This is a genomic window from Paenarthrobacter sp. TAF1 (assembly GCF_052113825.1).
Taxonomy (GTDB): domain Bacteria; phylum Actinomycetota; class Actinomycetes; order Actinomycetales; family Micrococcaceae; genus Arthrobacter; species Arthrobacter nicotinovorans.
In genome coordinates this window covers 1-93,982 of sequence record NZ_JBFRDO010000015.1, presented here as the reverse complement: position 1 = coordinate 93,982, position 93,982 = coordinate 1, and the positions used below count along the sequence as shown (strand labels likewise).

Here is a 93,982-nt window from a genome sequence, read left to right as displayed (position 1 = left end):
ATCTGCCACACGGTGATCATCATGGGCCAGTTCCACGGGCCAATGGCACCCACGACGCCGATGGGACGGTAGTGCAGCTCGGCGCGGGTCTCGCCGTCGTCCACTACTGTCTCGGGATCCAGCGGCGTCGCGGCCGTGGCGCGCAGCCACGCGGCACACGCACCCACTTCGAAGCGGGCGTTCGGGCCGTTCAGCGGCTTGCCCTGCTCGCGGGAGAGCAGCTGGGCGAGTTCTTCAGCGGAACGCTCGACGGCGTCGGCTGCCTTCATGAGCGCAGCTGACCTGGCGTCGTGGCCCAAGGCAGCCCATGCAGGTTGGGCGGCAGCGGCGGCATCAACCGCATGCTGGAGGTCCTCGACGGTGTGAACGGGCGCATCGCCGACAGCCTCGCCCGTCGCAGGGTCGAAAATGGTGCGGCGGTCTTGGCCGGGGGCCGGGGTAATCGAGGCCAGCAGGGCGTCGTAAGTCTCCATTGGTACTCCGCTCGGGTAGTAAGTCTTGGCGGCCAGTGAGGCACGCGGCGATGTTTCCAGTGTGGTTGGCATCACGCGACGCGGCCTTGTCTTTGCACGAACAGCCCTTGACGGGAAGTGAACGCTTTGCCCGTGCTGCCGAGTGGCTGATAATCGTGCTTGTGACTCTTGCTTCCCTCGCAGCCTTCGCCGGTCTCTGCCTGGTCCTGTCCGTAACGCCCGGCCCGGACACCTTCCTTGTCCTGCGCATCGCATTAAACAGGCCCAGCGCAGGCATTGCCGCAGCGGCTGGATCCGCCATGGGCGCGATTGCCTGGGCTGCCTTGGTGGGCGTGGGTTTGGCCGCCATCCTGGAGCAGTCGGCGGAACTGTTCCGCTGGGTCAAGATCGCCGGCGGCTTGTACTTGCTGTATCTGGGGGTGTCGTCGTTCATCAAGTCGCGGAAGGCCGCCAAATCAGCTGCCGCCGGGGAGGGTGCCAACGAGCCACTCCCGTACAGTCGTCTCTCGGCTTTGGGCGCCGGAGCCTTGTCGACGCTCCTCAATCCGAAGGTTGGCCTCTTCTACCTGGCCGTAGTTCCTCAGTTCATCCCGCATGGCGGCGACACCATGGGCACGTCGCTCATTTTGGGCGTGGTGGTGGCCGTCATCGCCTTCGCGTATCTCTCGATGATCGCCGTGGTGGCGTTCAAAGCGATGCGGTGGCTCAAGCGGCCCAAGGTGAACGCCGTCGTCGAGCGTGTCAGTAGCGGCGTGATCGCCGGGCTGGGAGTCGGCGTGGTGGCGTCGGGCGCCACGAGCTAGCGGCGCCGCCTGCTGCCTACGCGGCAAGCAGCGCCAAGTAATTGTCCAACTGCCCCTCAAGGTCCTGCGAGAAGTGTTCGTCCGGCGATAACGCGGCCACGATCTGCGCGCCCAGCATCATGTTCAGCAGGTGATCGGCGACGGCGGCGTCCCCGATGGGGGTGGCGATCTCACCGGCCGCCCGGGCTGCTGCACAATGGGCCGTGATGGTGGTGTGCCACTGGCTCATGGACTCGCTGTGGAGGGCGGCCATGTCGGCGTCGTTGAGTGCCTTCTGCCAAAACGGGATGACGATGCGGGCTTCGTTGACGCGTTCCTCGTCCAGGGGCAGGACTTCGGCGCAGAATGCGCGGAGGGCCGCCACCCCTGAGAGTCCGTCGGTCATGGTGGCGATGCGCTGGTTGGTGCGGTTGAAAACGTGTCCGAAAGCGGATGTCAGCAGCAGGTCCTTGGTGGGGAAGTAGGGCTTGAGGGCGCCGTTGGCGAAGCCTGCTTCCTCTGCTATTTCCCGCATGGTGGCGCCTTCCATGCCGAGCCTTGCGATGATCCGCCATGTTGCATCCACCAGTTCGAGGCGTCGTTGATCGTGGTCCACAATCTTTGGCACTGGCTGGGCTCCCGGAAAAATAATTGGCGGAAAGGTCTTGTGACCCATCTTACGATTTGGTTATTCTCTACACCTATAGAAAATAAATCCCGACCCATCATAGGTCCCGGACAAGAGGCAGCCATGACGCCCACAGCAACTGAGACAGCTACCCAGTACCGCCTGGCCACGGGTGCCGAGATCTCCGAGGTCCAGGCAATCCTGCGAGCCGCCGGACACCTCGGTTCCGAAAAGCGGATCGCCTACCTGGGACTGGTGGATCCTTCCCGTGGGCAGGCAGAGGCAGGCCGCCGGTTCCGCGTGTTCATCCACGACATCTCCGGCGGAGCACCCACGGACGTCCTGGTTTCGGTGACCCGCGGCGAAATCCTCATTGCCAAGGAGCTGGACACCAAGGTCTCCGGCGAACTTCCCGTACTGGAAGAAGAGTTCGAGGTGGTTGAAACGCTCCTCGYCACAGATGAGCGCTGGCTGGCAGCCCTTGCCGCTCGGGACCTGGACGTGGAAAAGGTTCGCGTCGCGCCGTTGTCCGCCGGCGTCTTTGAATACGACGACGAACGCGGCCGCCGCATCCTCCGCGGCCTGGCCTTCGTGCAGGACTTCCCCGAGGACAGCGCCTGGGCCCACCCCGTCGATGGGCTGGTTGCGTACGTCGATGTCGTGAACAAGGAAGTCACCCAGGTCATCGACCTCGGCGCCATGCCCATCCCGGCAGAACACGGAAACTACACGGATCCTGAACTGACAGGCCCGCTGAGGGAAACGCAGAAACCCATCAGCATCACCCAGCCCGAAGGCCCGAGCTTCACGGTCACCGGCGGCAACCATGTCGAGTGGGAAAAGTGGAGCGTGGACGTCGGCTTCGATGTCCGCGAAGGAGTGGTCCTCCACAACCTTGCCTTCCAGGACGGCGAGAAGAAGCGCCCCATCATCAATCGCGCTTCCATCGCCGAGATGGTGGTTCCCTACGGTGACCCTTCGCCTATCCGGTCGTGGCAGAACTACTTCGACACCGGCGAATACCTGGTGGGCCAGTACGCCAACTCGCTGGAACTTGGCTGTGACTGCCTGGGTGACATTACCTATCTCAGCCCGGTCATCAGTGACGCATTCGGCAACCCCCGCGAGATCCGCAACGGCATCTGCATGCACGAGGAAGACTGGGGCATCCTGTCCAAGCACTCCGACCTCTGGACCGGCATCAACTACACCCGCCGCAACCGGCGCCTGGTGATCTCCTTCTTCACCACCATCGGCAACTACGACTACGGTTTCTACTGGTACCTCTACCTGGACGGCACCATCGAGTTCGAGGCGAAGGCGACCGGCGTCGTGTTCACCAGTGCCTTCCCGGAAGGCGGCTCTGACAACATCTCGCAGCTGGCCCCCGGCCTCGGCGCACCGTTCCACCAGCACCTCTTCAGCGCCCGCCTGGACATGGCCATCGACGGCTTCACCAACCGTGTGGAAGAAGAAGACGTGGTCCGCCAGACCATGGGCGAAGGCAACGAGCGCGGCAACGCGTTCTCCCGCAAGCGCACGGTCCTCACCAAAGAATCGGAGGCCGTCCGGGAAGCCGATGCCCGCAGCGGCCGCACCTGGATCATCTCCAACCCGGAGTCCAAGAACCGTCTCGGTGAACCGGTCGGCTACAAGCTCCACTCCGAGAACCAGCCCACGCTGCTGGCCGATCCCGGCTCCTCCATCGCCAAGCGCGCGGCCTTCGCCACCAAGGACCTATGGGTCACCCGCTACGCCGATGAGGAGCGCTACCCCACGGGCGATTTCGTGAACCAGCACGCCGGTGGCGCCGGCCTCCCGGCCTACGTCGCCCAGGACCGTAACATCGACGGCCAGGACATCGTCCTCTGGCACACCTTCGGCCTCACGCACTTCCCGCGGGTGGAGGACTGGCCCATCATGCCTGTGGACACCGTTGGCTTCAAGCTCCGCCCGGAAGGCTTCTTCGACCGCAGCCCTGTCCTGGATGTGCCGGCCAACGCCTCAGGCTCAAGCTGCCACAGCGCAGCCTCTTCTGACGGCGACCACCACGGCGAACCTGCCGGGCACTGCCACTAACCGGCACGCCACCAACCGGGACCATGACAACCACTGCAGGACGGGTCCGGTCAGCCGGGCCCGTCCTCCATCCCCGCCTCTGCGCGGCACTGACAGCTGTTTCCTGCGCCGTGCATCTCTGGCTCGCGGCTTCGGGACACCACGACGCCTGGCTGGGCATCCTCATGATCGCCCTGGCCGCTGTCTGCATTCCGTGCACAGTCCACATCTGGCGGCACAGCAGGGTGGGTGCGCTCCATCAAGTGACCATCTCCGCCCTCGCCATGGTGGGACTGCACGCCGTCCTGCTGCTGGGAGCGGGCGGTGCCGGACACGCCCACGGCGGCAGGCCGTCGTCGAACGTTGTTGATACGTCCGGCGCAGCGCAACTGCTGCTGGTCATCGGACTGGAAATCACGACGGCGTTGCTCGCCGCCACGCTGGTGGCGCGCCTGAGGCGTCGAGCGGCTGTAGCGTCCTGACCCTCTTTGCCGCCAGAAGCACGGAACCCCAACCCTAAAAGGCTGATTTTCCGTCGCTCCAGGGGAAAAGAAGGTCAGGAAGCAACAGGCTCACGAAAATTCGGCAGGATATTGCCCACGACAGGCAGTTTCCCTGCTTCCTGCACCCGCCCCGAACACGGTTCAGTGAACAGGTGAGCAGAGCTGTGAGTAATTCGGGCCTTGGGCTGTTCAGGGCGACCGGGATTTATGTAGGTGCCATCTTGGGATCGGGAGTCCTGGTTCTGCCGGCCATCGCCGCCCAGGTGGCGGGCCCGGCGTCGATCCTGGCGTGGGCCTTGCTCCTGGTGTTCTGCACGCCGGTGGCGTTGAGCTTCGCCGAAATGTCCAGGCAGCAGCCCGACGCCGGGGGCATCGCAACGTTCGTCACGAGGGCTTTCGGACAGCGGGCCTCAGTAGTAGCCGGCTACCTGTTCTACTTCGCAATTCCGTTCGGGGCGCCGGCTACCGCGGTGATAGGCGGGGAGTACATTGCCCATGCCGTGGGAGGCGGCAGGGAGACTGCGCTGATCGCGGCTGGGGTGATCCTGGCTGCGGGCTTCCTGAGCAACGCAGTGGGAATTCGGGTCTCGAGCAAGCTGCAACTCCTCCTGATGGTTCTGCTCGTTGCGTTGCTCGCCTTTGCAGTTGCCGTGGCCGCGCCCTTTGCCCGCGCGGAGAACTTCACTCCCTTTGCTCCGCACGGCTTCTGGGCTGTGGGCGGGGCGGCCAGTCTGCTGTTCTTCTGCTTCGCGGGATGGGAGGCAGTGACTCACTTGGCTGGGGAGTTCCGCAACCCCGAGCGGGACCTCAAACGCGCCACCTGGCTGACCTTGGTGGTGGTTGGAGTGGTGTACATCGGACTGGTGGCTGCATGCGTCGCCGTTCTGGGGCCCGCGCTCGCGGACAGCAGCGTCCCGGTGGCCGAACTGCTGGCGAAAGGACTCGGTCCCGCGGCGGCACCCTTGACCGCTGTCGCGGCTGCGGTCCTCACGTTTGGTCCGCTCAGTACTTTCGTGGCAGGCGCCAGTAAGCTCGGTGCCAGATTGGCGTCCGACGGCGTGCTGCCGCGGGCTCTTGCGCGCGGCGTCGACCCGGGCCAAGTGCCGGCAGTGAGCCTGTGCTCGCTGGCGGTGATGTCGTCGATCTCCTTCGCCCTGGCTGCTCTTGGATGGCTCAGCATTGAGTTCCAGATCGGAGCAGCATCCGCATGCTTCACCGCCGTCACCGCATTCGGGCTGGCGGCGGGCGTACGGCTGTTGCCGCGACGGACCGCAGCCTGGTACGGCGTGGTGGTGGCCGCCGTCGTGATGCTTGTGGTTCTGCTCTTCAGCGGATGGGCGCTGCTGGTACCGGCAGGGCTGGGGGCCGCGGCGTTCCTGGCCGGGCGAAGGCCGTCGAGGCGCCTCCTGCCGCAGCCGGTGGACGGCCGCAGCATGGTGAAATCGTGAGCCGGGCTACGTAAGCTGCGAAAGCCGGGTCAGCTTGTCCGGGTTGGACAGTTGCCGCAGCCCGCGGATGCTCCCGTCGGGACCCGCGTCCACTTCGACGACGTCGGAACGGCCGTGGTGCCTGAGCACCAAAGCCGCTCCGCCGTTGATCCCAATGACCCATGCCCGGACAGGCTCCACGGGATCGAAAGCAATCGCTTTGCCGAGGATGCCCGCAAAAAAGCGTGCGATCCTCGCCGACCCGAACAAGGGGTTCATGGCGCTCTTGACCTTGCCGCCGCCGTCGGCCCACAGCACCGCGTCCTGGTGGAGCATCGCCACAACCGTGTCGATCTCGCCCTGTTCGATGGCTTGCACGAGCTTCTCCAGGACGGCACGGTCCTTGGCCCGGGGTGCGGGCGCATTGGGGTCGATGTCCAGGCGGCGTTCTGCACGCGAGATCATCTGGCGCACTGCAGCGGGTGTCTTGTCCAAGATGGCCGCGATTTCCGGAGCGGGCATCCCGAAGGCTCGGTGCAGTACCAACGCTGCCCGGGCCTCCGGTGCCAGCTGCTCCGCCAGGTGCAACAGGGTCAAGGACAACAATTCCCTGTTGGCCACCGTCTCCTCGGGCAGTTGAGCGTTGTCCACGGGCTCGGGCAACCAGGGCCCGGTGTAGTCCTCCCGCACGGCGGCGAGCTGGCGCACCCGGTCGATGGAGCGGCGCACGCACACCGTCGTCAGCCACGCCGGCCAGGAGTCCACGCGGCCAGAAGCGGTGTTCCGTTCCTGGCGCACCGCCTCGATCGCCACCTCGGAGACCACGTCTTCGGCGTGGCCGAAGTCGCCCAGCATCCGGTACGCAATCCCCAACAGGCGGTTCCGTTCGCTTTGCCATGCCGCCGTGGCGGAGACTGCAAGGGTCATGCTGCCCACGTTACCTTTCAGACCAGCGGATTCTTCTCATCCACCGGCGGCTCCATCTGTGTGCTGATGGCAATCCGGTTCCACACGTTGATGGTGGAGATTGCCAGGATCAGGCCACCCATCTGGCCGTCGTCGAAATGGGTGGCGGCGGCGTTCCAGATCTCGTCCGTCACCGTGTCCGGCCCCAGTTGAGTCAAGGCGTCGGTCAGGGCGAGCACAGCTTGCTCACGGGCATCGAAGAACACCTTGGAGTGCTGCCAGGCTGCCACCGCGTGCAGTTTCCGGTCCGGGATGCCTCGCTTCCTGCCGTCCGTTGCGTGCATGTCCACGCAGAAACCGCAGCCGTTGAGGATGGAGGCGCGGAGCTTGATCAGCTCGTACAGATCGGGATCGACCGACGTGCGGGCGTAACCTTCCAGGCCAATGACGGCAGCGTAGCCGAGTTTGTTGCTGCGGCCGATGTTGATGCGGGTCATGCTGACTTCCCTTCAGAGTTGATGCCTTACATGAGGGATGTCGGAAGCGGCGCCGGAAGTGTGACAGTTGTTAGAGTCAATCCGTGCGCGCAGTAGTTTTCGACGAAGTCCGGACCCAGCCCGATGTCAGGGAGGTCGCCAAGCCAGTAGCCCCGATTGGGGGTGTGGTGGTGAAAGTCCTGGCCACAGGAATGTGCCGCAGCGACTGGCACGCCTGGGCCGGCCACGATGACATTGAGATGCCCCACGTTCCGGGCCACGAGCTCGCCGGCGTGATCGACTCTGTCGGGGAAGGCGTCCAGCGCTGGAAGGTCGGCGATCGCGTCACCGTCCCCTTCGTTTGCGGTTGCGGCGCCTGTGAATGGTGCCTGGCCGGCGACGCGCAGGTCTGCCCCGAGCAGCAGCAGCCAGGCTTCACCCACTGGGGATCATTCGCTGAATACGTGGCCCTGCACGCCGCCGACAGCAACCTGGTTGCCATCCCGGAAAGCATCGAATTTACGACGGCGGCAAGCCTCGGCTGCCGCTTCGCCACGGCATACCGTGCTCTGGCAGCCCGTGCCAACGTGAAGGCCGGCGAATGGGTGACCGTGGTAGGGGCGGGAGGCGTCGGACTGAGTGCCGTGATGATCGCCAAGGCCATGGGAGCCAAGGTCATTGCCGTGGATCGGAACCCTGAGGCCCTGTCCGTGGCCGCACGCTTGGGCGCCGACCACACCGTCCTTGCCGACGGGGCGGACATCCCCGCTGCGGTCAACGTCCTCTCCGGCGGAGGCAGCCACGTGGCGGTAGACGCCGTCGGAAGTGAACAAACCTGTGCCGACGCAATCCTCAGCCTTCGCAGGCGGGGACGGCACGTCCAGATCGGACTGTTGCCTTCCATCGACGGCAACCCGCAGGTGCCCATGGCCCGCGTGATCGGCTGGGAACTTGATCTCTTGGGCAGCCACGGCATGGCCGCGGTGGACTACCCCGGAATGATGGCGCTCATTGAGCAGGGTGCGCTCCAGCCGCAGTTGCTGATCGAACGCACTATCGGGCTGGAAGATGCTGCGGCACTGTTGCCCGGCTTCGACAAGGCCAACCCGGCAGGCATGACCATGGTGGACCCGGCGCTGTAAGTACGCCCCTAGTTCGGGGCGTCAGTGGGGCGGTTCCGGTACGCGGCCAGGAAATGCGAGATCCTGCGCACGGCTTCCTCGATGTCCTCCACCGCCGGCAGGATCACGAACCGGAAGTGGTCCGGGGTGGGCCAGTTGAAGGCGGTGCCGTGCGAGACCAGGATCTTCTGTTCCTGGAGGAGTTGGAGGACGAACTTCTCGTCCGAGGCAATGGGGTAGACCTCGGGATCCAGCCGCGGGAACAGGTACATCGCACCGGCTGCGGGGACACAGGAAACACCGGGGATGGCCGTCAACAGCTTCCACGCCAGGTCCCGTTGCTCGCGGAGCCGGCCGCCGGGACGAATGAGGGCTTCGATGCTCTGGTAACCGCCAAGGCAGGTTTGGATGGCGTGCTGCGCCGGGACGTTGGCGCACAGGCGGAGCGATGCCAGCAATTCCAGGGACTCCCGGTACGCGGCGGTCGCCGTCAAAGGCCCGGTCACGGCAACCCAGCCGGCCCGGTAACCCGGCATGCGGTACGCCTTTGACAGCCCACTGAAGGTCAGCACGCAGATGTCCTCGGCGACGGCAGCTGTGTGGATGTGAGGGGCGTCAACGTAGCGGATTTTCTCGTAGATCTCGTCGGAGAACAGGACAAGATCGTGCTGCCTGGCCAGTGCCGCGAACTGCTCCAGGATGTGCCGGGGGTAGACGGCCCCGGTGGGGTTGTTCGGGTTGATGATCACGATGCCTTTGGTGCGGGGGGTGATCTTCGCTTCGACGTCGGCCATGTCCGGCCACCAGTTTTCGTCCTCGTCGCATAGATAGTGGACCGGGTTGCCGCCTGTAAGCGTCACGGCAGCGGTCCACAACGGGTAGTCCGGTGCCGGGATGAGGATCTCGTCCCCGTTTTCCATGAATGCCTGGAGTGTCATGGAGATCAGCTCGCTGACGCCGTTGCCGATGAAGACATCCTCGACGCCGATGTTCATGAGCCCGCGCGTTTGGTAATACTGCGAGATCGCTGTGCGGGCAGAGAAGATGCCCTTGGAGTCGCTGTAGCCTTGCGCACCGCGCAGATGGTGGATCATGTCCACCACCACGGACTCGGGAGCTTCCAGTCCGAACGGCGCGGTGTCCCCAAGATTCATCTTGAGGATACGGTGCCCTTCGGCCTCCATGGCCTTGGCTGCCTGAAGTATGGGACCGCGGAGTTCGTAGCGGACGTTCTGGAGTTTGCTGGAGTGCTGCATCGGACGCATGGTTGATCTTTTCATGGCGCAGGCCATGGTGGGCAAACAGGTCCGGTATCAGGACCAGCGGATGGTGACGGGAAGACGCTTGGTGCTTGCCGAAACTTCCCTTTCGGTCCCGTCCACCGCTACGGCAAAGTGCTGAAGTTCATCGGCGGAGGTCAGGACTTCGAAATGCCCGGTTGCGTCACTGACCACTGCTGTGGCCGATGAATGGGCATGGATATAGGCGTCGGGGATGCCCTTGTTATGGGCGTCCACCAGTCGTCCCCGGATTCTGCGGACCGCCTCCGCGTTGCCCGTGACAGGTTGCTTGGGCGGGTCGGAAGGCTCCTCGAAGCGAAGGGACACCGGAACACGCACCAGGAACCCCAGCCCCTCTTCGATGGCATCGGAATACTCTTCCGCCCGGAGCTCGTCGCGGGACACCACGGAGAACTCGCTGTGGATTTCCACTGCCAAAAGCAGCTCTTCCATGATGTCCAGCTGTTCCGGCCCGTGGCATTCAACAGCCACCCTCAGTTCAAGGTCCAGGGCGGGGCTCTCATGATGAGACCTGCCCACCCGGGTGAGTGTTACCGCCCGGACGGTGACCGGAGCCTCCGGCGGCGGGACAACGGCAACGGGGGACCCGTCGTCGAACCTGACATGGTGAGGAGCGACGGCTTCCGAGAGCACCCCTAGAAGCTCAGACAACGACGAACGAACAAGGCCCACGGCAGAATCCCAGCCGGACAGAAATCCAGAATTGCAACTGGAACTAGGCTACTCCCGCAAATCCCCGTAGTCACTGGGAATAAGGGGTAACTCCCATCGATCGGGCGCCCGTCACACCGGGCGGTAGGAGTACCGGTACTCCGACGGCGAATAGCCGAAGGCACTCTTGAAGGCGCGGGAGAAGCTGGATGCGTCGGTGAAACCCCAATGCATTCCGACGGCGGACACCGGCCGCGTCTGCAGGCGCGGGTCCACCAGATCTGTCCGGCACTTCTCCAACCGTTGCCGGCGCAGCCAGGAGCTCACGGTGTCGTTGCGTTCTTCGAACAGCTTTTGGAGGTAACGGACGGAGACGTTGTGTGCGGCGGCGATGTGCCCGACGGTCAGTTCCGGGTCGCCCAGGCGCGCCGCCACGAACGCTTCGATCCGTTCCATGAGCGCGAGTCGCTCTTGGGATAACGGCGACGACGGCGGCACCCGCTCGGCAAAGACAGCGGAGACCAGGTTCATCAAGGCATCCGAAACGGTAGCGGCCTCGGCAACGGATCCTTCGTGCAGTTGCTTGGCCACGGCGCCGAGCAAGGCCGATGTCAGAGAGCCCAGCCCCTGGCGTCCGGACACCCTCGATGCCGTGAGCGTGGCGATGCTTTTGCGGTTCAGGTGGAGGGCTTCCGGCGGGAACATGACCACCATCATCCGGAAGGCGTCGTCGAAATAGAGATCGTAGGGGCGTGTGGTGTCGTAGATGGCGAAGTCCCCGGGTGTGAGCGCGGCTTCCCGTCCGTCCTGGGCCACCACCGAGTAGCCGCGCAGCTGCAGGCCAAGTTTGACCAGTCCGGGGTCGTTGGCCTGGATCTCCTTCCGGCCCCGGCTGACATGGCTCGCCGTACCCGAGACCGCGCTGAGGAACACCGGGCCGACTGTCTGGTTGATAAGTCCGCCGTCGAACTGTTCCGGCTCACGGGCCGCCACGGAGAGCGGCACGAACGCGCTGTTGACCGCTTGGTTCCAGGCATCAAAGCGATCGGTCCTGGCGAGGGCCGTGGTGCTGAATTCTTCTCGTGGTTGCTTGGCGATGGCACCGGTCACGTCGGCTCTCCTTTGAAATGACGCTGCGGGACTTGGTGGCGGCCTCTTTAGTGTCCCACGATTGCGGGTTAGGCCGTGATCCGGATCACAAGCGTGCGGATGGTGCGCAGTGCTGTGCGCGCCGGGTCAAGATTCCCGACGGCGGCCCGCGGCAGACTGCTGGAGAAGCTCACTTTCACGCCCGTTCAAGGAGGAACCCCATGGCTGGAAACCCAACCCACAGCGCTGACTACGTAGTAGTTGGCGCAGGATCGGCAGGCAGCGTCGTTGCGCGGCGCTTGCTCGACGCCGGACACACGGTCCACGTTATCGAGGCCGGATCCGTGGACACCGACCCCAACATCCACAGCCCGCAAGGTTGGCCGCTGCTGCTGACCGGAGCCAACGACTGGGCAGTGATGACTACGCCGCAGAAACATGCCCATAACCGCAGCCTCTACTGGCCACGCGGCAGGGTCCTCGGCGGCAGCAGCTCCCTCAACGGCATGATCTACATCCGCGGCCACAAGAATGACTACGACTCCTGGGCTGCCAACGGAGCGGAGGGGTGGTCCTGGGACGAGGTCCTGCCGTTGTTCAAGAAGTCCGAAGACCACCAGGACGGCGCCAGTGAATTCCACGGCAAGGGCGGGCCGCTCCATGTTGAACGGATCGCTGAGCGGCACCCGGTTGCCCAAGCTTTCGTAGACGCTGCCAAGGCGCTGGGCCACACGGAAACGGAAGACTTCAACGGAATCCAGATGACCGGCGTCGGGTTCAATCACACCACCACCAAGGACGGCAAGCGCGCCAGCGCGTGGCAGAGCTTTGTGGCTCCGGTGCTGGAAAACCCCGGCCTTAAGGTCACCACGGACGCGTTGGTGACGCGGATAGTCGTCGACGGCGGCCGTGCCACCGGGGTCGAATATCGACTCGACGGTGAGGTGCTTCGTGCGGAAGCGGGTGCCGAAGTCATCATCAGCGCAGGCGCCATTGGCTCTCCGAAGATCCTGCTGCTTTCCGGCATCGGTCCGGCAGGGCAGCTGAAGGCGCTGGGGATTGAGTCCCGGGTGGATCTGCCCGGGGTGGGCGAGAATCTCCACGACCACCTGCTGGCGGGAAATATCTATGAGGCGAAGGAACCGTTGGTGGCCGGCCGGCACAACCTGTTGGAAAGCCAGCTCTACGCCCACAGCAACCAGACGGACGAAGAAGCGCCGGACCTGCAACCGCTGTTCCTGCACCTTCCATACCCCACGGACGGCGGCGCCGCGCCCGAACACGGCTACACCATCGCACCCGGGATCGTCCGGCCCCGCTCCCGCGGTACGCTGCGGCTGGCCTCAGCGGACCCGGCTGCGGCGCCTTTGGTGGATCCGAACATCCTGGCCGACGAGTACGATGTTGAGGCCTTGGTGGACGCGATCATTCTGTGCCGGGAAATCGGCCGGCAGGAGGCCTTTGCGCCATTCCGAAAGGACGAGTTCACGCCTGGTCCAGGCGTTCAGACCCGCGACCAGGTGCGCGGGTTCGCCCGTCAAGTGGCCGGGACCTATCACCACCAGGTTGGCACCTGCAAGATGGGCGTGGACGACCTCTCCGTGGTGGATCCGCAGCTCCGCGTCCGGGGAATCGAGGGACTCCGTGTGGCAGATGCGTCCATTATTCCGTTCGTGCCGAGCGGCAACACCAATGCCCCGTCCATCATGATCGGCGAAAAGGCCGCGGAGCTGATTCTCGGCGGTTAACCCAACTGCTTGGGTTTACGCGGGGATTCAGGCCAGGCCCGGTACGCCGTCGTTGATGGTGAAGGACTTCATGGTGCGGACCGGGGCGCCCGGYGTGGTCACGTAGTCGAGCACCCGGAAGTCGGCGGTCATCGAGTCCTTCGTGATCCGTGTGTTCACGTACCCGCGGTTGTCGTTGTAGAACTTCAGATGCGGGTTCCAGGCCATGGTGGGGTCGGTGGTGGAGCCCGTGCCGTTGCCCGTGGACGTGATGGACGAGCACACCAGTTCGGAGCCCACCACCCGGGACTCCGGATCCTTGTAGTCCACCTTGAGGTCTGTCGCCCAGTGGCGGTGGACGTCGCCGGTCAGCACGACGGCGTTGCGCACCTTCGCGTCCACCCAGCCCTGGGTGATGCGGCGGCGGGAGGCGGCGTACCCGTCCCAGCCGTCCATGGAGACGTCGTCGATYGCGGGCGACTTATCGCGGTCCCGTTCGGCGAAGAACACCTGCTGGCCCAGGATGTCCCAGCGCTGAGTGGAGTTCCGGAAGCCATCCAGGAGCCACTTTTCCTGCTCCGCTCCGGTGATGGTGCGGTTCTCCGCCAGGCGTCCGGCCACGTTCTTCTGCCAACCGTCGCCTGCCAGCTGGTCATCACGGTATTGCCGGGTATCCATCATGTGGAAGTTGGCCAGCCGGCCCCACTGGATGGTGCGGTAGATCTTCATGTCGAAACCGGCCGGAACGGAGGATGCACGCAGCGGCATGTTCTCGTAGTAGGCCTGGAATGCTGCAGCGCGGCGCTGCCGGAAGCGCTCGGTCGTGTCGTTGAGCTGGCCCGCGTCCGTGTTCTCCGGAATGTCGTCGGCCCAGTTGTTGTCTACCTCGTGGTCATCCCAAACCACCAGCCACGGCGCGATCGCGTGCGCGGCCTGCAGATCGGCGTCGGCCTTGTACTGGGCGTGGCGCTGCCGGTAGCCGGCGAGACTGACCGTCTCCGGCCCCTCATGATCACGGGGATTGCCGCCACCGATCACGTAACTGTCCTTCTTGTATTCGTAGACGTAGTCGCCGAGGTGCAGCACCAGGTCCGGGTGGTCTTCAGCCAGCCGCTTGTAGGCGGTGAAGTACCCGTGTTCGTACTGGGCACAGCTGGCGAACGCCATGGCCAGTGCGGCGGGAGTCTCACCGGGGGCGGGACATGTCAGGGTGCGGCCCACTTGGCTGAGGTGCCGGCCGGCGCGGAAGCGGTAGAAGTACTCACGGCCGGGCTTGAGGCCCTTCACCTCGACGTGCACCGAGTGCGCGGTTTCAATCCGAGCATGCTCGACGCCGCGGGCTACTGTCCGGCGCATGGCAGGATCTTCGGCGACCTCCCAGGCGACGGCGACGTTGCGGGAGGGCATGCCGCCCAGGCCGTCCTCTGCCACGGGGTTCACTGCCAGCCGCGTCCATAACACGAAACCGTCCGGCCACGGCTCGCCGGAGGCGATACCCAGCGTGAACGGGTCGGTGCGGAGACCGGCGTCGTCCGCCGTCGAAACCGCGACGGCGGCCTGCGGCAACGCTGCCGACACGCCGGCGACGAGCCCGGCTCCAAGGCCGGCTGAGATGAGGGACCTGCGAGAGATGCTTTCCATGCCACCGACCCTAGGACGACCGGGTGGACTGGGTTCAAGGACAGCATGAATGCGTGGTTAATTGTTGTTCCTGCCCCGGTGCTGGCTCGTCTATGCTCAAATCATGATGACGGGGGAGCGCCCTAGACGGCCCGGTGTGGTGACTTTCTCTGTGGTGCTGATGTACATCGGCGGCATCGCGCAGATTGTCCTGGGAGTGCTGACGATCTTCCTGCGGTATACGCCGGAAGCCCAGTCCGGCGGTGTTGCCCTGCCTGTGACCTTGCTCGGGGCAGGAATGGTCCTGTTCGGTTTGCTGGTGATCGGGCTCGCCTCAGGCGTGGCCCGCGGAAGCTCGGCGGCCCGAAGCGGGGCAACGGCGGTGATGTTCCTTGGCTTGGCCTTCGCTGTGGTCGACCTGGTTGTGGCCGCTGACGGGGACTGGTCCGCCGTCATTTCGCAGTCCATCGCAACTGTGCTGGTGGTTGTGCCGCTGTGGGTAGGTCGGGGACGCCGTTACTTCGAGAGCCGCTGACGGGACTCTTCAGCGTCCCGGTAGGCAACGCGGCGGTGCACGAACCTCACGATTTCAATCAGCCCGATGCAGGCAACCGACGTTGCAAGAACCAGCAGTGCCGTGGGGAGCGTGGGGTCGGTGAACTGCAGGAAATCGCGGGCGAACCGGACGGAGTACACCAGGACGAGCCCGACCATCATGGCCCCGATGACAAGCCCTTTGAAACGGGTGACGGGCCTCGAAAGCACCACCAGGATCCAGATACCGATGATCGCCAGGATGAGGGTCGATCCCGTCCTGATTTCAGCTTCCGGTATGGACAGGTTGGCCGCGAGCTTGGCGTACGCTGCGAGCCCCAGTGTCACGGATACTCCCGCCGGCACGGCGAAAGTGAGCGATCGCCGCAGGAAACCCGGGATGTAGCGCTGGGCGTTGGGCAGTAATGCCAGGAAGAACGCAGGAATGCCGATGGTCAGCCCGTCAGTGACCGAGAGTTGGCGTGGCAGGAACGGGAACGGCAACAGGAGGATGCCGAACGCGATCGCCAGGAAGGTGGCATAAGCGGTCTTGGTGAGGAAGAGCATGGAGACCCGCTCGATGTTGGCAATCACCTGACGGCCTTCAGCCACCACGCTGGGCAGGTGCGAGAACTTACCGTCCAGCAGGACCAGCCGCGCCACTGCTTTGGTGGCGGCCGCACCGGAGTTCATGGCCACGCCGATGTCGGCTTCTTTGATGGCCAGGGCATCATTGACCCCGTCGCCGGTCATCGCCACTGTGCGTCCCGCGGCTTTCAACGCCAGGACGATCCGTTTCTTCTGGTCAGGGGAAACGCGCCCGAACACCACATTGTTGTTGATGACTTCCAGGAACTCCTGGTCATCGTCCGGCAGCTCACGGGCATCAAAACCGTGGGGCGCATCCAATCCGACTTCCCGTGCGATAGCCGCCACCGTCCTTGGGTTGTCACCGGAAATGATCCTCACGTCCACGTCCTGCGCCGCGAAGTAGGTGAGGGTCTCGGCAGCATCGGGTCGGATATTTTCCTTGAAAGTCAGCAGGGCCACGGGAACGGCATCGGCCGGCACGGTTTCATCATGCGTGGGCGTCCCGTGCGCCAGGACCAGTGTGCGGCGCCCCGTCGCGGCCAGCTCAGCAGCCTGGGAGGCCAGCTGCTGTTGCCCGGCGTCGTCGGAACCGCGCTCCGGGAAGACCATCTCGGGGCCGCCCAGGATCCACATGCCGTCGTCGAAAATAACCGCACTCCACTTCCGCGCAGAGGAGAACGGCACACGGTCGCTTGGCTGATCGGCGGGCAGTTCGGTGAAGTGGCCGGCGAGACTGCGGGCCGTGGCGTTGGCGTCTTTCTGGACGCCGTACCAGGCCAGGACGCTCTCCCAGCCGGGCACCGCGGCCAGCGGCCTGGCGGCATCGAAAACGATGTCGCCTTGCGTGAGCGTGCCGGTTTTGTCGAGGCAGATGATGTCGACGCGAGCCAGCCCCTCGACGGCGGGCAGCTCCTGCACCAGCACCTGCTGCCTTGCCAGCTTCACAGCCCCTACCGCGAAGGTGATGCTGGTCATCAGCACCAGACCCAGAGGGACCATGGCGACGACGGCGGCAATGGTCGCCGTCGCCGCGTCCCGCCACGCTCCACTCGCCGAGGCTGCGGCCCACCCGCCCTGGGCAAGCATTTGCGCGTTCAGAACCAACAACGCCACCGGCCCGACAAACCAGGTGACCCATTTGAGGACCCGGTCAATGGAGGACCGCAGCTCCGAAGCCACCAGGGAGAACCTCTTGGCCTCGGCAGCCAGAGAGTTGGCGAAGGAATCGGCGCCCACCCGGTCCACCACGGCGGTCCCTTCTCCGGCAACGACGACGGATCCGGACAACACGCGGTCATCCTCCGTCTTTTCCACGGCATCGGATTCGCCGGTCAGCATGGATTCGTCCACCTGAAGCCCGCGGGAAGCTGCGACTACCCCGTCCGCGGGCACTTGGTCACCGGCCCGGAGGACGAGGGTGTCGTCCAGGACCACGTCGTCCAAAGCTATTTCTGCTTCAGATCCGTCCCGCATCACCCGGGCGTGCGGGGCGTTCAACAGGGCCAGCCGGTCCAAAGCGCGTTTTGCCCGGTACTCCTGGACGCTTCCGATCACCGCGTTGGCGATGGCACTGAAACCGAACAGGGCATCCTGCCAGCGGCCGATCGCGAAAAGGACAATGAAACAGGCCAGGATAATGCCGTTGAACAAGGTGAGCACGTTGGCGCGGACGATGCTCCACACGCTGCGGCTGGTGTCCTGAACGAAGGCGTTGGTTTGCCCGGCGGCGACCCTCTCGGCAACCTCCGCAGTGCTTAGTCCCTGAACGGCAGATCCGACGAGCCGGACGGCCGCCCCTGGTTCAGCCTTCTCGTTTTCCGGCACTCATGCCCCCGTTGTTGAGTCGGTCCAAGGATTTGAGACAGTCCGTGGATGGGATTGAGTATGCCAGTCGTCAGGCGGTGAAGGCGAGGTCCCGCGCGTTTGCCGCCGCCCTGATGCACCAACCACTCCTGCCATGGCTTTTCCGGCCGGGACCAAAGCCCCTTTGCGGGTCGCAATATCGCGGCGATGCTGAGCGCATGCAGGCAGAAGGTGTCCCTTCGCGACGTCGTACCAGTGCCGCACGGGGGTTCGCGTTCGCGGGGACCGTGCTCGTAGGAATTCCCTTGTCAAGACACCGAGCCCGTGACAATCCATGATTCGAACATTTTCAGACATTGGGTGGTGCCCGTCCTTGCAGGTGTTCAACTGTCGGAGCACCGTCATGGCAGAGGCGTATCCCTGTGGTGTAAACGGCGGAACTGGATCGGGGAGTGGCCGGTCTTCTTGGTGAAGAGCCGGCTGAAGTAGGCGGGGTCGTCGTAGCCGGTGAGCGTAGCGATCCGTTGAACGGACAGGGCCGTATCGGCGAGGAGCGACTGGGCACGGGATATGCGCAGCTGCAGAACGAGCTCCTTGGGGCCTGTCCCGGTAGCAGCCCGGACTGTACGCCTGAGGTCGGGGACGGAAACCTCCATTGATGCGGCCAGTTGGGACAGGCTGAGTGGCAGATGGGCCAGTTCGTGCAGCGCGGTGAGGAGCTTGTCGTCCCGGCCCGGAAGGCCGGGGTCCGTGGTGCGTCGGCCGGTTTCGACGAGGATTCTTTGGCAGAGCACTGAGGCCTCAAGGTCTCCATGCCGCCCAGCGGTTGAGAGGGCGGCCCGCAGCTGGGGAAAAAGTCCAAGTCCCGCCTTATCTGCGTGGCCGTCAATTCGGACCAAGGGCCGGGTGCGGGCGAAGCACCCCAGCTCCTCCATCGCCCGCGCCGTGGGCCCGGTAAAGAGGAGCCAGTGCTCTTTCCACCCAAGGGGTCCTGGCCCGTAGCCGTGGCTTACCCCCGGAAAGAGCCAGATGACAGCGGGAGCCTGGACTTCGAACCGGGCGCCATCCATCGTGAAATGACCGGACCCCTCAGAGACCAGCACCATGGCGTGGCTGCTCAATGTCCTCTCGGAAAAGGAGGGCAGAACACCGCTTTGCTCACCGGCGCCGAGGCACGCCAAGCCCAGGTCCCGTAGCGAGTGGGCGGGTTGCCGATAGCTCGACCAATTGTCCATGGCCTCCAATGTTGCCCTTGCTTGAACAAGAAAGACAAGGCTCGCAAAAGTCCAAGTGATCGCCAAGGGGAGTCCATTCACTTCCTTGGGCGCCGATGCCAAGGTGGTGACTATGTTGACCTCGAATGGCTACGTCCTGGACGAATCGGAAACCCGCTTGGCCGAGCTTGAACCGGTGCCCTCCTCCGAACGTGGTGATCGCGACGCGTTGTGGGCACAGCTTCGCCGGGACGGATACCTCTACTTGAAGGGTCAGTTGAAACCGGACAAGCTCCTGGATTTCAGGGAGTTCTACTTTGCTTCATTGGCCGAGGCGAATGTCTTCGCACCCGGCACCGATCCCCGTGACGGTATCGCCTCTGAGGGCGACGCGGACAGGGCCGCCTTGCGCCGGGGCCTGTTTGATCGCATTGTCCCGGGCCCGGAGTACCAGGCGCTGTGCACGGCGGAGGGAATTGCCGATTGGTTTGCCTGGTTTCTCGCCGATGACGTCCATCTGCACCGGCGCAAGATCATTCGCCACACCAAGCCCGGTGAGAGCGGCATCGGCACGGCAACCCAGGCACACTACGATCTCGTCTACCTCCGCGAGGGCAGCGATCGCGTGCTCTCCATGTGGATTCCGCTGGGCGATTGCCCCCGTGAGCGCGGCGGTTTGACCTACCTTGAGGGCAGCCACCACTGGGTGATGGCAGACGAGCGCGAGGGGACCCTGAAACTTCCCGCTGCGTCCATTACCGCCGACCTTCCGGGGTTGGCGGACGAACGTAACGCACGATGGCTGGTGGCCGATTACGAGGTTGGGGATGTCGTGGTCCACTCGGCTCACATTGTGCACGCTGCCTTGGACAACATGGACCGCGGAGGCACCATGCGGCTGTCCACGGATATCCGTTATCAGCGGTTGAGCGAACCTATCGACTGGCGCTGGCAGGAGCACTGGAATTACGACGACGGCCTCTGAGCCGCAGCCGTGCGGCACCTCTACTTGGGCTGCTGGACCGCGCCGCGCCACCATGCAACCGTGGCCGCCGCGGCTTCGGCCAGAGGGGTGGGGTCGAGCCCCAGGAGCCGCTGGCTTTCCGAGGAATCCATCACGAACGGCCGCTCGAACTGGTACAGCAATTCGGCCAGTTCGCGCATGTCCGTAGAGAAAAGGCCTGCCACCCGCAGCACCCATCCGGGCACGGCGCTCACTTTGGGTGCAGCAACACCGGCGGCAGCCGCATGCGCTTCGGCTATTTCCCGCTGGGTCACGGCGGCACCGGTGGGGGCATGCAGCACACGGTTCCAGAGTTCCGGCTTATGCGCCGCAGCGATCATGGCGGCTGCGAGGTCCGGTACATAGGTAAAGGAGTGCGGCTGGCGGGTGCTCCCGATGACCTGCACTACCTTGCCTGCCAGGATGGGCTTCACCATGCGCTCGCCGGCGTGGGCCATTTTCACGCGCGGCCCGAAGAAGTCGCCGGCCACGACGCTGACGGTATTGGCCGCATGTGCCTGCCGTGCCTTCAGCAGCGCGGTGCGGATGCCGCGTTTGCCGCCGTCCGCCGCACGAGGCCCGGCTTCGGTCATGATCCGGTCGGGCTCGCTGTAGGAGTACAGGCTTTCAGGGAACACGACGACGGCGCCCACGGCTGCCGCTGCATCCATCACGGTCTGCTCGGCCTGGGGAAGTTCGGCTGCCCAGGCCGCGGCACGGTAGGCGCTTCCGTGGATGCAGTGGAACACCGCATGGGCGCCTTGGAATGCATGGGAGACCTGACCGGGGTCGGAGGCATCTACCCGCATCCTTTCCACCAGCGGGTGCTCCGGGCCACTGCCTGATCGGGTCAGGATGCGGACTTGGTGGCCTTGCTCCGCGAGCTGTTCGGCGACGGTGTATCCAACGGGTCCTGCTCCGGTCACAACGTACATGGGGTTCTTCTTTCGGGATAGCGGCAGATGGCCTGGTCAAAAGCGAGAGCGCTGCTCTCTGAATCCAGAATGACGGCCCTTTCAATCAATGTCAAGAGCAGTGCTCTCATTTGTTGGCGACGCTCTCTCTTATGGCAAGCTGGACTCATGTCGTCCACCGGAACGCCCAAAAGCAAACCAGCTACTCCGCGCGAACGTGCCCGCGCCCAAACCCTGGTCGACATCGTGCGCATCGGACGCGAGCACTTGGCGGTCCATGGGGCCGCTGCCCTTTCCCTGCGTGCCGTGGCCCGGGACCTCGGAGTCGTATCCTCTGCGGTCTACCGCTACGTCCAGAACCGGGACGAACTCCTTACACTCCTGCTCATCGACGGCTACAACGAGCTCGGCGACGAAGTGGACACGGCCGTGGCAGCAGTTCCGGACGGTGACTTTGCCGGGCAATTCAAGGCCCTGGGCCGCGCGGTCCGGCACTGGGCTCTCCGGGAACCCGCCAGCTACGCCCTCCTCTTCGGCAGTCCGGTGCCCGGATACCAAGCCCCGGGGGAGCGCACCACCGTCCCTGGAACCCGCGTCATCTTCCGCTTGGTGGGCATCTTCGATTCCGCCCAGCGGGCGGGCGTCCTGGACGCCCGGGTGGGTCCCGCCGTCGTGATTCCTCCGGCGTTGGCGGCAGATCTGGAAGCCATCCGCTCGGAACTGAAGCTCTCCGTGTCGGATCCGTCCCTGGCGCGCGGTGTGCTGGTGTGGACGTCCGTTTTCGGGGCGATCAGTTTTGAGGTTTTCGGTCAGTACGGCCAGGACACCTTCAAGGCACGCGACGAGTTGTTCGAGCACCAGTTGTCCGTCCTTCAGGGCGTGGCCGGGCTCTAAGGTTGGGGCGCTAGAGTATTCGGATGGCTCGAGGACTGGCGGATATCGGTGCGGAGGGCGTCCTGCTGGCCGGCGCGGGCCGTGCCATTCTCCTGCAAATCGCCAATCCGCGTGTGGGCCACGGCGTAGCCGAGCACAGCAACTTCGCGGAGCGCCCCATGGACAGGCTCCGGGCCACCATGACCTACGTGTACGCGGTGATCTATGGTTCCGAGGAACAGCTCAAAGCCGTCCGACGCGCCGTCAACAGGGCGCACGCGCCGGTCCGGCGGAGCCCCGATGCCACCTCCGCGGGCTACAGCGCGTTCGACGCCGAGTCCCAGCTCTGGGTGGTCGCCACCCTCTACGACACCGCCGTCACCGTGTACGAAAAGGTCCACGGACAGCTCGACGACGAGACCGCCGACAGCATCTACCGCGACTATGCCCGGATCGGAACGGCGCTCCAGCTTCCACCCGGAAGGTGGCCACGCGACCGGTCCGCCTTCGCCGAGTACTGGCAGGCTCAGGTTGAGGCGTTGCGGCCGGACGCAGAGGCGCTCAAAGTCGCCAGGGAATTGCTCTATCCATCCGGCGGTCCGCGCTTGCTGCGCCTGGCCATGCCGCTGGCCCGTTTCCTCACGGCCGGGCTCCTGCCTGCGCCTGTCCGGGAAGCTTTTGGTTTCCCATGGAGCCCCGGCCACGCCCGACGGTTCGACCGGACCATGAAGGGCCTGGGCCGGGTCTACCCCAGGCTGCCGGAGCGGATCCGGCACTGGCCGCGGGACTACTACTTGAAGCAACTCGCCGTCGACGCCAAGGGACCACATGCGTAATCCCACTTCCGTTGAAGAGTCCATTGACCGGGCTGCCCACCGTTACCTGGATCGTGCGGACGGCGGACGGCTGCGTGGCCGGCTCACGGAGTTTGTGGTTTTCGGGCTGAAGCAGGCGTGGGCGTGTGTGTTCGGGGCCGCGCTGCTTGCGGTGATCATCGCGGCCCGCCTCTGGTATCCCGCCGACGCCGGACTGGCCCGCAACGACTTCCTCACCATTGCCGCGATTGTCATCCAAGTGCTCATGATCAGCTTCAAGCTGGAGACGCTGCGGGAGTTGCGGGTGATCCTGCTGTTCCATGTAGTGGGAACGGTGATGGAACTGTTCAAGACGGACGTGGGCTCCTGGGCGTATGAGGCCGAGGGTGTCCTGCGGATCGGCGCGGTGCCGCTCTTCAGCGGGTTCATGTATGCGGCCGTGGGTTCGTACATGGTGCGGGTTTTCCGGCTGTTCGACCTCCGCTTCGACCGCTACCCGCAGCGGTGGATCACGGCCCTTGTTGCGGCGGGGATTTACGTCAACTTCTTCTCGCACCACTACATCCTTGACCTTCGCTGGGTGCTGCTTGCCGCCGTCGTGCTTGTCTACGGGCGGTGCGTGATGCACTTCCGGGTGTTCCGCCGCCGCTTCAAGATGCCGATTCTGGTGTCGTTCCTGCTGGTGGCGCTGTTCATCTGGTTCGCCGAGAACATCGGCACGTGGTCGCGTGCGTGGCTGTATCCGAACCAGCTGAACGGATGGCAGGCGGTTTCCATCGACAAACTCCTAGCGTGGTTCCTGCTGATGATCATTTCCGTGGTGCTGGTGGCGTGGGTCTACAAGCCGGAACCACTCGACGCCGCTGACGCCACCCAAACGGCCGACGCCACCCAAATTCACTAGTGACACCCGGATGTGGGTGTCATCGCTCCGGGTGAGTGGCGCTGTGAATTGTGCGCGTCGTGAGGCTTCCCCGCCAGTTCACCGTAGGCGAAACCACCCCTTTTTGCCGCGTGATTCCGGGGGTCTCCGGGTGGTCTTACAGAAAGTTGAGCGCACTAGACTCAACTTTGGATTGACTTAAATCCAGGGCTGAGTACAGTTGAGTGCAGAACGCTCAACTAGCCGATTGTTGAGCAGGCTCCCGACAGGTCAACCGCCCAGCGGACCACTGCCAGGTGCAATCTCCAACATCGGCCATTGAAAGGAAACAAGATATGTCACGTGCAGTAGGTATCGACCTCGGAACCACCAACTCCGTGGTCTCTGTTCTCGAAGGTGGCGAGCCCACCGTCATCGCCAACGCAGAAGGCGGCCGCACCACGCCGTCCGTAGTTGCGTTCTCCAAGTCCGGCGAAGTCCTGGTCGGCGAAATCGCCAAGCGCCAGGCCGTCAACAACATCGACCGCACCATCGCCTCCGTCAAGCGCCACATGGGCACCGACTGGAGCGTCGCAATCGATGACAAGAAGTACACGCCGCAGGAAATTTCCGCGCGTATCCTCATGAAGCTCAAGAACGACGCCGAGAGCTACTTGGGCGAAAAGGTCACCGACGCTGTGATCACCGTTCCGGCATACTTCAACGATGCCGAGCGCCAGTCCACCAAGGAAGCCGGCGAAATCGCAGGCCTCAACGTCCTCCGTATTGTCAACGAGCCCACCGCGGCTGCACTGGCCTACGGCTTGGACAAGGGCAAGGAAGACGAACTCATCCTGGTCTTCGACCTCGGTGGCGGAACCTTCGACGTCTCCCTCCTCGAGGTTGGCAAGGACGAAGACAACTTCTCCACCATCCAGGTCCGCGCAACCGCCGGTGACAACCGCCTCGGTGGCGACGACTGGGACAACCGCGTCGTCGAGTGGCTCCTGAGCCAGCTCAAGGTCAAGGGCATCGACCTCTCCAAGGACAAGATCGCCCTCCAGCGTCTCCGCGAAGCTGCAGAGCAGGCCAAGAAGGAACTGTCCTCCTCCACCAGCACCAACATCTCCCTCCAGTACCTCTCCGTCACCCCTGACGGCCCGGTCCACCTGGATGAGCAGCTGACCCGTGCCAAGTTCCAGGACCTCACCAAGGACCTGCTGGACCGCACCAAGAAGCCGTTCCACGACGTCATCGCCGAAGCCGGCATCAAGGTTTCCGACATCGACCACATCGTCCTCGTCGGTGGCTCCACCCGTATGCCTGCTGTCTCCGAGCTCGTCAAGGAACTCGCCGGCGGCAAGGAGCCCAACAAGGGTGTCAACCCGGACGAAGTTGTGGCCGTTGGTGCCGCACTGCAGGCCGGTGTCCTCAAGGGCGAGCGCAAGGACGTCCTCCTCATCGACGTCACCCCGCTGTCCCTCGGCATCGAAACCAAGGGTGGTGTCATGACGCACCTCATCGAGCGCAACACGGCCATCCCCACCAAGCGTTCCGAGACCTTCACCACCGCTGACGACAACCAGCCGTCCGTGGCCATCCAGGTCTTCCAGGGCGAGCGTGAATTCACCCGCGACAACAAGCCGCTGGGCACGTTCGAACTGACCGGCATCGCTCCGGCACCGCGTGGCGTCCCGCAGGTCGAGGTCACCTTCGACATCGACGCCAACGGCATCGTCCACGTCTCCGCCAAGGACAAGGGCACGGGCAAGGAACAGTCCATGACCATCACCGGTGGCACCGCGCTCTCCAAGGACGACATCGACCGCATGGTCCGTGAAGCCGAAGAGCACGCTGCAGAGGACAAGGCACGCCGCGAAGCTACGGACACCCGCAACTCCGCAGAGCAGCTCGCCTACTCGGTGGACAAGCTGATCGCCGACAACGACGACAAGCTGCCGGAAGAGGTCAAGACCGAGGTCAAGGCAGACGTCGACGCCCTCAAGTCCGCCCTGGAAGGCACCGACGACGCCGCCGTCAAGACCGCCTTCGAGAAGCTCCAGGCCTCCCAGACCAAGCTCGGCGAAGCCATCTACTCGCAGGCCGCCGCAGCTGATGCTCCGGGTGCCGGCGCTGAAGGCGCACCTGCCGGTGACAAGGCAGCCAACGACGAAGACATCGTTGACGCCGAAATCATCGACGAAGACGAAGCGAAGAAGTAGCCATGCCTCATCACGGCAACGAAGCAGAGCACTCAGAAGGCAACGAGCCGCGCAAGCCGGTTATTCGGGACAACCGCAAGGTTGACCCGGAAACCGGGGCAGCCCGCCACCCTGAAGGCGAAGCCACGGCTCACAGCGAAGGCAATGCCGCTCCCTCGGACGGCGATGCGCTCTCCCAGGCTGAGGAAATCCTCAACGGGGTAGAGGTGCCGGCTGAAGAGTCGGTAGCCTCCGGTGCCGCAGCTGAAGCCCAGGCAGCGGAGCTCCGCAACGATCTCCTCCGCCTCCAGGCTGAGTACGTCAACTACCGTAAGCGCGTCGAACGCGACCGCGCCGTAGCAGGGGAGATGGCCGTCATCGGCGTCCTGAACTCCCTGCTCCCGGTGCTGGACGACGTCGACGCCGCACGCCAGCACGGTGACCTCGAGGACGGCCCCTTCGCCGCGATCGCGACCAAACTGGAGAACGCGCTGAAGACGTACGGACTGGAACGCATCGCGGACACGGGAGTCGAATTCGACCCCACCATCCACGAAGCACTCATCCAGCAGCCCGGCGAGGACATCCAGGTTGACACCGTCAGCCAGGTGCTGCGCTCCGGATACCGCTCAGGAGAGCGTGTCCTGCGTGCAGCCCAGGTGATCGTGGCTGTCCCGGCGTAACCTCCGCCTTCGCGGATGAGGGGGCCCCGCCCCTACGCGTGGCGGCTAAGTCCTACGGACTCGGCCGCCACGCTCCGGCAGGCCCGATGCCACTCCCGGGCCCCCTCATCCGCTACGGCTTAGAGGTAGTCTCGCCGTACGCTTTGTTTGTTTTAGAAAGGAAACGCTCTTGGCCAGCCAGGACTGGGTTGAAAAGGATTTTTACGCGATCCTTGGTATCGCCAAGGACGCGTCCGACGCGGATATCAAGAAGGCTTACCGCAAGCTTGCCCGGCAGTACCACCCGGATACGAATTCCGGGGATGCTGCTGCGGAGAAGAAGTTCAAGGACATTTCCGAGGCTTACTCGGTGTTGTCGAGTCCCGAGGACCGGCAGCAGTATGACGCCATCCGTGCCATGGGTGGCGGGGCCCGGTTTGCTCCGGGAGCCGGGCGTGGCGGTGCGGGTGCCAACGGTGGGTTCGAGGACCTCTTTGGCGGCCTGTTCGGCGGCGGACCAGGCGCCCGTCAGCCTGCGGGCGGAGGCATCCCTCCGGAGTTTGCCGACTTGTTCGGCGGGGGATTCGGCGGTGCCGGCCAGACCGGTTTCCAGCGGGCTCCGCAGAAAGGTTCGGACCGCACGGCGACCACAACCATTTCCTTCGCCGGCTCCATCAAAGGCACCACGGTGAGCCTGCGCGAAAGCAACGGCAACGTGATCGACGTCAAGATTCCAGCCGGGATCAAGGACGGGCAGAAGGTCCGTCAGCGTGGCAAGGGCAACGTCGGCCCTGCAGGCAACGGTGATCTCATCATCACCGTGAGCGTGAAGCCCCACGATTTCTTCCAGCGCGACGGCGACAACATCCGCATCCACGTGCCTGTCACGTTCGCGGAAGCGGCGCTCGGCGCCACCATTGAGGTTCCAACGCTCGACGGCGACACCGTCAAGTTGCGTGTACCGGCGGGCACACCCTCTGGCCGTACCTTGAGGGTCAAGGGCCGTGGCGTGAAGACGTCCAAGGCGACCGGCGATCTCCTGGTGACCATCGACGTCGCGGTTCCCCAAAACCTGAACAAAGAAGCGGAAGAAGCTGTCAAGGCGTTCGCTGCTGCCACCACTGACGCGAACCCGCGTCGCGACCTGGCCGCGAAGGCCCGGTTGTAAGGAGGCAGGTCATGGCAATCGACGTCAACCAGCCGATCTTTGTCATCTCCGTCGCTGCGGAGCTCGCTGACATGCATCCGCAGACGTTGCGCCAGTACGACCGCCTGGGCATCGTCTCGCCCAGCCGCGCCCCCGGCAAGTCCCGCCGCTACTCCCAGAACGACGTCAATAAACTGCGGGAGGTCCAGCGCCTTTCGCAGTCCGGCGTCTCCCTCGAGGGCATCAAGCGCATCCTTGACCTTGAGAACCAGGTGGCCGCGCTGCAGTACCGGGTGGCTGAACTGACCGAGGAACTGTCACGGCGCCGCACGCCGATGGATGCGCGCATCTTCGCGGCGGGAGCTGCCGGCGACGTCGTCAGCCTTGCCCGCGGGCAGCGGCCACGTGGTCGTTCCCAGGCAGTTGTCGTGTGGCGGCCGCGGCCGGCGGAGGACCGCTGATCCCCGCATCAATGCAGCTGGTGCAGGCTTAGCTAGACCAGCCCTCCGCGTTCGCCGATCGCCGCTTCCAAGGACCGGAGGACGGCAAAGGGGACTATCCCGCTGGTCCTCGGGTTTTGCGGACTGGGGTTGTTGCGGATCTCGAAGCGGTATTCGCCGGAGGGGCCCGAGGCTTCAATGACGTGGCTGGTCAGTGAGGCCTTCGGGTCGGCCGTCAGCCGCACCTGCACGCCGTCCCAATCCCTGACGGCCTCAGCCACGGCCGCTGCGACGTTGAGTGAGCGCGGAAACAGCCGTGCCGCTTCCTGGGCTGAGCCGAGGAAGACCTCCAGCGGTTCTGTGGTCGCTCGGATCCCATCGGCTTGCTCCTGTTCCATCCAGGGTTGGACCAGCGTTTCAGGAAGTTTGGTGGTGGAAACCACCACGGAATCGTAGGCGGATTCCCTTGCGCCGGCTTCAAGGAGGTCGAGCCCGCCCACTGCGCCCGACGTCATGAACAATCTCCCTGGACCGCACGCGTTCAAGCGTGCTGCCAGGCCCTGGTCGGCAAGGGCGCCGATGGAGGTGATCAGGAAATCTACGCCCGCGCCCAGGATCTTTTCAGCGTATTCAGCCACGGCGGACTGCCCCGCGCACTCCACGATCAGCTCGCAGCACTCCAGGGCCGCTTCCAAGGTCAGCGAAGGGAAGGGGCGTTCGACGGCGGGACGCCCGGTTCCGTTGTCGGTGCGGCTGATGATGCCGGCTAGTTCTGCGCCCACCACCTTGCCCAGGGAGATGTCCTCGGCGACGCGCGCGCCGATGGCTCCGTAGCCGATGATTCCTATGCGGTGGGACGTCATTCCTGTTTCACTTTCCGGCGTCAGCGGTGGGTACTGACTGTCCGTCCTCGAATTGGTCGATGGAAGCGGACACCTTCCTGAGGAGCCCGCTGAGCTGGGTGATTTCCTTGGCGTTCAGCCCGGCCAGCATCTGGCGCTGTGTGGCGAGGTGCTCCTCGAAAATGGAGTCGATGACGTCTTTGCCGTGCGGGGTCAATTGCGCATAGACGACGCGTCGGTCGGTACGCGTGCGCACCCGCTCGATGAGGTTTTGTTCCTCCATGCGGTCCAGCCTGAACGTGATCCCGCCAGTGGTTAGCATTGACGAACTTGCCAGCTCGCCGGCTGTCTTCCGGTGTGGTTCACCGGAGCGGCGCAGGTTTGCCAGTACGTCAAAGGAGGCCAGGGTGAGTCCGAATTTTTCGAAAACTGAGTTTTCAATGACGCGCTGTTTGATGATGATCTGGGCCAAGCGCCCGAAGACGCCGATGGTACCGGCGTCCAGTCCGGGCTTCTCGCGGGCCCAATCCTCGAGGATGCTGTCCACTGTGTCGCTGGTGTCCGGTTGCTTACCCATGGTGGTCCATTCTCATCGTGGTTGCCCTTTTCATAAATAACTTAGCACTGACTTTCTCAGTACGAGGAAGATTGGTGCGTGAGTCCATCGGGTTTGTCCTGCTTGTCACTCAGATCTGGTTATCTTAGAGTTGAGATAACTAGATCCAAGGAGATAGTTGAATGCGGCGTCATCGAAGACGTCCGCAACAAGGCAGTAGCAACGAGAGAGGTCCATCATGAGTGAAGCTGTTGCAGCAACGGAGACCACGCCCGAACTTGAAGCGATGATTGATTCGTCCATCGCTTCAAGGGACACGCGGCAGGTCGATTTCGACACCCTGAAGTTCCAAACGAAGGCCGGCGCCAAGTTCCGTCGTGGTCAGGTCCGTTACATCGGTTCAGGCGCCACGGGGGACCATTCCGGTGATACCAATGTCCTCCAAGCGGAGCATTTCACCTTCTCCAACATGGTTCTCCCGGCGGGATGCGTAGGTCCGGAACATACTCATCCCGACGTGGAAGAAGTGTTCTTCGTTCTTGAGGGACAGGTTGAATTCAGCGTTCACGATGTCGAAGACGGGACCAAGAAGGCGAGCCGGGTTCTGGGTTACCGCGATTTGATCCGTGTACCTGCCGGTGTACCCAGGAGCCTTCGGACGGTCAGCGACGAAGACGCATTGATCTGCGTCATTATCGGCTCCAGGAAGCCGGAGATTCCTTTCTACCCGCCGTCCTCCGAAATGCACGGGGTAACCCGGTAGTACGAGTCGGCAACCAAGTACGCCCGGAGCCTACTGGCAGGCTCCGGGCGTACTTGTGTGTGACCGCGATACCTCAAGCGACAACCGGGTCCTGAAGCTACAGGGCTTCCAGTTTGGCGGCTTGCTCGCGTGCATCGGCCTGATGGATTCTGCGGATCCTCGCTACGCCGAGATCGTGCTGGTACAGATTTTCTTCCCTGTCTGCGTCAGCTGCCAGGGCCTCAAGAACCTCGCGGTCCTGTTCCAGGACCACCCAGTGTTTTTCCTCCAGGGTTGCCTTGTACATGAACCTCCACACATCCCGTTCCCAGCCGGATACACGCCGGGTACGCCAGTGGAAGACGGCGGACGTCTCCTGGTCGATCGGCGTCGACATTCCCACGATTCCGAAAACGCCGCCTGGTCCCGCCGATCGGGCGTACGGAATTTCCAGGTCAACGTAGTCCATGCCCTCGCGGCAGAACTCAACCCAGTCGAAATTGACGCCGCGCTGATCTGTTTTCTCGAAGAAGAATCCCCGTTCCGTCTCACGGATCCGGAACCGCGCACTGGTATCGCCGCCGGACATTGAATGTGATTCACGGTGCAGGAATGCGCCATGCATGGGGTCCAGGACGTTGTCCATGTAGAAGCGCCAAGGACCCCTCCACTCGGCATAGTTGGAAAACCAGGCGACGGCGGGATCAGCCAGCCGGTCCGGGACCTTGAATTCCGGTACCTCGGAATCCTCCGTGAGCGGCATGAACGCAAAGATCGTGTCTGCTGCTTCAACAACGGAAAGCGACACCGTGGCAGTCTTGCCTTCCAAGGCACAGCCGGGCATCCCTGGAACGGAAACCACTTTTCCGGTCCCATCCACTTGGACGCCGTGGTACTTGCAAGCAATCCTGTCTCCCAGGTGCTGGCCCACAGACAACGGTGCACTACGGTGAGGGCACCGGTCCTCGAGCATGCGGACCTGCCCCCGGGCGTCACGGAACAGCAGCCAGTCGATGTTCAGCCTTTTGACCTTGACCATGGCACCCGCACCGACGAACCGCGAGGGGATGATGGGGTACCAGCGGTCGCGAAGGCCAGTGGCGGCCAATTCGGCGGCATCCATGTGATGGCGTACGCCCACTGCGTACTTCTTCTTTCCGACTGGCCGTGATACCGGGGCGCCTGCTTGTCCGGAGGTCGGAGCTGTTGTGATGGTCATGGGCTATTCTCCTAGTCGTCGCATTTCGGCACGGAAGCTTTCTTCGTTCCAGGGCTCGCCGTTCGGTGCGTGCAAGCCAAGGGTGTTGAGTCCCGCAATGACTCCTTCCAAGTCATGCGTCCCCCCGCCAAAGATCTCTGCCAACGCTCCTGACAGCTTCTTCTCGTAGGGACCAAGGGGTTTCCCCAGGCGCGACTGGGCTGGATCCAGATACAGTTCAGGCATTTCCATCCTTTTCGGGTCGGGCGAAGGCGTGCAGGCCTTCTGCGATCTTGATGAACGATGTGGCCCACTCATTGAAGGAACCGGGACGGTTTCGGTGAGCGGGGATCCCGCAATGGTCGATGATGACGAAGACCCCGTTCCGGATGCCTCCGGCCACGCTCTGGGCTTTTGAGATGTCCGTATCGAGCGTCGGTGCTGCTGCAATCACCAGCGTGGGAGCTTGTACCTCGGACATCACGCCGGCCAGCTGGAGATCCTGGGGGTCCACCTCCGGGTCGCCCAGGATGAGGCTCATCACCAGCCCGGGATGGGTTGATCCCAGAATGACGGCGCCCAGGACATCCGGGCCGGTTGCCACGATGTGTACCGGACCGTTCTCCGCTTTCTTCAAGGCAACAGCAGCAGACTCTGCCCAGCCCTGGGCGCTCTCAGCAGCAGCGGAAGCCTGCTCCTCGGCCCACACCCGGGCGCCTAAGTCATCACGCTGGAAAGAGAACCACGAGTCCGTAGTGCCGGAACCACTCAGGCAGACAACGGGGTACTTGGGCATGGCCAGCCCATCCGGGGAATCTGTGTCCATGACACGACCGAGGCCAGGGTCGCTGAAATTCAAAGTTTCCATTCAGGCCTCCTCGTGCCCGGGCTGCGGGATGTGGACGGGAGGAACAAAAGGTCCCGGCTGGGGGACCAGCGCTGTGACGTCAACTTCGATGACGGCCGGTCCGCGGACGTCCAATGCTTCAACCAAGGCTTGGTCGAAGGTCCCCGGTGACTCTACGCGCCAAAACGGCAGGCTGAGCGAACGCGACAACAGCTCGAAGTCGGGAGTTCTGAGATCCACTCCCGCCCGCGCAAATCCATTGGCCTCCTGGAGGTTTCGGAGCACACCGTAACCGCCGTCGTTGAACACCAGCACCACACACCATGCGCCTGAACCGGCCAAGGAAGCGAGCTCTCCAAGGTGGACGGCCAGGCCGCCGTCGCCCACCATTACTGCAGTGGGGACCTCCGGCCGCGCGCAAGCTGCGCCGATGCCCATGGCCAGGCCTTGGCCGATGCCACCACCAACGGGAAAGACGTTGGTTTCCCTTGCGTAGATCGGAAGCAGCCGATTGCCCCACTGGCTGGAAGGAATCGTCACGTCCCTGGCGATGACCGATTCGCGGTGGAACCTTTGACGGATGCTTTCGCAGACCTCGGCGTATCCACCGATGTAACGGGAGAGCTGTTCCCGGACGGAGTAGCGGACCTGGCGGACCCTCTTCGGCCAGGACCCTGCGGCCGGATCGGTGTCGGACTGATGCGGGCCCCGCCGGGCGTCCAGCTGCCCGTTGATGGCGGCCAGGATGCTCCGCGCGTCACCAAGCAGCCCAACATCGGCGGGATAGACGCGGCCGATGGCGTCGGCGTCGATGTCTATTTGGATATGGGGCGCTGGCAACGCCAGGTGGTAGTGCTTGGTTTCGTTGGACCGGAAGTGCGTGCCGATGCTGAGCAGCAGATCCGCCTCCGCCAGCAACTGTGATGCCTCCGGCGTAGTGGCAAAATTCCCGATGACCAGATTGTGGTCTTCGGGAACAACGCCCCGCCCGGAGTTGCTGCTCAGCAGCCCGGCTCCCAGACGCTCCATGAGGGAGGCCAGCGCTTCGCCTGCTCCGGCAGCCCCGCCACCTGCCCAGATCACCGGGCGCTTGGATGCGGCCAACAATTCGACTGCCTCGTTGAGGGCGTCGGCATCCACCTCGGGGGGAAGCCGCTCAGCGGCCTCGATGGCCCGCTGCTCATCGGGGCGCGCGAGGTATTGCAGGTCAGTGGGCCATTCGATGCTGGAGGGGGAATGCGGCAGCGACTGCAGGTGGGCAATGGCCTCCTCCAGATCGGCTTCAGCGTCCTTGCAGTTGAAGATGGTGCGCGCGTATCCGGAGACGGCGTCCAGCATTTGCAGTTGGCGTGGAACCTCGTGGATAACCCCGCGGTTCCCGCCGAGAAATTCACTGTCGATCTGGCCGGTAATGTGCAGGACGCGGCTTCCCGCCGTCAACGCCTCCACCATGGAGCCGGCCGCATTGCCGGCTCCGGTACCGGTGCTGGTCAGGGCAACACCGAACTTGCCGCTTGCCCTGGCGTAAGCATCGGCTGCATTCACCGCGGCGGCTTCGTGGCGCATGGGGATGAAGGTAAGTTCACGGTCCACGGCTTCCACCAGGGGGAGGTTGTGGATGCTGATGACGCCGAAGGCGGTGTCGATCCCGTGACGGCGCATCACCCTGACCAGTACGTCCCCGCCGTTGGGTCCGTTGGTTGATTGTTTCTGTGACATCGAGTCCCTTTCGTAGCTTGAGTGGTTGTCAGACGTACCGGTTCACGCCGCCGCCGACTTCCACCGTGGTTCCGGTGGTATAGCCGCTCAGTGGCGAAAGCAGCGTGACGATGTGGAAAGCCACTTCCTCCGCTGTGCCGAACCGGCCCAGTCCGATGCCCCTGTCCTTGGCTATTTCGGCGCTCCAGTCGGCGTATCCGAGGTCGGACATCGCGTTTTCGAAGCGCCGGCGCCACTGGCCCGTATCGATGAGCCCGAGCATCACTGAGTTCACGCGGATGCCGTCCGATGCCAGGTCCTCGGCGATCGAGTGCGTCAGGTTGAGCAGCCCGGCCCGGGCTGCAGACGTCGCCGCAAGGCGAAGTTCCGGTTGCCGGGCCAGGATGGCGTTGACGTTGACTATCGCCGCGCCCGGCCGGCGGGTCGTCGACGACGGCGGTTGGCTTACCTCGACGGAGGACGCCGAGCGGGCAAGCGACGCGCGCGCGGACCGGATCATGTTCCAGGCCCCGAAAATCTTGAGGTCGAACTCTTCCCGGAATTGCTCGTCTGTGGTGTCTTCCAGTGTTGCCATCAGCGATCGTCCTGCGTTGCAGACCAGTCCGTCGATGCCACCGAAGCGCTTCAGTGTGGTGGTGATGAAGGCATCGGCAGCGTTCCGGTCCGTGACATCGCAGGATTCCAAAAGGATGGAATCCGGGTCGGCCCAGGAGAATTCGCTGAACGCTTCCTCAAGCCGGTCCACGTCCCGTGCGCATGCTGCTACCCGGGCTCCTTCGCCCAGGAGAAGCCGTGCGGTGGCGAGGCCAACGCCTGAGCTGGCTCCCGTCACCACCACTGTCCGATCTTTCAACTGCAGGTCCACGTACGGTTCTCCTTCTTTTTGATGTTCAAGGGGGTCCTCACTGCGCTGGCTACTGACCCATGACGAATCCGCCATCAACAACGATGTTTTGGCCGGTAATGAAAGCTGCTGAATCCGAGATCAGGAACTGCACCACGCCGGCCACATCGTCAGGAGTCTGCTCCCGGGCCAGGACCCGGCGGTCCTGGTAGAGCTGGAAGCGGTCAGCCGGTACCCGTTCGGTTGCTTCCACCCGGGTCAGCCCGGGAGCCACGGCATTGATCCTGACGCCGGCCGGGCCGGCGTCGCGGGCCATCGTCCGGGTCATGGACAGCACCGCTCCCTTCGACCCCACATAGTGCACAAGCCGGGGTGAGCCATACAGCGCCGCGTCCGAGGCAATATTCACGATGGAACTGCCGGATTTCACCGCTAATTGCGGATAGAAATGCTTGCTCATCAACCACGTGCCAAAGGCGTTGACGGTCATGACCCGTTGGAAGAAGTCGTCATCGAGTTCCCAAAACACGTCCCCTCCCACCCCGTCGGCAAGTGCCGCATTGTTGACCAGGGCATGGGCGCCCCCCAGTCTTTCCACAGCCGTGGCCAGCGCTGAGACGGAGGAGGCATCGGAGATGTCCGTGATGATCGCTGTTGCCGAGAGGTTTCGCGATCGCAGGGTGTCCTGGGCCGATTCTGCCAATTGCGGGCTTTTCTCGGCGAGCACAACGTGGTCCCCTCCCACGGCGAGCCGTTCGGCGATGCTGAATCCCAGCCCCCGGCCGGATCCGCTGACCACAACGAGCCGGCTCATGCCTGGCCCGCCCAGAAACGGAGCACGGCGTCGGCCATCAGCCCTGGCTGCTCCTGCAGTGCGGCGTGCCCCGCATCCTCAAGGATTTCGAACCCGGCTCCAGGGATGAGCTTTGACACCAAACGGGACTCCTCGACGCCCGTGACGAAGTCGTCCCGGCCGACGACCACGAAGGAAGGGACTTTGAGCGCAGTCAGGACAACTGTGTTGTTGGTCCGGGCCATCATCCGCGCCGCTGCCGAGTATCCCGGCAGGCGGACCGCCGCCATCTCGCGGCGCACGGTGTCGGCCACCGTCGTCGGCGTCACGGGGGAGACCAATCTGCGGAAGCGCCTGGCGGCAAAAACCTCGGGTCCGACGTCGCGGAGTTCATTGATCCGTTTGAGCATTCTGTCCGCCGATTCCTTCGTCAGGCAGGACCCTCGGGTGCTGCTGGCAAGGACCAAAGAGCGCACCAGTTCCGGATACCGTGCTGCCATCTGCGTGCCGATGACGCCACCCCATGACGTGCCAAAGACGTGGACGGGACCGCTGCCCAGCTCCGTAATCAACGCAGCCGCCACGTCCACATGGTCGTCGTGGACGGACGCGTCCGTGGATTGACCGTAGCCTGGCGCGTCCCAGGAGATCGTGCGGTAACCGTTGCTGCTCAATCGTTCCGCCAGGAGGGCGCATGAGTTGGCGTTGCCGCCGATCCCGTGCATCATCAGGACCGGGACCCCGGCACCGCGCATTTCAATGGATATGCCTTCGGACGACATCCAACGCATGGCCTTGTCAGTGGGTGGCATGGACAGCCTCCATGCTCAGGAAATAGTCACCGGATTCAGGCTGTACCAAGTCGCGGTACCCAGGATCGGCAATGCCCGCCATTGCACTGCGGACGGTTGCCGTGGGCGGTCCCGCGGTTCCCCATTGGTCGGACAGCTCAGGGGTTCGTCTCCATGTGCGGCAGAGCCAACTGTCTTCATCCACTTGGGCAACCTCCGAGGTGTATTCACAAACCAGGTTGTTGGGATCGGTGAAGTAGGAGAAGGTATTGTCGCCGGGGCCGTGCCGGCCAGGCCCCCACTGCGGGGCGATACCGTGCGATTTCAGGCTTCCGATCCCACGCATGAAGTGGTCGATGCTTTGCATCTCGTAGGCGACGTGGTTGACGGAGGACCACGGCGCTTGGTTGAAGGCGATGACATGATGCTCGGCATTGCACCGGAGGAAGGCCATTTGGTGCTCCGACCAGTCTGAGATCCGCATGCCAAGCACTTGCGTATAGAAATCGGTGGCACGATCAATGTCCACCGTGTTCAGGACAACGTGGGCAATTTTCCGCGGCAGGGCGCGCCTGCCGCCGGGTTCCTGTGAGACCACTGCGTGGACGTTCGCGGACAGTTCCAGCAGCCGCCCTTCGGGGTCCACCAATTGCAGCCCGTACCCGCCGGCTGCGTCATCCAAGGGACCGGGCTCCCGGAACAGCGGAATGCCAAGGGCTGCGAGTTTGACTGCCGCGACGTCCACGTCCCGTGGAGTGGAGAGGGCGAACGAGATGGAGCCGAGCCCGTTCTGCTCGGCCTGTTCCAGGCGAAGTATGTGGTGGTCCGAACCTGTTCCCCGCAGCCAGAACCTGTCGCTGTCTTCCTCCACGGTGGAGAGGCCCCAGACTTCATGGTAAAAATCCTTGGCTGCGACGGCCCGGGGGACCTTGAGGGAAACCGATCGGAGCGATCGGAGCTTGCATACGGGTTCAGCGGCGAAAAAAGTCATGGACAACCTTCCGGATTGAGTTGGGTGGGCGGATTGAGGATCAGAGGTCCAGGACGAGCTCCCGTGAGCGGCAACGGGAAACACAGACGAACATGGATCTGCTTTCGGCTTGTTCGGCTGGGCTCAGGAGGAAATCCCGGTGGTCGACGTCGCCTTCGACGACACCCACCTCGCACGTGCCGCAAATTCCTTCCGTGCAGGAACTCGGGACGTCGACTCCGGCCTGGTTGAGGGCATCCAGGACCGAGATGTCGGGGCCGACAGTGATGCGCTGGCCGGTGCTCTTGCACACGACATCAAAGCCGGTACTCTCCTCGGCGGTCGCGGAAGCAGGGACCGGGGCCTTGAACCGCTCCAGCCTGAGCCGGGAGGGGTCTTCGAGGGCAGCTTCAACGGCTTTCATGAGAGGTTCCGGACCACACACGTAGACGAGCGCATTTGCGTCGAGGGAACCTACCGCACCGGCAATATCCGCGAAGGTGCCATTGGCTTCGTCATCCGCATGGACTGTCACACGGTCCTGCGGCATGCCGGCTATTTCATCCAGGAACGCCATGGTGGCCCTGGACCGGCCAGTGTAAAGGAGAGACCAGTCCGCGCCATCACTCTCCAGCTGGCGGGCCATGGCGATGATTGGCGTTATACCCACCCCACCTGCCACCAGTACGTAGCTTCCGGCCTCCTCCAATGAGAAGTTCGTCCGGGGACCCTCCACGTCAAGCAACGAGCCCACTGGGAGGTTCTCGTGAACAAACTTGCTTCCACCACGGGAGTCGGGGGTGCGGAGCACGGCCACAGTCCATGACGTTGAACTCGACGGATCCGAACACAGTGAATATTCCCGGGTGAGTCCATTGGGAAGGCGGAGGCTCAGGTGTGCCCCGGGAACCCACGAGGGAAGAGGGGCTCCTGACGGGTCGGTCAACGTGAGGCTGGTGACGCCGTCGGCCTCCCACTTTTTCTGGTGTACACGCAAAGTGCGGCGTGCAGGGCTGGTGCTCACTGAAGTGCCTTTCATTATTGTTCGACGGCGGGTTGCTGGGCCGCCCAGTCGATGGGCTTACCGGACAGGTCCAGGTAGATGCTCTTTTGCCGCATATAGGAGCGGATGCCTTCGCGGCCCTTTTCGATGCCCAGCCCGCTTTCCTTGGACCCGCTGAACGGCGTCGAGATGCTGAACTGCTTGTAAGTGTTGATCCACACCGTTCCCGCCTGGATGGCTTTGGCTGTGCGCCATGCGCGGCGATAATCGCTCGTCCAAACACCGCACGCGAGACCAAAGACGGTGTCGTTTGCTTCCCGGACGAGGTCGGTTTCGTCGTCGAAAGGCAGGACCACTGCCACCGGTCCAAAGATCTCCTCCTGGCAAATGGCGGCCGAATTCGACACCCCGCTCAGGATGGTTGGCAGGAAGTAGGCTCCGGCATGCAGTGCCTCATCTTCCGGAGGCCCGCCACCACAGAGCACAGTGGCCCCATCCCGCCACGCAGCGTCCACCATGGCAGCCACACTGTCCCTGTGCTCGTGCGTCACCATGGGGGCCACTTGCGTGGCAGGATCGGAACCGGGACCAACGCGGAGCCGTTTGGCCCCATCGACAAGCCGGTTCAGGACTTCCTCAAAGATCGAACGTTGGATGAAGACCCTCGAACCGGCAATGCAACTCTGGCCGGTCGAAGAGAAGATTCCGTACAGGATGCCGGCCACGGCCTGGTCAAGATCGGCATCGGCGAACACAATGGTGGGCGACTTGCCGCCCAACTCCAACGTGATGGGCATGATCTTTTCAGCGGCAACCGCGCCCAGGGTCCGTCCGGTGGAGGTGCCGCCCGTGAACGAGATCTTGCCGACCTGCGGATGGCGCGCCAGAGCGTCACCCACCGTCCGTCCCGGTCCCGGCAGTACGGAGAGCAGCCCGGGCGGCAGGCCGGCGTCGTCACAAATGCGGGCCAAGAGGAGCGAAACCCAGGGCGCCCACACCGGGGGCTTGATGATCACGGCGTTGCCTGCCGCAAGGGCTGGCGCAACCTTCTGGGCGTCGCTGGCGATCGGCGAGTTCCACGGCGTGATGGCGCCCACCACGCCCACGGGCTCGTACATCGAAACAGAAAGGTAGTCGCCGCGGGAGGGAGTCAGAGCGTCCTCCAAAGTTTCCAAGGCAGCCGCCGTGAAGCGGAAGGTGCCCGCGGCACTGACGGCGAGGGCGCGGGTTTCAGCGAGCGTTTTTCCGGTGTCGAGGGTTTGCAGCTCAGCGATTCTTTCCGCATTGCCCAGGATGGCGTCACTGATCCGATGCAGCACTGTGGCCCGTTCGTGGGGGAGCATCCGCGCCCAACCACTGTTCTCGACCGCTTTCAAGCCTGCCTGGACGGCGGCATCGACATCATCGACCGTGGCTCCGTGCAGCGTTGCGAAGCACGCGCCCGTGGCCGGATCGATTGACTCGATGAGCTTTCCGGCTCCTTGCCGCCACGTGCCTCCGACGTAAATCTCATCGGGTGTTGCAGGGGAGGGGCGCATCGTCTTGCTCGGCGCAGCTCCGGTTTTGTCGGGGTTCATGATCGAGTTCCGTCCGTCATTGATGGTGCGAAAGGGGAGGTCCACTGCCTGGCCGGCCTCAATGGCTGCGGAGCAGGGACGCGACGTGGGCACGAAGCTCCACGAACCGGGGTTCCTGCTTGGTAGCCACCTGATCCCTTGGCCGGGGAAGGTCCACCTCCACCGTCTCTGCGATAACGCTTGGAGGCGCTGAAAGGGCTATGACGTGGTCCGCCAGGTAGATGCTCTCGTCGATGTCGTGGGTCACGACCAGGACCGTCACCCCCAAGGAAGCGTGGATATCCAGCAAAAGGTCCTCAAGATCGGACCGTGTCTGGGCGTCCACTGATGCGTACGGCTCGTCCATCAGCAAGAGCTTGGGGTTCGATGCCAGTGCCCTCGCGATGGCGGCACGCTGCTGCATTCCGCCGGACATTTGCCACGGGTACAGCTTTTCCTTGCCAGTGAGTCCCACCGCGTCGATCGCCTCTTGTACTCTTTGGCGTCTTTCTTCCACCGGGACGCTCCGCAAAGGAAAAGCGATGTTCTTATCGACGCGCATCCAGGGAAAGAGGGAACGTGAGTAGTCCTGAAAGACCATAGCGAGTCCGTCGGGCACACCTTTGACGGGTTTGCCGTTGAAGGTCACGGTTCCCTGGGTGGGGGTATCCAAGCCACTGATGATGCGCAGGAGTGTGGATTTACCGCAGCCCGAGGGGCCCACGATGACGCTGATCTTCCCGTGGGGGATGCTTGCTGTGATGCTCTTGACGGCCAGATTCTGTCCGTAGGATTTGGTTACCGCCTGCAGTTCGAGTTCAATGGCCTGCTCTGTGCTGGTTGCGCTAGTCATGTTGTTGTGTCGCTCCTCGGTGCCAGGACAAAGCCCGGCGTTCGACGATGTGGAATAAGACATTGAGAGCCACGCCCAGGAGACCAAGGACGATCAGGATGGCCCAGAAATTCGTGTAGTCGAAGGTCCGCTGTGTGGTGACCAGGAGGTAACCCAGTCCGTTCTTGGATTTCTGTAGTTCCGAAATGATCATGATGATGAGGGACAGCGACAACGATGTCCGTACACCAGCAAAGATTTTGGGCGAGGCGCCGGGCAGGATGACGTTGAAGAGCACATCCAAGGGGCGGATTTTGAAGACCGCCGCTGCCTGAAGCCGTTGATGGCCGATCGAGTTCACCCCGTCGATCGTGTTGAACAGAATGGGCCACACAACGCCGAAAGCGATGAGAAAGATCTTGGGGCTATCCCCGGTTCCGAACAGAAGGAAGAACACTCCCAGCAGTGCTGGACTGGGAAGAGAGCGGCCAAGGTGGATCAGGGGCTGGAAGAGCGAAGCCAGCACGGGAACGGAACCCAACGCAATGCCGGCCGCCACCCCGGCGGCTGTTGCCAGGGCCAGGCCTGCCATTGCCCTGGCGAGGCTCGGAATAAGGTGCTGGAAGGTAGCCTCGCCCAGGAAGAACGATGAGATGTCGGGGCTGAGGAACTCATCGCCGGCACGCACGAGCGCCGCCCAGGGACTGGCAATAAACAGGCCCGTGCCCGGTCCAGCGGACAGTGCCCACCAAATGCCAACGAGAACGGCCGGAACCACAAGCCGCAGAAGTATCCGGTCAGCTGCGATGCCGGAGCCATGCATGCGCGGTGCACGCGACTTAACGGCGGTGGTCATTGTGCCAGTCCTTTCTTCCAACTGAAGGCTGCTCGATCCACGACTGCGAAGGCGGTGTTGATCAGGACGCCGAGAACCCCGGCGATGAGAGTGGCGGCGTACACGGCGTCCAGGTTCCCGGCGTTGGTGCTGGCGAGAAGGATGTAGCCGCCGATTCCTTGTCCGCTGCCAATCAGCAACTCGGCGCTGACTGTCACGATCAACCCGATGGAAGCTGCCACCCTGACGCCGGTGAAAGCGAAGGGCAGGGCGCTCATGAGCCTTATGCGCATCAGCAGTCCCAACGTTCCGACGCCCAATGTTTTGGCGGTAGCCACGGCAGTGGCGTCGGTGCCCCGGACGCCGTACATCGTGTTGAGGAGAATGGGCCACACGCTGGACAGGGCTACCGTGATGGCGATGGGTGCCACGCCTGCGCCAAGCAACAGCACGAGGATGGGTCCGACGGCGATCGACGGCAGGGTTCGGAAGACTTCCACGGGATATTCAAACGCCACGAATACCCTCGGGAAGGCGCCCATCAGGCCTCCGAGCAGGACGCCGGCCACGGCTGCGACTCCGAGCCCAAGCAACCACTCACCAATGGTGGTGACCATTTGGTTGAGAAAGACGGTGTTGGCCGCCAGCCCCGCAGCTTCACCGAAGACGCGGGTGGGGACGGGAAGGCCAGGCTTGGAGATCGCCCCGCTCTGGAGCAGGAGCTCCCACACCGCCAGGATGCCGAGAGTCCCGAGGACACCAAGGACGAAGATCCTGGTGTGGCCGATGGGGGCCCGGAGGAGCCTCACTGCTTCCCCGGCGTGGTGTAGGTGGACTTGCCGGCATCAAACTTCTTGATGATGTCCTGCTTGATCAGGATGTCCGCCACAGACTGGACTTTCTCCACGCTCATGGCGGTTTCGAAGTGGGGAAGGGCCATGGTGCCGGCAACTTCCGCGGGCACTTTGGCGATGCTTGGCAGCCACTGCCGGAAGTCGGCTTCCTTGCCGGTGATGTCTTTGCCCGCCGCGTAGACGGCATCAACGAACGCCGCCGTGGTGTCGGGGTTGTCCTTAACAAAGTTGTTGCTCGCCACGAAGGTGGAGATGGGAAGGCCGGCGTTGGGGCCGCTGGAAAGGTCGACGACGCGCCGCAGGCCCGCCTTTTCGGCCGCCGAAGCAAAGGGCTCCGGAAGGTAGCCGGCCTCGATGGATCCCGCCTGCACGCCGGCGATCATTTCGTTGAACGGAACCTCCACCCATGAGGGAGCAACGTTGAGCCCTTGGGAGGAGACGAGATTCCGGAAAGTTACGTCACCGATGGTGTTGGTGGTGTTGATGCCGATGGTTTTGCCGTCAAGGTCGGTGATTGCTTTGACGGGCGAGTCAGCCTTGACGAAGACGCCGAGGGACTGTGGTCCTAGACTGCTCGTCAGGACCACCGTGGTGACCGGGGCCCCGCCCTCAACCGCGATGGCGGAAGAGACGGTGTTGGAAAAGCTGAGGTCCAGCTGGCCGGCGACGGCCTGCTGGATACCGATCGGTCCGCCCTGGATTGGTGTCAGAGTGACATCCAGGCCGGCCTTGTCGAAGTACCCGTGGTCTTTCGCCCAATAGACGGCGGCGTAGTCCGCAAGAGGAAGCACGCCGACATTCAAGCTGGTCTTTTCCAGCTTCCCGTCTGCAGTGCCGCCACCTTGGCTGGCCGGTTGTCCACAAGCCGTGAGGGTCATGCCAAGAGCGCTCACAAGTGCAAGCGATGCAAGGAGAGTCTTCCGCATCCGTGTGTTTCCTGTCGCGTCGAGGGTGGCCAAGCACGAGGAAGGATCCAAAGTGGCTTGACGTGAATTTACTCAGTACCAATTGTCTTAGTACTAAGATCTTTTGACTTGACCGATTCTTGCGGATTTTGTGATGCAGGTCAACACGCTTTCTTGCGCGGTGGAAATGTCGACGGGTGGATGGCGGCGGGGGTTATGGCAGGTTAAGTGCGGTATCGCGCCCGTTCATGACGCTGCCTGGTGGTTTTTGGGCGCGCTCATCCAGGGAGCGGCACGTGGATGTGTCTCCGCTGACTGCGTTCAGGGCAGGGCAGGGCAGGGCAGGGCGCGGCAGGGCAGGGCCTCAAAGGCCCCGCCGCGAGGGCGCGAAGGCTAGCGGCGACGTCGAGGTGACTGTCGTCGTGGTCCCTTGAATCCGGGGACGTGCGTCGGAAAGGGAGCTAGTCCCGGGTCCGGTCCCAACTGACCACTACCCGCGCAGCGCCCGCTTCCGTGCGCTCCACGTTGGTAATGATCTGTGACTCCTTGGCGCCCATTTCCCGGATCCGGCGCCGGTAGTCTTCAATGTGGGCCTGAAGCGACTCTTCAGTCCATTCGCCGGGTCGCATCCTCGTTGAGATCTCTACCGGCTCTTCCCGGGGCAGGATCTCCGGGGGCTGGCGCAAAGGGTCCTTGGCCGGCTCGGGTTCGCCGGGTGGCACCAGCATCCGGACAGCGAAAGCCCCGCCTGCTATCCCGGCGACGAGGCCAGCTGCAATCAGCAACAGTGTTCGCCCGCGTTTGCGGTTTCGTGGGGCGTGAACCTTTGCTTTGGGAGTCGGCGTGACGGTCGATTTGTGGGCCATGGGAAGACGCAACCTTCCGATCAGTGGTTCGTTGTCCGTTGTGGGAATGGTCAGGAGAACACCCACTCAGTCTGCCACTGTATCGCCGTGTCTGTGCGCTACTTTTCACCCTCCGGTCCGCGACCCCTTCACCCGTGACTCATGGCCCGATTCCCGCCTGCTGGGGCAGTGGCTGGATGGCCGGATCGGGAAGATAATGAAGTCAGAGCACGGCAAGCAGCGTCCGTGCCGGTAAATGAGCAGCGATGCCGGGACAGGCAAGCCTGCTCGCGTGGTGAGGAAGAGTCCGGTGTCCTTGTCGGATGAAGAGCGCAGGAGCCTGGAAGAACTGGAGCAGGACTTGGCTGCGACAGATCCAGACCTTGCGCATGAGCTGATGTCGGGCCGCCTTCGGGGAGCGAAGGCCCGCACGACCTTTGGGGTCCTTGCCGTGCTTTGCGGCTTCGTCATGGTGATCGCCGGGATCATCACCCAACTGTTGGTGCTGGGTGTGGTGGGCTTCCTGTTGGCTGGATCAGGCGCGTATCTGCTATTTGCCGGGACGCCGTTCCGGCGGCGCGTTGGCCGGCATGGACAAGGCCCCGCGGCTTAGCGTGACCAAATGGCCAAATGGCCAAATGGCCAAAAGGCCAAATGGCCAGACGGTCCGGCAATCGGCGGACCGTGGAGCCCGCAGACGCAGGACTGCCCGCAGACGCAGGACTGTCAGGGAACCGGCGGTACGGGTGGCTGAACCGGGTTCTCCGGATTCTTGACGGGCTCAGGTTCGCCGGGAGGCATCATCGTCCGCCATGCCAGGACGGCGCCGGCACCGACGACGCCCGCCAAGAGCGCAATCAACCAGCCCCAGGGGCGTGGGGTGGGCTTCCTGGTCTGACGGGACAATGCGCGCGTAGCCCTCTTCACGGCCTTGGCAGCGGTGCGTTGGGCTTCTTTGGCTGTCTTCTTGTTCCCGGTCAGTGTGAGCATGACGCCATGAACCACGGAAGGGACATCGGCGTGGTTGATCCTGGCCAAAGCCCAGCGCACTACGGCGTCGCTCTGTGAGCTGGTTCCGTCTGCCGCGTGCGTTACCCATTCCCGCGCAAGATCCTGGACTGCAGGAAAGATGCTCTGCGGTTTGTACATTGTGCGCCCCTAACGGAGAGATGGCCCCGTGAGCCAGCCTACGCCGTGGGCGCGGCACGCAACAGGCACAGCGCTCCTGCCCGGTTACCCCAGCCCGTCAAGGGGATAAATCCCCGATACCCGGCGCAGCACTGCGGCCGAAACCCGGGGGCAGTGGCCAGGCCCGTGGTAACCGGGAAGGAGCGTTACATCCGACGGGGCAAGCTAGTCCCGGATCACCGCGGCCAGCTCCACGGGCTTCTCCAGGCCGGCCCATTGTCCACTCAGGATCAGCTCGTGGTGAAGTTCCGGTGCCGCAGCGGTGGTCGCTGATGCGTCTGCTGCCACATCCAGCACCCGGGTCACTTTCAACCGCAGCTCGCCTGCATTAATGATGGTCACGCCACTCCCCGATACCGGCGCCGAGGCACTCAAGTCGGGCACGCCGCCGTCGAGCGTTCCGCTGCCCTTGACCGTTACGCTGCTGGGGCGGGGTTCGGGCTCGCCCTCTACCAGCAGGGCCGCCTCTTCCTGGCCGGTGAGGATGGCCGTGGCCAGGGCCTTGACGTAGACAGGGTCGGCGCAGGCGTCGTAGACCCAGCGCTTGCCGAGGACCGAATGGTCCATGGTGCCGATCAGCCATTCCTCGGCGCCACCCAACTCGTGTCCGCGATAGCTGAGGGGAACCTGGTAGATCCGCTCGCCCGCAGCCACCACATGTGTTTCGAGGCCGACCTCGCCGGCGGGATCGTCGAAGCGGTAGGCGCCGATGAGTTCCGGGGTACCATCCTGGATGAACCACGGCTGCGTCGGCAGATAGTCAGCGATGATTTCGAGCTTGGTGGGGGACAGGTTTGCTTTGTGTATGATCGCCATGTCCCCCAGCCTAGGGCAGCCCGGATCCTGTCTCTAAGCAGGGTTCGATGCGTGGGCTCGGCTCTGCTCTGTTTACAATCAAAGGGACGTCGACCACTGAGGGAATCATGAAGAAACTCACCACTGTCCTGATCGCTGCCGGGCTGCTTGTCTCGGCTTCCGCTTGTTCCGCTCAGCAGCAGCTGACCACCAAGGAAACCTGCGACCGCGTGAACGTCGCCGCGGCAGGCGGCATCTCGCAAAACCCGAGCCGGACCCTTTCCACCCGTGCAGCGAACGCTGTCCGGCCCATTGAGTCCGTGGCGTCCGACGAAATGAAGCCCGTGGTCACCGCCATCCTCGAATACCTGGACGAGCAGTCCAAGGAGAACCCGAACGAAGAACGGATGGGTGAACTTACCACCGCTTTCCAGGAAGCCGGAGCCAAGTTCGGCCAGCTCTGCACCGCTGGACAGTAGTACTTCCGCTTCCAACGCTCTCCCACCTGATGCCCCCGCGGGCTTGATGGTGGGGGAGCGTTTTTTGCTGCGCCCACGCCAGCCGTTTCGATGCGTGGCTGCACGTTCGATGCGGCGCGCGGCATCTTTGGCAGCGATCCAACGAACCGGGCTACCCAACTTCCGGAACGGTTGCAGTAGGCTCTCCGAATGACCCAACCCGACGCAAAAAAGCGCCTTCTCGCAGCCTATGACCAGCAGCTTCGCACGGATGCGGAGACTTCGGACGCCCTCACGGTCGCCGGGAATGGGCCGCTCCGGCTGGCCACATTCATGGGTGGGCGCGGGTTCATCACTTACCGGGACTTGGGCGGGGCGGACCGGGACGGCATTCGGCGCTTGGTTGCCGAAGCGATCGCCTATTTCGAAGACCAGCCCGGAATCAGCCGGGTCGAGTGGAAGACGCGCGGGCATGATCACGCCCCCGGACTCCACGAAGCACTTGTCGGTAACGGCTTCACCGCTGATCCGCCTGAGTCGATCATGATCGGCGAAGCCCAGGCGTTGAGTGCGGACGTGCCGCTTCCCGACGGCGTGACGTTGCGTCGCGTYGTCGACGAACCGGACGTGCGGGCGATGACAGCGATGCAGGATGAAGTCTTCGGCGAGCCGGTTTCGAACGACATGGCTGATGCCCTGCTGCATCGGATGTCACTGGACGACACCATGGAACTGTGGGTCGCCGAGGCGGAGGGCCGCGTCATCAGTGCCGGGCGCCTCGATCCCGTGGCCGGAACCGAATTTGCCGGTATTTGGGGAGGTGCAACCCGTCCGGAGTGGCGTGGCCGCGGGGTTTACCGGGCACTCACTGCCCGCCGCGCCCAGTCAGCATTGGCTCAGGGCAAAGCATTTATCCAGAGCGACTCAACCGAGTACTCACGCCCGATTCTGGAACGCTCGGGATTGGTTAAGGTTTCGACGACGACGCCGTACCGCTGGGTGCGCGGCTGACCTCCGCATTGCTTTGGGTGATGGTTGCCATGTATAGATGTATACAAGTACACCTTCTGGACAACCTTCTGAACAACCTTCTGAACAGCGGCGGCAATTTTGGCAGATCCACAACCCCGGAACACTGGAGCGCACCTCGTTTACAACGAGCTGAAGCGGCGAATCCTCAGCCTCGAACTCAAACCAGGTGAACGCATCTACGAGCCGGCAATGGCCACGGAGCTCCAGGTCAGCCGGACCCCGCTCCGGGAAGCGATCCGTCGGCTGATCTCCGAAAGCCTGCTTGAGCAGCAACCCACTGGTGGAGTGCTTGTTCCGCTGCTGGACGAGAAAGCCATTTCCGAGTTGTACGACGTCCGGGCCGCCTTGGAGTCCCTCATGGCACGGGAAGCATGCGCCAATGCCACTGCAAAGGACCTCGAAGAGCTTCAAGGGATCGTGGCCCGCAATGCCGCGTTGGTGGACTTTGCCGATGAAGCCATGAAGTACGGGGTTGCCCTGCACGCCGCGATCGCCAAAATCGCCGGAAACTCCTGGGCACAGCGCTTTCATGAGCAGATCGCCAGCCAGGTTGAACGGTACCGGTACTTCACCAACAACGCCCCCGAACGTCGTGATGAAGCGCTCGCCAATCACCGGCTACTGGTGGACGCCATTACCTCCAAGGACGCGGAGAAGGCGGCCCGGGTTGCCTTCGACCACGTCATTGGTGCCCGCGACGAGACGTTGCGGGTCATTTCCCACAAGGGCCTCGACGTCCAATGATCGGCGAACTGGGCCGACGCTCGTCCACGGCACTGCTTGTCCACTCGGCATTGATCCAGGCAGTGACCTTCCTGGTCCGCCCTGCTGCCACCTATCGGGCCCTTGAACTTGATGTTCCGCCGTTTGCGTTGGGTGTCCTCGCAGCCAGCTATGCGGTTTTCCCGTTGCTGCTGGCGCTGCCAATCGGCGGACTCGTGGACAGATTGGGTGAGCGTCGCCTCATGGCGATCGGGGCCGCCGTCGTTCTTGGTTGTTCTGCTTTCCTGCTGTTTTGGGGAACGTCGGTGGCTGCGCTGGTGGCCGGCACAGCGCTTCTTGGGGCGGGGCAATTGGCGTGCGTGGTAGGCCAACAGGCGGTGGTGGCGAACAACGCGGCGTCGTCGCGCCTGGACTCGGCATTCGGGTATCTGACGTTCGCCGCCTCACTGGGCCAGGCCCTCGGCCCGTTGGCCATCTCTGTGGTGGGCGGCGCGACCGTGCACCCGAACACCGAGGCCATCTTCATCCTTTCGGTCGGCATGAGCCTGGTGCTGTTCTTGACCACGTTCGTGATTTCCCGCAAAGTCAGCGGCCGGACAAACAGGGCCAAAGCCAGGAACGCGCCCAAGGGCGGGGCGATCGCGTTGCTGAGAACACCGGGCGTCGCCCGGGCGCTTGCCACGAGCGCGACGGTTCTGGCCGTCGTCGACCTGACCGTCGTTTACCTTCCCGCCCTCGGTGCCGAACGCGGCCTGACGGCGGCCACCGTGGGTCTGATGCTGACTGTCCGTGCGCTGTTCTCCATGGTTTCCCGCATCGGCCTCGGCAGCATGTCGCGCAAGCTGGGACGTATGAAGCTGCTGGTCCTGAGCCTGGCCATCTCCACCGTGGACCTGGCAGTGGCGGCCATTCCGATGCCGGCCTGGCTGCTGTTCGTTGTCATGGCGTTCCTGGGCCTGGGGTTGGGAATCGGGCAGCCCCTGACCATGTCGTGGCTTTCAGCGCAGGCCCCCGCCGGCCAACGGGGTCGCGCGCTGGCCTTGAGATTGGCGGGCAACAGGGTTGGCCAAGTGGTGCTGCCCAGCGCCATCGGCGTTGTCGCCGTCGGAATGGGCGCGGCGGGAGTGTTCCTGGCGTCCGCAGTTGCCGTGGGCGGAACGATGCTGCTGCTGCGGGGTGTCCGACTGGACGACTGATTTCGCCGTCACGTTTTCCCCCTTGGCCGCACTGCTAATTAGGCGGGAAAGTAAGGGGGCGGTTCCCAATGGAGAAATGCACCGTGTTCGTGATGGCGGATCCGGATGCCTTGCCGGTGCGCTACTACAAGGCGTGGGAGTACTTCCTGCCGGGCGATGAAGTCGAAGTGAGGCTCGCCGGTGGCGCCCCCAACCCCGGTGTGGTCGTGGCTGTCATGCCGGACGGCAGCGGAATGTGGGTCTACGTCAACGGCGTCGGGCAACGTCTTTTCAGCGTGGAGGAAGACGTGGACATCACGGTCACCGGGACTCCGGCAGGCGCCGACCGGGAGAAAGCATGAAATCGCACCTGACAGCGCCCCGCCCCTACTCCGCGAACAGCGCAGCCAGGTCCTCAGCGGTCAACGATCCGCCGGCCAACGCGTCGCCTTCCATTACATCCGCGAACAACTGCGACTTCTTGGCCTTCAGCGCCATGACCTTCTCTTCGATGGTGTCCTTCGCGACGAGCCGGTAGACCATCACATTCCGGGCCTGTCCAATGCGGTGCGTGCGGTCCACAGCTTGTGCCTCCGACGCGGGGTTCCACCAAGGATCCAGCAGGAACACGTAGTCGGCCTCGGTAAGGTTGAGCCCGAAGCCGCCGGCCTTCAACGAAATCAGGAACACGGGTGCTGAACCGTTCTTGAACTCGCTCACGACGTCGCCGCGGTTGCGGGTGCTGCCGTCGAGGTAGCAGTACTCCACGCCTTCCTCGTCCAAGCGCTCGCGGACCTTCCCAAGGAAGCCGGTGAACTGGCTGAAGATCAGCGTGCGGTGGCCCTCGGAGATCACGTCCTCCAGTTGCTCAAACAACACGTCGAGCTTGGATGAGCGCACACCGGACAGCGAGGAATCCACCAACGAGGCGTCCAGGCTCAGCTGCCGGAGCAGGGTCAGGGACTGGAAGATCGTGAAGCGGTTCTTGTTGACGTCGTCGATCAGTCCCAGGATCTTCTGCCGTTCGCGCTGAAGATGCGTTTGGTAGACCTTCTGGTGCCGCGGGTTCAGCACCACTTCAAGGACCTGTTCCTGCTTCGGCGGCAGGTCCTTGATGACCTGCTCTTTGGTGCGGCGCATCATGAGCGGACGGACACGACGCCGGAGCTTGCCCAGTTGCGCGGAGTCACCGTTCTTCTCCACGGGCTTTTGGTAGTTTTCGGCGAACCTCTTGGGGCTCGGGAACAGGCCCGGCGCCACGATGGAGGTCAGTGCCCAGAACTCCATGAGGTTGTTCTCCAGCGGGGTACCCGTGATGGCCAGCTTGAACCTTGCCGGGAGCTTCCGAGCGCACTGGTACGCCTTGGACTGGTGGTTCTTCACGAACTGGGCCTCGTCGAGCATCAGCCCGGCCCACTGGAACGAGGCGTAGGCATCATAGTCAATGCGGAAGAGCGCGTACGAGGTGATGACGACGTCGGCACCCGTCAGGGCTTCCGACGGCGCCGTGCCGCTCTTCGCGAAAGTCTCACCAACGGTGCGGACCACCAGCCCGGGGGCAAAGCGCTCTGCTTCAAGTGCCCAGTTGCTGACAACACTGGTGGGCGCAACCACCAGGAAGGGAGCCCGGGGGATCACGTCAGCAGAGGCGCCCTGCGCGGCGGTCGCTGTCTCAGCGGCCAGGTCCTTCGCTGCGCAGATCAGCGCGATTGCCTGCACGGTCTTGCCCAGGCCCATGTCGTCGGCGAGCACTCCGCCGAGGCTGTGCTTGTACAGGAAGCTGAGCCAGTTGAAACCTTCGAGCTGGTACGGACGTAGCTCAGCGTTAAGTCCGGCCGGCAGCGGAAGGCCGGTCACGCCGTCGTCGAGCAGTCCGCCTACGGCCTCGCGCCACGCGGCGGCCTGTTCATCCACGATCCCCAGCTGCGCCAACTCGTCCCAGAGCCCGGCCTGGAAGCGGCTGATCTGCAGGGTGCCGTCCTTGTTGTCCGGGTTGTCCTGCAGGGAACGGGCTTCGTCGATCAGGGCCCGCAGCTGGTGGAGTTCGGGCAGATCCAGCGAGAAGTAGGCGCCGCTGGGCAGCAGCATGCGGCTCATCCCGGCTGCGAGTGCCGAGAACACGGCGGCGAATGAGACGGGTTCGCCTTCGAGTGTGATGACGATACCGAGGTCGAACCAGTCGCCGCTGGCCGTCTCCTTGGTGGAGATGGACACAACAGGTGCTTCGGCGGCTTCGCGGTAGTCGGCGATGTCGCCGGATGTTTCAACGACGACGTCGGGCAGGTCCTTGAGCGCGGGCAGCACCTCTTCGGTGAATGCCAGCGTGTCCAGTCCACCCAGTTCAGCGGTAGCTGCCAGGCGCGGAGCACCCCAGCCGCCGGTGGCGGACTCGGCGAGCGCCGGGACCACGTCCCACGGCCGGCCGAGTGACTCCAGGATGCGGGCTTCTTCGGGATCGTCGCGGTAGCCGCGGTCGTCGGGGTGGCGCCAGAGTGGCTGGGCCGTGACGAGGGTGCCGGACTTGTAGTGCCACTCCCAGTGCAGCCGAACCTTGTGGTCGTTGCCGTAATTGGCCAGCAGGGACAGGGTGGGGACCGCCAAGGTGGGCAGTTCGACGGACTCGTCAGCGGCCTGCACTGGCGTGGATTGCCGCAGCTTGGGGTAGAACGAGGTGAGGAAGCGGCTTTCGTCTTCGGCCGGGATCTGGAGTGTCTGGCCTTCGGTGACGAATTCCAGCAGCTCGTCGCTGATGCCGCCCTCGATCGGTGCGAGGGTGATCAGGTTCTTCTGCTGTGGCACGCCGGGCAGGGTGTCGCCGGCGTGGGTGAAGAAGATGCCGTTGGCCGGCTTTCCCAGGAAGCCAACGGTTCCCGGGTCCACCGCTTCCCCGCCCAAGGTGACGGACGGCGCGAGCTGCAGCCCGCCGTCGGGCGTTGTGCTTTCGGTTCCGTCCGCGTCAAGGCGCGCCAAACTAAGTCCGACGACGGCGGACTGGGTCTCGACGCGGACGGGCTCGCTCCCAGCGGAGTGGATGAGGGGGATGCCGGCTTTCGCGGCGTCGGCCAGGAGGGTCCACAGGTTCTTGGCAGCGAAGTCGTTGAGGCTCAGCCACATTGCCCCGGAGGGTTGCTGGCGTCCGTTGCTGGAACCGTGCGCGGCCAGGAATGTTTGGAGCCACTCGACGTGGACTTCATTGAATTCGCGCCGGAAGCTGATGTAGCTGAGGTTGTTCCAGGACACGTCTCCGCGGATCCATTTGCCTTTGGCGCCCATCATGACGGGGCGGGCCTTGAGCTGGCGGACGCTGCGCATGGGGTCGCGGCGTCCTGTGTAGGAGAAGTGGGCCGCGGGCTCTTCAATTTCGAATTGGAGGGCGAGCGGGATTCCTGCCGCGCTGGGTGCGGATCCGGGCTTGGCGATCAGCCTGTTGAGGGCTTGTTCCCATGCAGGCCGGGCCGAGCCGCCCTGTTCCATGGCGCCGTGCCGCGACGTTTGGATTCCGGGCGCCTGCGACAGGAGCTGGGAACGGATGGTGGGGTGGTCCTCGGCGGTGAAGAGCAGCGCGGCGACGTGCTTGCAGTCCTTCCGGACCGGGCAACTGCAGATACCCACAGTGCAGCTCCAGCCGGCGGGCTTGCGGACCAGTTTGGCCGACGTCGAATAGGGTTGCGGGCCGCTGCCCCGAACCTTGCCGAGGAGGAGCCCGGTTGCCGCGTCGAAGGAAATCCCGCTCACGCGGCTGCCCATGGCATAGGCCAGTCCGGCCGCCAGGGAGCGGTCGTTAATGGCAGGAGTCTGAATGGCCAGTTCCCAGGATTCGTCTGTGTGGGACGGCATGCGTCGGGCTACTTTCGGCAGGAGGTTATCTGCTCAATCTTAGTCAGCAGAAAACAGCTCCCAAACTTCGCCCTCCGTTAACCTCAACCTCGATTGCCGCGCCGCTCCCACGCGTACGTTGAAAGTGTCCGGAGCACCATCAGCTTTCAGCAGTGAGGATTCCCCATGACTACCAACGAGTACCCCGTCGTCCTGAACAAGACCGGATTCGAAGCCGGCAATGCGGATGTTGTGGATTCCAACGTCAACGTCGTGAACCAGATGTACCAGGAGCTCCTCAACAGCGACGAAATCGCGCTCCCTGCGCTCAACAGCTACTTTGTGGATTTCTACCTGACGCAAGCGCTGTCCGGCGGTTTTGCCCAGTACGTCTTCACCGCGCCGGAGCGTGAGGAAGTTGATGAGTATGTCCGCGCCGGGCTCGAAGCCATGGGCGCTGAGCGGCACCTGGATCTCTTCAACCGAACGGCTGCGGCGTTTGACGCGCTGACGGAAGAGGAAGCAGAGGCCTACCTGGACGGCGAGCTGGATGAGTCCGAGACTCCCGTTCCCGCGGTTGTGGCCTTGGACGAACTCGACGGCGAGTTCGAAGCCTTGCTTGAGGAGGAGGACATCATCGATCTCAACGCTGCCTACCTGCGCGACCAGTCCGAGCTCCTGGTTCTTTCCGAGGATGAGATCGAGGAACACATCGCTGCCCGTGTGGCCCAAATCCCGGACCTGGCCGAGCGCCAGGCAGAGGCAGAAGAGGAAGCACTCGCCAACGCTCCCGAGTTCGAGGTCATCATCCGCGAATTGTGCGATGTGGCCGGCTACTCCTTGGAGAAGATCACCATGGGCGATCCCAACTACGAGCACGACGGCGTGAAGACCCTCGCCTGGCACTTCTCCACCGACCACGGGGACTACCTCATGATCGAGGACGACGACGAGGCCTTCATGATCCACCCGGAGACGAAGGAAATCATCGCGGCCGTGGAGTTCGAAGAGTCTGAGGAATTCGCGGACGCCTAAACCGCCCCGATGTAGCCGAAAACGCCGGAGCGCTGCGGATTCGCCGTGGCGCTCCGGCGATTTCGGCGCGCTCCGGCGTTCTGGACGTGCTCCCGCGTTCTGGGGCTAGCTTGTCCTGGCCCGGCTGAGCTTGACGAAACCCCAAACTATGGAGGCCTGCCAGCAGACGAGCAGGCCGACCCAGATCCAGTCAAAGCCGCGGTTTGCCGCGTTGATGGCCATGGCTATGAGCCCCAAAGTCCAAGCGACCTCCTGCAATGCAAGGAATCCCAGGTTTGGCGGTGTCTTCGCTGTGTTTTTCGCTGCCATCTTCCCTCCCCAATGAGTAAATGGCAGTCTAACGGACGGGCGAAACCGTACCGGGCTCAGTATCCGGATGCCGCGGCGCCCTTAACCATCTCCCCGCTCGGGCTGACCAGGTACCAGACGCCGCCCACGCCCTGTCCGGTGACGTCGCCGGCTGCTTTGTCCTTGGCGTAGTAGTACAGGGGCATGCCGTTGAGGGTGACTTGCTTCTTCCCGTCAGGCGTTGCGATGGTTCCCACCGTTCCTGTGACGCCGTCAACGCCGGGCGCGTCCGACGTCGTGGTGAAGACGGGCCAGGCCTGCAGGCAGGCGCCGGTGCACGCGCTGGTGCCCGAGTCCTTCACATCCTTGGTGAAGAAGTAGAGGCTCATCCCTTTGCTGTCCACCACGATCTGCCCCGCGCTGGACGACGCCGTTTTCATCTCAGCACCAGCTGCGGTGCTGGCGGCCGGGGAAGAGGACGCCGCGGACGGGGGAGCGGAAGTACTTGTTCCCGAACTGCCGCCGCACCCCGCCAGTGCTGCCGCAACGATCAATGCACCCAATCCAAAGCCAACTTTGTTCTTCATGTCCAGCTCCTTGAGACGAGCCGGTCGGGAGGGCCGGCGCTAACCCCTACGACGCCGGACGGGTGAGAATGGTTCATGCTTGCTGAACCTTTTTGGGGCTCGGCGCGTCGTATAGGCGAAGGGCTGCGGAAACAGGACGAGGGAGGTGCCGATGCCGTTGGACGAAGACGTGGTGGCTGCGATTTATCGCGATCACGGCACGGCGCTGAAGAGGTTTGTCGTCAGCTGTACCTCGGACACCCATCAGGCCGACGACGTTGTGCAGGAAACCATCCTCAAGGTTTGGCAGCATGCACCACAGATCACTGGAAGCCTGCGCAGCTACCTCTTCCGGACAGCGCGGAACGTCATCATCGACAACTACCGCAAAGCCCAGAGGCGTCCGCACGAAACCGGGGAATACGACCTCCCGGACAACGCAGCCACCGAACGCGTGGACGAGCTCCTGAACCGGGTACTCATGGAAGAGGCGTTGCTCCGGCTCAGCGTCGAGCACCGCGAGGTCCTGGTGGCCTTGCACTATCAACGGTTCACCGTGGTGGAGGCGGCGCTTCAACTGAACATCCCGGCCGGGACAGTGAAATCCCGGGCTTTCTACGCAGTGAAGGCCCTCCGAACAATCCTCGATGAAATGGGGGTGGAACGATGAACGGCAACTCCGTCCACCAGTTGCTGGGCGCCTACCTTCTGGGAGGTTTGGAACCCGGCGAAGCCCGCACGTTTGAGGACCACCTCGGGTCCTGCGCTGACTGTCGGCGTGAACTGGAAGAACTCGCCAGCTTGCCTGCACTCCTGGACGCCGTGCCCGCTGCCGACGCGGTGGCCCTCACCGCCGCCGGGGCCGCACCCCTTGCACCGCTGGCAATGGAACCGGAGCCGCTCCCGGAAAAGGTCCTGGTTGACCTGGCGGTCCGAAGGCGGAAATCACGACGCCGGTGGGCAGCTTTTGTTGGCGCTGTCGCCGCTGCTTGCCTCGCGGTCGGGTTCCTGGCCGGACCGTTGTTGAACCAGCCTCCGAAACCGGATGCCAGCTATTCGGTGCAGTCGGACGGCGGTTTGCAGCTGACGGTGGATATGGTCAAGAAGACCTGGGGCACTGAGCTTGAAGTTGAGGGCCGGAGCATGCCGCTTGAGGGCACTCTCTATCTTTGGGTCAAGGGCCGCGACGGCGCCGAAGAGCGCACCTGCGGCTGGACGGCCACGCCGAGTGGGCGGATCAAGATCACCGGTGCCACACCCGTTCAGTTGGCGGGGATCGCCGGGGTTGAGCTGCGTGACGAGGCCCAGAAGACGGTGGCTTCCATTTCGGTGCCCTGAACCAGGTGCCCTAAACCAGGTGCCGTGAAACCAGGTGTCTTGAAACCAGGTGCCCTGAAGCTAGGCGCCGGCGCCTAGGGCTTTCAACTCAGCCACCAACGCAGGGTCCTCGCAAGCACGGGCGAACGCTTCGATCCGTCGTTCGATCTCGCGACCCAGGAGCCAGCCGCCGACTCTCTCGGCGACGGGCTTGATGAAAGCCGGCCGGCACGAAAAGGTGTACTTCCAGACTGCCCGGGTGCCGCCGTCGTCCGGGGTGAACCGCCAGCCGCCGCCGAAGTTCTCAAAAAACCACGGACCGGACACCATGGTCATGCCCACATTTCGCGGGGGAGTATAGGAGACGTATTCGCTGACCATCTTCAATCCCATGCGCGAAACGGTCCGGGTCCGCACACCCTTTCCGGCTGCTTGGGCACCATCCATGAATGCCTGCGCGGAAATGAAGGGATCCCACTTGAGCCGGAACGCGCCGGTTGTCTGGGAGAGGGCAAAAGCTGTTTCAGGATCCAAACGGATGAAGCGTTCCGCGCGTACCTGTGGCATCAGAATCCCTGCCCTGATCCGAGTACCAGGAACACCATGAAGGCGATGCCGAAGACGTTGACCGCCATGATCGCCAGCCCGATGATTCCAGTGATGCGTCCGGCGTTCATACGCCCGGCCCGGAAGACGGCAATGAGGCCACTGATCACGGCCACAATGGACAGCAGGACGGCCACCCCGGCCAGAACCAGGGCTCCGATCCACCAGGCGTCGTTATCCGGGTTGTAACGGCTTAGTGACGAGGCGATGGCCGCAAGCCCAAGGGGAATACTGACCACCGCGGCAATCGGCGACAAGACTGCGGAGACGATGCTGGTGATGCCGGCGCCTAGACCCCGGGTGCCTTGTCTCTGCGGCTGTTGGTAGTAGTCGATCGGTGGCTGGTAGCTCATGATTCCCCCAAAGTCCGTTGGCTAAAGCTTGCGGTACGTGAGGTCGAAGATCATACGCCCGGCCTCGTGCGCTTTGTTCTCAAAGCTCGTGCGGATCCGGCCCTCGAACCGGGGAGCCCAGCCGCCTTCTTCGTCCACTCCCTCATTCGGGCCGGTGTGCTCGGTACTGACCGGCGCCCGGCCCTCCCTGACGGGCGCACCGCCTACAACGGATTCGACGCCGGACTGCCACACTTGCGTCAACGGGCTCTCCTCGCCGCTGCGCTCGCCTTCGTGCATGTTCTCGAACTCCGTGGATCCCGCCAGGACTTCCCGGACGTGCACGGCATAGTTGGACCAGTCCGTGGCAATCCTCCAGTAGCCGCCCTTCTGGAGGGCTTTGGCAGCAACGGAAGCGAAGGCCGGCTGGATGAGACGGCGCTTGTGGTGCCGTGCCTTGTGCCAGGGGTCAGGGAAGAACACCCATAGTTCGCTGACCGACCCTGCAGGCAGCATCGATTCCAGGACCTCGGGTGCGTTGGCTTCCACCACGCGCACGTTGCTCAGGCCCCGGCTGTTGATCTTGATAATGGTGTTGGCCAGCCCGGGTGTGTAAACCTCGACGGCAAGGAAGTCTTTGTCCGGGTTCTGCTCGGCGGCGTGAACCACGGCGTCGCCCAGTCCGGAACCGATCTCGACAATCAAGGGCGCTTTCCGCCCGAAGACAGCCTCGGCGTCGAAGGTGTAATCCGGGTGCACGGAGGTGTTGGCGACATGACGGGGGACCTGGATGGCCCAGCGCTCCGCGTGCTCTTCCCAAGCCGCCTGCCTCCGACCCTGCAGGCGTGTGCCGCGGCGCACGAAACTGACCGGGCGGCCACCGTAGGTACCGAAGGAAGCCTGGCTGCCGGGGGTGACAGGGCGCGGGGAATCTGGGGTTTCACTCATCCTTTCCAGAATACTTGGGTTCGGGCAGGGGGCTCTGCCGAGGGGGCGGGCGCTTGTCTTTGGACGAAGCATCACCATCAAAATAAGGGGAGTGTTAGGCTCGGCTCCAATGACGCGCTTACTGGTCTTGGAGGCGCTCACTGGTCTTGGGGGAAAGCATGGGAAGCTTGCGGTCATTTGCGTTCAAGTCGGCGGCACTGGGCGCCTTGTTGTTGGGCTCGACGACCTTGGGCGCGGCTCCCGCTGCAGCGGACTACCAGGATTGGGTTCCGCCGATCTTCGGCATGCCCTACGTGGGTTCCGAACTGACCATCGGCAGCGCCGACCATGGGCTGCAGGTGTGCCCGCCCACAGCTGAGGCCCCGCATGGCTTCGTCATGGAGTGGCTGAGCAACGGCGAGCCACTGCCTGCCGGGCGTCAAGGCGAATCCCTGAAACTGCTCCCCGAAGACCGTGGAAACCGTATTTCGTTCACAGCCCACGGCGTGTGCTCCGAAGAGGAAGTTTTCCGGAGCGATGAAACAGCTCCGATCGCCGCCTCCAGCCGTTCCATGGGCTGGACCGGGCGCGGCAACTTCGAGCTCCTTGGCCGCACGGACGACGGCACGTTGGTCCTCTATCCGCATGCTTATTCGTCCGAATACCGAATGTGTCCTTCCGGCGCCGGGTGCACCTATTACAACCACACGATCGAAGAACCAAGAGTGGTTGGCCGGGGCTTCGGCATTTTCGACGTCGTTTTCTCCACCGGTGATTTCGACGGCGACGGAAACAACGACCTCCTGGGCCGTGACAGCGCTGGAACCCTGCACATCTATCCAGGCGATGGGGAGGGCGGCTGGCTTCCGCCCAGGCAAGTTGGCTGGGGCTGGAACATCTTTGACACTGTCGTTGGCCCGGGGGACTTCGACGGTGACGGAAACAACGACGTCCTGGCCCGGGACTCCGCCGGCGACCTCTACCTGTACCCGGGAGACGGCGACGGCGGATGGCTGACACCATCACGCGTCGGGACCGGCTGGGACGTGATGAACAAGATCGCCACCCCCGGCGATACCGACGGCGATGGCGCTGTGGACATCTATGCCAGGGACGGCGCCGGCATCCTGCACCAGTACCCCGCAGACGGAAACGGTGGCTGGAAGCCGCCGTCGATCGCGGGCCACGGTTGGGAGCTCATGACCGAAATCAGCGGAGCCGGCGTCTACGAACCGCTCTACGGAAACCGGTACTCGGCCCTGAAACCCCTCAACGACATTGTGGCGATCGATGAAACAGGCGATATGCGGCTCTTCCTGAATTCGGAGTTCGGAGCGGGCCTGTTCGGAAACACGCACATAGGCGTGGGCTGGGGTTACTTCGACACCCTGATCTAGCCCGCAACTGATGTCCCGCGCTGGTCACAATGACCCCATCACGCGTCCCCAACACGTGGCTGACAGAATAGGACGTGTGACCTCCTCGAAGATGCCCGGCTACCCAGAGAAATCCGTCCTGCCCGAGATTGCGGCCGATGCAGAGATCGATGAAGAACCGGCCGCCGGCCCCACGCAGCTCCGGGGCAGGAGAGGACTGGTGTACCTGGGCATCTGCCTGGTACTGATCGGGCTGAACCTCCGAACGGTCTTCTCCAGCTTCTCCGCGGTCCTTCCGGAAATAACGTCCGACGCCGGTCTGCCGGGTTGGTCGCTGGTGGTCCTCACCACGGTGCCGGTCACTTTGCTGGGCGTCTTCGCGCCCCTTGCCCCCATCCTGGCCCGCAGGTTCGGCGCGGAACGGGTGCTCCTGGGCGCCATGGCTGTCCTCACTGCGGGCCTGCTGCTCAGGCCCGTGGACGTACCCGGAGTGGGCCATCTCCCGGGGCTTCTCGCGGGCACGGCGGCCTGTGGTGCTGCGATTGCGCTGTGCAACGTGCTCCTGCCGGGCGTGGTCAAGAGGGATTTCCCGCACCGCCTCGGCTTGATGGGCGGCCTCTACACCACAGCGATCTGCGCGTCTGCGGCCTTGGGCGCGGGGTTCACGTATCCGGTCTTTACGGCAACCGGCCAGTGGACTTCGGCGCTGTGGTTCTGGGTGGTGCCGGCCGCCGTCGTGCTTTTGCTGTTCCTGCCGCTGGCCGTCAGGCAACCGTCGGTAAGGCACCAAGCCGTCCATGGTGGCGTGAACGTCTGGAAATCGGCTGTGGCCTGGCAGGTGACGATGTTCATGGTGCTGCAGGCGATGATGTCCTTCAGCGTGTTCGCGTGGATGGCGCCGATCCTGCGCGACCGGGGCATCGACGGTGCAACGGCCGGGCTCATTGTTTCGGTGTCGATCGTGCTGCAGATGCTCGGCTCCCTGTTTGCCCCGGCCCTGGCGACGCGCTTCAAGGATCAACGGATCATCAATATGGTGGTGGCGTTGATGACCGGCGGTGGTTTCGCACTGACGATCTTCGGTCCCACTGAACTGATCTGGGTCTGGACGGGCCTCAACGGACTGGGGCAAGGCTCGCTCACAGCAGTGGCCCTCACCATGATCATGGTCCGCACCCGCGACGCCCACACGGCCGCGCACCTTTCGGGAATGATGCAGGGCGTGGGCTACGGGGTTGGTTCGGTCGGCACTCTCATGGTGGGGCAACTCCATCAGGCCACCGGCGGGTTCGCAGCCGCGGGAATCCTGTTCCTGGTGGTCGGTTCGCTCGCGGCTTTCTTCGGCTACCGGGCCGGCCGCGACCGCTTCGTTTAACGTTGTGAGGCCCACTCTGCGTCCCCACCGCCCGGGTTTGGGAATAGCGCGCAGAGCGGGCCTCGCAACGAAGTAGCTAGACGGTCAGGTCCTTGCCCTTCGTCTCCGGGATGGAGACAGCGAACGCGATACCCACCAGCAGCAGGATCACGGCGTACACATTGAAGAGGTAGCCCTGTCCGATGGTGCCGAGCCAGGTCTGCAGGTACGGGGCCGTGCCACCGAAAACCGCCACGCAGATGGAGTACGGAACGCCGACGCCGATGGTGCGGATGTGGGTCGGGAACAGTTCGGCGTACACGGCAGGGACGATCGCTGCGCTGCCGGCGATGAAGAACAGCATCACGGACATCGACACCGCCAACTGCCACGGCGAGTCCTTGAGCAGCCACGTCATGGGGAAGTGCAGCAATGCAGCGCCAGCGGAGGAGGCGATCAGCACCGGCTTGCGTCCGATCCGGTCCGACATTTTGCCCCAGAACGGCAGCGCCGCGATGAACACCACGTTGGCAATGACGCCGGCCCACAACGCCGCGCCGCGGTCCATCTTCAACGAGGTTGCGGCGTAGCTCGGTGCCACGACGCCCCAGATGTAGTAGACAACCGTCAGGCCAACGGTGAGGCCGATGACCTGCAGGGCCTGCTTGCGGTACTTGACGATCTGAGGCCAGATGGCGAGGCGCTTCTCCTGCGGAGCTTCGGCCTCAAACGCTTCGGTTTCCTTCATCTTGGCCCGCATGAACAGTGCGTAAATGCCCAGTGCGCCGCCGATCAGGAACGGGATGCGCCAACCCCAGGCGCTCATGTCGCCCTTGCTCAGGACAGCGGTGAGGATGGCACCCAGCAGCGTCCCGGCCAGGATTCCGGCGGTGCCGGAGGTGTAGATGAGGGTCGCCCAGAAGCCTCGGTGTTCCTTGGGTGCCATCTCGGACAGGTACGTTTGCGACGACGGCAGCTCGCCACCGTGGGCGAGGCCCTGGATGAGCCGGGCAACCAGCAACATCACCGAGGCGAAGGCGCCGACCGATTCGAACGTGGGTGCGACACCGATGAGGAGGCTGCCCACAGCTCCGAGTGCCACAGCGACGGTCATGGACGTCTTGCGGCCGATCCTGTCACCGATCCAGCCGAACACGAACCCGCCGAACGGCCGGGCAACGAACCCGACGGCGAAGATCGCCAACGTGGACAGCACGGCTGAGGTGGGGTCGGCGCTGCTGAACAACGCGCTCGCGATGAACGGCGAGAACGTGGCGTAGATGGCCCAGTCGTACCACTCGACGGCGTTGCCGATGCCGGTGCCGACCAATGTCCGCACATGCGACTTGTGGGCCTTGACGTCCGTGGACGTTCCAACGGTGGTGGTCATGTGATTCTCCAAGGGGGTGGGGAGGCTAGTTGCCGGAGAGGGTTGCGATGCGGGATACGGCGAGCTCTGCATACAGCGCGGCACCGTCGGTGAGGACGCCGTCGTCGAACGTGGCGTAAGGGGAGTGGTTGAACGGCGACGTCGTGTGGTCGGCTCCGGGAGCGACGGCACTGAGGCCCACGAACGTGCCGGGGACTTCGGCGAGGACGCGGGAGAAGTCCTCCGAACCGCTCAGGGGAGTGGCCATGCGGGTGTACCGGGACTCGCCGAACATCCCGGCGATGACCTTTTCGGCGGTGGCGGTCTCGTCGTCGTTGTTGATGGTGAGGGGGTATTCCTCTTGGTAATGCACGTCAGCCTCCAGGCCGTGGGCTGCGGCAATACCGTGCAGCAGCCGGGGTACTGCTTCCATCATCTTCCGGCGGGACTCCTCGGAGAAGGTCCGGATGGTGGCTTCGATCCGGGCGGTCTCGGGGATCACGTTGCGCTTGGTTCCGGCGTGCAGGACGCCGACGGTCAGGACGACGGGGTCGAACATGTTGAACTGCCGGGTGACCATCACCTGCAGTGCGGTGACCATTTCGGCGGCGGCCGTGACGGGATCCTTGGCGGAGTGGGGCGCTGAACCGTGGCCCCCCGCGCCCAGCACGGTCACCACGAGGCCGTCCGAGGAGCTGAGCATGACGCCGGGTTTGGTGACGAACTGCCCGTGCGGCTCCAGTGAGGAGAAGACGTGCATCCCGTAGGCAGTGTCCGCGCGTCGGCCCGCGGCGTCCAGGACGCCCTCCTTGATCATGTAGCTGGCACCGTCGAAGCCTTCTTCGCCCGGCTGGAACATCAGGATGACGTCGCCGGCCAGTTGCTCCCTGCGCTCGGCCAGGAGGGTGGCAGCGCCGGCGAGCATGGAGGTGTGAAGGTCGTGGCCGCAGGCGTGCATCGCGCCGTCCACGCGGGAGGTGTAGCCAACGCCGGTGTTCTCCTGCACGGGGAGACCATCCATATCGGCGCGCAGGAGGACCACGGGCTTCTCAGCCGAAGCGTGGGCCGCACCTCCCCGCAGTACTGCGGTGACCGACGTCGTTTCCTTCCCCAGGGTGATCTCGTACGGAAGTCCGTCCAGTGCCTTGAGCACCTTCTCCTGCGTGCGGGGGAGCTGCAATCCGATCTCCGGTTCGCGGTGGAGGTCGTGGCGGAGGCGGACGATGTCCCCTTGCAGTTCTTTGGCGTCGGCGGCGAGTGTCATGAAGTCTCCTGATCCATAAGGTGATGTGTTCCTTATGCCATTTTGTGGTGACCTGCTTCACATGCTCGAAAACAACTGTAAATATGCATTTTGCTGCTTGCAGCACACGATTCATGCACGCTTCTGCGAGAATCAGCTCATGGAACTCAGCGAAGAAGATCTGCGTTTGGTCAACGCCTTGCAGATATCGCCCCGGATCAGTTGGTCCGACGCCGGCAGCGTCCTGGGCGTCCACGCCACCACCCTGGCAGCCCGCTGGGACCGGCTGAGGGCTGCGGGCGCTGCCTGGACCACGGCGCATCTGATGGGTGATCCCAAGGACATGTGCTTGGCCATGGTGGACATCGACTGCGAAATGYACCTCAGGCCCGAGGTGACCGCCGCCGTCGCGCAACTGCCCGAGGTCATCACAGTGGAAGAGGCTGCCAGCAACCGCGACCTGACGCTGACGGTCATCACCCAGGACCTGGAACAGTTCAGCACGCAGGTGTTGCCTCGGCTCAAGGAAGTACGGGGACTTACCAAGTACCACACGGCTCTCTGCACACGGATCCACACCAGCGGCTACGCGTGGCGGCTCAATGTGCTCAGCAAGGCGGAACAGCAGGCATTGCGGTCGCTGGCGGGACCTGAATCCGCCAACCCGTCTTCTCCCGACACCGTCGTGGCGCCCTTGCCGGAGACACACCTGGCGCTCATCCCGTTCCTCGCCCGGGACGGCCGCGCCACTGCGGCCGAGATCGCCCGGGCGCTGGACCGGAATCCAGCCACTGTGCAGCGCCAACTGGGACGCGTCCTGGCCAGCCGCATGCTGTCCTTCCGCTGCGAAATAGCCCAGCAGTACTCAGGCTTCCCCATCACCGTCCAATGGTTCGCCAATGTCCCGGCAGGTCAGCACGAGGCCGCAGCCACCGAGCTCAGGGCCATCCGCAACATCCGCTTCTCCGCATCCACCACGGGGCGCACCAACTTCACCATGATCATGTGGCTGCGCTCGCTGGCGGATGTCATGGAAATGGAGCTCACCATCCAGCAGCGGATCCCCGGCATTGAGTTGGTGGAAAGCGTGGTGATGCTCAATACGGCAAAACGGGTGGGGTGGATGCTGAACCCGGACTCGACCGCCACGGGAACAGTCGTACCGCCCTACGGAGACCTGCTGCCCGAGGGCGCCTAAGCCCGCTTCGTGGCCCTCAGGACAGTGTCCAGGGTGGTGCCCGATTCACCGCTGGGACCCGAAACCGTCCGCGCCCTGTCCGTCAGCACGTGGACGAACCACGGCTCGGTATCTAGCCGCAGGGCACCCGCCAGCTGCTCCGGAGTGAAGAAAAGCCCGGCCTCGTGGTGGTGCTGGCTCCAGGACGGCAGGCCGTGCGGGTGATGCCCCACCACCAGCAATGTCCCGCCAGGCGCCACAGCCCCGGCGGCCGAGGTGACCGAATCACGCCACGGCAGCAAGGGCGAATGCAGGAACTGTGCCGAGACCAGATCGAAGTCCGGCTGCGGCTCCCATTCCGTCAGGTCCTGCTGTTGCCACGTGATCCGGTCAGCGACGCCCGCTTCCTCGGCGTGCGCGGCCGCGCGTTCGAGCGCGACGGCGGACACGTCCAGGGCGGTAACCGTCCAGCCCTGCTTCGCGAGCCAGATAGCGTCCCCGCCTTCGCCGCAGCCCAAATCGAGGGCCTTGCCGGGCTTCAGGTCCTTGGCTTCGGCCACCAACTGCGGGTTCGGATTCCCGCTCCAGATCTTCGGCCGCTCCCGGTACATGCCGTCCCACATGTCCACGGCGTTGTCCGCATCCTTATGGAGGTTCAAGCCACCTTGCTGGGCGCCTTCGTGGGTGTGTTCGCCGTGCTGGTGGGTGCCGCCGTCGTGCGTGTGTTCAGTCATGACCCAAGCGTGCCAAGAGGCTGCAGCGGAAGGCAATGCCTTTTGCTGTTTCGGCAAAGCCGGCATTCAGTTTGGCCCGGCTGCCAGTTTGGCCCGGAAGTCAGTTTGGCTAGTCCGGCAGCATCCACCGTTGTGCCCCCGCGCCCGACGCGCCGAGTTCGTCCGACGGGTTCTGGAGCGTGCACGATTTCAAGCTCAGGCAACCGCAGCCAATGCACCCGTCGAGGTCGTTGCGCAGGTGCTGCAAGGCCGCGATCCGTTGGTCGAGTTCCTCCCGCCAGCGCAACGACAACCTGCTCCAATCCCTCTTGGTGGGCGTGCGGCCTTCGGGCAACGAGTTCAGCGCCTCCCGGATGTCCTTGAGCGGCAGTCCCACCCGTTGCGAGGTCTTGATGAACGCGACGCGTCGGAGTGTGTCACGCCGGTACCGCCGTTGGTTGCCTGCTGTCCGCTCGGCTTCGATAAGCCCGTTGCGTTCGTAGAAATGAAGGGCCGACGGCGACACTCCGCTGCGCTCGGAGAGCTCACCAATGGTCAGTGGCCGGTGGGCGGGGGCGGTGGGCATGGACCTTCTTCCGGTAGGGGTGTGCTGGATTGACCTCAACATTAGTTGAGGTTCTAGGCTGGCGTCCATGACCTCAGACACCTCAACGGCCGGAATCCTGGGCCGTCCCTATCTCCTTGCCACCGTGGGGGCCTGCGCGCTGGTATTTCTCAGCGCGTTCGAGTCCCTCGCAGTGACAACCATCATGCCGCTCGTGAGCCGGGACCTGAACGGAGCCAGCCTCTACGCGCTTGCCTTCGCCGGACCACTGGCTACTGGCGTGATGGGCATGGTGGCGGCCGGCAACTGGTCCGACCGTCGGGGGCCGGCGGCGCCCCTGTACTCCTCGGTGGCACTGTTCGTTGCCGGCCTGCTGATCGCCGGCATGGCCGGAACCATGGAGATCCTGGTGCTCGGGCGCTTGGTACAGGGTCTGGGCGGCGGCGCGATGACCGTTGCCCTCTACGTGCTGGTGGCCCGTGTGTACCCACCCGAGCTGCACCCGAAAATCTTTGCCGCCTTCGCCGCGTCCTGGGTGGTTCCGTCGCTCGTTGGTCCGTTCGCCGCAGGTGTCGTGGCCCAGCTGAGCAGCTGGCACTGGGTCTTCCTGGGTGTCGTTGGCCTGGTGGTGCCAGCGCTGCTGATGGTGGTGCCGGCAGTCCGGGGCATGTCGTCCGAGCCTCCCGCTGAAACGGTTCCGTGGGCTTTCGGGCGCATGGGATGGGCGGCGCTCGCAGCGGTTGCCGTCCTCGGCCTGAACCTCTCCGCTGAGGTGCCGGGAGTTGGTGGGGTGATTGCCGTCGTCGCGCTGGTCCTTGCCGTGGTGGCTGTCCGGCCGCTGGTGCCGCGCGGGACACTGACCGCCCGGCGGGGACTGCCCAGTGTGATCCTTGTCCGAGGCCTGGCGTCGGCGGCATTCTTCGGGGCCGAGGTCTACCTGCCGTACCTCCTGACCGAACGCTATTCATTCACGCCCACGTTTGCCGGGCTGACCCTGACCGGTGCGGCACTGGCCTGGGCCGGGGCGTCGGCGATCCAGGGGCGGCTTGGCACCCGCTTGGCTGATGACCTCGCCATCAAGATCGGTGCCTCGCTGGTGCTGGTGGCCATTGTCCTCACCCTCGTGACGGCCTCGCTGGCGCTGTCCGCCGCCGTTGCCATTGGCGGGTGGATCCTTGCCGGCGGCGGGATGGGACTGATGTACCCGCGCTTGTCCGTCATGACGTTGGCGCTGTCCACCGAGGAGAACCAGGGCTTCAACAGTGCGGCCATGTCCATCTCCGACTCCCTCGGTGGTGCGCTGTCCCTCGCCGCTACAGGACTGGTCTTCGCGGCATTCACGACGACGAACCCGTTTGCGGCGGTCTTCGCACTTACGGCGGTGATCGCCGTCGTCGGGGTTCTGATGGCGCCGAGGGTCGCCGCCCGCGCGGCCGCAACCAAGTCCCCGAACGCCGAACCGGAGCTCTCGCACCACGCCTGACCCGTTGTGAGGCCCGCTTTGCGCGCTTGGCAGGCCCCGAAGCACGCATAGCAGGCCCCGCAACGCCGGCCGGGTTAGTTGTGGGGCCCGCTTTGCGCGCTTGGCAGGCCCCGAAGCACGCATAGCAGGCCCCGCAACGCCGGCCGGGTTAGTTGTGGGGCTCGCTTTGCGCGCTTGGCAGGCCCCGAAGCACGCATAGCAGGCCCCGCAACGCCGGCCGATGCAAGGTTCCACCCCCATCACTGCTAAGCTAGGAACACTTGATGTGCGGTGACGCCCTGAAGCAGGTGGCCTGAAAGGCTGCGCGACGGGGCATTTTTCATGTGAGAGGCACATCCTGCGTCGATGAACGCGTTCTATTTGGTCCCGGCCACCGCTGTTGCAGCGAACCGGTAGACCACCTGACTTTTCCTCGGCGAACCCCTGGCCCAACCGGCGTCGGGGGCCGATGTCCGCAACTGGACACCGCCCGAAAGACATGAAGTTTATGACTACTTTTGCTGCCCTTGGCACGCCCAAGGCCATTGCTGATTCCCTCGCTGCAGACGGCATCGAAGAGGCATTCCCCATCCAGGTGAAGACCCTCCCGGACACCCTCGCAGGCCGCGACGTCCTGGGCCGTGGCCGCACCGGCTCCGGCAAGACCATCGCTTTCGCCATCCCGCTCGTGGCCCGCTTGGCCGAGCGCGAAGCCAAGCATTTCCGCAAGCCCGGCCGCCCCATGGGCCTGGTCCTTGCACCGACGCGTGAACTGGCAACCCAGATCAACGCCACCATCGAACCGCTGGCCAAGGCCATGGGCCTGAACACCACGGTCATCTACGGCGGCATCTCCCAGGCACGCCAGGAGAAGGCGCTGCGCGCCGGCGTCGACATCGTCATCGCCTGCCCGGGCCGCCTCGAAGACCTGATCCGCCAGCGCATCCTGACCCTCGAAGCCGTTGAGGTCACCGTGCTGGACGAGGCCGACCACATGGCCGACCTCGGCTTCCTCCCGGTGGTCAAGAAGCTCATGGACATGACCCCCACCCAGGGTCAGCGCCTGCTCTTCTCCGCGACGCTGGACAACGGTGTTGACAAGCTGGTCAACCGTTACCTGTCCAACCCGCTGACACACTCCGTGGACGATCCCCAGGCCGCTGTCACCACCATGGAACACCACGTCCTGGTGGTCAACGACCAGACCGTCAAGAAGCAGCTCATTGTTGAATTGGCCTCCGGCGCCGGCCGCCGCGTCCTCTTCATGCGGACCAAGCACCACGCCCGCAAGCTTGCCAAGACCCTCACCGACGCCGGCATCCCCGCCGTCGACCTGCATGGCAACCTGTCGCAGAACGCCCGCGACCGCAACCTTGCAGAGTTCTCCAACGGTGACGTCCGCGTCCTGGTGGCAACCGACGTCGCAGCCCGCGGCGTGCACGTTGACGACGTCGAACTCGTCATCCACGTGGACCCGCCCACAGAGCACAAGGCATACCTGCACCGCTCCGGCCGTACGGCCCGCGCAGGTTCCGATGGCACCGTGGTCACGCTGACCCTTCCGGAGCAGCAGAGCGACGTCAAGAAGCTCATGAAGGCTGCCGGCGTTGACGTTTCGTTTGAGCGCGTCACTGCCAACTCGCCGTTGGTTGCCGACCTCGTTGGCGAAATCGCCGACAAGGTCGATCCCCGCACCCGTGCAGCACTCCTCGCGGCGAAAGCCCCGCAGGGTGGCGGCACGTCCACCGGCGCGAACGCACAGCGCAAACGTGCACGCCGTTCCACGCAGGCTGCTCCTCCTGCCGGCGGCCGTGGCGGTCGCAACGGACGCGGAAAGGTCGCGGCTGAGCCGGTTCGCACCGACGTCAACCGCGCCGAGCGTCGCGCAGCAATGAACGACGACGTCGCCCGCAGCTCACGTGGCCGCGGCAAGTCCGGTGCCACTCACCGCAACGACGTCCCGGGCTCGCAGGGCCAGGGCGGCCGCAGTGGTCGTCCGGCTACCGGCCAGCGCGCAGCTTCGGCTCCTCGCACGGCATCCACCACCTCTACGCGTACCGGTGGGAACAAGGCCGTATGGTCCTCCGCTACGGGCGCTACGTCCGGTGGATCCTACGGTTCGGGTTCCGGCAACTCCGGTCGCGGTGGATCCGGCGCAGGCCGTCCGGCACGCAGCGGTCCCCGCCGCGCTTCGGCTCCTGCTTCGAACGAGCGCCGCGGCCGCTAACCTCCCGTTGTGAGGCCCGCTCTACGCGCTTTCCGGAAGGAATGGAGCGCAGAGCAGGCCCCGCAACTCCAGGTGCTACCAGCCCCGGGCGCGCCACTCCTCAAGGTGTGGCCGCTCGGCTCCGAGGGTCGTGGGCAATCCATGGCCCGGGTGCACCAGGGTATCGTCCGGATAGGCGTCGAACAGTCGTTCCGACACGTCGTTCAACAGAGAAGTGAAGCGTGCAGGATCTTTCTGTGTGTTGCCGACGCCTCCCGGAAACAGCGAGTCTCCACTGAAAATGTGGGCCGGCCCGTCCGGATCCTGGTACACGAAGGCGATCGAGCCAGGGGTATGTCCACGCAGGTGGACCGCCGTGAGCTCGATGTCGTCGAACCGCTCAACGTCGCCGTGACCAAGCCGGACATCCACCGGAACCGGCAACGCATCGGCGTCGTCCGCTCCCGCTGACGTGGTGGCCCCGGTGACTTCCACCAGCTCCGCCAGCGCACGGACGTGATCCCAGTGCTGGTGGGTGGTTGCTATCCGGACCAGCTTGGTGGGCTCGGCCGAATCGCCCGCGGACTCCGACAGAAGCTGCTGGATGGCTGGAAGGTTGTCGGCGGCGTCGATCAACACCTGCGCACCTRTGGACTTTGACGTCAACAGGTACACGTTGTTGTTCATCTCGCTGACCGAAATGCTGCGAATGGTGACGTCACGTAGTGAGTGAATAAGCGAATCCATTCGTTCAGCCTACGTTCTTGGCTTCGCGGCCCTGCGAGACCCAGTTGGGGTCGGCGGAGCGTGAACCCACGACGGCGGCAGCGGCTTGGTCGAGCACCTCAAGGTGCGTTGTTCCCAGTTGCAGGGACAGTGCGCCGAGATTCTCGTCGATCCGGTACGTCCTGCGCGTGCCGGGGATGGGGACCACCGAAATCCCGAGGCGCTGACCTTGGGCGAAAAGCCAAGCCAGGGCTACTTGGGCAGGAGTTGCATCCAGCCCACTGGCTACCTCGCGAACCGCGGCTACAACGGCCTGGTTTGCATCAAGTGCCTCGTCGCCAAAACGGGGGATCTTATGGCGGAAGTCATTTTCGCCAAGATCGCCCGCGCTGACAGTTCCCGTAAGGAACCCACGGCCCAGCGGCGAATACGGCACAAACCCTACGCCAAGCTCCTTGGCTGCAGGAACAACGTTGAGCTCAACATCCCTGCTCCAGATTGACCATTCACTCTGGACCGCGGCAATGGGATGGACGGCGTTGGCCTGCCTGAGCTCCTCGGCTGTCACTTCCGACAAGCCGAGGTGCCGGACCTTGCCCTCACGGACCAGCTCCGCCATTGCCTCCACGGTTTCCACTATCGGAACGCGGAGGTCACGGCGATGCATGTAGTAGAGGTCGATGACGTCAGTGTCCAAGCGGCGGAGGCTCGCTTCCGCCGCTTGCCTGACGTACGGTGCATCCCCGCGGACTCCCGTGTATCCGTCCGCGGGGTTGCCCTCAATTCCAAACTTCGTGGCTACCTGGATCTCGTCGCGGCGCTCCTTGAGGAGCCTGCCCACGAGTTCCTCGTTGCTGCCCGCGCCATACACATCTGCGGTGTCGATGAACGTGATGCCCGCGTCCACGGCGTGCCTGAGTGTTTGCAGGCCTTCCTCTGGGCTGATCCCGCCATAGACCGGGGTCAGGGCCATTCCGCCGAAACCGAGGGGGCTGACCGTGAGGCCATCTCCGAGCTGAACTGCAGTCATGAACGTCTCCAATGCGTGTTTGGGTGCTCTTGAAGGCGTGAACCCGATGGCGCGCTGGGGTATTCCTGCGATTTCTGCGAGCACCGCCTGGCCTCGCGTGGCCTTGCCTGGCTGATTCGATGGTTCGCTGCACAATGTGCCGTGCGAGCGGCATGGTGTGCAGCGAACCATCGAAACAGGGTGCCAGGGAGCGGGCGCTACTCGGGCTTGGCTACAGCTTTCTCTGCGGGCAGCGCCTTCAGGCCGGCGGCACAGCCCACGATTCCGGCGATGAACAGCAGTTTCAGCGGGCTTGCCGATTCGACGCCCGTGATCATGGCCCAGCCAACGGTCAGCGCCGCGCCGATACCCACCCATACCGCGTAAGCAGTGCCAAGGGGGATGCGCTTCACCGCGATACCCAGTCCCAGCATGCTCAATACTGCGGTGACGGCGAAGACCAGTGTGGGCATGAGTTTCGTGAAGCCGTTGGAGAGCCCCAAAGCGGTGGCCCACACGGCTTCGAGGAGCGCCGACGCCAGGAGGATGGCCCAGAAGATTCCGTTACCGGTGTTCTTGGTTTTTGTTGTCATGGCTATGCCACCACCTTCAGGCCGACCACACATGCACCGATGCCGGCAAGCAGAAGCAGCCGGGCCGTCGTCGCGCGTTCAACTTTGGTGACCATCGCGTAAGCCGCGGTGAGCACCACACCCACCCCCACCCACACGGCGTAGGCCGTGCCCGTTGGGATGGATTGCATTGCGATCGCCAGCCCGCCCATGCTCGCAATGACTGCGACCAGGAAAACGACTGTTGGGACGGGTTTACGGAAGCCCTTGGAACGGTGCAGAGCTGCGGCCCAGACGGCCTCGAGTGCACCGGAAAGAATGAGAATTATCCACGACATGACATTTCCTTTGGCCAGTCTTGTCGCGTGCCGGGTACTGAACCGTCGTCCGGAGGTTCCAGAGCGGAACCTTCATTTCAGGCTAGCAACTCCGGCGCGGGGTGGCCACTTCTGGTGGTTAACGTCACCAGATCAGGCGTCAGTCGGCTCCACATGGTCGATCGAGATCACTGCGATAAAGCCCCGCCCGGAGATCTCAGGACTGCGGGTATCCGAACCCACGACGGCGTCATAGCGAGCCAACTCGACAGGTTCCCCGGGGCTGGTTGCCGGAGCGCCGCCGTCGGACTTTTCCTCAGCAGCCGACTCTTCCTCGACTCCGGCGCCGGGCGCAACTGTCGCCTTGCCCTCCAGCAGAACAGCCAACTGCCCCTCGAACACCGGGTGAGCCCGTTTCTTGGAGATCTCAACGATCGACGTGTAGCCCTTGAACGCGCCTTCGCGGGCGATGACGTTCAAGTCACGGATATCGCCGGTGGGGAGAGTCGCCGAGGATGCGGCCTCGCCGGAGAAACGGAACGGACGGTATTTCTCGAGCGGGTGCTCGGAGCCGTCCACGGTGAGGAGCAGCAGTTCGCCGTCGATGATGGTAATGACCCGCTCCATGCCCGGGAAAACGGAGAATTCTCCGGCTTTGGAGACGTCGGCGATGCTGACACGCCAATCCCAGGCACCGTCCTGCGCAGAGGCTGCCTGCGGGTGGCTCGCGAGTTCGCGCGTCACCCCGCCGCCATTGCGCCACGGTTCGGGACGGATGTCAGCAAAACGGATAATCTCCATCCGACCAGCCTAATGGTGGACGCAGGTTCTCCGATGGCAACGCGGCTTGCTAACGTCATATGTGGAAAACGTTGTTTGGGTAGTGAGGGAGGCGCTGGATGTTCGTCAAAGTATGCGGCTTGAGCACGCCCGAATCAGTACGTGAAGCCGTCGACGCCGGTGCTGACGCCGTCGGTTTCGTCCTCACCACCAGCCCGCGGGAGGTCAGCCCGGACCAGGTTCGTATCCTGCTCCCGCTGGTGCCCGCCGGGGTTCATGCCGTGGGCGTTTTCCGGCATGAAGCCGCCGCCGATGCCGTAGCGACGGCCCGCGCGTCAGGACTTTCGTGGGTGCAGCTGCACGGTCGCCGTACTGCGGACGACGTCAAAACAGTGCACGACGCCGGCATGCGGCTCATCCGGGCCGTCACCATGGGTGCCTCCCAGGACGAGTTCGCGGATCTTGGCGAAGACGTGTTCCTGATCGACGCCGCAGTGCCGGGGTCGGGGGAGTCCTGGGACTACGCCTCAGTGCGTGAGAAGGAGCTCGAGAGCCGGGCGTGGTTGCTCGCCGGTGGTTTGGAACCCGGCAACGTGGCCTTCGCCGCAGCCGCTGCCGGCGCTTGGGGAGTGGACGTTTCCTCCGGTGTCGAGTCTTCGCGGGGTGTGAAGGACCTGGCTAAGATCCGCGCCTTCGTCACAGCCGCCAAAGCCTGACCCTCCCTCACATCCCTAGTGTTTCAACCGGACCCTTCCTCACGTTCCGTGTGTTTCAGCCGGACCCTTCCTCACGTCCCGCGTGTTTCAACCGATCCCTTCCTCTCATTCCGCGTGTTTGAACCGGATCCTTCTTCACTTCCCGGGTGTTTCGGCCGGACGATTCCTCACATCCAGGGCGCTTCGGTAGGGGTGTGAGTGAGGGTTGGTGGGAAGGGTGTGGGGTGTGGAAGAGGGTTGGTGGGAAGGGTGTGGGGTGTGGAAGAGGGTTGGGGGGAAGCCATAGGGATGTGAGCGAGCGTCGGGTTGGGCGGGGGAAGTCAGGGAAGATTCAGGGCAGACCCCTAGGCTTTTTGTCAGCCCCGCAGGAGAGAATGAGGACATGAAAACGATCCTTAACGTCATCTGGCTTGTCTTCGGCGGGTTCTGGTTGGCCCTGGGCTACTTCGCGGCAGGCATTATTTGCTGCGTGCTCATCGTGACCATTCCTTGGGGCATCGCTTCGTTCCGGATCGGGGCGTACTGCTTGTGGCCCTTCGGGCGGATGGTGGTTGAGAAGCCGGGCGGCACAGGGGTCTTCGCGCTCCTGGGCAACGTCATCTGGTTGCTGGTGGCGGGTATCTGGATTGCCATCGGCCATGTGGTTACGGCGTTTGCCATGGCCATCACCATCATTGGGATTCCGCTGGCCATCGCCAACCTGAAGTTGATCCCGGTGTCGCTGATGCCGCTCGGCAAGCAGATTGTGCCCACCAACCAGCCGTTCGTCAGCACCTACCGCTAAGGTGCGGCCCCGCTAGGACGCAACAACCGCCCCGGTGCGCAGATCGAAACGGAACGTCCGCTCCACACGCACGCTCCCGCCGTCGGCCTCCACCGTGAAGGCGAGTTCCAGCGTGCTGTGCTCGAGGTCCGACGCCGTAATGGTGTAGGTCGGCGTGAAGTAGAGGACATGCTCGCCGGGTAACAGGTCCGCGGGCGGGAAACCGCCCGCGTTCTGGTGCGGTCCGCGAAGTACGACGCCGGCAGCCGGCTCAGTGCCTCCGTTGCGGACCCGTCCGGTGAAGGCAAGGATGTCCCCGGCTTTGTAGCCGGGGACGATGGGGCCGTAGTTGAGGTCCTGCGCCTCCCGCGTGCCCAGAACCTGGTCTCCGGCGTAGCCCTGGCCGATTTCCTTCCACGTTTGGACATCCCATTGGCCGTCGCTGTTGGACGGGATCACGTGGAAGTCGCCGGCGTTCTGCCACACGGCGGGCCGGCCTGGGGTGATGGACCGCAGTTCCATGTCGAAGACCAGGCCCGTGGGCCCAGGCGTAACCCAGGGTGAAGCGGAGAGTTGCCCCGCCAGCTGCTCGGCAGGAATGGACGCGAACACAATCTCCCGGTACCCCTGCCGTTCATAGAGAACCCCGATATTCCCGTTCGGCAGCCGCGCCACGGTGGAGTAGGCCGAGCTTCCCGGGCACAGCAGCAGCTTTGCCGGCCAGGTGGCGCCGTTGTCGGGGGAGAGACTCAGCATGGTGTTCCGACGCAGATGAGGGTCCTGGTTGTTGCTCGCCAGCAGCCAGGATGAAGTCTCCGGCGCCGCGAAGGTACCATGCGGCTGACCATCGAAGCGCGTCAGGGACCCGTTGTCGCTGGGATCCGGCAGGTCCGGAACAGGCTGCAGCGGGCTCCACGTTTGGCCGCCGTCCTCGGACACTGCAGCCAAGCGGCAGGGCGTGGCCCGTGAATGCAGGAGCAACCGGCCATCGTCCAAGCACACTACTTTGTTCTCGTTCGGCCCCACGCCTGAGGTACCCGGACCGATCAGCTCGCCCAAAGTCCAGGTCTCACCATGATCGTCGCTGAACGCAGACGCGGCCGTGATGGCACCGTCCACCAGCAACACAAACTGTTGCACCAACCGGCCCGCAAAAGGTCCGGTGTGGATCTGGATTCCCTGTCCGGCGGCGGCGAACAGGCCAGTGACAGCGCCGTGCTTAAGTTGCGCGGTGAGCCGGCAGTGCTGCCAGGTGTCGCCGTCGTCGTCTGAATAACTGAGGTCCGCGTGCTGCACGTCGTCATCCGGCTCCAATCCGGCAACTGCTTCAAAGAAACCTGCGTGGGTCCCGGCGGCATGGAACATGAAGATGCGCCCGGTGTCGGAGTCCACCAGCAGGCTTGGATCGCCGAAGCCGTGGAGTCCCGAACCGGTGCGAACCAGCTGCTGTGGCTCCCACGTGACTCCGTTGTCGTAGCTGCGGCGCAGGAGGAGATCGATGGGATTGGGGAGGTCGTCCAGGTTGGGCCTGCCGTCATAGGCGGCTAAAAGAGTGCCCCGGGTGCTGATAGCAAGGGCGGGGATGCGGTATTGCCGGTAGCCGCCCACGCCGCGCACAGCCAGGACGTGCTCTACATCGGGGACGGCTAGGGGAACCGATGAGCGGGAAGAGTCCAAGAGGTAGGAGGTCACACCTCTATGCTAGCTGGACGCCAACACTCCCCGATAGGCACCGTCCTGCAAGAGAGCAATTGCGGAACCTGCGTCCAGCTCCGCCGCGATGACGACATCACCCGCAAAACCGGCGTCGATCAGTTCCCGGCCACTGGAACATCCCCGCAGAGTGCCCGCAAGATGCGGTTCCGCAGCATCGAAGGCGGCAGCAGCAGCGGCCGCTTCCGGGGAAAAGTTGTGACGCCCGGCAGCCGCGAGTCCGGCAATGAACGCCCCGGCTCCAAGTTCGTCCTCCAAAGCCGGTCGCAGGCTACCGTTGCCCCACTTCTCACCCGCAGCGATGACGGCAATAACGGCACCATGAGGCAGTGTGGCCTGCACCCAATCGGCCGTGGCAGCGGCGTTGCGGAGTGAAACGGCCACCACCTGACGGGCTGAAGCGGCCAATTCATGGCTGATGGTGGACCCGTTGGGGGAGGGCAGAACGACCCGGTCGAGTACCGGCGCAGCACTGAGGCTCACGGGCGACAAGCTCAGCCCTTCCGAACCCCGCGGCCCCGCCAATGCGGCCCGGTGGCGGGCCGCGAACTCGCTTGCACCCGCGTCCCTCAGCGGATAGGGAAACACCACCGCCCCGCGATCCACCGCGACGCTCACGCACGTCGTGAACGACAGGACGTCGACCACCACCGCAAGGTCAGCTCCGGGCACTACTGCACGGGCGCCGTCGAGCCCCCATTCAAACCGGACCGAGTACGGAAGCTGCCGTTGCGGCGCTCCGGGTTCGCTGGGCACGCCGCTCACGCGAGTTCGCCCGCTAGGTTCCGGCGGGCGGCGTCGAGCCAGAGGCCCTTGGCCCGTTCGCTGTGGAACAGCGGGTCCAGGCTTAGCAGATGGCGTACGACGGCGGCGCGACCCTTCGCGAAGTCATCGTCGCTGACGTGGGCGTAGTCTTCGCGGACGGCGGCCAGGTAACGTGCGTAGGCCTGTTCGTCGCCGCCAAGGACAGAGAGGTCGGCGTCGCAGAGGAGGGCGCCGGCATGGTCACCGGGCTCAGGGGAGTGGGTGGAAGTGAGCCTGACGAGCCGGGCCACCTCGGCCACATCGGCAGCGGCGAGGCCAGCAGCCGTGAGCCGGTCCTCGGCCAGGATGGCTGAGTCTTCCTCATCCTGACCAGCAACACCTTCATAAACGGCGTCGTGAAACCAAGCCGCCAAGGAGACGGTCCGTGCAGGCAGGGCGGGTTCTGTCAGAGTGTCCAGGGCTTCAAGAACTGCCAGGAGGTGTGTGCGGCTGTGGTATTTCCTGCCGTCCTCGCCCCACCGCTCCAACAGCTCCAGGCCCAGCTCCTCATGGCCGGGGAAGATACTGTTCCAACGCTCCATCAACGGAACTGTCAAAGCTTTACTCCGTTCCCGCGCGGGAATGCGCAGGCCGCTGGCGATGAGTTTGCGGACCAGGATTCTGGCCTCCACGGGGATTGCGCCGGCGAACACGAGGTCGTTGTAGCGGCGTTCCGGTACGTCGTAGTGGTCTCCGTCGAAGGCCCTCTCCGGAACCCCGGCGGCAGCCGCGAAGGCGTGCAGCTCATCCAGCGAAGTGTCCGAAACGAGGTGCGAAAACACGGTTCCGTGCGCGGGCCACAGGGGCGGATCGACGTAGATGGCCATGGCCAAAGTGTAGTCCCGGGCGATCCCTCCCAGTCGCCGGACGGGATGCCTGCAAAGAGGCTTCCGGTCACGGCAGCGGGGAAGGAACGCACCCGTGGGACATCATCTGTGGCGCCGACTATCCCAACAACAGCCGGGCACGCTCTGCAGCATCCCTCCGTATCTGCTTAACCGCAGCTACCTCCGTCTCCAGTTCCTTCATGCGCGTGGTCAAGTACTTGTCCAACACCGTGGTGATCTTCGCGTCGAATCCGGTGCTTTCGCGGCAGCCCGCATCGGTGACAGCTATCTTCAGTTCTTTCTGGCCGCCGGCGTCCAGTCCCGCAGAGACCGCTTCGCCCGGGTGGCTGTAGGGGAAGGCCGTTGTGGACATGCATTCTTTCCAGGAGTCGACGGCGGTCTGGATCCCGGCGTCCTGGCCTGCAGCGTTGGTGGCGACCATCAGGGAGTTGAAAGCCAATGCGGTGGCCCTCATGTAGTTGTCGGCAGTCCCATAGATGGCGGTGATGCCCTCGGCTTTGCAGCCTCCCCACAGCATCCCCGTACCTGTTGAGGACTGGACTACGTTCTGTTCAGGCGAGCCACTGCCGTTGAGGGCCTGCTGAAAAGCGGGATCGGCCATGAGTTTGCCGAGGTCGGAGTCCGGGGCGGGCTCGCCCGGTCCCTTGGGCTTGGTTGAGGCGTATCCCGAAGCCCGTGCAGTCTCAACGCTGAGCGTATCGAAGCCTACGTGCTGTTTGAGATCCACGGATTGCTGTCCTGCGGAAACCGGTGTGTAGTCGTATCCAGCCTTGGCCATGCACCGACGCACGGCTTCGGCCACCCCGTTTTCGGCCGCGGAATCCGCGGACGCGAACTGCTCGGCTGCCAGAGTCACGCCGGACACCGGATGCTCCGCAGGTTTGGTCAGAATGGAGGAGACTCCTGGCGTGGCGGCGGCAGCCAATGTGGCGGTAGCCCCGGCAGTAAGAATCAGTACCCCAATGGTTTTCTTTTTCATCGTTTCTCCTCTGGACGAATTATGGTCGGTTTTTGGCAATGCGGTGGCCGGCCCTGGTGTTCCAAGGCCTGGTTTGGAGCGTGATGATCTAGCCGATCAGCCTGTTTTGGTACGCGAAGGCAACCAGCTGGATTCGGTTTTTGAGTTTGAGCTTGGACAGGATGTTCCCGATGTGGGATTTCACCGTGGCGTCGCTGAGAACCAGGGACGCGGCGATCTCCCCGTTGGCCAGGCCTTTGGCGGCCAGCATGAAGACATCGTGCTCCCGGGCTGACAGGGGTTCCAGGACTGCCGTGTTGGACTCTGCGGGAGTGGTGTAGTCCCTGAGTAGTTCATTCGTAGCCGAAGGAGCCATGACCGCGTGCCCGGAGTGAACGGTGCGGATGGTGGCGAGCAGGAATTCCGGTGTCGCATCCTTGGTGAGGAAACCGCCGGCGCCGGCTTGGATGGCGCGGACCACGGCTTCGTCGTGCTGGATGGTGGTGAGCACAATGACCTTTGTACGGCCGCTGCTTTCGGTGATGTGGCGCGTGGCGGTGATCCCGTCCATGACCGGCATCCGGATGTCCATCAGCATCACGTCCGGTCCGACGTCCGCCGCGAGGGCAACAGCCTGCTCACCGTCAGTGGCTTCGCCTACCAGGTCCAGGTCAGGCTGGCTGCCAAGGATCATCTTCAAACCAGCGCTGAACAGGGGTTGATCGTCAACCAATGCGACGCGGATCGGGGTGTCGTTCATGGCAGGATTGCCTCCACTTCGAAGAGTTGGCCGTTGGTGACCGTAGTGAGCCGCCCGCCCGCCGCCGTCGCGCGTTCACGCATACCCGGGATGCCGCGGCCGGTTCCCGACGGCGGCAGTTCAGTCCCGCCGTCGGCCAGCCTTGAGCGGATCTTCAGACGCAGGCCGCGGGGTTCGCGGGCAACCGTCACCACTGCGCCGGCCTCGCGGTCCCCATGTTTGAACGCATTCGTCAGGCTTTCCTGGACGATTCTGTAGACGGTGAGGTCCTCTACCGGGGAGAGACCCTCCAGCCCGGCCGTGTGCAGCTCGACAGGCATCCCGCTGCTCTCCAGGCGTTCGGCCAGGGCCGGCAATTCCGAGGTTCCGGGTGCGGGACCCTCCAGTTCCGAGCCGAAACTTTGCACGAGCCGCCGGGTTTCCTGCAGTGCGCTCCTTGCCGAAGACGCAATGACGTTGGCCGCCTCCTCCACCAGTTCCGGCTCAGTCCGGTGGACGTAGCGGATCCCTTCCGCCTGGGCTGTGATGACGGCGAGGGAATGCGCAAGGACGTCATGCAGCTCCCGGGCGATCCTGTTGCGCTCTTGTTCGATCACCAAGGCGCCCGCCGTTGATTCGAGCCGGGACTCCGCCTGTTCCTTCGCCATCCGGTTGGCAACGGCCTGCCGTACCGACGCAGCGGCAGCCCATCCAGCGAGGTTGAGGGCCGAGAATGAGGCGAACACCAGGAAGGCGTACACAGCAATGCGGAAGGGGCTCGCTTCGGTCAGCTGTTTGCCGAAAACAAAGTTGATCCACGCGGTGTCGGCGAACCAGTTCACGGTGACCAGCCCGGCTGCGGTCACGGCCGCAACGGGCAGTGGCCACCGCTGCGGTTCTTTCCAACCGAGAGTGGCGAAGAAGAAGAGCACCGGCAAGCACACATAAGGCGTGGCGCCGGACAGCATCACGCTCGGGAAGATGCCAAACGCCTGGAAGCCCAAGGCAGCGAAGGCGAAGACGATGGCGGGAACGGGGACCAGTTCGGCGGCTGCAACCGCAGCCGTGAGGGCGACCAGGACCGCGCTCGCCGAATCGAAACTGCGTTCCTCCAGGACCATGAGTGCCACGAGCATGCCAAGGCCTGCCAAGGGTGCGGCGGCGGGGCGGAGGGCCTGGATTCTCGGTGACATGCTTCAACCCTAGGGTGAGCGGTCCGGGCTCGGGCCCCGTTTGGCCCTGGTTCATCCGGGCGGGGGAGCAAGTTCGTCCGAGGTACTGAGAGGCGCGACATGCCGATGGGGGTGCGGCGGCGCGCGCCCCCCCAAAGCACAGTCATATTGCGTTTGCGGAGTAGAACGGCCCTTGTGTACGCATTTACGGAACTACACTGTTTCTATGCCGCAAATACGAATTTCCGAAGCCGCCCGCTTCCTCGGTGTCAGTGACGACACCGTGAGGCGTTGGACAGAGAACGGGACGCTCACTCCGCAGAAGGATCCCGCTGGCCGATTGGCGGTTGATGGCCTGGAACTCGCGACTTTGGCGCGCAGCCAGTCCCACCTCCCGGACGACCCCTCCCGTTCCGGAAGTTCGGCGCGGAACCGCTTCGTCGGCCTCCTTACCGGCATCACCGCAGACAAGGTCATGGCCCAGGTGGAGCTCCAGTGTGGCCCGTTCCGGGTGGTGTCGCTCATGAGCAGTGAAGCCGTCCGGGAGCTTGGGCTGGAACTCGGCTCAGTGGCCACCGCCGTGGTCAAGGCCACCACCGTCATCATCGAAACACCCCAGGGAAAGAGCATCATATGAAGACCCTCCGCATGAAGAAGAGCATCCTGGGCATCTCCGTAGCCGTGGGATTGGCTGGGGCCCTCACTGCCTGTGGCACCACGGCCCCCGCTGCGGCCCCATCGAGCACCAACAGCACGTCCCAGTTGAGCGGGACAGTGACCGTCTTCGCGGCGGCCTCGCTGAAGTCCACGTTCACCCAGCTGGCCAAGGATTTCGAAGCCAGGAACCCAGGCACCAAAGTGACACTGAGCTTTGCGGGCTCCTCCGATCTTGTCACGCAGATAACCCAGGGGGCCCCGGCGGACGTCTTCGCTTCGGCTGACACCAAGAACATGACAAAGCTTGCCGACGCCAAGCTGCTGGACGGCACTGCCACCAACTTCGCCACGAACGTCCTTGAGATCGCAGTCCCGCCCGGCAACCCGGCGTCGATCTCATCGTTCGCCGACCTCGCCAAGCCGGGTGTCAAGATAGTCACCTGCGCCAGCCAGGTTCCCTGCGGCGCGGCAACGGACACGGTTGAGAAGGCCAGCGGTATAACGTTGAGCCCCGTCAGCGAGGAATCCTCGGTGACCGACGTGCTCGGCAAGGTCACCTCGGGCGAGGCCGACGCCGGCTTGGTCTACGTCACGGACGTGAAGGGAGCCGGCGACAAGGTTAAAGGCATTCCGTTCGCTGAATCGGACAAGGCGGTCAACACGTACCCGATCGCCACGGTAGGCTCCAGCAAGAACAAGGCGCTGGCAGCGGCTTTCGTGGCCGCAGTGACCAGTGAAGCAGGCAGGAAGGTTCTGGGAGACGCCGGTTTCGGCGCACCGTAAGGAGAGCATGAAGACCACCACCGGCTACCATGGCGTCCCCCGATGGATCTATGCCGTGGCAGCAGCGGGCGGCCTCCTGGTGGTCCTTCCGCTGGCGGCCATGCTGCTGCGCGTCAACTGGCCGCAGTTCGTTCCCCTGATCACCTCGGAGTCTTCCCTGGCCGCGTTGGGCCTGAGCCTGCGGACCTCTGCCGCCAGCACGGTCCTCTGCATCGTGTTGGGCGTGCCGCTGGCGCTGGTGCTGGCACGCGGCGAGTTCCCCGGACAGAAACTCCTGAGGTCCTTCGTCCTGTTGCCGCTGGTGCTGCCGCCGGTGGTGGGGGGCATCGCGTTGCTGTATACCTTTGGCCGTCAGGGCCTGCTGGGGAAGTCGCTGGAGATGGCCGGCGTCCAGATCGCGTTTTCGACCACCGCGGTGGTCCTGGCGCAGACCTTCGTAGCCCTACCCTTCCTGGTAGTCAGTTTGGAGGGTGCCTTGAGGTCGGCAGGAAACCGGTATGAAGCCGTGGCTGCGACGCTCGGGGCGAAACCCACCACCGTCCTTCGCCGCGTCACCCTTCCGCTGGTCCTGCCGGGGCTGGCATCGGGCGCTGTGTTGTCGTTCGCGCGCAGCTTGGGGGAGTTCGGAGCCACCCTGACGTTCGCGGGCAGCCTGGAAGGGGTCACGCGGACCCTGCCGCTGGAAATCTACTTGCAGCGCGAGACCGACGCCGACTCCGCCGTCGCGCTGTCCCTTGTCCTGGTGGCGGTGGCCGTCGCGGTTGTGGGGCTCAGTTACGGCGGCCGTCGGCGCGCGGCTGCGGCGGTCCAGGCATGAGCTTCGAACTGCGGGCCAGCCTCCGTGCCCGGAACTTCGACATGTCGCTCAGCCTCGCTGACGGTGAAACCGTGGCCATCCTCGGTCCCAACGGGGCGGGCAAATCAACGTTGTTGGGCGTGATCGCCGGGCTGTTGCGGCCCGATTCCGGCTCGGCCAGGATTGCCGGGCGGCAGTTATTCAACCTCGACGCCGGCACCCACCATTGGGACGCACCCCACCTGCGCGGTACAGCCCTTCTGGCCCAGGAAGCGCTGCTGTTCCCGCACCTGAGCGTGGTGGACAACGTGGCGTTCGGCCCCCGCAGTGCCGGTGCATCCAAAGCTGCGGCCCGGGAAACTGCGCAGCGTTGGCTGGCGGAGGTTGACGCTTCGTCCCTCGCCGACAGGAAGCCTGCCCAGCTCTCCGGAGGCCAGGCCCAACGGGTTGCCGTGGCTCGCGCCCTGGCCGCCGAGCCGGAACTGCTGCTCCTCGACGAACCCATGGCTGCCCTGGACATCCACGCGGCACCGCTGCTGCGCCGTGTGCTCAAACGCGTGTTGAAGGACCGGAAGGCCATCATCGTCACACACGACGTCCTGGACGCCTACATGCTGGCAGACCGTGTGGTGGTGGTGGAAAACGGCCGGATGGTCGAAGAAGGTCGCACGCGCCAGGTCCTTGAACGGCCCAGGAGCCACTTTGCCGCCGGACTTGCCGGCCTGAATCTCGTCACCGGTACTCTGGGCCGGGAGGGAATCACGACGCCGGATGGCCGGGTTTTCGCTGGACAGCACGATCCCGGCTGGTCACCCGTTCCCGGCCAGGCAGGCGTGGCGGCGTTCCCGCCGTCGAGCGTTTCTGTCTTCCTGGGTGATGTGCACGGAAGCCCGCGCAACTCATATGCGGTGACCATCACGGACCTTGAGCCGCACGGCGACCAGGTCCGGGTGCGCGCCAGCGCCGGCACCGACGGCGCGTTGTCCGCCGACATCACGCCTGCAGCCTCCGCAGACCTTGGCCTTGCCCCCGGGATGGAGGTGCGGTTCGTGGTGAAGTCCGCGTTGGTGTCGGTCTACCCGGCGTGAGTCTTAGTCCCGGCTTCAACCGACGGAGGCCGCCGGCACTACGCCGACGGCCCCCGCTCCCGTTAGGATTCCAAGCCGGCACATCTTCCCGGAGGAACAGGGAACGGCCTACACGTGTCTGTGGGCACAACAACGTTGGCCCTACGTGCGCAGGGCCATAGACTCTAAGTGTTCGGATTTGAGGCTATGACCCTCTCGACCGCACCAATGAGCGAACCGCTCAGAACAAAGACCCGATGCCAGTCGGGTCTTTCGTTCGTTAACGGCACAGCAGGCTGTTGCCTGATGGTGCAAGCCCAGGACAGATTCTCTGCTACTCCCGGTACATCCGCTCCGCATAGGACGGCCCGTAGTAGGTCTCGAGATCTTCCAGCGGCGTCTCCGGTTGGGTATACGCCTGGGCGAGCACCGCGATGCTAGGAAGGTCTTCGGATTCCCACGTTTCCGGTTGCCACAGGCCGCTGCGCATGAAGGCCTTGCCGCAGTGCGTGAACACTTCCTCCACCGAAACCACGACGGCGGCACGCGGCCGGTGCCCCTTGACCACCATCTGATCGAAGAAGTCGGCGTCACGCACAATCCGAGCTGTGCCGTTGATTCTCAGGGTGTCCGTCCGGCCGGGCACCACGGAGAGGATGCCGACGTTGGGGTTCTCCAGGATGTTGTGGAAACCGAAAGCGAGCTTGTTGCCCGGGCGCTCGGGGATGGCGATGGTGTGCTCGTCCAGGACGTGGATGAAGCCGGCCGGGTCCCCTTTGGGCGAGGCGTCCACGCGGCCGTTCGCGTCCGTCGTCGAGAGGACGCAGAAGGGGCTGGCAGCCAGCCATTGGCGGTCGAATTCACTGAGCGCGGTGCGGACCTTCTTACGCACGCGCTCAAGGGGCAATCCGATCAGGGCTTCGAGTTCATCAGCGGTGGAAATGGTGTCCATGCCCCCAGCCTAACCGGGCAGCTATGGACACTGGTTTCGCCGTGGGCAAACATGGAAGCAATGACCACGAAATCAAACTTGAGCGTAGTAGACTCAACTTTGAAAGTATTGGTCACACTCCAGAAAGGGAGCACTCTTTGGACGTCAAATTCACTACCAAAAGCCAGGAGGCCCTTTCTGCGGCCGCCATGAACGCCTCAACGGCCGGGAACCCCCAGCTGGAGCCGGCGCACCTGCTCAAAGCCCTCATGGACCAGCGGGAGGGTGTCGCCGTGGCTCTTCTGCGTGCCACGGGGGCTGATCCTGATGCGGTGAGCGTGCAGGCGAGCTCGGCCATCAAGGCACTGCCGTCGTCGTCGGGCACCTCGGTGCAGCAGGCACAGCTGTCCCGCCAGTCCATGCAGGCCATCCAAGCGGCACAGAACGAGGCCGACAAACTTGGCGATTCCTTCGTCTCCACCGAGCACCTGCTGCTGGGGCTCTCCGCCGGAAGTGACGCCGTCGGGAAGTTAATGCGCGACGCCGGTGCCTCCCACGAGGCGCTGCTCGCCGCCCTGCCCGGTGTCCGGGGTGACCGGAAGGTCGACTCCCCGGATCCCGAAAACACCTTCCAGGCCCTGGAGAAGTTCGGCACGGACCTGACCGCCGTGGCCCGTTCGGGCAAGCTGGACCCCGTCATCGGGCGCGACAGCGAGATCCGGCGCGTGGTTCAGGTGCTGAGCCGCCGCACCAAGAACAACCCGGTGCTGATCGGTGAGCCCGGCGTCGGCAAGACCGCCGTCGTCGAGGGCCTCGCCCAGCGAATGGTGGCCGGCGACGTCCCTGAGAGCCTGCGCGGCAAGACCCTCATCGCCCTGGACCTCGCCTCCATGGTGGCCGGCGCCAAGTATCGCGGCGAATTCGAGGAACGGCTCAAGGCTGTGCTTGAGGAGATCAAGAACAGCAACGGGCAGATCGTCACGTTCATCGACGAGATCCACACAGTAGTGGGCGCAGGAGCCACCGGCGAAAGCGCCATGGATGCCGGCAACATGCTCAAGCCCATGCTGGCCCGCGGCGAACTGCGGCTCATCGGTGCCACCACCCTGGACGAGTACCGCGAGAACATCGAGAAGGACCCGGCCCTGGAACGCCGCTTCCAGCAGGTTTACGTGGGCGAGCCCAGCGTCGAGGACACCATCGGCATTCTCCGCGGCCTGAAGGAACGCTACGAGGCACACCACAAGGTCGCCATCGCAGACTCAGCCCTGGTTGCTGCGGCCACGCTGTCCAACCGCTACATTTCGGGTCGGCAGCTGCCTGACAAGGCCATAGACCTCGTGGACGAGGCTGCGTCCCGGCTCCGCATGGAAATCGATTCCGCCCCGGAAGAGATCGACCAGCTCCGCCGCGCCGTCGACCGTTTGACCATGGAGGAACTGGCGCTCCAGAACGAGACCGACCCCGCTTCCGTCGAGCGGCTCGCCGCAATCCGCGCCGACATGGCGGACAAGAAGGAAGAACTCAACGCGCTCAACGCCCGTTGGGAGGCTGAGAAGGCCGGGCTGAACCGCGTGGGTGACCTGAAGGCCAAGATCGACGAGCTGCGTTCGGCCGCCGACAAGCACCAACGCGAAGGCGACCTCGAATCGGCGTCGCGGATCCTGTACGGCGAACTGCCCGCACTGGAACGTGAGTTGAGCGCCGCAGCCGAGGAAGAGTCGGCCCGCGGCGGTTCGAAGCCCGAGCTGATGGTGGCAGAAGATGTCACCGCCGATGACATTGCCGAGGTCATTTCGGCCTGGACAGGTATCCCCGCCGGCCGCATGCTCCAAGGCGAGTCCCAGAAGCTGCTTCACATGGAAGAAGAGCTGGGCAAGCGGCTCATCGGACAGAGCAAGGCAGTGCAGGCCGTTTCCGATGCTGTGCGGCGTGCCCGTGCCGGCATCAGCGACCCCAACCGCCCCACCGGTTCGTTCCTGTTCCTGGGTCCCACGGGCGTCGGTAAGACGGAGCTGGCCAAAGCCTTGGCCGACTTCCTCTTCGACGACGAACGCGCCATGATCCGGATCGACATGTCCGAGTACAGCGAGAAGCACGCCGTGGCCCGCCTGGTCGGTGCCCCTCCGGGATACGTTGGCTACGAAGAAGGCGGCCAGCTCACCGAGGCCGTGCGTCGCCGCCCGTATTCGGTGGTTCTGCTGGACGAAGTCGAAAAGGCCCACCCCGAGGTCTTCGACATCCTCCTGCAGGTTCTCGACGACGGTCGCCTCACCGATGGCCAGGGCCGCACCGTGGACTTCCGCAACACCATCCTGGTGCTGACGTCCAACTCGGGAAGCCAGTTCCTGGTGGACCCGTCGCTGGACGCCAAAGCCAAGCGCGACGCCGTCATGGCCGTGGTCCAGGCATCCTTCAAACCGGAGTTCCTGAACCGCCTGGACGAGATTGTGCTGTTCGATCCGCTGTCCGTCGAGGAACTTGCGCGGATCGTCGAGCTGCATGTGGCCGAACTGGGCAACCGTCTCCGCGATCGCCGCCTCAGCCTCGAGGTGACCGACGGCGCCCGCGCCTGGCTCGCGATGTCCGGCTATGATCCCGCCTACGGCGCCCGGCCGCTGCGCCGCCTGGTCCAGCGCGAGATCGGTGACCGCCTGGCCAAGGAAATCCTGGCAGGGGAGATCAGCGACGGCGACACCGTACTGGTCGATACCGCAGCCGATGTGGACGAGCTCACCATCGAGGGGTTTGAGGCACTCTCAAACCCCGACGGCGGTGCCCCCGCAGGCACGGGCCTCACCGTCCGCAGGAAGTAGCTCCGTCCGGCGCTACTTGTCGAGGAGGTTTTCCTTGATGGTGTTGCCGGAGTCCACCACGATGAAGCAATCAACACGGCGGTCGCCCCTATCCCAGCTGGTGCTGCTGGGGTACACGTTCTGCTGGAGCAGGATGTAGTTGGCGGCCGCTTTGTTGAGCTTCACTGTTTTACATACTTCCCTGCCCTTGTCCCGCAAAGCGGTGGCGCCGGGGAAGGACTCGTCGGCTCCGTAGCTGAAGACTGCGCCGAGCTGGGCCGAGTGTTCTGTTCCGCACTCCACGGCCCTGGCTTCAGTGGCTTTGGGGTCGAAGCTGGCGAAGCAGTCGCCTACCTGGAAATCCTTGGCGTTCGTGTCGCGGGGAAGGGGGCCGGGGGTGGACGTCGCGCTGGGGCTTGCCACGGAGGCTTCGGGGCGGGTGCCGAGAAGGTTAAGCAGGACCCAGATCACCACCCCGATCAGGACCAGGACACCGAGCACGATTCCACCAATGACAAGGCGTTGACGCTTGATCGGATCGCCGTGCTGCTCGGGCTGCCACTCCTGGCCCATGCCCGGCTCGTGCCCTGGGTAGGGCTGGGTTTGGTAGGGCTGTCCCGCAGTGGGCTGCTGGGGCGGATATGGCTGCTGCCACGGGTAGTGCGGGTCCGTGCCGGTGGGCGGTTCAGCAGCCGCTGAAACGTCGCTGTGAACGTCGCTGTGAGCAGGGTCGGGAGCGTCGTCGCCGTCGGTGGCTGCGGTAGCCTCGCCGCTTTCCGGTGGCAGCGCGGGGTCCGGCTGCTCGCTCGGATTCGGTACGAAGTCAGGATCAAGCTCGGGTGCGGGATCCGGCTGGAGGCCTGATGGTGTCGTCAGCGGGGCCGAGTGCGGGGCCGAGTGCGGCTGCTCACCGGAAGCCGGGGGAGGTGTTTCGGGCGTGGGGGATGACCCCTCTTTGCCTTGATCGTGTGGCGAACCATCACGCGGTGAGGTGTTGTCCTGGCTCATATTCCGGGGTGTGCCTTTCCTGCTGTGGAGCCGCATTGAGGCCGACTCTACCCAATTTTCGGCGGGCTTGGAGGTCTCTGCCGTTGGTTTTGGCGGTGTTGGCCCCGGACTCGGGGTTGGAGTGGCGCACAGGCACCCCTGAAAGCATGTAATCTAGACATACGACAAATTGACCAAACATTCCGGGGCCTCACCGATAGCCAAGGTGACCACCTCCGGTCCAAGTACAAAAGGGGGTCACGCCATGGGGCGCGGCCGTCAAAAGGCAAAAGCTACCAAGCAGGCTCGGGACATCAAGTACTACTCCCCGAACACTGACTATTCGGCACTTGAGCGGGAGCTCACGGGTCCGTCCAGTCGTGTCAAGAGCCACTTCCCCGACGATCCCCCGGAGCCGGACTATTCGGCCTACGAGGACAAGTACGCGGAAGATGATGACGACGAGGTAGACACCCGCCGTATCGTATAGCTGTCGCAACCAACAGGTGCCGCTGGCACTGAGTTGCGTACCGCCGTCGTACATAAGGTCATCGCGCATCCCCGGATGCCGTACATCTTTTGAAAAGGGCCCTCAGGGCACGCCGCTCATTGGCGTACCCTGGGGGTCCTTTTCTGCGTAGGCTGGAGTTTCCAGCGCAGCATGCGTTGGGCCAACTATCCCGCAGCTGAGTCGGCCAATGAGCCGCGCACAGATGGAAGCAGGAGTACACAGGCACCATGACCACCCGAATCCATTACGCCAGCGGAGAGCCGTGCTGGGCGGACCTGCAGACCAGGGACGTCACGGCGGCCAAGGATTTCTACCAGCGCGTCTTCGGCTGGACGTACAAGGACCTGCCCACCCCCGATGGACGCAGTTACTCCCAGGCCTTCGTGAAGGACCAGCTGGTAGCGGTGATCGCTCCGCAGAACTCCATGCAGGAAGCGGCCGGAACCCACGGCCAATGGAACATCTACCTCGCTGCGACGGACACTGAGGAAGTGGCCGAGGATGCTGCCCATGCCGGCGGGAAGCTCCAGTTCGGGCCGGAGGCTGTCGCCGATACCGGGGTACTGGCGTTCATCGAGGCCGCGGGTGGCGGAACCACCGGTATTTGGCAGGCCGGAACGCACCTCGGCAGCCACCTCTACAACGAACCCGGGGCGCTGGCCTGGGCCGAACTCCTGACGCCCGAGCCCCAGGCCGCCGTCGGATTCCTCCAGCAGCTGTTCGGATACGAGGTCACCGAATACCCCCAGGACGACGGCGGCAGCTACAGCACGCTGATGGTGAACGGTGAGGAGGTGGCTGGCGTGGTTCCTGCCGGAGAAGGCGAGGAAGCCGGATGGCAGGTGTACTTCGGAGTGGACGATGTCCGCAAAGCCGCCGATGCAGCCGTTGCTGCCGGGGGAGAGCTCCTGGTTGAACCCGATGCCCGGCCGGAGGCGGGGTCGCTCGCTACCATCCAGGATCCGCAGGGCGGTGTGCTGAGCTTGATCCAGGTGTGAAGCACAGCGGGCCGTGGCCATTGATGACGCGCATATTCACTGAGGCCGCGGAAATGGACTGACGCTGCCCGGATGTGGGTGTCGGCAGTCCGGATCCTTGGCACCAACGAATATGGGTGTCGCCGGTGACAGCCCACAGGCAATAAAAAGAGCGGCCGGGCAGTTGAGACTGCCCGGCCGCTCCTTTTATAAGGCGATATGCCGCTTAGGCGTAGGCATTTACCAAACGGACAGCGCCGCCGTCGACGCCCTTGGCACCCTGGACGTAGTCCGGGCCGGTCTTGTCGATCGAGTCGCTGTCAGCCGAAACGGTGCCCATGATCCAGGACGGCAGGCCGCGGTCGTTCAGGCGGGCCACGGCGGCGTCTGCTGCTTCGGCGGAAACGATGGCCACCATGCCCACACCGAGGTTCAGCGTGCGCTCAAGGTCGGCCAGCGGGACGTTGCCGAGCTCGGAGACCAGCTTGAAGATGGCCGGGAGTTCCCAGGTGTTGCGGTCCACCGTGGCGACGAGGCCCTGCGGGAGGACGCGTGCCAGGTTGGCAGCGAGGCCACCACCGGTGACGTGGCTGAAGCCGTGAACGGCGTTGGCCGAGTGCACCGGGAAGGCGCGGGCCAGGTCCAGGCAGTCAGCTGCGTAGACGCGGGTCGGCTCCAGGAGCTCCTCACCCAACGTGCGGCCGAGCTCGGAAACCTGGCGGTCCAGTGCCCAACCTGCGTGGTTGATGACGCGGCGGACCAGGGAGTAGCCGTTGGAGTGCAGGCCCGAGGAAGCCATGCCGATCACGACATCGCCGGCACGGACGCGGTCCGGGCCGAGCAGCGCGTCAGCCTCGACGACGCCGGTGGCGGCACCTGCGACGTCGTACTCGTGCTCGCCCAGCAGGCCCGGGTGTTCAGCGGTTTCGCCACCCACCAGGGCGGTACCGGCCACGGAGCACGCAGCAGCGATGCCACGGACGATGTCCGCGATGCGCTCGGGAACAACCTTGCCGCAGGCGATGTAGTCCGTCATGTACAGCGGCTCTGCACCGACAACGACGATGTCGTCCACGACCATGCCGACGAGGTCGAAACCGATGGTGTCGTGGATATCCATGGCCTGCGCGATGGCGACCTTGGTGCCGACGCCGTCCGTGGACGTGGCCAGCAGCGGCTTCTTGAAGGTGAGCAGCTTGGAGACGTCGTACAGGCCGGCAAAACCGCCGACGCCGCCGATCACCGACGAGTTGTGGGTCGCCTTGACAGCGTCCTTCATGAGTTCGACGGCGCGGTCTCCCGCTTCGACGTCGACACCGGCCGAAGCGTAGGTGATGCCGGCGTTGTTCTCAGCGGCGGGGGTTGCGGAGGTCATACAGACTCTTTCTTGTCGGCGTCGGTCAAACGATCAGCGTCGGTCAGCAAATTCTCGAATTCGGCGTCAGGCCCGGGATCGCAGCCTGTGGCACCCGGCTTCTCGGCCGGATCCTCGGAAGCGTCCACCGAATCGGCTTCGGCGGCCGGTTCCAGTCCGCCAAGATCGGTCCGTTCCAGCAGGTTCTTGCCGAGCTTGTCCGCGTGCGGCAACTCGATCGGGTACTTGCCGGTGAAGCAGGCCGTGCAGAGGCGTTCGCGCGGCTGCTGGGTGGCGCCGATCATGCCGTCTTCTGAGATGTAGGCCAGCGAGTCTGCGCCGATGGCCTGGGAGATCTCCTCGATGGTGGCGCCGTTGGCGATGAGCTCCGCGCGGGAGGCGAAGTCGATGCCGTAGAAGCAGGGCCACTGGACCGGGGGAGAAGAAATCTTGACGTGTACCTCAGCGGCGCCGGCTTCACGGAGCATGCGTACGATGGCGCGCTGGGTGTTGCCGCGGACGATCGAGTCATCCACCACCACAATGCGCTTGCCGCGGATCACGGATTCCAAAGCGTTGAGCTTGAGCCGGATACCGAGCTGGCGCAGGGTCTGCGAAGGCTGGATGAACGTACGGCCCACGTAGGCGTTCTTGACGAAGCCGTGCGCGAACGGGATCCCGGACTGCTCGGCATAGCCAACAGCGGCGGGGGTACCGGACTCGGGAACCGGGATCACGAGGTCTGCCTCGTGCGTGTTTTCGCGGGCCAGCTGGCGACCCATTTCAACGCGGGCCTCGTACACGGAGCGGCCGGCAATGGCAGCATCCGGGCGGGCGAGGTAGACGTACTCGAAGACACAGCCGGCAGGGGTTGCCTCGGCGAAACGCTGGGAGCGGACGCCGTCCTCGTCGATCGCGATGAATTCGCCGGGCTCAATCTCGCGGATGAAGCTTGCACCAACGGTCGCCAGACCGGCCTGCTCGGAAGCGACAACCCAGCCGCGTTCCAGGCGGCCCAGGCACAGCGGGCGGATGCCGTAGGTATCGCGGGCTGCGTAGAGGGTTCCTTCATCCATGAAGACGAAGCAGAAGCCACCCTTGATCTTGGGCAGCAGCTCCAGTGCGGTCTGTTCCAGGGTCTTGCCCTCTTCGCCTTCAAGGAGGGCGGTCACCAGTGCGGTGTCGGAGGTGTTGCCCTGCTTCATTTCACCGGTCAGCTGGCCGTCGTTGCGCTCAAGGATCATTTCCCGGAGCTCAGCGGTGTTGGTCAGGTTGCCGTTGTGGGCCAGGGCAACCGTGCCGGTTGCTGTCGCACCGAGGGTCGGCTGCGCGTTGGCCCAGTGGCTTGCACCGGTGGTGGAGTACCGGCAGTGGCCTACGGCCAGGTGCCCGGTGAGGGTGTTGAGGGTCGTCTCGTCGAAGACCTGGGACACAAGGCCCATGTCTTTGTAGACGTTGATGCGCTTGCCGTCACTGGTAGCAATACCAGCCGATTCTTGTCCGCGGTGCTGCAGCGCATACAGCCCGTAATAGGTGAGTTTTGCTACTTCTTCACCGGGAGCCCAAACCCCGAAGACGCCACAAGCGTCCTGGGGGCCTTTTTCGCCGGGGAGAAGATCATGAGAAAGTTTTCCGTCGCCACGTGCCACTGGTCGATTGTCTCATGTTGTGGCCGTGGTACGTTCCCCCGATTCCTATATGACCCCGCGAAGGGGCAAAGATCAGGCGTGTCCGGCCGAAAATGCGGTGTGTCTCACAGTGGCTCCCCTCAAAAGAGGCGGGCCGGGCGCCCGACTTAGCGGACGTCGTCGTTCTCGGGTCCTTCGTCCGGAACCGAATCCGGGACGGCTTCGACGACGGCCCGCTCGGAGCGCTTGACGCTGACGCGGTCCAGGATCAGGGCCAGGACCGAGAAGAGGATGACGCCGCCGCCGGCGCAGACGATCAGGAAGAAGCCAAAGACCGTGCCGGCATCGAAGGCGGGGTCGGCCGGGCGGCCGTAGGCGATGATTGCGGCCACGATCGCGCCCACCACCGCGCCCAAAATCATGAAGGGAACGAACTTGGGTGCCCGGCGAACGGTGATTTCGCGGCGGGCGGTGTTGGGGGTGGTGTCCTCTGAAGCCATGTCTTCAAGCGTACCGTTCCTCGCCGATGTGACAGTTAATGCCAATGTTCGCGGGGCAAAGTCATAGGGTCGTTGCAACGCTCTGATTGATGGAGCGTTTTATGGTCAAGTTGTTCCCCAAGGCTGCGCGTACTGAGTTTCTTGATTTGGTGTGTGCGGGGATGCCTGTTCGTACTGCTGCCCAGCGTGTCGGGGCGGTGCAC

The 93,982-nt window shown here is 64.1% G+C and carries 95 protein-coding genes and 1 riboswitch; of the genes, 39 read left to right on the top strand and 56 right to left on the bottom strand.

Translation table 11 applies throughout. The annotated features are described in order from the left end of the window. On the bottom strand, positions 1–473 hold a 473-nt coding region (locus AB4Y81_RS17190), incomplete at its 3' end, for an aldehyde dehydrogenase family protein (protein WP_441996335.1). Positions 474–634: 161 nt separating this feature from the next. Here AB4Y81_RS17190 and AB4Y81_RS17185 point away from each other — a divergent pair. Then, complete coding sequence (locus AB4Y81_RS17185; protein WP_441996334.1) at positions 635–1,276, top strand: LysE family translocator; 642 nt, start codon at positions 635–637, stop codon at positions 1,274–1,276. 16 nt (positions 1,277–1,292) lie between these two features. On the opposite strand, the gene AB4Y81_RS17180 is transcribed toward AB4Y81_RS17185, so the two are convergent. Continuing rightward, on the bottom strand, positions 1,293–1,883 hold the full coding sequence (locus AB4Y81_RS17180) for a TetR/AcrR family transcriptional regulator (protein ID WP_026267241.1): 591 nt from the start codon (positions 1,881–1,883) through the stop codon (positions 1,293–1,295). 123 nt (positions 1,884–2,006) lie between these two features. Between AB4Y81_RS17180 and AB4Y81_RS17175 the strand changes: the two genes are divergently transcribed. From AB4Y81_RS17175 to AB4Y81_RS17165, 3 genes are all read left to right on the top strand, one after another. Next, positions 2,007–3,962, top strand: a complete 1,956-nt coding sequence (locus tag AB4Y81_RS17175) for a primary-amine oxidase (RefSeq protein WP_441996333.1) — start codon at positions 2,007–2,009, stop codon at positions 3,960–3,962. Positions 3,963–3,985: 23 nt separating this feature from the next. Continuing rightward, positions 3,986–4,423: a hypothetical protein gene (locus AB4Y81_RS17170; RefSeq protein ID WP_018778239.1), complete on the top strand. Its 438-nt coding sequence runs from the start codon at positions 3,986–3,988 to the stop codon at positions 4,421–4,423. 173 nt (positions 4,424–4,596) lie between these two features. Beyond that, entirely contained in the window at positions 4,597–5,892 is a 1,296-nt protein-coding gene (locus AB4Y81_RS17165; RefSeq protein ID WP_441996332.1) for an APC family permease, read from the top strand. A 6-nt stretch (positions 5,893–5,898) separates the two neighbouring features. On the opposite strand, the gene AB4Y81_RS17160 is transcribed toward AB4Y81_RS17165, so the two are convergent. After that, positions 5,899–6,798 carry a sigma-70 family RNA polymerase sigma factor gene (locus AB4Y81_RS17160; protein WP_039243179.1) on the bottom strand — a complete coding sequence of 300 codons (900 nt, stop codon included), beginning with the start codon at positions 6,796–6,798 and terminating at the stop codon, positions 5,899–5,901. Between the two features lie 17 nt (positions 6,799–6,815). Next, entirely contained in the window at positions 6,816–7,274 is a 459-nt protein-coding gene (locus AB4Y81_RS17155) for a carboxymuconolactone decarboxylase family protein (RefSeq protein ID WP_064722510.1), read from the bottom strand. A gap of 83 nt (positions 7,275–7,357) precedes the next feature. On the opposite strand from AB4Y81_RS17155, the gene AB4Y81_RS17150 reads away from it, so the two are divergent. After that, positions 7,358–8,395, top strand: coding sequence for a zinc-dependent alcohol dehydrogenase family protein (locus AB4Y81_RS17150; RefSeq protein WP_018778243.1), 1,038 nt, complete (start codon positions 7,358–7,360; stop codon positions 8,393–8,395). 8 nt (positions 8,396–8,403) lie between these two features. Here the strand turns inward: AB4Y81_RS17150 and AB4Y81_RS17145 are convergent, their stop codons facing one another. The 3 genes from AB4Y81_RS17145 to AB4Y81_RS17135 form a co-directional block, all read right to left on the bottom strand. After that, complete coding sequence (locus AB4Y81_RS17145) at positions 8,404–9,639, bottom strand: pyridoxal phosphate-dependent aminotransferase (RefSeq protein WP_441996331.1); 1,236 nt, start codon at positions 9,637–9,639, stop codon at positions 8,404–8,406. 48 nt (positions 9,640–9,687) lie between these two features. After that, the gene (locus tag AB4Y81_RS17140; protein WP_441996330.1) at positions 9,688–10,347 is read right to left on the bottom strand and encodes a hypothetical protein; all 660 of its coding nucleotides are present in this window, start codon (positions 10,345–10,347) and stop codon (positions 9,688–9,690) included. A 111-nt stretch (positions 10,348–10,458) separates the two neighbouring features. After that, positions 10,459–11,436 (bottom strand): helix-turn-helix domain-containing protein, encoded by a 978-nt coding sequence (locus AB4Y81_RS17135; protein ID WP_018778246.1) that lies wholly within the window; start codon positions 11,434–11,436, stop codon positions 10,459–10,461. Positions 11,437–11,636: 200 nt separating this feature from the next. Between AB4Y81_RS17135 and AB4Y81_RS17130 the strand changes: the two genes are divergently transcribed. Then, positions 11,637–13,163, top strand: a complete 1,527-nt coding sequence (locus tag AB4Y81_RS17130) for a GMC family oxidoreductase (protein WP_441996329.1) — start codon at positions 11,637–11,639, stop codon at positions 13,161–13,163. Between the two features lie 27 nt (positions 13,164–13,190). On the opposite strand, the gene AB4Y81_RS17125 is transcribed toward AB4Y81_RS17130, so the two are convergent. After that, the gene (locus AB4Y81_RS17125; RefSeq protein ID WP_441996328.1) at positions 13,191–14,783 is read right to left on the bottom strand and encodes an alkaline phosphatase D family protein; all 1,593 of its coding nucleotides are present in this window, start codon (positions 14,781–14,783) and stop codon (positions 13,191–13,193) included. Positions 14,784–14,919: 136 nt separating this feature from the next. Here AB4Y81_RS17125 and AB4Y81_RS17120 point away from each other — a divergent pair, with 136 nt between their 5' ends. After that, positions 14,920–15,297, top strand: a complete 378-nt coding sequence (locus AB4Y81_RS17120) for a hypothetical protein (protein ID WP_227453583.1) — start codon at positions 14,920–14,922, stop codon at positions 15,295–15,297. Here AB4Y81_RS17120 and AB4Y81_RS17115 read toward each other — a convergent pair. Both AB4Y81_RS17115 and AB4Y81_RS17110 read right to left on the bottom strand, forming a co-directional pair. Then, a complete protein-coding gene (locus tag AB4Y81_RS17115) occupies positions 15,279–17,711 on the bottom strand; it encodes an HAD-IC family P-type ATPase (RefSeq protein ID WP_039243048.1) in 2,433 nt (810 codons plus the stop codon). The two genes, AB4Y81_RS17120 and AB4Y81_RS17115, sit on opposite strands and share 19 nt — an antisense overlap. A gap of 380 nt (positions 17,712–18,091) precedes the next feature. Next, on the bottom strand, positions 18,092–18,925 hold the full coding sequence (locus AB4Y81_RS17110) for a helix-turn-helix domain-containing protein (protein ID WP_431229725.1): 834 nt from the start codon (positions 18,923–18,925) through the stop codon (positions 18,092–18,094). 112 nt (positions 18,926–19,037) lie between these two features. Here AB4Y81_RS17110 and AB4Y81_RS17105 point away from each other — a divergent pair, with 112 nt between their 5' ends. Then, complete coding sequence (locus tag AB4Y81_RS17105) at positions 19,038–19,889, top strand: phytanoyl-CoA dioxygenase family protein (protein ID WP_441996327.1); 852 nt, start codon at positions 19,038–19,040, stop codon at positions 19,887–19,889. Positions 19,890–19,909: 20 nt separating this feature from the next. On the opposite strand, the gene AB4Y81_RS17100 is transcribed toward AB4Y81_RS17105, so the two are convergent. Continuing rightward, entirely contained in the window at positions 19,910–20,842 is a 933-nt protein-coding gene (locus AB4Y81_RS17100) for an NAD-dependent epimerase/dehydratase family protein (RefSeq protein ID WP_441996326.1), read from the bottom strand. A gap of 147 nt (positions 20,843–20,989) precedes the next feature. On the opposite strand from AB4Y81_RS17100, the gene AB4Y81_RS17095 reads away from it, so the two are divergent. The 7 genes from AB4Y81_RS17095 (at position 20,990) to AB4Y81_RS17065 (ending at position 27,842) form a co-directional block, all read left to right on the top strand. After that, positions 20,990–21,715: a TetR/AcrR family transcriptional regulator gene (locus AB4Y81_RS17095; RefSeq protein WP_441996325.1), complete on the top strand. Its 726-nt coding sequence runs from the start codon at positions 20,990–20,992 to the stop codon at positions 21,713–21,715. A gap of 23 nt (positions 21,716–21,738) precedes the next feature. Continuing rightward, on the top strand, positions 21,739–22,530 hold the full coding sequence (locus AB4Y81_RS17090; protein ID WP_441996324.1) for an oxygenase MpaB family protein: 792 nt from the start codon (positions 21,739–21,741) through the stop codon (positions 22,528–22,530). Beyond that, positions 22,523–23,413: a DUF817 domain-containing protein gene (locus AB4Y81_RS17085; RefSeq protein WP_441996323.1), complete on the top strand. Its 891-nt coding sequence runs from the start codon at positions 22,523–22,525 to the stop codon at positions 23,411–23,413. The genes AB4Y81_RS17090 and AB4Y81_RS17085 overlap by 8 nt, the downstream gene beginning before the upstream one ends. A 314-nt stretch (positions 23,414–23,727) precedes the next feature. Beyond that, entirely contained in the window at positions 23,728–25,593 is a 1,866-nt protein-coding gene (dnaK, locus tag AB4Y81_RS17080) for a molecular chaperone DnaK (protein ID WP_018778257.1), read from the top strand. 2 nt (positions 25,594–25,595) lie between these two features. Beyond that, entirely contained in the window at positions 25,596–26,255 is a 660-nt protein-coding gene (locus tag AB4Y81_RS17075; protein ID WP_018778258.1) for a nucleotide exchange factor GrpE, read from the top strand. 169 nt (positions 26,256–26,424) lie between these two features. Beyond that, a complete protein-coding gene (locus AB4Y81_RS17070) occupies positions 26,425–27,402 on the top strand; it encodes a DnaJ C-terminal domain-containing protein (RefSeq protein ID WP_018778259.1) in 978 nt (325 codons plus the stop codon). Between the two features lie 11 nt (positions 27,403–27,413). Further along, entirely contained in the window at positions 27,414–27,842 is a 429-nt protein-coding gene (locus tag AB4Y81_RS17065; protein ID WP_018778260.1) for a heat shock protein transcriptional repressor HspR, read from the top strand. 32 nt (positions 27,843–27,874) lie between these two features. Here the strand turns inward: AB4Y81_RS17065 and AB4Y81_RS17060 are convergent, their stop codons facing one another. Both AB4Y81_RS17060 and AB4Y81_RS17055 read right to left on the bottom strand, forming a co-directional pair. Beyond that, the gene (locus tag AB4Y81_RS17060; RefSeq protein WP_441996322.1) at positions 27,875–28,684 is read right to left on the bottom strand and encodes an aspartate dehydrogenase domain-containing protein; all 810 of its coding nucleotides are present in this window, start codon (positions 28,682–28,684) and stop codon (positions 27,875–27,877) included. 7 nt (positions 28,685–28,691) lie between these two features. Beyond that, entirely contained in the window at positions 28,692–29,240 is a 549-nt protein-coding gene (locus AB4Y81_RS17055) for a MarR family winged helix-turn-helix transcriptional regulator (RefSeq protein ID WP_441996321.1), read from the bottom strand. Positions 29,241–29,457: 217 nt separating this feature from the next. Between AB4Y81_RS17055 and AB4Y81_RS17050 the strand changes: the two genes are divergently transcribed. After that, positions 29,458–29,982, top strand: a complete 525-nt coding sequence (locus tag AB4Y81_RS17050) for a cupin domain-containing protein (RefSeq protein WP_018778263.1) — start codon at positions 29,458–29,460, stop codon at positions 29,980–29,982. A gap of 97 nt (positions 29,983–30,079) precedes the next feature. Here AB4Y81_RS17050 and AB4Y81_RS17045 read toward each other — a convergent pair whose 3' ends face one another. From AB4Y81_RS17045 to AB4Y81_RS16975, 15 genes are all read right to left on the bottom strand, one after another. Beyond that, a complete protein-coding gene (locus AB4Y81_RS17045; RefSeq protein ID WP_441996320.1) occupies positions 30,080–31,180 on the bottom strand; it encodes a Rieske 2Fe-2S domain-containing protein in 1,101 nt (366 codons plus the stop codon). Between the two features lie 3 nt (positions 31,181–31,183). Next, the gene (locus AB4Y81_RS17040; protein WP_018778265.1) at positions 31,184–31,405 is read right to left on the bottom strand and encodes a recombinase-like helix-turn-helix domain-containing protein; all 222 of its coding nucleotides are present in this window, start codon (positions 31,403–31,405) and stop codon (positions 31,184–31,186) included. Then, a complete protein-coding gene (locus tag AB4Y81_RS17035; RefSeq protein WP_441996319.1) occupies positions 31,398–32,027 on the bottom strand; it encodes an alpha/beta fold hydrolase in 630 nt (209 codons plus the stop codon). Before AB4Y81_RS17035 ends, AB4Y81_RS17040 begins: the two co-directional genes overlap by 8 nt. Beyond that, the gene (locus tag AB4Y81_RS17030; RefSeq protein ID WP_441996318.1) at positions 32,028–33,725 is read right to left on the bottom strand and encodes a thiamine pyrophosphate-binding protein; all 1,698 of its coding nucleotides are present in this window, start codon (positions 33,723–33,725) and stop codon (positions 32,028–32,030) included. Between the two features lie 28 nt (positions 33,726–33,753). Further along, positions 33,754–34,590 carry an SDR family oxidoreductase gene (locus AB4Y81_RS17025; protein WP_018778268.1) on the bottom strand — a complete coding sequence of 279 codons (837 nt, stop codon included), beginning with the start codon at positions 34,588–34,590 and terminating at the stop codon, positions 33,754–33,756. Between the two features lie 49 nt (positions 34,591–34,639). Further along, the gene (locus AB4Y81_RS17020; RefSeq protein WP_441996317.1) at positions 34,640–35,383 is read right to left on the bottom strand and encodes an SDR family oxidoreductase; all 744 of its coding nucleotides are present in this window, start codon (positions 35,381–35,383) and stop codon (positions 34,640–34,642) included. Continuing rightward, a complete protein-coding gene (locus tag AB4Y81_RS17015) occupies positions 35,380–36,174 on the bottom strand; it encodes an alpha/beta fold hydrolase (protein ID WP_064722521.1) in 795 nt (264 codons plus the stop codon). The genes AB4Y81_RS17020 and AB4Y81_RS17015 overlap by 4 nt, the downstream gene beginning before the upstream one ends. After that, positions 36,161–37,144 carry a VOC family protein gene (locus tag AB4Y81_RS17010; RefSeq protein WP_039243035.1) on the bottom strand — a complete coding sequence of 328 codons (984 nt, stop codon included), beginning with the start codon at positions 37,142–37,144 and terminating at the stop codon, positions 36,161–36,163. The genes AB4Y81_RS17015 and AB4Y81_RS17010 overlap by 14 nt, the downstream gene beginning before the upstream one ends. 40 nt (positions 37,145–37,184) lie before the next feature. Then, the gene (locus AB4Y81_RS17005; RefSeq protein WP_209783749.1) at positions 37,185–38,147 is read right to left on the bottom strand and encodes a PDR/VanB family oxidoreductase; all 963 of its coding nucleotides are present in this window, start codon (positions 38,145–38,147) and stop codon (positions 37,185–37,187) included. A 14-nt stretch (positions 38,148–38,161) separates the two neighbouring features. Further along, entirely contained in the window at positions 38,162–39,796 is a 1,635-nt protein-coding gene (locus AB4Y81_RS17000) for an aldehyde dehydrogenase (RefSeq protein WP_441996316.1), read from the bottom strand. Next, positions 39,762–40,535, bottom strand: coding sequence for an ABC transporter ATP-binding protein (locus AB4Y81_RS16995; RefSeq protein ID WP_441996315.1), 774 nt, complete (start codon positions 40,533–40,535; stop codon positions 39,762–39,764). Before AB4Y81_RS16995 ends, AB4Y81_RS17000 begins: the two co-directional genes overlap by 35 nt. Next, positions 40,528–41,370 (bottom strand): ABC transporter permease, encoded by an 843-nt coding sequence (locus tag AB4Y81_RS16990; protein WP_354627494.1) that lies wholly within the window; start codon positions 41,368–41,370, stop codon positions 40,528–40,530. The genes AB4Y81_RS16995 and AB4Y81_RS16990 overlap by 8 nt, the downstream gene beginning before the upstream one ends. Continuing rightward, positions 41,367–42,158: an ABC transporter permease gene (locus AB4Y81_RS16985; protein WP_018778276.1), complete on the bottom strand. Its 792-nt coding sequence runs from the start codon at positions 42,156–42,158 to the stop codon at positions 41,367–41,369. Before AB4Y81_RS16985 ends, AB4Y81_RS16990 begins: the two co-directional genes overlap by 4 nt. Then, the gene (locus AB4Y81_RS16980) at positions 42,155–43,081 is read right to left on the bottom strand and encodes an ABC transporter substrate-binding protein (protein WP_275776408.1); all 927 of its coding nucleotides are present in this window, start codon (positions 43,079–43,081) and stop codon (positions 42,155–42,157) included. Before AB4Y81_RS16980 ends, AB4Y81_RS16985 begins: the two co-directional genes overlap by 4 nt. A gap of 488 nt (positions 43,082–43,569) precedes the next feature. Continuing rightward, positions 43,570–43,974 (bottom strand): hypothetical protein, encoded by a 405-nt coding sequence (locus tag AB4Y81_RS16975; RefSeq protein WP_231949124.1) that lies wholly within the window; start codon positions 43,972–43,974, stop codon positions 43,570–43,572. A gap of 271 nt (positions 43,975–44,245) precedes the next feature. On the opposite strand from AB4Y81_RS16975, the gene AB4Y81_RS16970 reads away from it, so the two are divergent. After that, positions 44,246–44,566, top strand: a complete 321-nt coding sequence (locus AB4Y81_RS16970; protein WP_227453578.1) for a DUF3040 domain-containing protein — start codon at positions 44,246–44,248, stop codon at positions 44,564–44,566. A 113-nt stretch (positions 44,567–44,679) separates the two neighbouring features. On the opposite strand, the gene AB4Y81_RS16965 is transcribed toward AB4Y81_RS16970, so the two are convergent. Together AB4Y81_RS16965 and AB4Y81_RS16960 are read right to left on the bottom strand one after the other, a co-directional pair. Next, positions 44,680–45,102: a hypothetical protein gene (locus AB4Y81_RS16965; protein WP_055972688.1), complete on the bottom strand. Its 423-nt coding sequence runs from the start codon at positions 45,100–45,102 to the stop codon at positions 44,680–44,682. A gap of 204 nt (positions 45,103–45,306) precedes the next feature. Next, positions 45,307–45,957, bottom strand: coding sequence for a CG0192-related protein (locus tag AB4Y81_RS16960; RefSeq protein ID WP_039243028.1), 651 nt, complete (start codon positions 45,955–45,957; stop codon positions 45,307–45,309). A gap of 107 nt (positions 45,958–46,064) precedes the next feature. Between AB4Y81_RS16960 and AB4Y81_RS16955 the strand changes: the two genes are divergently transcribed. The 5 genes from AB4Y81_RS16955 (at position 46,065) to AB4Y81_RS16935 (ending at position 49,686) form a co-directional block, all read left to right on the top strand. After that, positions 46,065–46,415, top strand: coding sequence for a hypothetical protein (locus AB4Y81_RS16955; RefSeq protein WP_018778282.1), 351 nt, complete (start codon positions 46,065–46,067; stop codon positions 46,413–46,415). A gap of 189 nt (positions 46,416–46,604) precedes the next feature. Next, entirely contained in the window at positions 46,605–47,405 is an 801-nt protein-coding gene (locus AB4Y81_RS16950; RefSeq protein ID WP_441996314.1) for a GNAT family N-acetyltransferase, read from the top strand. Positions 47,406–47,504: 99 nt separating this feature from the next. After that, positions 47,505–48,170: a GntR family transcriptional regulator gene (locus AB4Y81_RS16945; protein ID WP_441996313.1), complete on the top strand. Its 666-nt coding sequence runs from the start codon at positions 47,505–47,507 to the stop codon at positions 48,168–48,170. Further along, positions 48,167–49,345, top strand: coding sequence for an MFS transporter (locus AB4Y81_RS16940; RefSeq protein WP_441996312.1), 1,179 nt, complete (start codon positions 48,167–48,169; stop codon positions 49,343–49,345). Before AB4Y81_RS16945 ends, AB4Y81_RS16940 begins: the two co-directional genes overlap by 4 nt. A 68-nt stretch (positions 49,346–49,413) precedes the next feature. Then, entirely contained in the window at positions 49,414–49,686 is a 273-nt protein-coding gene (locus tag AB4Y81_RS16935; protein ID WP_079581943.1) for a hypothetical protein, read from the top strand. Between the two features lie 25 nt (positions 49,687–49,711). Here the strand turns inward: AB4Y81_RS16935 and AB4Y81_RS16930 are convergent, their stop codons facing one another. Next, positions 49,712–53,161 carry a DEAD/DEAH box helicase gene (locus tag AB4Y81_RS16930; protein WP_441996311.1) on the bottom strand — a complete coding sequence of 1,150 codons (3,450 nt, stop codon included), beginning with the start codon at positions 53,159–53,161 and terminating at the stop codon, positions 49,712–49,714. A 165-nt stretch (positions 53,162–53,326) separates the two neighbouring features. Here AB4Y81_RS16930 and AB4Y81_RS16925 point away from each other — a divergent pair, with 165 nt between their 5' ends. Then, positions 53,327–54,175: a DMP19 family protein gene (locus AB4Y81_RS16925; RefSeq protein WP_039243022.1), complete on the top strand. Its 849-nt coding sequence runs from the start codon at positions 53,327–53,329 to the stop codon at positions 54,173–54,175. 105 nt (positions 54,176–54,280) lie between these two features. On the opposite strand, the gene AB4Y81_RS16920 is transcribed toward AB4Y81_RS16925, so the two are convergent. Beyond that, complete coding sequence (locus AB4Y81_RS16920) at positions 54,281–54,484, bottom strand: hypothetical protein (RefSeq protein WP_018778289.1); 204 nt, start codon at positions 54,482–54,484, stop codon at positions 54,281–54,283. Positions 54,485–54,540: 56 nt separating this feature from the next. After that, positions 54,541–55,050 (bottom strand): COG4315 family predicted lipoprotein, encoded by a 510-nt coding sequence (locus AB4Y81_RS16915; RefSeq protein WP_064722529.1) that lies wholly within the window; start codon positions 55,048–55,050, stop codon positions 54,541–54,543. Positions 55,051–55,201: 151 nt separating this feature from the next. Here AB4Y81_RS16915 and AB4Y81_RS16910 point away from each other — a divergent pair, with 151 nt between their 5' ends. Continuing rightward, positions 55,202–55,699 carry a sigma-70 family RNA polymerase sigma factor gene (locus AB4Y81_RS16910; protein WP_018778291.1) on the top strand — a complete coding sequence of 166 codons (498 nt, stop codon included), beginning with the start codon at positions 55,202–55,204 and terminating at the stop codon, positions 55,697–55,699. Beyond that, positions 55,696–56,367 (top strand): zf-HC2 domain-containing protein, encoded by a 672-nt coding sequence (locus AB4Y81_RS16905; protein ID WP_055972663.1) that lies wholly within the window; start codon positions 55,696–55,698, stop codon positions 56,365–56,367. Before AB4Y81_RS16910 ends, AB4Y81_RS16905 begins: the two co-directional genes overlap by 4 nt. A gap of 60 nt (positions 56,368–56,427) precedes the next feature. Here the strand turns inward: AB4Y81_RS16905 and AB4Y81_RS16900 are convergent, their stop codons facing one another. Genes AB4Y81_RS16900 through trmB form a run of 3 tightly spaced genes read right to left on the bottom strand, consistent with a single transcriptional unit; the run spans position 56,428 to position 58,232 of the window. After that, a complete protein-coding gene (locus AB4Y81_RS16900) occupies positions 56,428–56,913 on the bottom strand; it encodes a type II toxin-antitoxin system RatA family toxin (protein ID WP_441996310.1) in 486 nt (161 codons plus the stop codon). Further along, positions 56,913–57,305, bottom strand: coding sequence for a hypothetical protein (locus tag AB4Y81_RS16895; RefSeq protein WP_018778294.1), 393 nt, complete (start codon positions 57,303–57,305; stop codon positions 56,913–56,915). The genes AB4Y81_RS16900 and AB4Y81_RS16895 overlap by 1 nt, the downstream gene beginning before the upstream one ends. A 21-nt stretch (positions 57,306–57,326) precedes the next feature. After that, positions 57,327–58,232, bottom strand: a complete 906-nt coding sequence (trmB, locus tag AB4Y81_RS16890; RefSeq protein WP_441996309.1) for a tRNA (guanosine(46)-N7)-methyltransferase TrmB — start codon at positions 58,230–58,232, stop codon at positions 57,327–57,329. 158 nt (positions 58,233–58,390) lie between these two features. On the opposite strand from trmB, the gene AB4Y81_RS16885 reads away from it, so the two are divergent. Both AB4Y81_RS16885 and AB4Y81_RS16880 read left to right on the top strand, forming a co-directional pair. Further along, positions 58,391–59,608, top strand: a complete 1,218-nt coding sequence (locus AB4Y81_RS16885; protein ID WP_354627491.1) for an FG-GAP repeat domain-containing protein — start codon at positions 58,391–58,393, stop codon at positions 59,606–59,608. A 91-nt stretch (positions 59,609–59,699) separates the two neighbouring features. Beyond that, entirely contained in the window at positions 59,700–60,962 is a 1,263-nt protein-coding gene (locus tag AB4Y81_RS16880; protein ID WP_231949126.1) for an MFS transporter, read from the top strand. Positions 60,963–61,038: 76 nt separating this feature from the next. On the opposite strand, the gene AB4Y81_RS16875 is transcribed toward AB4Y81_RS16880, so the two are convergent. Then, entirely contained in the window at positions 61,039–62,331 is a 1,293-nt protein-coding gene (locus AB4Y81_RS16875) for an MFS transporter (protein ID WP_018778299.1), read from the bottom strand. A 25-nt stretch (positions 62,332–62,356) separates the two neighbouring features. Then, positions 62,357–63,574, bottom strand: coding sequence for a M20 metallopeptidase family protein (locus tag AB4Y81_RS16870; protein ID WP_018778300.1), 1,218 nt, complete (start codon positions 63,572–63,574; stop codon positions 62,357–62,359). A gap of 139 nt (positions 63,575–63,713) precedes the next feature. On the opposite strand from AB4Y81_RS16870, the gene AB4Y81_RS16865 reads away from it, so the two are divergent. Then, entirely contained in the window at positions 63,714–64,751 is a 1,038-nt protein-coding gene (locus AB4Y81_RS16865) for an Lrp/AsnC family transcriptional regulator (protein ID WP_441996308.1), read from the top strand. Here AB4Y81_RS16865 and AB4Y81_RS16860 read toward each other — a convergent pair. Beyond that, a complete protein-coding gene (locus AB4Y81_RS16860; RefSeq protein ID WP_416429577.1) occupies positions 64,748–65,464 on the bottom strand; it encodes an SAM-dependent methyltransferase in 717 nt (238 codons plus the stop codon). The genes AB4Y81_RS16865 and AB4Y81_RS16860 overlap by 4 nt on opposite strands. Positions 65,465–65,573: 109 nt before the next feature. Beyond that, on the bottom strand, positions 65,574–66,098 hold the full coding sequence (gene soxR, locus AB4Y81_RS16855) for a redox-sensitive transcriptional activator SoxR (protein ID WP_082010245.1): 525 nt from the start codon (positions 66,096–66,098) through the stop codon (positions 65,574–65,576). On the opposite strand from soxR, the gene AB4Y81_RS16850 reads away from it, so the two are divergent. Both AB4Y81_RS16850 and AB4Y81_RS16845 read left to right on the top strand, forming a co-directional pair. Then, a complete protein-coding gene (locus tag AB4Y81_RS16850) occupies positions 66,097–67,491 on the top strand; it encodes an MFS transporter (protein ID WP_441996307.1) in 1,395 nt (464 codons plus the stop codon). The genes soxR and AB4Y81_RS16850 overlap by 2 nt on opposite strands. A gap of 487 nt (positions 67,492–67,978) precedes the next feature. Then, complete coding sequence (locus AB4Y81_RS16845) at positions 67,979–69,697, top strand: DEAD/DEAH box helicase (RefSeq protein ID WP_441996306.1); 1,719 nt, start codon at positions 67,979–67,981, stop codon at positions 69,695–69,697. 75 nt (positions 69,698–69,772) lie between these two features. Here AB4Y81_RS16845 and AB4Y81_RS16840 read toward each other — a convergent pair whose 3' ends face one another. The 5 genes from AB4Y81_RS16840 to AB4Y81_RS16820 all read right to left on the bottom strand — a co-directional run bounded on the left by AB4Y81_RS16840 (position 69,773) and on the right by AB4Y81_RS16820 (position 73,101). Next, entirely contained in the window at positions 69,773–70,423 is a 651-nt protein-coding gene (locus AB4Y81_RS16840; protein ID WP_441996305.1) for an MBL fold metallo-hydrolase, read from the bottom strand. Between the two features lie 4 nt (positions 70,424–70,427). Further along, a complete protein-coding gene (locus tag AB4Y81_RS16835) occupies positions 70,428–71,432 on the bottom strand; it encodes an aldo/keto reductase (RefSeq protein ID WP_441996304.1) in 1,005 nt (334 codons plus the stop codon). Positions 71,433–71,629: 197 nt separating this feature from the next. Continuing rightward, the gene (locus tag AB4Y81_RS16830) at positions 71,630–72,004 is read right to left on the bottom strand and encodes a DMT family transporter (protein WP_441996303.1); all 375 of its coding nucleotides are present in this window, start codon (positions 72,002–72,004) and stop codon (positions 71,630–71,632) included. A 2-nt stretch (positions 72,005–72,006) separates the two neighbouring features. Beyond that, positions 72,007–72,321, bottom strand: a complete 315-nt coding sequence (locus AB4Y81_RS16825) for a DMT family transporter (RefSeq protein WP_064722538.1) — start codon at positions 72,319–72,321, stop codon at positions 72,007–72,009. 9 nt (positions 72,322–72,330) lie between these two features. Next, positions 72,331–72,396, bottom strand: a riboswitch (guanidine-III (ykkC-III) riboswitch). Positions 72,397–72,453: 57 nt separating this feature from the next. Then, a complete protein-coding gene (locus AB4Y81_RS16820; protein ID WP_018778310.1) occupies positions 72,454–73,101 on the bottom strand; it encodes a HutD/Ves family protein in 648 nt (215 codons plus the stop codon). A gap of 98 nt (positions 73,102–73,199) precedes the next feature. Here AB4Y81_RS16820 and AB4Y81_RS16815 point away from each other — a divergent pair, with 98 nt between their 5' ends. Together AB4Y81_RS16815 and AB4Y81_RS16810 are read left to right on the top strand one after the other, a co-directional pair. After that, positions 73,200–73,796, top strand: coding sequence for a phosphoribosylanthranilate isomerase (locus AB4Y81_RS16815; protein ID WP_441996302.1), 597 nt, complete (start codon positions 73,200–73,202; stop codon positions 73,794–73,796). A 382-nt stretch (positions 73,797–74,178) separates the two neighbouring features. After that, positions 74,179–74,580: a YccF domain-containing protein gene (locus tag AB4Y81_RS16810; RefSeq protein WP_018778312.1), complete on the top strand. Its 402-nt coding sequence runs from the start codon at positions 74,179–74,181 to the stop codon at positions 74,578–74,580. A gap of 12 nt (positions 74,581–74,592) precedes the next feature. Here AB4Y81_RS16810 and AB4Y81_RS16805 read toward each other — a convergent pair whose 3' ends face one another. From AB4Y81_RS16805 to AB4Y81_RS16780, 6 genes are all read right to left on the bottom strand, one after another. Continuing rightward, positions 74,593–76,251 (bottom strand): sialidase family protein, encoded by a 1,659-nt coding sequence (locus AB4Y81_RS16805; RefSeq protein WP_441996301.1) that lies wholly within the window; start codon positions 76,249–76,251, stop codon positions 74,593–74,595. 9 nt (positions 76,252–76,260) lie between these two features. After that, on the bottom strand, positions 76,261–77,037 hold the full coding sequence (locus AB4Y81_RS16800) for a 2-phosphosulfolactate phosphatase (protein ID WP_052247289.1): 777 nt from the start codon (positions 77,035–77,037) through the stop codon (positions 76,261–76,263). Then, positions 77,034–77,903: a DUF4031 domain-containing protein gene (locus AB4Y81_RS16795; protein WP_441996300.1), complete on the bottom strand. Its 870-nt coding sequence runs from the start codon at positions 77,901–77,903 to the stop codon at positions 77,034–77,036. The genes AB4Y81_RS16800 and AB4Y81_RS16795 overlap by 4 nt, the downstream gene beginning before the upstream one ends. A gap of 118 nt (positions 77,904–78,021) precedes the next feature. Beyond that, on the bottom strand, positions 78,022–78,903 hold the full coding sequence (locus AB4Y81_RS16790) for a hypothetical protein (RefSeq protein WP_441996299.1): 882 nt from the start codon (positions 78,901–78,903) through the stop codon (positions 78,022–78,024). 88 nt (positions 78,904–78,991) lie between these two features. Next, positions 78,992–79,642: a response regulator gene (locus AB4Y81_RS16785; protein WP_039243000.1), complete on the bottom strand. Its 651-nt coding sequence runs from the start codon at positions 79,640–79,642 to the stop codon at positions 78,992–78,994. After that, a complete protein-coding gene (locus AB4Y81_RS16780; RefSeq protein ID WP_018778318.1) occupies positions 79,639–80,814 on the bottom strand; it encodes a sensor histidine kinase in 1,176 nt (391 codons plus the stop codon). Before AB4Y81_RS16780 ends, AB4Y81_RS16785 begins: the two co-directional genes overlap by 4 nt. A gap of 205 nt (positions 80,815–81,019) precedes the next feature. On the opposite strand from AB4Y81_RS16780, the gene AB4Y81_RS16775 reads away from it, so the two are divergent. From AB4Y81_RS16775 to AB4Y81_RS16760, 4 genes are read left to right on the top strand one after another with little or no spacing between them, the layout of a single operon-like run. Further along, a complete protein-coding gene (locus tag AB4Y81_RS16775; protein ID WP_441996298.1) occupies positions 81,020–81,430 on the top strand; it encodes a TOBE domain-containing protein in 411 nt (136 codons plus the stop codon). Beyond that, positions 81,427–82,233 carry a molybdate ABC transporter substrate-binding protein gene (gene modA, locus AB4Y81_RS16770; RefSeq protein ID WP_441996297.1) on the top strand — a complete coding sequence of 269 codons (807 nt, stop codon included), beginning with the start codon at positions 81,427–81,429 and terminating at the stop codon, positions 82,231–82,233. Before AB4Y81_RS16775 ends, modA begins: the two co-directional genes overlap by 4 nt. Before the next feature lie 7 nt (positions 82,234–82,240). After that, positions 82,241–83,050, top strand: coding sequence for an ABC transporter permease (locus AB4Y81_RS16765; RefSeq protein WP_018778321.1), 810 nt, complete (start codon positions 82,241–82,243; stop codon positions 83,048–83,050). Beyond that, positions 83,047–84,117, top strand: a complete 1,071-nt coding sequence (locus AB4Y81_RS16760; protein ID WP_441996296.1) for a sulfate/molybdate ABC transporter ATP-binding protein — start codon at positions 83,047–83,049, stop codon at positions 84,115–84,117. The genes AB4Y81_RS16765 and AB4Y81_RS16760 overlap by 4 nt, the downstream gene beginning before the upstream one ends. A 313-nt stretch (positions 84,118–84,430) precedes the next feature. Here AB4Y81_RS16760 and AB4Y81_RS16755 read toward each other — a convergent pair whose 3' ends face one another. Continuing rightward, positions 84,431–85,048: a pyridoxamine 5'-phosphate oxidase family protein gene (locus AB4Y81_RS16755; protein ID WP_055972618.1), complete on the bottom strand. Its 618-nt coding sequence runs from the start codon at positions 85,046–85,048 to the stop codon at positions 84,431–84,433. Positions 85,049–85,185: 137 nt separating this feature from the next. On the opposite strand from AB4Y81_RS16755, the gene clpB reads away from it, so the two are divergent. Next, positions 85,186–87,843, top strand: coding sequence for an ATP-dependent chaperone ClpB (clpB, locus tag AB4Y81_RS16750; RefSeq protein WP_018778325.1), 2,658 nt, complete (start codon positions 85,186–85,188; stop codon positions 87,841–87,843). 12 nt (positions 87,844–87,855) lie between these two features. Here clpB and AB4Y81_RS16745 read toward each other — a convergent pair whose 3' ends face one another. After that, positions 87,856–88,830 carry a septum formation family protein gene (locus tag AB4Y81_RS16745; RefSeq protein WP_422757497.1) on the bottom strand — a complete coding sequence of 325 codons (975 nt, stop codon included), beginning with the start codon at positions 88,828–88,830 and terminating at the stop codon, positions 87,856–87,858. A 244-nt stretch (positions 88,831–89,074) separates the two neighbouring features. Here AB4Y81_RS16745 and AB4Y81_RS16740 point away from each other — a divergent pair, with 244 nt between their 5' ends. Together AB4Y81_RS16740 and AB4Y81_RS16735 are read left to right on the top strand one after the other, a co-directional pair. Further along, positions 89,075–89,299: a DUF3073 domain-containing protein gene (locus AB4Y81_RS16740; RefSeq protein ID WP_018778327.1), complete on the top strand. Its 225-nt coding sequence runs from the start codon at positions 89,075–89,077 to the stop codon at positions 89,297–89,299. A 248-nt stretch (positions 89,300–89,547) separates the two neighbouring features. Beyond that, positions 89,548–90,318, top strand: coding sequence for a VOC family protein (locus AB4Y81_RS16735; protein ID WP_441996295.1), 771 nt, complete (start codon positions 89,548–89,550; stop codon positions 90,316–90,318). A gap of 205 nt (positions 90,319–90,523) precedes the next feature. On the opposite strand, the gene purM is transcribed toward AB4Y81_RS16735, so the two are convergent. The 3 genes from purM to AB4Y81_RS16720 all read right to left on the bottom strand — a co-directional run bounded on the left by purM (position 90,524) and on the right by AB4Y81_RS16720 (position 93,779). Beyond that, positions 90,524–91,672, bottom strand: a complete 1,149-nt coding sequence (gene purM, locus AB4Y81_RS16730) for a phosphoribosylformylglycinamidine cyclo-ligase (RefSeq protein WP_055972608.1) — start codon at positions 91,670–91,672, stop codon at positions 90,524–90,526. Then, complete coding sequence (gene purF / locus AB4Y81_RS16725; protein WP_055972604.1) at positions 91,669–93,300, bottom strand: amidophosphoribosyltransferase; 1,632 nt, start codon at positions 93,298–93,300, stop codon at positions 91,669–91,671. The genes purM and purF overlap by 4 nt, the downstream gene beginning before the upstream one ends. Positions 93,301–93,446: 146 nt before the next feature. Beyond that, on the bottom strand, positions 93,447–93,779 hold the full coding sequence (locus AB4Y81_RS16720; protein ID WP_039242993.1) for a hypothetical protein: 333 nt from the start codon (positions 93,777–93,779) through the stop codon (positions 93,447–93,449). Positions 93,780–93,982: the final 203 nt, after the last annotated feature.

Coding starts and splice junctions, on each gene's coding strand:
- AB4Y81_RS17170 (WP_018778239.1), top strand. CDS start 3,986: ATGACAACCACTGCAGGACGGGTCCGGTCAGCCGGGCCCGTCCTCCAT.
- AB4Y81_RS17160 (WP_039243179.1), bottom strand. CDS start 6,798: ATGACCCTTGCAGTCTCCGCCACGGCGGCATGGCAAAGCGAACGGAAC.
- AB4Y81_RS17155 (WP_064722510.1), bottom strand. CDS start 7,274: ATGACCCGCATCAACATCGGCCGCAGCAACAAACTCGGCTACGCTGCC.
- AB4Y81_RS17145 (WP_441996331.1), bottom strand. CDS start 9,639: ATGCGTCCGATGCAGCACTCCAGCAAACTCCAGAACGTCCGCTACGAA.
- AB4Y81_RS17130 (WP_441996329.1), top strand. CDS start 11,637: ATGGCTGGAAACCCAACCCACAGCGCTGACTACGTAGTAGTTGGCGCA.
- AB4Y81_RS17110 (WP_431229725.1), bottom strand. CDS start 18,925: ATGGACAATTGGTCGAGCTATCGGCAACCCGCCCACTCGCTACGGGAC.
- AB4Y81_RS17105 (WP_441996327.1), top strand. CDS start 19,038: ATGTTGACCTCGAATGGCTACGTCCTGGACGAATCGGAAACCCGCTTG.
- AB4Y81_RS17100 (WP_441996326.1), bottom strand. CDS start 20,842: ATGTACGTTGTGACCGGAGCAGGACCCGTTGGATACACCGTCGCCGAA.
- AB4Y81_RS17095 (WP_441996325.1), top strand. CDS start 20,990: ATGTCGTCCACCGGAACGCCCAAAAGCAAACCAGCTACTCCGCGCGAA.
- AB4Y81_RS17090 (WP_441996324.1), top strand. CDS start 21,739: ATGGCTCGAGGACTGGCGGATATCGGTGCGGAGGGCGTCCTGCTGGCC.
- AB4Y81_RS17085 (WP_441996323.1), top strand. CDS start 22,523: ATGCGTAATCCCACTTCCGTTGAAGAGTCCATTGACCGGGCTGCCCAC.
- dnaK (WP_018778257.1), top strand. CDS start 23,728: ATGTCACGTGCAGTAGGTATCGACCTCGGAACCACCAACTCCGTGGTC.
- AB4Y81_RS17075 (WP_018778258.1), top strand. CDS start 25,596: ATGCCTCATCACGGCAACGAAGCAGAGCACTCAGAAGGCAACGAGCCG.
- AB4Y81_RS17065 (WP_018778260.1), top strand. CDS start 27,414: ATGGCAATCGACGTCAACCAGCCGATCTTTGTCATCTCCGTCGCTGCG.
- AB4Y81_RS17060 (WP_441996322.1), bottom strand. CDS start 28,684: ATGACGTCCCACCGCATAGGAATCATCGGCTACGGAGCCATCGGCGCG.
- AB4Y81_RS17055 (WP_441996321.1), bottom strand. CDS start 29,240: ATGGGTAAGCAACCGGACACCAGCGACACAGTGGACAGCATCCTCGAG.
- AB4Y81_RS17050 (WP_018778263.1), top strand. CDS start 29,458: ATGAGTGAAGCTGTTGCAGCAACGGAGACCACGCCCGAACTTGAAGCG.
- AB4Y81_RS17045 (WP_441996320.1), bottom strand. CDS start 31,180: ATGACCATCACAACAGCTCCGACCTCCGGACAAGCAGGCGCCCCGGTA.
- AB4Y81_RS17040 (WP_018778265.1), bottom strand. CDS start 31,405: ATGCCTGAACTGTATCTGGATCCAGCCCAGTCGCGCCTGGGGAAACCC.
- AB4Y81_RS17035 (WP_441996319.1), bottom strand. CDS start 32,027: ATGGAAACTTTGAATTTCAGCGACCCTGGCCTCGGTCGTGTCATGGAC.
- AB4Y81_RS17030 (WP_441996318.1), bottom strand. CDS start 33,725: ATGTCACAGAAACAATCAACCAACGGACCCAACGGCGGGGACGTACTG.
- AB4Y81_RS17020 (WP_441996317.1), bottom strand. CDS start 35,383: ATGAGCCGGCTCGTTGTGGTCAGCGGATCCGGCCGGGGGCTGGGATTC.
- AB4Y81_RS17015 (WP_064722521.1), bottom strand. CDS start 36,174: ATGCCACCCACTGACAAGGCCATGCGTTGGATGTCGTCCGAAGGCATA.
- AB4Y81_RS17010 (WP_039243035.1), bottom strand. CDS start 37,144: ATGACTTTTTTCGCCGCTGAACCCGTATGCAAGCTCCGATCGCTCCGA.
- AB4Y81_RS16995 (WP_441996315.1), bottom strand. CDS start 40,535: ATGACTAGCGCAACCAGCACAGAGCAGGCCATTGAACTCGAACTGCAG.
- AB4Y81_RS16990 (WP_354627494.1), bottom strand. CDS start 41,370: ATGACCACCGCCGTTAAGTCGCGTGCACCGCGCATGCATGGCTCCGGC.
- AB4Y81_RS16980 (WP_275776408.1), bottom strand. CDS start 43,081: ATGACCCTCACGGCTTGTGGACAACCGGCCAGCCAAGGTGGCGGCACT.
- AB4Y81_RS16975 (WP_231949124.1), bottom strand. CDS start 43,974: ATGGCCCACAAATCGACCGTCACGCCGACTCCCAAAGCAAAGGTTCAC.
- AB4Y81_RS16965 (WP_055972688.1), bottom strand. CDS start 45,102: ATGTACAAACCGCAGAGCATCTTTCCTGCAGTCCAGGATCTTGCGCGG.
- AB4Y81_RS16960 (WP_039243028.1), bottom strand. CDS start 45,957: ATGGCGATCATACACAAAGCAAACCTGTCCCCCACCAAGCTCGAAATC.
- AB4Y81_RS16955 (WP_018778282.1), top strand. CDS start 46,065: ATGAAGAAACTCACCACTGTCCTGATCGCTGCCGGGCTGCTTGTCTCG.
- AB4Y81_RS16940 (WP_441996312.1), top strand. CDS start 48,167: ATGATCGGCGAACTGGGCCGACGCTCGTCCACGGCACTGCTTGTCCAC.
- AB4Y81_RS16935 (WP_079581943.1), top strand. CDS start 49,414: ATGGAGAAATGCACCGTGTTCGTGATGGCGGATCCGGATGCCTTGCCG.
- AB4Y81_RS16930 (WP_441996311.1), bottom strand. CDS start 53,161: ATGCCGTCCCACACAGACGAATCCTGGGAACTGGCCATTCAGACTCCT.
- AB4Y81_RS16925 (WP_039243022.1), top strand. CDS start 53,327: ATGACTACCAACGAGTACCCCGTCGTCCTGAACAAGACCGGATTCGAA.
- AB4Y81_RS16920 (WP_018778289.1), bottom strand. CDS start 54,484: ATGGCAGCGAAAAACACAGCGAAGACACCGCCAAACCTGGGATTCCTT.
- AB4Y81_RS16915 (WP_064722529.1), bottom strand. CDS start 55,050: ATGAAGAACAAAGTTGGCTTTGGATTGGGTGCATTGATCGTTGCGGCA.
- AB4Y81_RS16910 (WP_018778291.1), top strand. CDS start 55,202: ATGCCGTTGGACGAAGACGTGGTGGCTGCGATTTATCGCGATCACGGC.
- AB4Y81_RS16905 (WP_055972663.1), top strand. CDS start 55,696: ATGAACGGCAACTCCGTCCACCAGTTGCTGGGCGCCTACCTTCTGGGA.
- AB4Y81_RS16900 (WP_441996310.1), bottom strand. CDS start 56,913: ATGCCACAGGTACGCGCGGAACGCTTCATCCGTTTGGATCCTGAAACA.
- AB4Y81_RS16895 (WP_018778294.1), bottom strand. CDS start 57,305: ATGAGCTACCAGCCACCGATCGACTACTACCAACAGCCGCAGAGACAA.
- trmB (WP_441996309.1), bottom strand. CDS start 58,232: ATGAGTGAAACCCCAGATTCCCCGCGCCCTGTCACCCCCGGCAGCCAG.
- AB4Y81_RS16885 (WP_354627491.1), top strand. CDS start 58,391: ATGGGAAGCTTGCGGTCATTTGCGTTCAAGTCGGCGGCACTGGGCGCC.
- AB4Y81_RS16880 (WP_231949126.1), top strand. CDS start 59,700: ATGCCCGGCTACCCAGAGAAATCCGTCCTGCCCGAGATTGCGGCCGAT.
- AB4Y81_RS16875 (WP_018778299.1), bottom strand. CDS start 62,331: ATGACCACCACCGTTGGAACGTCCACGGACGTCAAGGCCCACAAGTCG.
- AB4Y81_RS16870 (WP_018778300.1), bottom strand. CDS start 63,574: ATGACACTCGCCGCCGACGCCAAAGAACTGCAAGGGGACATCGTCCGC.
- AB4Y81_RS16860 (WP_416429577.1), bottom strand. CDS start 65,464: ATGACTGAACACACGCACGACGGCGGCACCCACCAGCACGGCGAACAC.
- AB4Y81_RS16850 (WP_441996307.1), top strand. CDS start 66,097: ATGACCTCAGACACCTCAACGGCCGGAATCCTGGGCCGTCCCTATCTC.
- soxR (WP_082010245.1), bottom strand. CDS start 66,098: ATGGACGCCAGCCTAGAACCTCAACTAATGTTGAGGTCAATCCAGCAC.
- AB4Y81_RS16845 (WP_441996306.1), top strand. CDS start 67,979: ATGACTACTTTTGCTGCCCTTGGCACGCCCAAGGCCATTGCTGATTCC.
- AB4Y81_RS16835 (WP_441996304.1), bottom strand. CDS start 71,432: ATGACTGCAGTTCAGCTCGGAGATGGCCTCACGGTCAGCCCCCTCGGT.
- AB4Y81_RS16830 (WP_441996303.1), bottom strand. CDS start 72,004: ATGACAACAAAAACCAAGAACACCGGTAACGGAATCTTCTGGGCCATC.
- AB4Y81_RS16825 (WP_064722538.1), bottom strand. CDS start 72,321: ATGTCGTGGATAATTCTCATTCTTTCCGGTGCACTCGAGGCCGTCTGG.
- AB4Y81_RS16820 (WP_018778310.1), bottom strand. CDS start 73,101: ATGGAGATTATCCGTTTTGCTGACATCCGTCCCGAACCGTGGCGCAAT.
- AB4Y81_RS16815 (WP_441996302.1), top strand. CDS start 73,200: ATGTTCGTCAAAGTATGCGGCTTGAGCACGCCCGAATCAGTACGTGAA.
- AB4Y81_RS16810 (WP_018778312.1), top strand. CDS start 74,179: ATGAAAACGATCCTTAACGTCATCTGGCTTGTCTTCGGCGGGTTCTGG.
- AB4Y81_RS16795 (WP_441996300.1), bottom strand. CDS start 77,903: ATGGCCATCTACGTCGATCCGCCCCTGTGGCCCGCGCACGGAACCGTG.
- AB4Y81_RS16790 (WP_441996299.1), bottom strand. CDS start 78,903: ATGAAAAAGAAAACCATTGGGGTACTGATTCTTACTGCCGGGGCTACC.
- AB4Y81_RS16785 (WP_039243000.1), bottom strand. CDS start 79,642: ATGAACGACACCCCGATCCGCGTCGCATTGGTTGACGATCAACCCCTG.
- AB4Y81_RS16780 (WP_018778318.1), bottom strand. CDS start 80,814: ATGTCACCGAGAATCCAGGCCCTCCGCCCCGCCGCCGCACCCTTGGCA.
- AB4Y81_RS16775 (WP_441996298.1), top strand. CDS start 81,020: ATGCCGCAAATACGAATTTCCGAAGCCGCCCGCTTCCTCGGTGTCAGT.
- modA (WP_441996297.1), top strand. CDS start 81,427: ATGAAGACCCTCCGCATGAAGAAGAGCATCCTGGGCATCTCCGTAGCC.
- AB4Y81_RS16765 (WP_018778321.1), top strand. CDS start 82,241: ATGAAGACCACCACCGGCTACCATGGCGTCCCCCGATGGATCTATGCC.
- AB4Y81_RS16760 (WP_441996296.1), top strand. CDS start 83,047: ATGAGCTTCGAACTGCGGGCCAGCCTCCGTGCCCGGAACTTCGACATG.
- AB4Y81_RS16755 (WP_055972618.1), bottom strand. CDS start 85,048: ATGGACACCATTTCCACCGCTGATGAACTCGAAGCCCTGATCGGATTG.
- AB4Y81_RS16745 (WP_422757497.1), bottom strand. CDS start 88,830: ATGAGCCAGGACAACACCTCACCGCGTGATGGTTCGCCACACGATCAA.
- AB4Y81_RS16740 (WP_018778327.1), top strand. CDS start 89,075: ATGGGGCGCGGCCGTCAAAAGGCAAAAGCTACCAAGCAGGCTCGGGAC.
- AB4Y81_RS16735 (WP_441996295.1), top strand. CDS start 89,548: ATGACCACCCGAATCCATTACGCCAGCGGAGAGCCGTGCTGGGCGGAC.
- purM (WP_055972608.1), bottom strand. CDS start 91,672: ATGACCTCCGCAACCCCCGCCGCTGAGAACAACGCCGGCATCACCTAC.
- AB4Y81_RS16720 (WP_039242993.1), bottom strand. CDS start 93,779: ATGGCTTCAGAGGACACCACCCCCAACACCGCCCGCCGCGAAATCACC.